Source organism: Pseudomonas sp. LD120, from assembly GCF_009861525.1.
Classification (GTDB): domain Bacteria; phylum Pseudomonadota; class Gammaproteobacteria; order Pseudomonadales; family Pseudomonadaceae; genus Aquipseudomonas.
The window spans coordinates 975,236-1,089,982 of record NZ_WVHL01000003.1 but is presented as its reverse complement, the minus strand read 5'-3'; the positions used below and the strand labels follow the sequence as shown (position 1 = coordinate 1,089,982).

Annotated in this window: 98 protein-coding genes, 3 tRNA genes and 4 pseudogenes (2 of these 105 only partly in view); 56 read left to right on the top strand and 49 right to left on the bottom strand. The window is 61.0% G+C overall.

Going from position 1 to position 114,747, the window contains the following annotated elements; all coding sequences use genetic code 11:
- The 17 genes from PLD_RS11040 to PLD_RS10960 form a co-directional block, all read left to right on the top strand.
- Window positions 1-381: the 3' portion of a secretin N-terminal domain-containing protein gene (locus PLD_RS11040; RefSeq protein ID WP_159892522.1), read on the top strand. 375 nt of this gene lie to the left of the window's left edge; 381 of the gene's 756 nt are visible here — the last part of the coding sequence; its start codon lies beyond the left edge, outside the window; its stop codon occupies window positions 379-381.
- Between the two features lie 512 nt (window positions 382-893).
- Window positions 894-2,219 (top strand): isocitrate lyase, encoded by a 1,326-nt coding sequence (gene aceA, locus PLD_RS11035; RefSeq protein WP_011062184.1) that lies wholly within the window; start codon window positions 894-896, stop codon window positions 2,217-2,219.
- 595 nt (window positions 2,220-2,814) lie between these two features.
- Window positions 2,815-3,228, top strand: coding sequence for an NADH-quinone oxidoreductase subunit A (locus PLD_RS11030; RefSeq protein WP_011062185.1), 414 nt, complete (start codon window positions 2,815-2,817; stop codon window positions 3,226-3,228).
- Between the two features lie 10 nt (window positions 3,229-3,238).
- Window positions 3,239-3,913 (top strand): NADH-quinone oxidoreductase subunit B family protein, encoded by a 675-nt coding sequence (locus PLD_RS11025; RefSeq protein WP_011062186.1) that lies wholly within the window; start codon window positions 3,239-3,241, stop codon window positions 3,911-3,913.
- 70 nt (window positions 3,914-3,983) lie between these two features.
- Window positions 3,984-5,765 carry an NADH-quinone oxidoreductase subunit C/D gene (gene nuoC, locus PLD_RS11020; protein WP_011062187.1) on the top strand — a complete coding sequence of 594 codons (1,782 nt, stop codon included), beginning with the start codon at window positions 3,984-3,986 and terminating at the stop codon, window positions 5,763-5,765.
- Window positions 5,766-5,767: 2 nt separating this feature from the next.
- On the top strand, window positions 5,768-6,265 hold the full coding sequence (gene nuoE, locus PLD_RS11015) for an NADH-quinone oxidoreductase subunit NuoE (protein WP_011062188.1): 498 nt from the start codon (window positions 5,768-5,770) through the stop codon (window positions 6,263-6,265).
- The gene (gene nuoF / locus PLD_RS11010) at window positions 6,262-7,617 is read left to right on the top strand and encodes an NADH-quinone oxidoreductase subunit NuoF (protein ID WP_123472753.1); all 1,356 of its coding nucleotides are present in this window, start codon (window positions 6,262-6,264) and stop codon (window positions 7,615-7,617) included. The genes nuoE and nuoF overlap by 4 nt, the downstream gene beginning before the upstream one ends.
- A gap of 137 nt (window positions 7,618-7,754) precedes the next feature.
- On the top strand, window positions 7,755-10,469 hold the full coding sequence (nuoG, locus tag PLD_RS11005; protein WP_159892520.1) for an NADH-quinone oxidoreductase subunit NuoG: 2,715 nt from the start codon (window positions 7,755-7,757) through the stop codon (window positions 10,467-10,469).
- Entirely contained in the window at window positions 10,466-11,473 is a 1,008-nt protein-coding gene (nuoH, locus tag PLD_RS11000; protein WP_102864716.1) for an NADH-quinone oxidoreductase subunit NuoH, read from the top strand. The genes nuoG and nuoH overlap by 4 nt, the downstream gene beginning before the upstream one ends.
- A gap of 11 nt (window positions 11,474-11,484) precedes the next feature.
- Window positions 11,485-12,033 (top strand): NADH-quinone oxidoreductase subunit NuoI, encoded by a 549-nt coding sequence (gene nuoI / locus PLD_RS10995; protein ID WP_003223795.1) that lies wholly within the window; start codon window positions 11,485-11,487, stop codon window positions 12,031-12,033.
- Between the two features lie 9 nt (window positions 12,034-12,042).
- Entirely contained in the window at window positions 12,043-12,543 is a 501-nt protein-coding gene (nuoJ, locus tag PLD_RS10990) for an NADH-quinone oxidoreductase subunit J (RefSeq protein WP_102864715.1), read from the top strand.
- Window positions 12,544-12,547: 4 nt separating this feature from the next.
- Window positions 12,548-12,871, top strand: coding sequence for an NADH-quinone oxidoreductase subunit NuoK (nuoK, locus tag PLD_RS10985; RefSeq protein WP_016964784.1), 324 nt, complete (start codon window positions 12,548-12,550; stop codon window positions 12,869-12,871).
- Entirely contained in the window at window positions 12,868-14,721 is a 1,854-nt protein-coding gene (gene nuoL, locus PLD_RS10980; protein ID WP_159892518.1) for an NADH-quinone oxidoreductase subunit L, read from the top strand. The genes nuoK and nuoL overlap by 4 nt, the downstream gene beginning before the upstream one ends.
- Before the next feature lie 38 nt (window positions 14,722-14,759).
- Entirely contained in the window at window positions 14,760-16,292 is a 1,533-nt protein-coding gene (gene nuoM, locus PLD_RS10975) for an NADH-quinone oxidoreductase subunit M (protein ID WP_011062195.1), read from the top strand.
- Window positions 16,293-16,299: 7 nt separating this feature from the next.
- The gene (gene nuoN / locus PLD_RS10970) at window positions 16,300-17,763 is read left to right on the top strand and encodes an NADH-quinone oxidoreductase subunit NuoN (RefSeq protein WP_015636299.1); all 1,464 of its coding nucleotides are present in this window, start codon (window positions 16,300-16,302) and stop codon (window positions 17,761-17,763) included.
- A 237-nt stretch (window positions 17,764-18,000) separates the two neighbouring features.
- Window positions 18,001-18,351 carry a toxin gene (locus tag PLD_RS10965; protein WP_159892516.1) on the top strand — a complete coding sequence of 117 codons (351 nt, stop codon included), beginning with the start codon at window positions 18,001-18,003 and terminating at the stop codon, window positions 18,349-18,351.
- Window positions 18,338-18,655, top strand: a complete 318-nt coding sequence (locus PLD_RS10960; RefSeq protein WP_102864712.1) for a DNA-binding transcriptional regulator — start codon at window positions 18,338-18,340, stop codon at window positions 18,653-18,655. The genes PLD_RS10965 and PLD_RS10960 overlap by 14 nt, the downstream gene beginning before the upstream one ends.
- Before the next feature lie 68 nt (window positions 18,656-18,723).
- Here the strand turns inward: PLD_RS10960 and cysS are convergent, their stop codons facing one another.
- Together cysS and PLD_RS10950 are read right to left on the bottom strand one after the other, a co-directional pair.
- Window positions 18,724-20,106, bottom strand: a complete 1,383-nt coding sequence (gene cysS / locus PLD_RS10955; RefSeq protein WP_159892514.1) for a cysteine--tRNA ligase — start codon at window positions 20,104-20,106, stop codon at window positions 18,724-18,726.
- An 18-nt stretch (window positions 20,107-20,124) separates the two neighbouring features.
- Window positions 20,125-21,825, bottom strand: a complete 1,701-nt coding sequence (locus PLD_RS10950; protein WP_159892512.1) for a glutamine--tRNA ligase/YqeY domain fusion protein — start codon at window positions 21,823-21,825, stop codon at window positions 20,125-20,127.
- A gap of 269 nt (window positions 21,826-22,094) precedes the next feature.
- On the opposite strand from PLD_RS10950, the gene PLD_RS10945 reads away from it, so the two are divergent.
- Together PLD_RS10945 and lpxH are read left to right on the top strand one after the other, a co-directional pair.
- Complete coding sequence (locus PLD_RS10945) at window positions 22,095-22,598, top strand: peptidylprolyl isomerase (protein WP_016965727.1); 504 nt, start codon at window positions 22,095-22,097, stop codon at window positions 22,596-22,598.
- Window positions 22,595-23,347, top strand: coding sequence for a UDP-2,3-diacylglucosamine diphosphatase (gene lpxH, locus PLD_RS10940; RefSeq protein ID WP_159892511.1), 753 nt, complete (start codon window positions 22,595-22,597; stop codon window positions 23,345-23,347). Before PLD_RS10945 ends, lpxH begins: the two co-directional genes overlap by 4 nt.
- Window positions 23,348-23,487: 140 nt before the next feature.
- Here lpxH and PLD_RS10935 read toward each other — a convergent pair whose 3' ends face one another.
- The 7 genes from PLD_RS10935 to PLD_RS10905 all read right to left on the bottom strand — a co-directional run bounded on the left by PLD_RS10935 (window position 23,488) and on the right by PLD_RS10905 (window position 34,562).
- Window positions 23,488-25,017 carry a DHA2 family efflux MFS transporter permease subunit gene (locus PLD_RS10935; RefSeq protein ID WP_159892509.1) on the bottom strand — a complete coding sequence of 510 codons (1,530 nt, stop codon included), beginning with the start codon at window positions 25,015-25,017 and terminating at the stop codon, window positions 23,488-23,490.
- Between the two features lie 67 nt (window positions 25,018-25,084).
- A complete protein-coding gene (locus PLD_RS10930; RefSeq protein WP_159892507.1) occupies window positions 25,085-26,284 on the bottom strand; it encodes an efflux RND transporter periplasmic adaptor subunit in 1,200 nt (399 codons plus the stop codon).
- 15 nt (window positions 26,285-26,299) lie between these two features.
- Window positions 26,300-27,769 (bottom strand): efflux transporter outer membrane subunit, encoded by a 1,470-nt coding sequence (locus tag PLD_RS10925; protein WP_159892505.1) that lies wholly within the window; start codon window positions 27,767-27,769, stop codon window positions 26,300-26,302.
- The gene (locus PLD_RS10920; protein WP_159892503.1) at window positions 27,766-28,239 is read right to left on the bottom strand and encodes a MarR family winged helix-turn-helix transcriptional regulator; all 474 of its coding nucleotides are present in this window, start codon (window positions 28,237-28,239) and stop codon (window positions 27,766-27,768) included. Before PLD_RS10920 ends, PLD_RS10925 begins: the two co-directional genes overlap by 4 nt.
- A 184-nt stretch (window positions 28,240-28,423) precedes the next feature.
- The gene (locus tag PLD_RS10915; protein WP_159892501.1) at window positions 28,424-32,101 is read right to left on the bottom strand and encodes a translocation/assembly module TamB domain-containing protein; all 3,678 of its coding nucleotides are present in this window, start codon (window positions 32,099-32,101) and stop codon (window positions 28,424-28,426) included.
- Window positions 32,098-33,825, bottom strand: a complete 1,728-nt coding sequence (locus PLD_RS10910; RefSeq protein WP_159892499.1) for an autotransporter assembly complex family protein — start codon at window positions 33,823-33,825, stop codon at window positions 32,098-32,100. Before PLD_RS10910 ends, PLD_RS10915 begins: the two co-directional genes overlap by 4 nt.
- A gap of 86 nt (window positions 33,826-33,911) precedes the next feature.
- A complete protein-coding gene (locus PLD_RS10905; RefSeq protein WP_159892497.1) occupies window positions 33,912-34,562 on the bottom strand; it encodes an N-acetyltransferase in 651 nt (216 codons plus the stop codon).
- Between the two features lie 175 nt (window positions 34,563-34,737).
- On the opposite strand from PLD_RS10905, the gene xthA reads away from it, so the two are divergent.
- On the top strand, window positions 34,738-35,550 hold the full coding sequence (xthA, locus tag PLD_RS10900; RefSeq protein ID WP_159892495.1) for an exodeoxyribonuclease III: 813 nt from the start codon (window positions 34,738-34,740) through the stop codon (window positions 35,548-35,550).
- Between the two features lie 48 nt (window positions 35,551-35,598).
- On the opposite strand, the gene PLD_RS10895 is transcribed toward xthA, so the two are convergent.
- Window positions 35,599-35,853 carry a YegP family protein gene (locus PLD_RS10895; protein ID WP_256674588.1) on the bottom strand — a complete coding sequence of 85 codons (255 nt, stop codon included), beginning with the start codon at window positions 35,851-35,853 and terminating at the stop codon, window positions 35,599-35,601.
- Between the two features lie 371 nt (window positions 35,854-36,224).
- Here PLD_RS10895 and PLD_RS10890 point away from each other — a divergent pair, with 371 nt between their 5' ends.
- On the top strand, window positions 36,225-37,607 hold the full coding sequence (locus PLD_RS10890) for a substrate-binding domain-containing protein (RefSeq protein ID WP_159892491.1): 1,383 nt from the start codon (window positions 36,225-36,227) through the stop codon (window positions 37,605-37,607).
- Between the two features lie 54 nt (window positions 37,608-37,661).
- Here the strand turns inward: PLD_RS10890 and PLD_RS10885 are convergent, their stop codons facing one another.
- The gene (locus PLD_RS10885; protein WP_159892489.1) at window positions 37,662-38,891 is read right to left on the bottom strand and encodes an acyl-CoA dehydrogenase; all 1,230 of its coding nucleotides are present in this window, start codon (window positions 38,889-38,891) and stop codon (window positions 37,662-37,664) included.
- Window positions 38,892-39,072: 181 nt separating this feature from the next.
- On the opposite strand from PLD_RS10885, the gene PLD_RS10880 reads away from it, so the two are divergent.
- The 3 genes from PLD_RS10880 (at window position 39,073) to PLD_RS10870 (ending at window position 41,512) form a co-directional block, all read left to right on the top strand.
- Window positions 39,073-40,008 (top strand): LysR family transcriptional regulator, encoded by a 936-nt coding sequence (locus PLD_RS10880; RefSeq protein ID WP_159892487.1) that lies wholly within the window; start codon window positions 39,073-39,075, stop codon window positions 40,006-40,008.
- A 137-nt stretch (window positions 40,009-40,145) separates the two neighbouring features.
- Entirely contained in the window at window positions 40,146-40,550 is a 405-nt protein-coding gene (locus tag PLD_RS10875) for a MerR family DNA-binding transcriptional regulator (RefSeq protein WP_159892485.1), read from the top strand.
- A 62-nt stretch (window positions 40,551-40,612) separates the two neighbouring features.
- Window positions 40,613-41,512 carry a hydroxymethylglutaryl-CoA lyase gene (locus PLD_RS10870; RefSeq protein ID WP_159892483.1) on the top strand — a complete coding sequence of 300 codons (900 nt, stop codon included), beginning with the start codon at window positions 40,613-40,615 and terminating at the stop codon, window positions 41,510-41,512.
- 622 nt (window positions 41,513-42,134) lie between these two features.
- On the opposite strand, the gene PLD_RS10865 is transcribed toward PLD_RS10870, so the two are convergent.
- Window positions 42,135-43,838, bottom strand: a complete 1,704-nt coding sequence (locus tag PLD_RS10865) for an AMP-binding protein (RefSeq protein WP_159892481.1) — start codon at window positions 43,836-43,838, stop codon at window positions 42,135-42,137.
- Window positions 43,839-44,066: 228 nt separating this feature from the next.
- Here PLD_RS10865 and PLD_RS10860 point away from each other — a divergent pair, with 228 nt between their 5' ends.
- The 4 genes and pseudogenes from PLD_RS10860 to PLD_RS10845 all read left to right on the top strand — a co-directional run bounded on the left by PLD_RS10860 (window position 44,067) and on the right by PLD_RS10845 (window position 49,719).
- Window positions 44,067-45,230 carry an isovaleryl-CoA dehydrogenase gene (locus tag PLD_RS10860; RefSeq protein WP_159892479.1) on the top strand — a complete coding sequence of 388 codons (1,164 nt, stop codon included), beginning with the start codon at window positions 44,067-44,069 and terminating at the stop codon, window positions 45,228-45,230.
- 106 nt (window positions 45,231-45,336) lie between these two features.
- A complete protein-coding gene (locus PLD_RS10855) occupies window positions 45,337-46,941 on the top strand; it encodes a carboxyl transferase domain-containing protein (protein WP_159892477.1) in 1,605 nt (534 codons plus the stop codon).
- Window positions 46,942-46,958: 17 nt separating this feature from the next.
- A complete protein-coding gene (locus tag PLD_RS10850) occupies window positions 46,959-47,774 on the top strand; it encodes a gamma-carboxygeranoyl-CoA hydratase (RefSeq protein ID WP_159892474.1) in 816 nt (271 codons plus the stop codon).
- Window positions 47,774-49,719 (top strand): annotated as a pseudogene (locus PLD_RS10845) (biotin carboxylase N-terminal domain-containing protein). The gene PLD_RS10850 and the pseudogene PLD_RS10845 overlap by 1 nt, the downstream one beginning before the upstream one ends.
- Window positions 49,720-49,774: 55 nt before the next feature.
- On the opposite strand, the gene PLD_RS10840 reads toward PLD_RS10845, so the two are convergent.
- Window positions 49,775-50,440 (bottom strand): LexA family transcriptional regulator, encoded by a 666-nt coding sequence (locus PLD_RS10840; protein ID WP_159892470.1) that lies wholly within the window; start codon window positions 50,438-50,440, stop codon window positions 49,775-49,777.
- Window positions 50,441-50,573: 133 nt separating this feature from the next.
- Between PLD_RS10840 and PLD_RS10835 the strand changes: the two genes are divergently transcribed.
- Both PLD_RS10835 and PLD_RS10830 read left to right on the top strand, forming a co-directional pair.
- On the top strand, window positions 50,574-50,921 hold the full coding sequence (locus PLD_RS10835; protein WP_159893478.1) for a DUF6124 family protein: 348 nt from the start codon (window positions 50,574-50,576) through the stop codon (window positions 50,919-50,921).
- A gap of 484 nt (window positions 50,922-51,405) precedes the next feature.
- Window positions 51,406-52,560, top strand: coding sequence for a M14-type cytosolic carboxypeptidase (locus tag PLD_RS10830; protein WP_159892468.1), 1,155 nt, complete (start codon window positions 51,406-51,408; stop codon window positions 52,558-52,560).
- Between the two features lie 45 nt (window positions 52,561-52,605).
- Here PLD_RS10830 and PLD_RS10825 read toward each other — a convergent pair whose 3' ends face one another.
- Window positions 52,606-53,052 (bottom strand): helix-turn-helix domain-containing protein, encoded by a 447-nt coding sequence (locus PLD_RS10825; RefSeq protein ID WP_159892466.1) that lies wholly within the window; start codon window positions 53,050-53,052, stop codon window positions 52,606-52,608.
- 103 nt (window positions 53,053-53,155) lie between these two features.
- On the opposite strand from PLD_RS10825, the gene PLD_RS10820 reads away from it, so the two are divergent.
- Window positions 53,156-54,388, top strand: a complete 1,233-nt coding sequence (locus tag PLD_RS10820; protein WP_159892464.1) for an MFS transporter — start codon at window positions 53,156-53,158, stop codon at window positions 54,386-54,388.
- 136 nt (window positions 54,389-54,524) lie between these two features.
- Here the strand turns inward: PLD_RS10820 and PLD_RS10815 are convergent, their stop codons facing one another.
- From PLD_RS10815 to PLD_RS10785, 7 genes are all read right to left on the bottom strand, one after another.
- Window positions 54,525-55,514 carry a spore coat U domain-containing protein gene (locus PLD_RS10815; protein ID WP_159892462.1) on the bottom strand — a complete coding sequence of 330 codons (990 nt, stop codon included), beginning with the start codon at window positions 55,512-55,514 and terminating at the stop codon, window positions 54,525-54,527.
- A gap of 30 nt (window positions 55,515-55,544) precedes the next feature.
- Entirely contained in the window at window positions 55,545-57,902 is a 2,358-nt protein-coding gene (locus PLD_RS10810; RefSeq protein ID WP_159893476.1) for a fimbria/pilus outer membrane usher protein, read from the bottom strand.
- Between the two features lie 113 nt (window positions 57,903-58,015).
- Complete coding sequence (locus PLD_RS10805; protein WP_159892460.1) at window positions 58,016-58,807, bottom strand: molecular chaperone; 792 nt, start codon at window positions 58,805-58,807, stop codon at window positions 58,016-58,018.
- A gap of 39 nt (window positions 58,808-58,846) precedes the next feature.
- Window positions 58,847-59,347, bottom strand: a complete 501-nt coding sequence (locus tag PLD_RS10800) for a spore coat U domain-containing protein (RefSeq protein ID WP_159892458.1) — start codon at window positions 59,345-59,347, stop codon at window positions 58,847-58,849.
- A 4-nt stretch (window positions 59,348-59,351) separates the two neighbouring features.
- Window positions 59,352-59,888 (bottom strand): spore coat protein U domain-containing protein, encoded by a 537-nt coding sequence (locus tag PLD_RS10795; protein ID WP_159892456.1) that lies wholly within the window; start codon window positions 59,886-59,888, stop codon window positions 59,352-59,354.
- Window positions 59,889-59,908: 20 nt separating this feature from the next.
- Window positions 59,909-60,448, bottom strand: coding sequence for a spore coat U domain-containing protein (locus tag PLD_RS10790; RefSeq protein WP_159892454.1), 540 nt, complete (start codon window positions 60,446-60,448; stop codon window positions 59,909-59,911).
- Window positions 60,449-60,552: 104 nt separating this feature from the next.
- Window positions 60,553-61,062: a spore coat U domain-containing protein gene (locus tag PLD_RS10785; protein WP_178116146.1), complete on the bottom strand. Its 510-nt coding sequence runs from the start codon at window positions 61,060-61,062 to the stop codon at window positions 60,553-60,555.
- 233 nt (window positions 61,063-61,295) lie between these two features.
- On the opposite strand from PLD_RS10785, the gene zapE reads away from it, so the two are divergent.
- The 4 genes from zapE (at window position 61,296) to PLD_RS10765 (ending at window position 64,854) form a co-directional block, all read left to right on the top strand.
- Entirely contained in the window at window positions 61,296-62,414 is a 1,119-nt protein-coding gene (gene zapE / locus PLD_RS10780; RefSeq protein ID WP_159892450.1) for a cell division protein ZapE, read from the top strand.
- A gap of 51 nt (window positions 62,415-62,465) precedes the next feature.
- Complete coding sequence (locus PLD_RS10775) at window positions 62,466-63,080, top strand: hypothetical protein (protein WP_159892448.1); 615 nt, start codon at window positions 62,466-62,468, stop codon at window positions 63,078-63,080.
- Window positions 63,067-63,441 carry a hypothetical protein gene (locus tag PLD_RS10770; protein WP_159892446.1) on the top strand — a complete coding sequence of 125 codons (375 nt, stop codon included), beginning with the start codon at window positions 63,067-63,069 and terminating at the stop codon, window positions 63,439-63,441. The genes PLD_RS10775 and PLD_RS10770 overlap by 14 nt, the downstream gene beginning before the upstream one ends.
- Window positions 63,442-63,540: 99 nt before the next feature.
- On the top strand, window positions 63,541-64,854 hold the full coding sequence (locus PLD_RS10765; protein WP_159892444.1) for a leucine-rich repeat-containing protein kinase family protein: 1,314 nt from the start codon (window positions 63,541-63,543) through the stop codon (window positions 64,852-64,854).
- Window positions 64,855-64,922: 68 nt separating this feature from the next.
- Here the strand turns inward: PLD_RS10765 and PLD_RS10760 are convergent, their stop codons facing one another.
- Window positions 64,923-65,627, bottom strand: coding sequence for a YebC/PmpR family DNA-binding transcriptional regulator (locus PLD_RS10760; RefSeq protein WP_022639696.1), 705 nt, complete (start codon window positions 65,625-65,627; stop codon window positions 64,923-64,925).
- Between the two features lie 201 nt (window positions 65,628-65,828).
- A complete protein-coding gene (locus tag PLD_RS10755) occupies window positions 65,829-66,689 on the bottom strand; it encodes a LysR substrate-binding domain-containing protein (RefSeq protein ID WP_159892442.1) in 861 nt (286 codons plus the stop codon).
- A gap of 109 nt (window positions 66,690-66,798) precedes the next feature.
- Here PLD_RS10755 and PLD_RS10750 point away from each other — a divergent pair, with 109 nt between their 5' ends.
- The 3 genes from PLD_RS10750 (at window position 66,799) to PLD_RS10740 (ending at window position 69,567) form a co-directional block, all read left to right on the top strand.
- Window positions 66,799-67,908, top strand: a complete 1,110-nt coding sequence (locus tag PLD_RS10750; protein WP_159892440.1) for a 2-aminoethylphosphonate--pyruvate transaminase — start codon at window positions 66,799-66,801, stop codon at window positions 67,906-67,908.
- 104 nt (window positions 67,909-68,012) lie between these two features.
- On the top strand, window positions 68,013-68,840 hold the full coding sequence (gene phnX, locus PLD_RS10745; RefSeq protein WP_159892438.1) for a phosphonoacetaldehyde hydrolase: 828 nt from the start codon (window positions 68,013-68,015) through the stop codon (window positions 68,838-68,840).
- 172 nt (window positions 68,841-69,012) lie between these two features.
- Entirely contained in the window at window positions 69,013-69,567 is a 555-nt protein-coding gene (locus tag PLD_RS10740; RefSeq protein ID WP_159892436.1) for a cytochrome b, read from the top strand.
- On the opposite strand, the gene PLD_RS10735 is transcribed toward PLD_RS10740, so the two are convergent.
- Window positions 69,558-70,487, bottom strand: a complete 930-nt coding sequence (locus PLD_RS10735) for a 1-aminocyclopropane-1-carboxylate deaminase/D-cysteine desulfhydrase (protein ID WP_159892434.1) — start codon at window positions 70,485-70,487, stop codon at window positions 69,558-69,560. The genes PLD_RS10740 and PLD_RS10735 overlap by 10 nt on opposite strands.
- A 78-nt stretch (window positions 70,488-70,565) precedes the next feature.
- Window positions 70,566-72,605, bottom strand: a complete 2,040-nt coding sequence (locus PLD_RS10730; protein WP_159892432.1) for an NADPH-dependent 2,4-dienoyl-CoA reductase — start codon at window positions 72,603-72,605, stop codon at window positions 70,566-70,568.
- Between the two features lie 210 nt (window positions 72,606-72,815).
- Here PLD_RS10730 and PLD_RS10725 point away from each other — a divergent pair, with 210 nt between their 5' ends.
- From PLD_RS10725 to PLD_RS10715, 3 genes and pseudogenes are all read left to right on the top strand, one after another.
- The gene (locus tag PLD_RS10725; protein ID WP_159892430.1) at window positions 72,816-73,946 is read left to right on the top strand and encodes a carbon-nitrogen hydrolase family protein; all 1,131 of its coding nucleotides are present in this window, start codon (window positions 72,816-72,818) and stop codon (window positions 73,944-73,946) included.
- Between the two features lie 3 nt (window positions 73,947-73,949).
- A complete protein-coding gene (locus PLD_RS10720; protein WP_159892428.1) occupies window positions 73,950-74,990 on the top strand; it encodes an AraC family transcriptional regulator in 1,041 nt (346 codons plus the stop codon).
- 260 nt (window positions 74,991-75,250) lie between these two features.
- Window positions 75,251-75,440 (top strand): annotated as a pseudogene (locus tag PLD_RS10715) (pyruvate dehydrogenase); the annotation flags it as partial.
- Window positions 75,441-75,445: 5 nt separating this feature from the next.
- Here the strand turns inward: PLD_RS10715 and PLD_RS10710 are convergent.
- Both PLD_RS10710 and PLD_RS10705 read right to left on the bottom strand, forming a co-directional pair.
- Window positions 75,446-76,324 carry a DUF2242 domain-containing protein gene (locus PLD_RS10710; RefSeq protein WP_159892424.1) on the bottom strand — a complete coding sequence of 293 codons (879 nt, stop codon included), beginning with the start codon at window positions 76,322-76,324 and terminating at the stop codon, window positions 75,446-75,448.
- A gap of 92 nt (window positions 76,325-76,416) precedes the next feature.
- Window positions 76,417-77,316, bottom strand: a complete 900-nt coding sequence (locus PLD_RS10705; protein ID WP_159892423.1) for a LysR family transcriptional regulator — start codon at window positions 77,314-77,316, stop codon at window positions 76,417-76,419.
- 123 nt (window positions 77,317-77,439) lie between these two features.
- On the opposite strand from PLD_RS10705, the gene PLD_RS10700 reads away from it, so the two are divergent.
- Window positions 77,440-78,645 (top strand): MFS transporter, encoded by a 1,206-nt coding sequence (locus tag PLD_RS10700; protein ID WP_159892421.1) that lies wholly within the window; start codon window positions 77,440-77,442, stop codon window positions 78,643-78,645.
- A gap of 294 nt (window positions 78,646-78,939) precedes the next feature.
- Here the strand turns inward: PLD_RS10700 and PLD_RS10695 are convergent, their stop codons facing one another.
- From PLD_RS10695 to PLD_RS10655, 9 genes are all read right to left on the bottom strand, one after another.
- A complete protein-coding gene (locus PLD_RS10695) occupies window positions 78,940-80,811 on the bottom strand; it encodes a SurA N-terminal domain-containing protein (RefSeq protein WP_159892419.1) in 1,872 nt (623 codons plus the stop codon).
- Between the two features lie 226 nt (window positions 80,812-81,037).
- Window positions 81,038-81,310 carry an HU family DNA-binding protein gene (locus PLD_RS10690; RefSeq protein ID WP_011062271.1) on the bottom strand — a complete coding sequence of 91 codons (273 nt, stop codon included), beginning with the start codon at window positions 81,308-81,310 and terminating at the stop codon, window positions 81,038-81,040.
- A gap of 148 nt (window positions 81,311-81,458) precedes the next feature.
- Window positions 81,459-83,855, bottom strand: a complete 2,397-nt coding sequence (gene lon, locus PLD_RS10685) for an endopeptidase La (RefSeq protein ID WP_159892417.1) — start codon at window positions 83,853-83,855, stop codon at window positions 81,459-81,461.
- A 162-nt stretch (window positions 83,856-84,017) separates the two neighbouring features.
- Entirely contained in the window at window positions 84,018-85,301 is a 1,284-nt protein-coding gene (gene clpX, locus PLD_RS10680; RefSeq protein WP_159892415.1) for an ATP-dependent Clp protease ATP-binding subunit ClpX, read from the bottom strand.
- A gap of 106 nt (window positions 85,302-85,407) precedes the next feature.
- Window positions 85,408-86,049, bottom strand: coding sequence for an ATP-dependent Clp endopeptidase proteolytic subunit ClpP (clpP, locus tag PLD_RS10675; RefSeq protein WP_016965272.1), 642 nt, complete (start codon window positions 86,047-86,049; stop codon window positions 85,408-85,410).
- Window positions 86,050-86,141: 92 nt separating this feature from the next.
- On the bottom strand, window positions 86,142-87,452 hold the full coding sequence (tig, locus tag PLD_RS10670) for a trigger factor (RefSeq protein WP_159892413.1): 1,311 nt from the start codon (window positions 87,450-87,452) through the stop codon (window positions 86,142-86,144).
- Between the two features lie 410 nt (window positions 87,453-87,862).
- Window positions 87,863-87,947: transfer RNA gene (locus PLD_RS10665), tRNA-Leu, on the bottom strand.
- Window positions 87,948-88,005: 58 nt separating this feature from the next.
- A tRNA-His gene (locus PLD_RS10660) sits at window positions 88,006-88,081 on the bottom strand.
- 32 nt (window positions 88,082-88,113) lie between these two features.
- Window positions 88,114-88,190 (bottom strand) — tRNA-Arg (locus tag PLD_RS10655).
- 280 nt (window positions 88,191-88,470) lie between these two features.
- On the opposite strand from PLD_RS10655, the gene folD reads away from it, so the two are divergent.
- Together folD and pbpG are read left to right on the top strand one after the other, a co-directional pair.
- The gene (folD, locus tag PLD_RS10650; protein ID WP_159892411.1) at window positions 88,471-89,325 is read left to right on the top strand and encodes a bifunctional methylenetetrahydrofolate dehydrogenase/methenyltetrahydrofolate cyclohydrolase FolD; all 855 of its coding nucleotides are present in this window, start codon (window positions 88,471-88,473) and stop codon (window positions 89,323-89,325) included.
- A gap of 293 nt (window positions 89,326-89,618) precedes the next feature.
- Window positions 89,619-90,557, top strand: a complete 939-nt coding sequence (gene pbpG, locus PLD_RS10645) for a D-alanyl-D-alanine endopeptidase (RefSeq protein ID WP_159892409.1) — start codon at window positions 89,619-89,621, stop codon at window positions 90,555-90,557.
- 56 nt (window positions 90,558-90,613) lie between these two features.
- Here pbpG and PLD_RS10640 read toward each other — a convergent pair whose 3' ends face one another.
- A complete protein-coding gene (locus tag PLD_RS10640; protein ID WP_159893474.1) occupies window positions 90,614-91,288 on the bottom strand; it encodes a peptidase C39 family protein in 675 nt (224 codons plus the stop codon).
- Window positions 91,289-91,705: 417 nt separating this feature from the next.
- Between PLD_RS10640 and PLD_RS30435 the strand changes: the two genes are divergently transcribed.
- On the top strand, window positions 91,706-91,876 hold the full coding sequence (locus PLD_RS30435) for a hypothetical protein (protein ID WP_178116144.1): 171 nt from the start codon (window positions 91,706-91,708) through the stop codon (window positions 91,874-91,876).
- A 78-nt stretch (window positions 91,877-91,954) separates the two neighbouring features.
- On the opposite strand, the gene PLD_RS10635 is transcribed toward PLD_RS30435, so the two are convergent.
- Both PLD_RS10635 and PLD_RS10630 read right to left on the bottom strand, forming a co-directional pair.
- A complete protein-coding gene (locus PLD_RS10635; protein WP_159892408.1) occupies window positions 91,955-92,710 on the bottom strand; it encodes a TerC family protein in 756 nt (251 codons plus the stop codon).
- A 29-nt stretch (window positions 92,711-92,739) separates the two neighbouring features.
- Window positions 92,740-92,988 carry a hypothetical protein gene (locus tag PLD_RS10630; protein WP_159892406.1) on the bottom strand — a complete coding sequence of 83 codons (249 nt, stop codon included), beginning with the start codon at window positions 92,986-92,988 and terminating at the stop codon, window positions 92,740-92,742.
- 134 nt (window positions 92,989-93,122) lie between these two features.
- On the opposite strand from PLD_RS10630, the gene nhaR reads away from it, so the two are divergent.
- Entirely contained in the window at window positions 93,123-94,028 is a 906-nt protein-coding gene (gene nhaR / locus PLD_RS10625) for a transcriptional activator NhaR (RefSeq protein ID WP_159893472.1), read from the top strand.
- Here the strand turns inward: nhaR and PLD_RS10620 are convergent, their stop codons facing one another.
- Window positions 94,029-95,186 (bottom strand): MFS transporter, encoded by a 1,158-nt coding sequence (locus PLD_RS10620; protein ID WP_159892404.1) that lies wholly within the window; start codon window positions 95,184-95,186, stop codon window positions 94,029-94,031.
- Between the two features lie 359 nt (window positions 95,187-95,545).
- On the opposite strand from PLD_RS10620, the gene sstT reads away from it, so the two are divergent.
- A complete protein-coding gene (sstT, locus tag PLD_RS10615; protein ID WP_159892402.1) occupies window positions 95,546-96,778 on the top strand; it encodes a serine/threonine transporter SstT in 1,233 nt (410 codons plus the stop codon).
- Window positions 96,779-96,875: 97 nt separating this feature from the next.
- Here the strand turns inward: sstT and PLD_RS10610 are convergent, their stop codons facing one another.
- A complete protein-coding gene (locus PLD_RS10610; RefSeq protein WP_159892400.1) occupies window positions 96,876-97,385 on the bottom strand; it encodes a DUF1993 family protein in 510 nt (169 codons plus the stop codon).
- A gap of 216 nt (window positions 97,386-97,601) precedes the next feature.
- Between PLD_RS10610 and PLD_RS10605 the strand changes: the two genes are divergently transcribed.
- A complete protein-coding gene (locus PLD_RS10605; RefSeq protein WP_159892398.1) occupies window positions 97,602-100,121 on the top strand; it encodes an alpha/beta hydrolase fold domain-containing protein in 2,520 nt (839 codons plus the stop codon).
- A 227-nt stretch (window positions 100,122-100,348) separates the two neighbouring features.
- Window positions 100,349-100,999 carry a YceH family protein gene (locus PLD_RS10600; protein WP_159892396.1) on the top strand — a complete coding sequence of 217 codons (651 nt, stop codon included), beginning with the start codon at window positions 100,349-100,351 and terminating at the stop codon, window positions 100,997-100,999.
- Window positions 101,000-101,119: 120 nt separating this feature from the next.
- Here PLD_RS10600 and PLD_RS10595 read toward each other — a convergent pair whose 3' ends face one another.
- On the bottom strand, window positions 101,120-101,938 hold the full coding sequence (locus PLD_RS10595; RefSeq protein WP_159892394.1) for a shikimate 5-dehydrogenase: 819 nt from the start codon (window positions 101,936-101,938) through the stop codon (window positions 101,120-101,122).
- A 251-nt stretch (window positions 101,939-102,189) separates the two neighbouring features.
- Here PLD_RS10595 and PLD_RS10590 point away from each other — a divergent pair, with 251 nt between their 5' ends.
- The 3 genes from PLD_RS10590 to yegQ all read left to right on the top strand — a co-directional run bounded on the left by PLD_RS10590 (window position 102,190) and on the right by yegQ (window position 104,835).
- Entirely contained in the window at window positions 102,190-102,534 is a 345-nt protein-coding gene (locus tag PLD_RS10590; protein ID WP_159892392.1) for a hypothetical protein, read from the top strand.
- A gap of 249 nt (window positions 102,535-102,783) precedes the next feature.
- Complete coding sequence (locus PLD_RS10585; RefSeq protein ID WP_159892390.1) at window positions 102,784-102,978, top strand: hypothetical protein; 195 nt, start codon at window positions 102,784-102,786, stop codon at window positions 102,976-102,978.
- A 531-nt stretch (window positions 102,979-103,509) separates the two neighbouring features.
- On the top strand, window positions 103,510-104,835 hold the full coding sequence (gene yegQ / locus PLD_RS10580; protein WP_159892388.1) for a tRNA 5-hydroxyuridine modification protein YegQ: 1,326 nt from the start codon (window positions 103,510-103,512) through the stop codon (window positions 104,833-104,835).
- A 164-nt stretch (window positions 104,836-104,999) separates the two neighbouring features.
- On the opposite strand, the gene PLD_RS31090 is transcribed toward yegQ, so the two are convergent.
- The 3 genes and pseudogenes from PLD_RS31090 to PLD_RS10570 form a co-directional block, all read right to left on the bottom strand.
- Window positions 105,000-105,755 (bottom strand): methyl-accepting chemotaxis protein, encoded by a 756-nt coding sequence (locus tag PLD_RS31090; protein WP_371929007.1) that lies wholly within the window; start codon window positions 105,753-105,755, stop codon window positions 105,000-105,002.
- 102 nt (window positions 105,756-105,857) lie between these two features.
- Window positions 105,858-106,589, bottom strand: a pseudogene (locus tag PLD_RS31085) (cache domain-containing protein); the annotation flags it as partial.
- 205 nt (window positions 106,590-106,794) lie between these two features.
- Window positions 106,795-108,111 carry a Na+/H+ antiporter family protein gene (locus tag PLD_RS10570; RefSeq protein ID WP_178116169.1) on the bottom strand — a complete coding sequence of 439 codons (1,317 nt, stop codon included), beginning with the start codon at window positions 108,109-108,111 and terminating at the stop codon, window positions 106,795-106,797.
- A 260-nt stretch (window positions 108,112-108,371) separates the two neighbouring features.
- Here PLD_RS10570 and PLD_RS31080 point away from each other — a divergent pair.
- Together PLD_RS31080 and PLD_RS31075 are read left to right on the top strand one after the other, a co-directional pair.
- Window positions 108,372-109,661, top strand: a pseudogene (locus PLD_RS31080) (HAMP domain-containing protein); the annotation flags it as partial.
- 102 nt (window positions 109,662-109,763) lie between these two features.
- Window positions 109,764-110,519, top strand: coding sequence for a methyl-accepting chemotaxis protein (locus tag PLD_RS31075; RefSeq protein WP_371929006.1), 756 nt, complete (start codon window positions 109,764-109,766; stop codon window positions 110,517-110,519).
- 197 nt (window positions 110,520-110,716) lie between these two features.
- Here the strand turns inward: PLD_RS31075 and PLD_RS10560 are convergent, their stop codons facing one another.
- Genes PLD_RS10560 through PLD_RS10545 form a run of 4 tightly spaced genes read right to left on the bottom strand, consistent with a single transcriptional unit; the run spans window position 110,717 to window position 113,314 of the window.
- Window positions 110,717-112,030, bottom strand: coding sequence for a sensor histidine kinase (locus PLD_RS10560; RefSeq protein WP_159892380.1), 1,314 nt, complete (start codon window positions 112,028-112,030; stop codon window positions 110,717-110,719).
- Window positions 112,027-112,695: a response regulator transcription factor gene (locus tag PLD_RS10555; RefSeq protein ID WP_159892378.1), complete on the bottom strand. Its 669-nt coding sequence runs from the start codon at window positions 112,693-112,695 to the stop codon at window positions 112,027-112,029. The genes PLD_RS10560 and PLD_RS10555 overlap by 4 nt, the downstream gene beginning before the upstream one ends.
- Window positions 112,695-113,006, bottom strand: a complete 312-nt coding sequence (locus PLD_RS10550) for a PepSY domain-containing protein (protein WP_159892376.1) — start codon at window positions 113,004-113,006, stop codon at window positions 112,695-112,697. The genes PLD_RS10555 and PLD_RS10550 overlap by 1 nt, the downstream gene beginning before the upstream one ends.
- On the bottom strand, window positions 113,006-113,314 hold the full coding sequence (locus PLD_RS10545) for a PepSY domain-containing protein (protein ID WP_159892374.1): 309 nt from the start codon (window positions 113,312-113,314) through the stop codon (window positions 113,006-113,008). The genes PLD_RS10550 and PLD_RS10545 overlap by 1 nt, the downstream gene beginning before the upstream one ends.
- 160 nt (window positions 113,315-113,474) lie before the next feature.
- Between PLD_RS10545 and PLD_RS10540 the strand changes: the two genes are divergently transcribed.
- Both PLD_RS10540 and queD read left to right on the top strand, forming a co-directional pair.
- Window positions 113,475-114,554, top strand: a complete 1,080-nt coding sequence (locus PLD_RS10540; RefSeq protein WP_159892372.1) for a patatin-like phospholipase family protein — start codon at window positions 113,475-113,477, stop codon at window positions 114,552-114,554.
- Window positions 114,555-114,682: 128 nt separating this feature from the next.
- A protein-coding gene (gene queD / locus PLD_RS10535; RefSeq protein ID WP_159892370.1) for a 6-carboxytetrahydropterin synthase QueD crosses the window boundary here: on the top strand, window positions 114,683-114,747 show its beginning. The gene runs 292 nt beyond the window's last position; the window shows 65 of its 357 coding nt (coding positions 1-65); its start codon is at window positions 114,683-114,685; the stop codon falls past the right edge of the window.

Sequence of the window (114,747 nt, the reverse complement as noted above, 5' to 3'; positions counted from 1 at the left end):
GCCAGCGAAGGCGTGCCGGCGCTGATCCAGGTGGGCCAGAGCGTCCCCCTGACCACTACACAGACCGATCCCTATGGTCGTCTGCAAAACCAGACCCAGTACCGCAACGTGACCCAGGGCTTCTATGTCACGGCCAGCGTGACCGGCGAGACCGTGCACCTGAGCATCAGCACCAATCGTGACCGCATGAGCCAAGAGCACCCTGATGTAGTGACCGTGCAAAGCACCGACACAACCGTTAGCGGACGCCTGGGGGAATGGATCACCCTGGCCGGCGTCAATCGCCAGACCCAAGCCGGCAAACAGGGCCTGAGCCGCAGCTATTCGACTCAGGGCCGGAATGACATGACCCTGAGGGTGAAGGTCGATGCTTTGGACTAAAGCACCAAAAACTGACTGATTAGTCGTATTAGACCAAAGATGTAGTGGCGCAAAAAAAGCACTACAAACCATTTGACGAGCCAAAAAACCGCGGGCATGATGGCCTCGCTCCCGCTAATCAGGGGCCCTGGCAAGGGCCTTCGGATCGTTGCTCTAACCTACCCATCTGAGCCGATTCGTGTCTGTACCGCCCACAAGGTGTGTTTGACGAGGTTGCGACTGGAACGAAGTTGTCCCGAGGGACGGAAGCGTAATTAGGTCGATCGGCAACACACTGATGGAACGCACCAAGGCCCACGACGCCCGCATGCGCACCGCAGCTCGCCTTCACCTGCTCACTTTCCCCTCGAGCCCATCGTTCACCCGTCGCCATCCCGTCAGTCCGACTTGGCCACCAAAGCCCCTGGTCAGCGAGCAGCCTGCTACGCAATCTGTGTAACTGCGTAATGGGCAAGCCGGAATTCTTCACCCAAGAACGACTTTTCATACAAGACGCGACGAGGTTTATCTCCATGGCACTGACACGCGAACAGCAAATTGCAGCCCTTGAAAAAGACTGGGCTGAAAACCCGCGCTGGAAAGGCGTGACTCGCACCTACTCCGCTGCCGACGTGGTCCGTCTGCGTGGCTCGGTTCAGCCCGAGCACACCCTGGCACGCATGGGCGCCGAGAAGCTCTGGAACCTGGTCACCCAAGGCGCCAAACCATCCTTCCGTCCTGATAAAGATTTCGTCAACTGCATGGGCGCCCTGACTGGCGGCCAGGCGGTACAACAGGTTAAAGCCGGTATCCAGGCCATCTACCTGTCGGGCTGGCAAGTGGCTGCGGACAACAACTCCGCAGAATCCATGTACCCCGACCAGTCGCTGTACCCGGTGGACTCGGTTCCAACCGTGGTCAAGCGCATCAACAACTCGTTCCGTCGCGCCGACCAGATCCAGTGGAAAGCCGGCAAGAACCCAGGTGACGACGGCTACATCGACTACTTCGCCCCTATCGTGGCAGACGCTGAAGCCGGTTTCGGCGGCGTGCTGAACGCCTACGAGCTGATGAAGAGCATGATCGAAGCGGGCGCCGCCGGCGTTCACTTCGAAGACCAACTGGCTTCCGTGAAGAAGTGCGGCCACATGGGCGGCAAAGTGCTGGTGCCAACCCAGGAAGCCGTACAGAAGCTGACCGCAGCCCGTCTGGCGGCCGACGTTGCCGGCGTACCGACCATCATCCTGGCCCGGACCGACGCCAACGCCGCCGACCTGCTGACTTCCGACTGCGACCCGTACGACCAGCCATTCGTGACTGGCACCCGTACCCAGGAAGGCTTCTACAAAGTGAAAGCCGGACTGGACCAGGCAATCGCCCGCGGCCTGGCTTACGCCCCGTACGCCGACCTGATCTGGTGCGAAACCGCCAAGCCGGACCTGGACGAAGCTCGTCGCTTCGCTGAAGCGATCAAGAAGGAATACCCAGACCAGATCCTGTCGTACAACTGCTCGCCTTCCTTCAACTGGAAGAAAAACCTGGACGACGCGACCATCGCCAAGTTCCAGCGCGAACTGTCCGCCATGGGTTACAAGCACCAGTTCATCACCCTGGCCGGCATTCACAACATGTGGCACAGCATGTTCAACCTGGCGCACGACTACGCCCGCAACGACATGACCGCCTACGTGAAGCTGCAAGAGCAGGAGTTCGCTGACGCCGCCAAAGGCTACACCTTCGTGGCGCACCAGCAGGAAGTGGGCACCGGCTACTTCGACGACATGACCACCGTGATCCAGGGTGGCTCGTCCTCGGTAACCGCCCTGACCGGCTCTACAGAAGAAGAGCAATTCCACTGATTCCAGGCCTCGCGCCTTGATCGAGCGGCCAATGCAGACCCGGTAAAAACAACTGCATTGCTGTAAAGCTGACGCCCCGACTGGTTCGGGGCGTTTTTTTTGCACTCCTGGCCGTAGCCGCCTTTCTGACCAGGCAAGTTCCCCAGGCTGGAAAACTCAGCACCAAGCCAGCACCGCGCAAAAGCCGACAAAATATTGATCCAGAGCGGTGTTGCCCGAGGCAAAACAGGTTAAAAGGTGCGCCCCTGCTACTTGCAGTAACAGGGATATAACAAGCAACTTTCCCACTCCCCGAAGGAAAGCCGATTAAAACACCCCGCAAACAATATTGATTATCATTCAGGAATTGTAACTTTCGTTGCAGCCGCAACAAAACATAATTAACAAAACCTGCCCTAATGCCCACAGGCCGCGGCTTACGGGGCTAAAGAGGTGATCTATGTCCTTATTGCGATAAACAATTTCGCTTTAGAAATTTTACTTGCCCGGTGTTTAGCCATAAAATCAGCCCGATTGATTGCGCTGCGACATATCGTCACTGCTTTATTTCTTTATCAAGCTCAGAGACTCCTGCTCTCTGTTAAGGATTACCAGCATGCCCGAAGCGACAGGACTCATGGCCCACAACTGGGGCTTTGCCATTTTCCTTCTGGGTGTTGTCGGCCTCTGTGCCTTCATGCTCGGCGTCTCCAGCCTCCTCGGGTCAAAAGCCTGGGGCCGCAGCAAAAACGAACCGTTCGAGTCCGGCATGCTACCTACCGGTGGCGCCCGCTTGCGGCTCTCAGCCAAATTCTATCTGGTCGCGATGCTCTTCGTGATCTTCGATATCGAAGCCCTCTTTCTCTTTGCCTGGTCTGTGTCCGTCCGCGAAAGCGGCTGGACCGGATTCGTCGAAGCTCTCGTTTTCATAGCAATTCTGTTGGCAGGTCTTGTCTACCTTTGGCGAGTGGGGGCTCTTGACTGGGCTCCGGAAGGTCGTCGTAAGCGGCAGGCGAAGCTAAAACAATGAGGCTTTGGCGATGCAATACAATCTCACCAGGATCGACCCCGATGCTCCTAACGATCAGTACCCGATCGGCGAACGGGAAACCGTTTCCGATCCGTTAGAGGATCAGGTCCACAAAAACATCTTCATGGGCAAGCTGGAAGACGTGCTGAGCGGCGCGGTCAACTGGGGGCGTAAGAACTCCCTGTGGCCGTACAACTTCGGTCTGTCCTGCTGCTACGTGGAAATGACCACTGCCTTCACGGCGCCCCACGACATCGCGCGCTTTGGCGCCGAGGTTATCCGGGCATCGCCGCGTCAGGCGGATTTCATGGTTATTGCCGGCACCTGCTTCATCAAGATGGCGCCGATCATTCAGCGTCTCTATGAGCAAATGCTCGAGCCTAAATGGGTTATCTCCATGGGTTCGTGCGCCAACTCCGGTGGCATGTACGACATCTACTCCGTAGTTCAGGGGGTGGACAAGTTCCTGCCCGTGGACGTCTACGTACCTGGCTGCCCGCCCCGCCCCGAAGCGTTCCTGCAAGGCTTGATGCTCTTGCAAGAGTCCATTGGCCAGGAGCGTCGCCCACTGTCCTGGGTCGTCGGTGATCAAGGCGTGTATCGCGCCGAAATGCCGTCGCAAAAGGAGCAGCGCCGCGAACAGCGTATTCAGGTCACCAACCTGCGCAGCCCTGACGAAGTCTGATCCAGATCTGTTCTGACAAAGAAACGACACTGGCTTCACTCTTTACGTTGACCGAAAGCGATAAAAAACCATGACTACAGGCAGTGCTCTGTACATCCCGCCTTATAAGGCTGACGACCAGGATGTGGTCGTCGAACTCAATAACCGTTTTGGCCCTGAGGCGTTCACCGCCCAGGCCACCCGCACCGGCATGCCGGTGCTGTGGGTTACCCGCTCCAAACTCGTCGAAGTCCTGACCTTCCTGCGCAACCTGCCCAAGCCGTACGTCATGCTCTATGACCTGCATGGCGTGGACGAGCGCCTGCGCACCAAGCGCCAAGGGCTGCCAGGCGCCGACTTCAGCGTGTTCTACCACTTGCTGTCGATCGAACGTAACAGCGACGTGATGATCAAGGTGGCCCTGTCCGAAGGCGACCTCAGCCTGCCGACCGTGACCGGTATCTGGCCCAACGCCAACTGGTACGAGCGTGAAGTCTGGGACATGTTCGGCATCGACTTTGCCGGCCACCCGCACCTGTCGCGGATCATGATGCCTCCCACCTGGGAAGGTCACCCGCTGCGCAAGGACTTCCCGGCCCGCGCCACCGAGTTCGATCCGTTCAGCCTCAACCTGGCCAAGCAGCAGCTGGAAGAAGAAGCCGCGCGCTTCCGTCCGGAAGACTGGGGCATGAAGCGTTCCGGCGCCAACGAGGACTACATGTTCCTCAACCTGGGCCCGAACCACCCTTCGGCTCACGGCGCCTTCCGTATCATCCTGCAGCTGGACGGCGAAGAGATCGTCGACTGCGTACCGGACATCGGCTACCACCACCGTGGCGCCGAGAAGATGGCCGAGCGCCAGTCCTGGCACAGCTTCATCCCCTACACCGACCGCATCGACTACCTGGGCGGGGTGATGAACAACCTGCCGTACGTGCTCTCGGTCGAGAAGCTGGCCGGCATCAAGGTGCCGGAGAAGGTCGATGTCATCCGCATCATGATGGCCGAGTTCTTCCGCATCACCAGCCACCTGCTGTTCCTGGGTACCTACATCCAGGACGTTGGCGCCATGACCCCGGTGTTCTTCACCTTCACCGACCGCCAGCGTGCCTACACCGTGATCGAAGCCATCACCGGCTTCCGCCTGCACCCGGCCTGGTACCGCATCGGCGGCGTCGCCCACGACCTGCCCCGCGGCTGGGAAAAGCTGGTCAAGGACTTCGTCGAATGGCTGCCCAAGCGCCTCGACGAATACACCAAGGCGGCCCTGCAGAACAGCATCCTCAAGGGCCGGACCATCGGTGTCGCCGCCTACAACACCAAGGAAGCCCTGGAGTGGGGCGTCACCGGTGCCGGCCTGCGCTCCACCGGTTGCGATTTCGACCTGCGCAAGGCTCGTCCGTACTCCGGCTACGAGAACTTCGAGTTCGAAGTTCCACTGGCGGCCAACGGTGACGCCTACGACCGCTGCATGGTTCGCGTCGAGGAGATGCGCCAGAGCATCAAGATCATCGACCAGTGCCTGCGCAACATGCCGGAAGGCCCGTACAAGGCGGATCACCCGCTGACCACGCCGCCGCCGAAAGAGCGCACCCTGCAGCACATCGAAACCTTGATCACGCACTTCCTGCAGGTTTCGTGGGGCCCGGTGATGCCGGCCAACGAATCCTTCCAGATGATCGAAGCGACCAAGGGCATCAACAGTTATTACCTGACGAGCGATGGCGGCACCATGAGCTACCGCACCCGGATTCGCACCCCAAGCTTCGCCCACCTGCAGCAGATCCCTTCGGTGATCCGCGGCAGCATGGTCGCGGACTTGATCGCGTACCTGGGTAGTATCGACTTCGTTATGGCCGACGTGGACCGCTAAGCATGAACAGCACGCTTATCCAGACAGACCGTTTCGCCCTGAGCGAAACCGAGCGCTCGGCCATCGAGCACGAGATGCATCACTACGAAGACCCGCGCGCGGCGTCGATCGAAGCCCTGAAGATCGTCCAGAAGGAACGTGGCTGGGTGCCTGACGGCGCGGTCTACGCCATCGGCGAAATCCTCGGTATCCCCGCCAGCGACGTTGAAGGTGTGGCAACGTTCTATAGCCAGATCTTCCGTCAGCCAGTGGGCCGGCACATCATTCGCGTCTGCGACAGCATGGTCTGCTATATCGGCGGCCACGAGTCCGTGGTCAGCCAGATCCAGAGCGAGCTGGGCATCGGCCTCGGCCAGACCACCGCCGACGGCCGCTTCACCCTGCTGCCGGTGTGCTGCCTGGGCAACTGCGACAAGGCCCCGGCGCTGATGATCGACGACGACACTTTCGGCGACGTACAGCCTGCTGGCGTGGCCAAACTGTTGGAGGGCTACGTATGACCCTGACCTCTTTCGGCCCTGCGAACCGCATTGCGCGTACCGCAGAGACCCACCCTCTGACTTGGCGTCTGCGGGACGACGGCGAGCCGGTTTGGCTCGATGAGTACCAGGCCAAGAACGGTTACGCGGCGGCCCGCAAGGCTTTCGCCGACCTGTCCCAGGACGATATCGTCCAGACAGTGAAGGATGCCGGCCTCAAAGGGCGCGGCGGTGCGGGCTTCCCCACCGGCGTGAAGTGGGGCCTGATGCCCAAAGACGAGTCCATGAACATCCGCTACCTGCTGTGCAACGCGGACGAGATGGAACCCAACACCTGGAAAGACCGCATGCTGATGGAGCAACTGCCCCATCTGCTGATCGAAGGCATGCTGATCAGTGCCCGTGCACTGAAAACCTACCGCGGCTACATCTTCCTGCGCGGCGAGTACACCACCGCCGCCAAGCACCTGCGGCGTGCCGTGGAAGAAGCCAAGGCCGCCGGCCTGCTGGGCAAGAACATTCTGGGCAGCGGTTTCGATTTCGAACTGTTCGTCCACACCGGCGCCGGACGTTACATCTGCGGTGAAGAAACCGCACTGATCAACTCACTGGAAGGCCGTCGCGCCAACCCTCGCTCCAAGCCGCCCTTCCCCGCCGCCGTAGGCGTGTGGGGCAAGCCGACTTGCGTGAACAACGTCGAGACCCTGTGCAACGTGCCAGCGATCATCGGCGACGGCGTGGAGTGGTACAAATCCCTGGCCCGCGAAGGCAGCGAAGACCACGGCACCAAGCTGATGGGTTTCTCCGGCAAAGTGAAGAACCCTGGCCTGTGGGAGCTGCCCTTTGGCGTGACCGCGCGCGAACTGTTCGAAGACTACGCCGGCGGCATGCGCGATGGCTTCAAGCTCAAGTGCTGGCAGCCAGGCGGCGCCGGTACCGGCTTCCTGTTGCCGGAACACCTGGATGCGCAAATGTATGCCGGCGGCATCGCCAAAGTGGGCACCCGCATGGGTACCGGCCTGGCCATGGCGGTTGACGACAGCATCAACATGGTGTCGCTGCTGCGCAACATGGAGCAGTTCTTCGCCCGTGAATCCTGCGGCTTCTGCACCCCTTGCCGCGATGGCCTGCCATGGAGCGTCAAGCTGCTGATGGCCCTGGAGAAAGGCCAGGGCCAGCAGGGCGACATCGAGACCCTGCTGGGTCTGGTGGGGTTCCTCGGCCCAGGCAAGACCTTCTGTGCTCACGCACCGGGTGCCGTGGAGCCGTTGGGCAGTGCCATCAAGTATTTCCGTCCAGAGTTCGAAGCCGGCATCGCGCCCACCAGCGCCGCCGTCCCGCCTCTGGCCCGACCGATCGTAGTCGGCGCGTAACGCTTAGATGAGGGCGCAGGGTCCGTGCCCTGCGCTCGACGTGCGATGACGCCGTGAACGGCTGTGTTGATTCGCACGCATAACAAGATTCCATTAGCCACGCCCGCTGACACCGGGCCAACGAAGAACTTTGAACCATGGCCACTATCCACGTAGACGGCAAAGCGCTCGAAGTCGATGGGGCGGACAACCTGTTACAGGCTTGTCTGTCACTAGGCCTCGACATCCCTTATTTCTGCTGGCACCCCGCTCTCGGTAGCGTCGGTGCCTGTCGCCAGTGCGCGGTCAAGCAGTACACCGACGAAAACGACACCCGTGGTCGTATCGTCATGTCCTGCATGACCCCAGCCACCGACAACACCTGGATCTCCATCGACGATGAAGAATCCAAGGCCTTCCGCGCCAGTGTTGTCGAGTGGCTGATGACCAACCACCCCCACGACTGCCCAGTCTGTGAGGAAGGCGGTCACTGCCACCTGCAAGACATGACGGTGATGACCGGCCACAACGAGCGCCGTTATCGCTTCACCAAGCGCACCCACCAGAACCAGGACCTCGGCCCGTTCATTTCCCACGAAATGAACCGCTGCATCGCCTGCTATCGCTGCGTGCGCTTCTACAAGGACTACGCCGGCGGCACCGACCTGGGCGTCTACGGCGCCCACGACAACGTGTACTTCGGTCGCGTTGAAGACGGCACCCTGGAAAGCGAGTTCTCCGGCAACCTCACCGAGGTCTGCCCGACCGGTGTGTTCACCGACAAGACTCACTCCGAGCGCTACAACCGCAAGTGGGACATGCAGTTCTCGCCGAGCATCTGCCATGGCTGCTCCAGCGGTTGCAACATCTCCCCGGGCGAGCGCTACGGCGAACTGCGGCGCATCGAGAACCGCTACAACGGTTCGGTGAACCAATACTTCCTCTGCGACCGTGGCCGCTTCGGTTATGGCTACGTCAACCGCAAGGACCGTCCGCGCCAGCCACGCCTGGCCGATGGCACCCAACTGACTCTGGACCAGGCGCTGGACCAAGCGGCCGACCTGCTGCGCGGTCGCAACATCGTCGGTATCGGCTCGCCTCGCGCCAGCCTGGAAAGCAACTACGCGCTGCGTGAGCTGGTCGGTGCCGAGCACTTCTACAGTGGTATCGAAGCTTCTGAACTGGAGCGCATCCGCCGGGTCCTGCAGGTTCTGAACGACAGTCCGCTGCCGGTTCCGAACCTGCGCGAGATCGAAGACCACGATGCCATCTTCGTCCTTGGCGAAGACCTGACCCAAACCGCCGCACGCATGGCCCTGGCCCTGCGCCAGGCCGTCAAGGGCAAGGCCGAGGAAATGGCCGACGCCATGCGCGTCCAGCCTTGGCTCGACGCCGCCGTGAAGAACATCGGCCAGCACGCGCTGAACCCGCTGTTCATTGCCAGCCTGGCTGAAACCAAGCTCGACGACGTGGCCGAGGAGTGTGTACACGCCGCTCCAGACGACCTGGCGCGCATCGGTTTCGCCGTGGCCCACGCCATCGACGCCAGCGCCCCTGCCGTGGAAGGCCTGGACAACGAAGCCCTGGAACTGGCCAAGCGCATTGCCGACGCTCTGCTGGCGGCCAAGCGCCCACTGATCATCTCCGGTACGTCCCTGGGCTCCAAGGCACTGATCGAAGCTGCGGCGAACATTGCCAAAGCCCTGAAGCTGCGCGAGAAAGCCGGCTCCATCAGCCTGATCGTGCCAGAGGCCAACAGCCTCGGCCTGGCCATGCTCGGTGGCGAATCCGTGGACGCGGCCCTGCAGACGGTGATCGACGGTAAAGCCGACGCCATCGTGGTGCTGGAAAACGACCTGTACACCCGCACCGATGCGGCCAAGGTGGATGCAGCGCTGAGTGCGGCCAAAGTGGTGATCGTGGCCGATCATCAACAGACTGCCACCGTCGAACGCGCGCACCTGGTGCTGTCGGCGGCCAGCTTCGCCGAAGGCGACGGCACCCTGGTCAGCCAGGAAGGTCGCGCCCAGCGCTTCTTCCAGGTCTTCGATCCGACCTACCTGGACGCCAGCATCCTGGTCCACGAAGGCTGGCGCTGGCTGCATGCCCTGCGCAGCACGCTGCTGAACAAGCCGGTGGACTGGACCCAGCTGGACCACGTGACCGCTGCCTGCGCCGCGAGCACCCCGCAACTGGCTTCCATCATCGACGCGGCACCTTCCGCAGCGTTCCGTATCAAAGGCCTGAAACTGGCCCGCGAACCGCTGCGCTACAGCGGCCGTACCGCCATGCGCGCCAACCAGAGCGTGCATGAACCGCGCACCCCGCAAGACCCGGATACCGCCTTCGCCTACTCCATGGAAGGTTACTCGGGCTCCGCCGAACCGCGCTCGCAAGTGCCGTTCGCCTGGTCGCCGGGCTGGAACTCGCCACAAGCCTGGAACAAGTTCCAGGACGAAGTCGGCGGCCACCTGCGTGCCGGTGATCCGGGTACTCGCCTGATCGAAAGCCAGGGCGACCGTCTCAACTGGTTCGCCAGCGTACCGCGGGCCTTCTCTCCGGCTCAGGGCACCTGGCAAGCGGTGCCGTTCTATCACCTGTTCGGCAGCGAAGAGAACTCTTCGAAAGCCGCTCCGGTACAGGAACGCATTCCGGCGGCCTACGTGGCCCTGGCCAAGTCCGAAGCCGATCGCCTGGGTGTCAACGACGGTGCCCTGCTCACGGTGAACGTAGCCGGCCAGACCCTGCGTCTGCCACTGCGCATCAACGAAGAGCTGGGTGCTGGCCTGGTGGGCCTGCCAGCCGGTCTGGCGGGGATTCCTCCGGCGTTCTTTGGCAAATCCGTTGACGGTCTGCAGGAGGCGGCGCAATGAGTTGGTTTACCCCTGAAGTGATCGACGTGATCCTGACGGTCGTCAAGGCCGTCGTGATCCTGCTGGCGGTGGTCATCGCCGGTGCGCTGCTGAGCTTCGTCGAACGTCGCCTGCTGGGCTGGTGGCAGGACCGTTACGGTCCGAACCGCGTTGGCCCGTTCGGCATGTTCCAGATCGCCGCCGACATGCTGAAGATGTTCTTCAAGGAAGACTGGACCCCACCGTTTGCCGACAAGGTGATCTTCACCCTGGCACCGGTGGTCGCCATGTCCGCCCTGCTGATCGCCTTCGCGATCATCCCGATCACCCCGACCTGGGGCGTCGCGGACCTGAACATCGGCCTGCTGTTCTTCTTCGCCATGGCGGGCCTGTCGGTCTACGCGGTGCTGTTCGCCGGCTGGTCGAGTAACAACAAGTTCGCCCTGCTGGGCAGCTTGCGGGCTTCGGCCCAGACCGTGTCCTACGAAGTGTTCATGGGCCTGGCGCTGATGGGCATCGTGGCTCAGGTCGGTTCCTTCAACATGCGCGACATCGTCGAGTACCAGGCGCAGAACCTGTGGTTCATCATTCCGCAGTTCTTCGGCTTCTGTACCTTCTTCATCGCTGGCGTGGCCGTGACTCACCGTCACCCCTTCGACCAGCCAGAAGCGGAGCAGGAACTGGCCGACGGTTACCACATTGAATACGCCGGCATGAAATGGGGCATGTTCTTCGTTGGTGAGTACATCGGCATCATCTTGATCTCGGCACTGTTGGTCACCCTGTTCTTCGGTGGCTGGCACGGTCCGTTCGGCATCCTGCCGCAACTGTCCTTCGTCTGGTTCGCCTTGAAGACCGCGTTCTTCATCATGCTGTTCATCCTGCTGCGCGCCTCTATCCCGCGCCCGCGTTATGACCAGGTGATGGACTTCAGCTGGAAATTCTGCCTGCCGCTGACCCTGATCAATTTGCTGGTGACCGCAGCGCTTGTGTTGTTGAACACGCCTGCGGGCGCGGTTCAGTGAGGATTTGACCCATGTTCAAATATATTGGCGACATCGTTAAGGGTACTGGTACCCAGTTGCGCAGCCTGGTGATGGTGTTCGGTCACGGCTTTCGCAAACGCGACACCCTGCAATACCCCGAAGAGCCGGTGTACCTGCCGCCACGCTACCGTGGCCGTATCGTCCTGACTCGCGACCCCGATGGCGAAGAGCGTTGCGTAGCCTGCAACCTGTGCGCCGTGGCCTGCCCTGTGGGTTGCATCTCGCTGCAGAAAGCTGAAACCGAAGACGGTCGCTGGTACCCGGACTTCTTCCGCATCAACTTCTCGCGCTGCATTTTCTGCGGCCTCTGCGAGGAAGCCTGTCCGACCACCGCAATCCAGCTGACACCGGATTTCGAGATGGCCGAGTTCAAACGTCAGGACCTGGTTTACGAGAAAGAAGATCTCCTGATCTCCGGTCCCGGAAAGAACCCTGACTACAACTTCTATCGTGTTGCAGGTATGGCCATTGCCGGTAAGCCAAAAGGCTCCGCGCAGAATGAAGCCGAGCCGATCAACGTGAAGAGCTTGCTGCCTTAAGGAAGAACGATGGAATTCGCTTTCTATTTCGCATCAGGTGTTGCCGTTGTGTCCACGTTGCGCGTGGTCACCAACACCAACCCTGTGCACGCCCTGCTCTACCTGATCATTTCGCTGATCGCCGTGGCCATGACCTTCTTCAGCCTCGGCGCGCCGTTCGCCGGTGCCCTGGAAGTGATCGCCTACGCCGGCGCCATCATGGTGCTGTTCGTGTTCGTGGTGATGATGCTCAACCTCGGCCCGGCCGCGGCCCAGCAAGAGCGTATCTGGCTCACGCCCGGCATCTGGATCGGCCCGGTGATTCTCGCCGCGCTGCTGCTGGCGGAATTGCTGTACGTATTGTTCAGCCACCAGAGCGGTGCCGGTATCGGTCAAACCACCGTCGACGCCAAGGCCGTGGGCATCAGCCTGTTCGGTCCTTACCTGCTGGTGGTCGAACTCGCCTCGATGCTGCTGCTCGCCGCAGCCGTCACGGCGTTCCACTTGGGCCGCAACGAGGCGAAGGAGTAACACGATGCCTACTATCCCTCTCGGTACTATCCCGATGGAACATGGTCTGGCGGTTGCCGGCATCCTGTTCTGCCTCGGTCTGGTCGGCCTGATGGTCCGCCGTAACATCCTCTTCGTGTTGATGAGCCTGGAAGTGATGATGAACGCCTCGGCATTGGCCTTCATCGTTGCGGGCGCCCGCTGGGCGCAACCGGATGGACAAGTGATGTTCATCCTGGTGATCAGCCTGGCAGCCGCCGAGGCCAGTATTGGCCTGGCGATCCTGCTGCAGCTGTACCGCCGCTTCCACACTCTCGATATCGATGCAGCCAGCGAGATGCGCGGATGAACCTTCTCTTTCTGACTTTCGTATTCCCCCTGATCGGTTTCCTGCTGTTGTCGTTCTCCCGGGGACGCCTCTCGGAAAACCTCTCGGCCCTGATCGGCGTCGGCTCCATTGGCCTATCGGCCATCGTGGCCGCCTACGTGATCTGGCAATTCAACGTCGCGCCACCAGCGGATGGCCACTACACCCAGGTGCTGTGGCAGTGGATGTCGGTGGACGGTTTCGCGCCGAACTTCGCCCTGTACCTGGATGGTCTGTCCGTGACCATGCTGGGTGTGGTGGTGGGCGTGGGCTTTTTGATCCACCTGTTCGCGTCCTGGTACATGCGCGGTGAAGCCGGCTACTCGCGCTTCTTCGCCTACACCAACCTGTTTATCGCCAGCATGCTGTTCCTGGTGCTGGGCGATAACCTGTTGTTCCTGTACTTCGGCTGGGAAGGCGTGGGCCTGTGCTCCTACCTGTTGATCGGTTTCTACTACAGCAACCGCAACAACGGTAACGCCGCACTCAAGGCCTTCATCGTCACCCGCATCGGCGACGTGTTCATGGCCATCGGCCTGTTCATCCTGTTCCAACAGGTGGGCACGCTGAACGTCCAGGAACTGCTGGTGCTGGCACCGCAGAAATTCCAGGCCGGCGACTTCTGGATCACCCTGGCGACCCTGATGCTGCTGGGTGGCGCCGTGGGTAAATCCGCACAACTGCCGCTGCAGACCTGGCTGGCGGACGCGATGGCCGGTCCGACCCCGGTTTCGGCACTGATCCACGCCGCGACCATGGTCACCGCCGGCGTCTACCTGATCGCCCGTACCCACGGCCTGTTCACCCTGGCGCCGGAAGTCCTGCACCTGGTCGGCCTGGTCGGTGGTGTGACGCTGGTCCTGGCAGGCTTCGCCGCGCTGGTACAGACCGACATCAAGCGGATCCTCGCCTACTCCACCATGAGCCAGATCGGCTACATGTTCCTGGCCCTGGGCGTTGGTGCCTGGGACGGCGCGATTTTCCACCTGATGACCCACGCCTTCTTCAAGGCCCTGCTGTTCCTGGCTTCCGGTGCGGTGATCGTTGCCTGCCACCACGAGCAGAACATCTTCAAGATGGGCGGCCTGTGGAAGAAACTGCCTCTGGCCTACGCCAGCTTCATCGTTGGCGGCGCGGCCCTGGCGGCCCTGCCTCTGGTGACCGCAGGCTTCTACTCCAAGGACGAGATCCTCTGGGAAGCCTTCGCCAGCGGTAACCACGGCTTGCTGTACGCCGGCCTGGTGGGTGCATTCATGACCTCGCTGTACACCTTCCGCCTGATCTTCATCACCTTCCACGGTGAAGCCAAGACCGAAGCCCACGCCGGCCACGGTATCTCCCACTGGCTGCCGCTGGTGGTGCTGATCGTGCTGTCCACCGGGATCGGCGCGATGATCACTCCGCCCCTGCATGGTGTACTGCCGCTGAGCGCCGGTCATGCCGGTGGCGAAGCCAAGCACAGCCTGGAAATCGCCTCGGGCGCCATCGCCCTGGCCGGTATCCTGCTGGCTGCCCTGTTGTTCCTTGGCAAGCGTCGTGTTGTGACCGCCATCGCCAACAGTGGCATCGGGCGTCTGCTCTCGGCCTGGTGGTTCGCCGCCTGGGGCTTCGACTGGATCTACGACAAACTGTTCGTCAAGCCATACCTGGCCATCAGCCATGTACTGCGCAAGGACCCGCTCGATCAGACCATCGGTTTGATCCCGCGTATGGCCAAAGGGGGTCACAACGCCCTGAGCCGTACCGAGACCGGTCAACTGCGTTGGTACGCCGCCTCGATGGCAGCCGGTGCCGTACTGGTTATCGGCGCCATTGTGCTGGTAGCGGTCTGATATGAACCTTGCGACTTGCGAAAGGAATTGAGCCCGTCATGATTCTGCCTTGGCTAATCCTGATCCCCTTCATCGGCGGCCTTCTGTGCTGGCTGGGTGAGCGCTTCGGCGCCACCCTCCCCCGCTGGATTGCGCTGTTGACCATGACCCTGGAACTCGCTCTCGGCCTCTGGCTGTGGGCCCACGGTAACTATTCATTTGCTCCGGCGCCTGGCGCCGATCCAACTTGGGCCATCGAGTTCAAGCACGTCTGGATCGAGCGCTTCGGCATCAACGTGCACCTGGCGCTGGACGGCCTGTCGCTGTTGATGATCCTGCTGACCGGCCTGCTGGGTATCCTCTCGGTACTCTGCTCCTGGAAAGAGATCCAGCGCCATGTGGGCTTCTTCCACCTGAACCTGATGTGGATCCTGGGCGGTGTGGTCGGCGTGTTCCTGGCGCTGGACCTGTTCATGTTCTTCTTCTTCTGGGAAATGATGCTGGTGCCGATGTATTTCCTCATCGCGCTCTGGGGTCACAGCTCGGCAGACGGCAAGAAAACCCGGATCTACGCGGCGACCAAGTTCTTCATCTTCACTCAGGCTTCCGGCCTGATCATGCTGGTGGCGATCCTGGGTCTGGTGCTGGTCAACTTCAACAACACCGGGGTGATCACCTTCGATTACGCCCAGTTGCTGAAGACCAAGATGTCCACCGCCACCGAGTACATCCTGATGCTCGGCTTCTTCATCGCCTTCGCGGTGAAGCTGCCGGTGGTGCCATTCCACTCCTGGCTGCCTGATGCTCACGCCCAGGCACCGACTGCCGGTTCCGTGGACCTGGCGGGTATCCTGCTGAAGACGGCGGCCTACGGCCTGCTGCGTTTCGCCCTGCCACTGTTCCCCAACGCCTCGGCAGAGTTCGCACCGATCGCCATGACCCTGGGTCTGATCGGGATCTTCTACGGTGCCTTCCTGGCCTTCGCCCAGACCGACATCAAGCGTCTGATCGCCTTCTCCAGCGTGTCCCACATGGGCTTCGTGCTGATCGGCATCTACTCCGGCAGCCAGCAGGCCCTGCAGGGCGCGGTGATCCAGATGCTGGCCCACGGTGTTTCGGCCGCCGCGCTGTTTATCCTCAGCGGCCAGCTGTACGAGCGCACCCATACCCGCGACATGCGTGAAATGGGCGGCCTGTGGTCGCGTATCGCCTACCTGCCGGCCATCAGCCTGTTCTTCGCAGCCGCCTCCCTGGGCCTGCCGGGCACCGGCAACTTCGTCGGTGAGTTCCTGATCCTGATCGGTACCTTCGTCAGTGCGCCATGGATCACCGCGATTGCGACGTCCGGCCTGGTGTTCGGCTCGGTCTACTCGCTGATCATGATCCACCGTGCCTACTTCGGCCCGTCCAAGTCGGACGCGGTGCTGCACGGCATGGATGCTCGCGAACTGATCATGGTGCTGGGACTGGCGGTCCTGCTGATCTACATCGGCGTGTACCCGCAACCGTTCCTCGATACCTCTGCCGCCACCATGCATGGCGTGCAGCAATGGCTCAGCACCGCCTTCACTCAACTCGCTTCGGCCCGGTAAGAGCGCTATGGACTTTACGATTCAACACTTTATAGCCTTGGCGCCGCTGCTGATCACCAGCGCCACCCTTGTGGTGGTGATGTTGGCGATCGCCTGGCGGCGCAACCACGCCCAGACCTTCCTGCTCTCAGTGGCGGGTCTGAACCTGGCATTGCTGTCGATCTTCCCGGTGCTGAAAGTGGCCCCCCTGGCGGTCACCCCGCTGCTACAGATCGACCAGTTCGCCTGCCTGTACATGGCCCTGATCCTGGTGGCTACCCTGGCCTGCGTCACCCTGGCCCACGCCTACCTCGGCGACGGCAGCAGCGGTTACCCGGGCAACCGCGAAGAGCTGTACCTGCTGATCCTGCTGGCCGCCGCCGGCGGTCTGGTACTGGTCAGCGCGCAGAACCTGGCCGGCCTGTTCATCGGCCTGGAACTGCTCTCGGTACCGGTCTACGGCCTGGTGGCCTATGCCTTCTTCAACAAGCGCTCCCTGGAAGCCGGCATCAAGTACATGGTGCTGTCGGCCGCCGGTTCGGGCTTCCTGTTGTTCGGCATGGCCTTGCTCTACGCAGAAGCCGGTAGCCTGAGCTTCAGCGGCATCGGTCAAGCCCTGGCCGCCACTGGGCTGCCAAGCCCGCTGGCGCAACTGGGCCTGGGCATGATGCTGATCGGCCTGGCCTTCAAACTGTCGCTGGTGCCTTTCCACCTGTGGACTCCGGACGTCTACGAAGGCGCCCCGGCCCCGGTCGCCGCCTTCCTGGCCACCGCCAGCAAGGTGGCGGTGTTCGCGGTACTGGTGCGTCTGTTCCAGCTCTCGCCAGTGGCCAGCAGCGGTGTCCTGAGCAACGTGCTGACCGTGATCGCCATCGCCTCGATCCTGGTGGGCAACCTGTTGGCGCTGACCCAGAGCAACCTCAAGCGTCTGCTGGGTTACTCGTCCATCGCCCACTTCGGTTACCTGCTGATCGCCCTGGTGGCCAGCAAGGGCCTGGCCATGGAAGCCATCGGCGTGTACCTGGTCACCTATGTGATCACCAGCCTGGGAGCCTTCGGCGTAATCACCCTGATGTCCTCGCCGTACAAAGGCCGTGACGCTGACGCACTGTACGAATACCGCGGCCTGTTCTGGCGCCGTCCGTACCTGACCGCCGTCCTCACCGTGATGATGCTGTCCCTGGCCGGTATTCCGCTGACCGCGGGCTTCATCGGCAAGTTCTACATCATCGCTACCGGTGTCGAAGCGCACCAATGGTGGCTGGTCGGTTCCCTGGTCATGGGCAGCGCCATCGGCGTCTTCTACTACCTGCGAGTGATGGTCACCCTGTACCTGATCGAGCCGAACCTGCGCCGCGTCGATGCCCAACTGCACTGGGAGCAGAAAGCCGGTGGCGTCATGCTGCTGGCCATCGCGGTCCTGGCGTTCTTCCTCGGCGTATACCCACAACCGCTGCTGACCCTGGTCCAGCACTCCGGCCTGGCGGGTTGATCGCTTAGGTTTCAACGCAACAAACAGAACGGCACCTTCGGGTGCCGTTTTGCATTTCAGGGCCCTGCCCTCCCCTCTTCCCAGCGAAACTCGGAATCGCCCTTCCTGTCACGTCGGCCCGGTCCGACATTCAGCCCAATGCCGCAGGCATAGACTGTTGCCAGATCAAACGCGGCGCTCAGCGGGCCTTGACCAAAGCTGCAGCGTCATCCAGTCTATACGCAGGAAGCGTATGAAATGCATGCTCTGTTTATTGAACTACCGGCATTTGCACGATACCGAAAGCACTTCCTTGACGACGAGTTGTTCTGCGAACTGCAGATCGAGTTGCTGCGCCACCCGCACGCAGGGGTTCTGATTCAGGGCACTGGCGGCTTGCGCAAGATGCGTTTCGTCGATGAGCGACGCAACAAGGGCAGGCGTGGCGGGCTGAGAGTGATCTATTACTGGTGGTCCGGAGGGGCGCAGTTCTGGCTCTTCACCCTGTTCGACAAGGAGCAGATGGACGACCTGCTACCGCAGCAGCGACAACAGCTCAAACAACGGCTGGAACGTGAAATCGAGGCCAGAAGACATGACCAAACGTGACATCTTTTCCGAACTGGTAGAAGGCATCGACGCCCTCACCCAGGAACGCCAGGGCAAGATCACCCTGCGCAGCCATAAAGTGAAGCTGGACAAGCTGCCCCCCATCACTGCCACCGAGGTGATGAACATCCGCCAGCAACTCAACCTCTCGCGTTCAGTATTCGCCATGTACCTGCGCACCAACACCCGTACCCTGGAAAACTGGGAACAAGGCCGCGCCACACCCAACGCCCAGGCCACGACCTTGATGCGCCTGGTGGAACGCTACCCGGACACAGTGGAGCGCCTCGCCTCGCTGGCCTGATCCGGCACTGTTCGAAGGGCAACAAAAAACCCGCACCAGGCGGGTTTCTTGTTGCAGCAAACGCCAGCTTAGTCAGCCAGGCGCCAGGTCGTACCGCCCTTGCCGTCTTCCAGAATCACGCCCATGGCGGTGATCTGATCGCGAATACGGTCGGACTCGGCCCAGTCCTTGTTGGCACGGGCCGCCAGACGGGCCTGGATCAGCGCCTCGACTTGTGCCGCATCGACCCGACCTTCGGCACCGGCCTGCAGGAAGTCGTCGGCTTCCAGTTGCAGCACGCCCAGCACGCAGGCCAGCTCTTTCAGACGCGCTGCCAGACCCGCCGCCGCATCGATATCGCTCTCACGCAGGCGGTTGATCTCACGCACCATCTCGAACAGTACGGCACAAGCTTCCGGAGTACCGAAGTCGTCGTTCATCACCTGGGTGAAACGTTCGACGAAGGCTTCGCCACCGGCCGGAGCGACCTTTGGCAGGCCCTTGAGCGCGTGATAGAAACGCTCCAGCGCGCCCTTGGCGTCCTTGAGGTTGTCTTCCGAGTAGTTGATGGCGCTGCGGTAGTGGCTGGCCACCAGCAGGTAACGCACCACTTCCGGATGGTACTTGTCGAGCACGTCGCGAATGGTGAAGAAGTTGTTCAAGGACTTGGACATCTTCTCGCCATTGATGCGGATCATGCCGCAGTGCATCCAGGCGTTGGCGTAGGTCTTGCCGGTCGCTGCCTCGCTCTGGGCAATCTCGTTCTCGTGGTGCGGGAACTCCAGATCGCTGCCACCGCCATGAATGTCGAAGGTCTCGCCCAGGCAGCAGGTGGACATCACCGAGCACTCGATGTGCCAGCCCGGACGACCGGCGCCCCACGGCGATTCCCAGCTCGGCTCGCCCGGCTTGGCGGCTTTCCACAGAACGAAGTCCAGCGGGTCCTGTTTCGACTCGTCGACTTCGATACGCGCACCGATGCGCAGGTCTTCGATCTTCTTGCGCGACAGCTTGCCGTAGCCCATGAACTTGGCGACACGGTAGTACACGTCGCCATTGCCCGGAGCGTAGGCATAACCCTTGTCGATCAGGGTCTGGATCATCGCGTGCATGCCCGGAATGTGATCCGTAGCGCGCGGCTCCATGTCCGGCTTGCGGATATTCAGCCGCGCCTCGTCCTCGTGCATCGCCGCGATCATGCGCTCGGTCAAGGCCTCGAAGGACTCACCGTTCTCATTGGCACGATTGATGATCTTGTCATCGATATCGGTGATGTTGCGCACGTACGTCAGGTCATACCCGCTGAAGCGCAACCAGCGGGTAATCAGGTCGAAGGCCACCATGCTGCGGCCGTGCCCAAGGTGGCAGTAGTCGTACACGGTCATGCCGCACACGTACATGCGCACCTTGTTGCCATCCAAAGGCTTGAAGACTTCTTTGCTCTTGGTGAGCGTGTTGTAGATCGTTAGCACGTTAGTTCCTTGACTGAATCACTGACCCCAAGAGTCGCGCAGGGTCACGGTACGGTTGAATACCGGAGCACCAGGTTTCGAGTCCTTGATATCGGCGCAGAAGTAACCTTCGCGCTCGAACTGGAAACGGTCTTCCGGCTGTGCGTTGCCCAACGAGGGTTCGGCACGACAACCAGTGAGCACTTGCAGGGAGTCAGGGTTGATGTTGTCCAGGAAACTCGCGCTGTCTTCGGCCTTCTCAGGGTTCGGAGAACGGAACAGTCGATCGTACAGACGCACTTCGCACTCGACGCTGGCGGCCGCCGGCACCCAGTGGACCACGCCTTTGACCTTGCGGCCTTCAGGGTTCTTGCCCAGGGTGTCCGGGTCGTAGGAGCAGCGCAGCTCGACGACATTGCCCTCGGCGTCCTTGATCGCTTCGTCAGCACGGATCACATAGCTGCCACGCAGGCGCACTTCACCGTTAGGCTCCAGGCGCTTGTAGCCCTTCGGCGGCTCTTCCATGAAGTCGTCACGGTCGATGTAGATTTCACGGGCGAACGGCAGCTGGCGCACGCCCAGTTCTTCTTTCTGCGGATGACGCGGCAATTCGAGGTTCTCGACCTGGCCTTCCGGGTAGTTGGTGATCACAACTTTCAACGGACGCAGCACGCACATGGCGCGGGGTGCGTTCTGGTCCAGATCCTGGCGGATGCTGAATTCCAGCATGCCGTAGTCGACCACGCCATCAGAGCGGTTGGTGCCAACCATCTCGCAGAAGTTGCGGATCGACGCCGGCGTGTAGCCACGACGACGGAAGCCCGACAGGGTCGACATGCGCGGGTCGTCCCAGCCATTGACGTGCTGTTCGTCCACCAGTTGCTTGAGCTTACGCTTGCTGGTGATGGTGTAGTTCAGGTTCAGGCGGCTGAACTCATACTGGCGCGGCGTTGCCGGCACCGGCAGGTTCTCCAGGAACCACTCATACAGCGGACGATGGCTTTCGAACTCCAGGGTGCAGATCGAGTGGGTAATGCCTTCGATGGCGTCCGACTGACCGTGGGTGAAGTCGTAGTTGGGGTAGATGCACCACTTGTCACCGGTCTGGTGGTGATGAGCGTGACGGATCCGGTACATGATCGGGTCGCGCAGGTTCATGTTCGGCGAGGCCATGTCGATCTTGGCCCGCAGCACCCGGGCGCCATCGGCGAATTCACCGGCACGCATGCGGGCGAACCAGTCCAGGTTCTCTTCGACCGAGCGCTCGCGGAACGGGCTGTTCTTGCCCGGTTCGGTGAGGCTGCCACGGTATTCCTTGGCCTGTTCAGGAGTCAGGTCGCAGACATACGCCTTGCCCGCCTTGATCAGCTCCACTGCCCAGTCGTGCAGCTGGTCGAAGTACTGCGAGGCATAGCGCACTTCGCCGGACCACTCGAAGCCCAGCCACTTGACGTCGCTTTCAATGGCGTCGATGTATTCCTGGTCTTCCTTGGCCGGGTTGGTGTCGTCGAAACGCAGGTGCGTGACGCCGCCGAACTCCTGGGCCAGACCGAAGTTCACACAGATCGATTTGGCGTGACCAATGTGCAGGTAACCGTTGGGCTCCGGAGGGAAGCGCGTCACGATCTGTGTGTGCTTACCCGAGTCCAGATCCGCCTGGATGATCGGGCGCAGGAAGTTGACCGGTACGGCCGGTCCAGTCTTGGAATTCGAGGTAGGGTCGACAGTGGGCTTGCTCATAGGATCCTTGAACGTACAAGTGCGCGGCCAGATACGGCCTAGTAAATCAAAACGGATATCATAGCCGATGCTGTCAAGTGCCTGACAGAGCACAGCTTTAAAACTGCGGCGATTAATGGCCCTCAAGTGAAAAAACAGCCTCGAAATTCGTGGCTGTCACGCTAAACTGCGCTCCTTGGCCGCAAGACGGCCAAACCGGTGCGGGTTGCATGCGTGCCCCGCCACCCAGGATTTTCTTGAAAACGCTTCTCCTTAAAAGAGTACCGACCATGACCCAAGTCAAACTGACCACCAACCACGGCGAGATCGTTCTGGAACTGAACGCCGAGAAAGCCCCGTTGACCGTGGCCAACTTCGTCGAATACGTGAAAGCCGGTCACTATGAAAACACCGTATTTCACCGCGTCATCGGTAACTTCATGATCCAGGGCGGCGGTTTCGAACCTGGCATGAAAGAAAAGAAAGACAAGCGCCCAAGCATCCAGAACGAAGCGGACAACGGCCTTTCCAACGATAAGTACACCGTCGCCATGGCCCGTACCATGGAGCCGCATTCGGCCTCCGCACAGTTCTTCATCAACGTCGCCGACAACAGCTTCCTCAACCACAGCGGCAAGACTGTGCAGGGCTGGGGCTACGCGGTATTCGGCAAAGTGATCGCCGGCACCGAAGTGGTCGACAAAATCAAAGGCGTGGCCACCACCATGAAGTCCGGCCACCAGGACGTACCCGCAGAAGACGTGATCATCGAGAAAGCCGAGATCATTGAGTGATACTGCTGATTTCAGATTTGCATCTGATTGATACACGCCCGGACATTACCCGGGCGTTTCTGGATTTACTCGGTGGGCGCGCTCGCGCCGCCGAGGCGCTGTACATCCTCGGGGACTTTTTCGAGGTATGGATCGGCGACGATGCCATGACCCCCTACCAACTTTCCATCTGCCAGGCACTGCGGGAACTGAGCGACAGCGGCACGCAGGTCTTCCTCATGCACGGCAATCGCGACTTCATGCTCGGCCAGGCCTTTTGCAAGGCGGCCGGCGCCACCCTGCTCAAGGATCCCAGCGTCGTCGACTTTTACGGCGAACCAGTATTGCTGATGCACGGCGATAGCTTGTGTACCCGCGACGAGGCCTACATGCGCATGCGCCGCTACCTGCGCAACCCGCTGAGCCTGTGGATTTTGCGCCACCTGCCCTTACGCACCCGGCGCAAACTGGCACGCAAGCTGCGCAACGAAAGTCGTGCCCAAACCCGCATGAAGGCCAACGACATTGTCGATGTGACCCCGGACGAAATACCGCGGATCATGCGCGAACATGGAGTCGGCACCCTGGTTCACGGCCATACCCACCGTCCGGCGATTCACAAGTTGCAGATTGGCGAGCAGGCCGCCAAGCGCATTGTGCTGGGGGATTGGGACCGTCAGGGATGGGCATTACAGGTGGACGAGCACGGCTTCCAACTGGCTGCGTTCGATTTCGTGCCTCCCCAGCTGGCGTTGCCCGCCTCGCCTTGAGCGGCGCTTCTTCCGCTGACAAGCCTGCTCCTACAACAAAGCCATTCGCGTAGGAGCCAGGCTTGCCGGCAAAGCGGCCAGCTGGCCTTGCATAGCCCTTGCGGACGCCTTCGCTGGCAAGCCTGCTCCGGCAATGGGCATCAATGCCCCGCCGAAGCCGGGCCGGCCTTCGCGGCAAAGGGGGGCTTGGCCAAACACACCAGCAAAATCAAGCCCATGAAGCCCCAGCCCAGCAAGGTGAAATAGTCCACCGTCGAGAGCATGTACGCCTGACTGGTCAGAACTTGATCCAGTTGCGCGTAAGCCTTGCTGCTCGCCCCACCAAGATTGCTCAGCGCATCCCGGGTCACCGGATCGAAGATGCTCATGCTTTCACTCATGTAGGCATGATGCTGATCGGCACGGCGGATCCAGATCCAGGTGGTCAGCGACGCCGCAAAGCTACCGCCCAGGGTCCGCAGAAAGGTTGCCAGACCCGCGCCATCAGCGATCTGGTGCGGCGGCAAGTCCGACATGAGGATGCTCAGGGTCGGCATGAAGAACAGCGCCACGCCAATCCCCATGAACAACTGCACCAGGGCAATGTGCTGGAAGTCCACCTCATTGGTGAAGCCGGCGCGCATAAAGCAGCTTAAGCCGATGGCCAGGAACGCCAGACCGGCCAGCACGCGCAGGTCGAACGAGTGGGCGTACTTGCCGACAAAGGGTGACATCAGCACCGGCAGAATGCCGATAGGCGCTACCGCCAGACCGGCCCAGGTGGCGGTGTAGCCCATCTGTGTCTGCAGCCACTGCGGCAAAATCAGGTTGATGCCAAAGAACCCCGCGTATCCGCCCACCAGCACAATGGTGCCAATGCGAAAGTTGCGGTGAGCGAACAGCCGCAGATTGACCACCGGATGACGGTCCGTCATTTCCCAGATCACGAACACCGCCAGGGCAATCACCGAGATCAGGGTCCCGATGATGATGAAGTTGGATTCAAACCAGTCCAGGTCGTTGCCCTTGTCGAGGACGATCTGCAAGGCGCCCACGCCGACAATCAGGCTGAGCAAGCCGATGTAATCCATCGGCTGACGACTGGTGACCACCGGACGCGCCTTCAATTGCTGCTGGACCACCCAGGCGGCAAACAGGCCGATAGGCACGTTGATAAAGAAGATCCACGGCCAACTGTAGCTGTCAGTGATCCAACCGCCGAGAATCGGCCCGGCAATCGGTGCCACCACCGTGACCATCGCCAGCAGCGCCAGAGCCATGCCCCTTTTCGCAGGCGGATAGACGGCAATCAGCAAGGTCTGGGTCATCGGGTACAAGGGCCCCGCTACCACCCCTTGCAGCACCCGAAACCCCACCAGCTCGGGCATGGAAGTAGAGATACCACAGAGAAACGAGGCCAGCACGAACAGCAGGGTGGCCCAGATAAACAGCTTCACCTCACCGAAACGCCGGCTCAGCCAGCCAGTCAATGGCAAGGCAATAGCATTGCTCACGGCGAACGAGGTAATCACCCACGTACCCTGCTCCGCACTCACGCCGAGGTTGCCGGAAATCGTCGGCAGCGCCACGTTGGCGATGGTGGTGTCGAGCACCTGCATAAAAGTCGCCAATGACAGACCGATGGTGCTCAACAACAGACTGGGAGGTGTGAAAGACGCGTTATTGCTCATCGCGAATCCTTTAAGACTGGGCTGGCTCCCCAACCTCCAGGGAGGCCGGGGCTAACGGATTGGCGAATCAGCGCTGGGCAGTCTTGCCGATGGTCGCGCTGTTGTCGTGGATCAGCCGAGCGATCAAGGCATCGGCTTCACCCAACTGGCGGTCGTAGACATTGGTGCTGAAGGACGCCTGCTGCGGTGGTTGCTGGGCTAACACCGGTCCGCTCTGGTCCCGCAGATTGACGTTCACCAATGTCGACAACCCTACCCGCAGAGGATGTTTAGCCAGCTCTTCGGCGTTGATGTGGATGCGCACCGGCACCCGCTGCACGATCTTGATCCAGTTGCCGGTGGCGTTCTGTGCGGGCAGCAAGGCGAAGGCGCTGCCGGTACCGGCGCCGAGGCTGTCGATGGTGCCGCTGTACTTCACGTCACTGCCGTAGATATCCGCTTCGATGTCCACCGGCTGGCCAATGCGCATGTCGCGCAATTGGGTTTCCTTGAAGTTGGCATCAATCCACAACTGATCCAGGGGAATCACCGCCATCAGCGCCGTGCCCGGCTGAACCCGCTGTCCCAGTTGGACCGTGCGCTTGGCCACATAACCGGTGACCGGTGCGATCAAAGTGCTGCGGGCATTGGTGAGGTAGGCCTGACGCAGTTGCGCGGCGGCGGCCTGTACATCCGGGTGGTTGGAGACCACCGTATCGTCCACCAAGGCATTGGTGGTGTTGAGCTGTTGCTGAGCGTTGGCCAAGGCGTTGCGCGCCGAGGTCAGATCATCGCGAGCGTGGGACAACTCTTCCTGTGAAATCGCGCCGCTGGCCGCCAGGTTCTTGCGGCGATTGTAGTTTTCCTGGGCTTTCTGCACCTCGGCCTTCTGCGCCGCCACCTGGGCTCGCATGCCATCGACGTTACTGTACAAGCCCCGCACCTGACGCACGGTACGGGCCAGGTTGGCCTCGGCACTTTGCAAGCCGACCTGGGCATCGTTGGGATCGAAGTTGATCAGCACTTGGCCTTCATGCACCAGATCGCCGTCGTCGGCACCGATGCTGACCACGGTGCCGGTGACCAGCGGGGTGATTTCCACCACGTTGCCGTTCACATAAGCATCGTCGGTGCTTTCATTCCAACGCCCATACAGTTCATGCCAGGCGAACACGCCCAAGCAGCCGGCGATGACGATGGCCGTCAGCCCCAGCAGCATGACTTTGCGCTTGCGCGGATGACCGTCTTGCGCGGTATTTTCAGTGGTTTGAGTGTCAGCAGTGGCCATGACAATTACCTCGAATTAGTGAGTCTGCGGAACTGGGCTCGGGTTGGCTGCAGCAAGGCTTTGCGCACCGAAGCCGCCCCCTAAGGCCTGCATCAATTGAATCGACAAGTCGATCTGCCGGGCATTGAACGTGGCCAACTGACGCTGAGCCTGCAGCAGTTGCTGCTCGATGCTCAGCACGTCCAGGTAGTTGCCGATCCCGGAACCGAAACGCTGGACCACGGTGTTGTAGGAATCCTGGGCAATATCGGTGGCATGTTGCTGGGCAACGATCTGCCGGCCGATATCGCGCAACTGCGAGATGCTGTCGCTGACCTCCCCAAGGGCCGTCACCAAGGTCTTGTTGTACTGCGCCACGGCAAGGTCATAGTCAGCGTCCCGGGCGTCCAGGTCCGCACGCAGGCGCCCACCGTCAAAAATCGGCAGTGACACCGTCGGCGCGATGCTGAAAAAGCGGCTGGCGGAGCCGAACATCGCATCGCCCAGCAGCGATTCGGCACCGGCCCGAGCGCTCAGGTTGAGGTTGGGATAGAAACGCGTCTTGCTGGCCTCGATGTGTTTGCTCGCGGCTTCCACTCGCCAGCGGGCGGCCACCAGATCGGGCCGGCGGCCCAGCAACTCGGCAGGCAATGTCGATGGCAGGGCCACGGCGCTGGCTTGCAGGACATTGGGCCGGCTGATGTCGTCAGCCCGATCCGGGCCTTTGCCCAGGAGCACTGCCAAGGCGATCTTGGCACTCTGCAATTGTTTTTCGGCGTCGATCAGGCTGGCCCGAGAACTGGCCTCCAGGCTTTCGGTTTGCTGGTACTGATACTGACTGTCGATGCCAGCGCTCAGACGGCGCTGGCTCAAGTCGAGCATTTGCCGCGTACGCTTGAGGTCCTCATCGGCCAGGTCATAGACGATGTGCGCCCGTCCCAGGTCGCTGTAAGCACGGGCGACATCGGCGGCCAGGGTCAAGCTTGCGGCCTGGCGGTCGACCTCGGCGGCGCGGGCCTGACCCAATGCGGCTTCCCAGGCGGCGCGTTGTCCCCCCCAGAGATCGAAGTTGTAATTGAAGCTGGCGCCGATATTGCGCAGCGTGGAGTAAGCGCCACCCTGACCCGCCGGATCCTGGTCACGGGCCAGACGCGAACGGCTGACGCCAGCGCTGGCATCCAGGGTTGGCATCCGTTCGGCATCTGCAGCATAGGCGGCCGCGCTGGCCTGATGGGCGCGAGCGCTGGCGATTTGCATGTCCGGGCTGTCCCGCAGGGCTTCCTGGATCAGGCCATCAAGCTGACTGTCCCCCAGGCCTTTCCACCAGTCACTCTGCGGCCAGGCCGCTGGCGACAAGGTCACGCCATTGAGCGATTGGCCGGCCGCCAGGCTCTTCGCCTCCAGGCTCACGCCTTGTGTATTAAGGCCGCTATAGTTGGCGCAACCCGCCAGGCTCATGGCCAACGACACCAGGCTGATGCCCGTACGCAAGGTTCTACTGCTCATTTATCACCTACCCGCAGGATGGTGATTGGATCACCGGCTGCCAGCAAAATTTTCTTGAGAATCCGTTCCAGGGTGCTCAGTTCCTCAGGACTGATGGCCCCCGCCAACTCGTTCATTGCATCGGCGCCAACCTGCGGCAACCGACTGGCAATCTTCTGTCCCTCGGGCGTGAGGACCAGTTGCACCTGACGCCGATCCCCTTCCGAACGTTTGCGAGCGAGGAAACCTTTCTGCTCCAGGCGATCGAGCATGCGGGTCATCGACCCACTGTCCAGGGACAGATAACGGCACAACTCGGCTGGGGTATCGACACCGAACTGGGCCATGATGATCAGCACCTTGAACTGCGCCGCAGTGATGCCGTGGGGTTCCATGTGGGTGTCGATGATCCGGTCCTTGAGCAAGGCGGCGCGCCCCAGCAGCAGGCCGAGATGGCAATTGTGAAAGTCGTCGGGTTCGAAATGTTTCATCTGACCACCAATTAGCTGCCTAGGCAGAGAGTGTGTGTCGAGATATTACTGCCTAGGCAGCCAATGTCAACGCAATAATTAGCATGCTCTTCAATTGCGTGATAAACGGCGCAGCGCGCCGGCATAAAACCGGTGCGCGGTGATGAGAGGAAAATGAAGCGAACGCCCCGAGACGGGGCGGGGCTCAGAAGTCGCGCTTGTAGAAGATGTCCAGGGAGCTGGCAAAACCGCTGGCAGCCTCCAGATAGACCTTCTTGCTCAGCTTGTAGCGCAGCGCGATGGTGCTGGCCGGCTCGAACACACCCACACCGTAGCGCAGGCTCAGCCGCTCGGAAATGTTACCGCTGGCCACCACGCTGGTGGCGTTGCCGCTGCCTTGGGTATCGAGTTGGAAGTCCTGGATCCCCAGGTTCTTGGCAATATCGCCGGTGAGTTCGGAGCTGCCCATCAACCCCAATCCCAGTGCCGCCTGCGCCAGCATGTTGTTGTCTTCACCGGTGGAACCCAGGGGCCGCCCCAGCACCAGATAAGACAAGGCCTGCTCTTGGCTCATGGCCGGCTCGGAGAAAATCTGCGTCGTCGGCTGCTCGGCGCTGCCGCTCAAGCGAATGCCGGCGGTCACGTCGTCGGTCTTGCGCACCGCTTCGATGTCCAGATAAGGCTGGTCGATGGGGCCGGCAAACAGCAGCCGCGCACGCCGCACCGTCAGGCGCTGACCGTAGGCACGGTAACGACCGTCGTTGAGCCACAGTTCGCCGCGCGTATCCATGTTGTCGCCAATGTGCACATGGCCCTGCAAGTTGGCCGTGAGACCAAATCCGGCGAAACTCAGCTTATCCCGCCCCACTTCCACGTCGACGTCCATCGCCATGACCATGGGCTTTTTACCCTCATCGGTCTGCTGACCGACAATCACCACATCATCGGACACCTTGACCGTCGACGGCGGCAGCTCGCGCACAGTGATCTGACCTTTAGGGATCAGCACCTTGCCGGCGATCGCCAGCTTGTCGTCGTGCAGTGAGATGTTCAGATCCGGAGCCACTTCCAGCTCCGCATAAGGCTCGACGGTGACCGGCAGTTGCGTGCCTTTGAGGGTCAGGTCGACACTCAGCGCACGCCCCCAGTCGATGCTGCCGTCAAGGCTACCCTGCCCGGCCTTGCCACTTCTCCACCCCCCGTTGAGCTGCACACTTTCACCGACGATCTGCGCCGTCAGTTGCAGGTCCTCAAGACTGGTGGGCAGCTCGGAACCGGACACCTGTCCGTCGACCAACTGCACGTTACCGTTGACCTGAGGCGCCAACAGCCCGCCGGACAAGCGGCCGCTGCCGTTCAAGGTGCCGTTGAGTTTCTCAACCATAGGCACGAACGGCCTCGCCACGGACAAATCAAGGCCCCTCAGGCGGAAATCACCGGACAGGGGTTTGCTTTTCGGCAACGGATTGATCTGCGCCTGAACCATCAGCTCCCCCAGCTTGCCGCCATCGAACTGCAACTGCGTGTCGATGCGCCGCGGTGTGAGGCTGGTATTGAGTTTCAGCGCCTGATAAGGGAAATCCAGCCACTGCCCCTTGTCCTTGACCAGCAGCGTGCCACCGCTGGCGTCCAGCATGACCTGCCCCTTGGGACCACTGGCCGGCAGATCCAGTTGCACATCGGCATTGAGCACGCCTTTCCAGGCGAAATCCTTGGGCAGCCATTGGGCCAGGCTGTCGAGAGGAAACTGCTTGAGCTGATAACGCAGCTTCGGATCGGGCATCAGCCGCTGGTCGTCTGCACACAAGCTGGCGTCGCCGCTGGCCCAGCAGTGGGCGCCGAAATTGACCGCGCCGTTGGCCAGGCGCTCCAACCTGGCCGGATTCTGCAACGCCCAGTTCTGGCCGCCGGTCTGCACCTCGCCACTGGCCAGACGTCCACGCCAGCTACCCTTGTCCAACGTGCCATCGAGCCCCAGCGCCAACGTCAACAACGGCCCTTGCAGATCCAACTGCAGCTTCTGTTGCTGGACGTCGCCCCGACCGGCCACGGTCAACGTCCCGAGTTGCGTATCGCCCATCTGAATCCCGCTGCCCTTAAGGTCAAGCTGGGCCTTTTGCGCACCGTCAAGGCGAGCATCCAGCTTGAGGCTCTGCAGTCGGTTATCGGCAAAAGCCAATTGCTGCCCGGCAAGATCGAGGCTTCCGGAAGGCGACTCGAGCGTACCCGCCAAGTCCACCCGACCATTGAGTTGGCCACGCAACTGCGGCCAAAGCTGGCCCAGGCGCGGTAACTTGATGTCCAACTGGCCGGCGATTTGCTGCTGCAAGCTGGCGGAACCAGTGATTCGGTTGTCCCCCAGGCGGAACTGCAACCCGCTCAGGTGCCATTGCTCACCTGCGCCATCGGCCTTGGCCTGCAACACCGCAGGCTGCCCTCGCAGACGCCCCTTGAGATCGAGGTTGGCGGTGAGCTTGAGCTGTTCATTGTTCATTTCCCCCTGGCTGCGCAGGGGACCGGCCAGGGTGCCAGGCAATTCCGCCAGCCAATAGGCCGGGTTGACCGCCGACAGTTCAAGGGCCGTATCCCAGGCCAGCCCATCGGCAAATTGCAGGTTCAAGTGCCCCAGGGCTTTACCTTGTCCAGCCGTGAGTTGCAGCTGCGGCAAAAAGATCTTCGTCAAGTCGCCACTGAAGGGGCTGCTCAGGCTGAAGGCGCCGGCCGGACCGTCGAGGTCGCCCTTGAAGTTACCCAGATAGCTGCCGTCGCGGTACGCCACTTCTGCGTTGAAACTGCGCAACGCCACCGCCGGTTCTTCAATCAATGGATAGAGGCGATGCCAGGGAAAATCCAGCCAGGCAAGCTTGGCCTCGGCGGAAAAACCGTCACTCCAGTCCAACTGCCCAGTGAGCTTGAGGCTCTGCGTGTCATCGGCCTGCAGATCCAGGGCGGCAATCCGCGCGCCCTTGGCATCGACCTTACCCCGCAACAGCAACGCCACAGGCCCCTGCTCCGCTGGCAAGCGGGCCTTGCCGTTGAGCTGATAACCGCTTTGCAGGTCGCCCTTGGCGGTCAGCTCCAACTGATCCAGTTGCAAGGTGTCCGGCAAGTCGGCGCTGACCTTGAAGCCATCGGCGGTGATACGCACCTGCGCTGGCAGATCCTCCACCAGAGGTTGCAGTTGACCGCTCAACCGTCCTTGCAGATAACCACTGCTGTCGGCGTTGAGTCTCAAGGTGTTGAGCAGGTCGCCTTCGACCTTCAGCGCCAGCGACCAGGGACCACCGCCAGGCGCCGGCAAGCCCAGGTTGCCCTCAGCCGTCAGCGGCCAGTCAGCACTGGGGTGCAACAATCCGGACAGTTCCAGATTCAGGTCGTCGCGCTGCACGCGCAGCGAGTCGATCCGCAAGCCTTGGTCGGTCCAGTGCGCCGCCAGTTGCAAGCCCTTGAGCTGTTCGCTGCCATTGAACAGCAAGCGACCGACCTGCACCTGTCCCAGCTCGATGGCCAGCGGCAAGCGCAATTCCGGCAGGCTGACGGGAGCCGACTGTTGTGCGGTATCGACACTGGGAGGAAATTGCAGGCTGACCCGGTCGGCCTGTAATTGCTCGACACACAGGGTCATGCGTAACAGGCAGGCGGGGGACCAGGCAAACTGCACCCCGCTGAGTTCGACCCGGCTGCCGTCCTGTTGCCACAGCAACTGATCGGCGCGCCACTGACCGCCCAGACGTCCCTCGAAACGCTCTAGCGTCAGCCCCGGCACCCAGCCCAAGGCCCAGCGGCTGCCCGCCTGGCTACCCAGTAACGTAGCCAGGACCAGAAGGCCCGGCAGCACCAGCGCAAGGAGCGCCAACAGCGCTATTTTCAAGCCGCGCTTCAAAGCTCCGGCCCCATGGAAAAGTGCAAACGAATACCACCGTCATCATTCATGGCGTGGGCCAGGTCGACCCGGATCGGACCCACTGGCGAGACCCAACGCACGCCCACACCGACCCCGGTCTTGAGGTTCGGCAGTTCCAGTTTGTTGAAGGAATTACCCTGGTCGACGAAGGTCGCGATCCGCCATTTCTCGGCGACGGAGTACTGATACTCAACACTACCGGCCACCATGTAGCGACCACCAATGCGATCACCTTCGGTGTTTTCCGGCGACAGGCTCTGATAGTCATAACCGCGAACGCTCTGATCACCGCCCGCGAAGAAACGCAAAGAAGGCGGAACCGATTGATAGCCGTTGGTAGCGCTGCCACCGAACTGCACACGACCGAGAAAGCGATGCTTGTCCCAGACCGTGGTCAGGCCCTTGAGCAGCACGGTGCCGTACAACAGATTGGTGTCGGAACCCAAACCTTCCTTGGCCAGCTTGGTATCGAACTGAATGCGATAACCGTTGTGTGGGTCGATTCGATTGTCACTACGCAAGTAGGAATAAGTCAGGCCGGGCATCAGCAAATTACTCAAACCCGAGTCATCCCCGAGCCGATATTCCTCCCGCTGGTACTTCAACGAGAGGACCCGTTGCCAGCCACTGGGCAACTTGCTGTGCCACTCGGGACCAATGGTGAGCAATTTACTCAAGGTGTCAGTGCCGGCAATCTCTTCATTCTGGTAGCCACCGGCAAATCGCAGCTTGTCGGTCAAGGGCGGGTCCAAAGGAATGTCGTACCACAGACCGACGTTCTGCCGTGGCGCCGAGACTTCCGCCTCCCAGCCGTAGCTGTGGCCCTGGGGGTTAACCCAGTGCCGGGTCCAGTTGGCCTTGACTCTGGGGCCAACGTCAGTGGAATAACCCAAGCCCAGGCCCATGGTCCGAGGCTTGCGAGTTTTCAGTTGGACCGCCACCGGGATCACATCGTGTTCCGCGGCGCTGGGTGCAGCGTCCACCCGCACGCCATCAAAATAACCACTCGATTGCAGAGCCTGATTGAGTTCGGCGATCAATTCGGAATCGTAGGCAGCACCGGTCTTGAACGGCACCATGCGCCGCAGCAAGTCTTCATCGAACAGCGAATCGCCGCTGAAGCTGACCTGACCCAGGGCATAACGCGGGCCGCTGTCATAGACCAGTTCGATGTCCGCGACCCCGGCCAGGGGGTCCACCAACAGTTGCTGGCGAGTGAACCGCCCACTGAAAAAGCCGTAGCGCGACGCTTGGTTCTGGATCAGACGCTTGGCATCTTCATAGTGGCCATGATTGAGCACCGCGCCAGGTTTCAGTTGGAGGCTGTCGGGGGTTCGAAAAGACTTGAGGGCCGCGGCCGGGCCTTCAACACGGATGGTCACGCTACGCAAATGCACTGGCTCGCCGGGATCAATACGCAACAACAACCGTGGCTTTTCGCCACCGCGTACTTCGCTTTCGATATGCGGTTGGTAATACCCCAAAGCCTGAGCGGCTTTCTTGGCCTGCTCCTCAGCGCCCCGACTGAACCGCAGCAGGGCTTCTTCATCGCGATCGCCTACACCGCCAATGTAACCTTCCACGTTGGCCTTCAGCTCGGCATTGGCGGGCTTTACTCTGACATCCAATTCGCTCTGCGCCAGCGCCGCACAGCTTGTGAGCAACAGCAAAAAACCGCTGGTAAATTTTCCGGAAAACTTCATAGGCGCGGATGCTATCACGAGCGTGGGAGAGTGATAGAGCGCTCAATTACAAGGAAAGGTCTACAGAGCTCAAGGAAAGTTCTATATCAGACTGTTGCGCTTTGTAAGCGCTGCGGATTTGGGTGAAAAAATACGTGCTCGCGGACAGTTCCTACCGCGATTTCACCAATCTCTTCGTAGCCCTGACGCTTATAAAACGCCAGGTAACGCGGGTTACCGGTGTCCAACACCACGCCTTGAGAATGCTCATCCACGGCGCACCAGTTGTGTACGGCCGCCAACAATTGCTCACCCAAATGCAGCCCCTGAAACTCCGGATGTACCCCCAGCAGCGGCAACACATGAACCGCGTCGTTGGGCAGGCACGCCTGCACCGCCTGCTGATAGTCCAGGTAGCGCCGGGTGCAACCAAAGCCGGTGCTCAACACCATGCGCAAGCGCCACGCCCAACTTTCGGTGATCCCCAGGCGGCGCTGGGGCGGTGCGATCAAGGCAATGCCGATCAACCGGTCGTTGACCAGCAAACCAATGGCCGGCAGGCCCTGAAGAAAATGTTGCTTCACCAGCTCGCGCACCGTAGCCCTCACTCGCTGCTCATAACCGGCGCGCTCGGCTTCAAAAATGAAAGCGAACGTCGGTTCATGGCGATACGCCTGGTACAACAACGACCGCGCTTCGCGGGAATAACCGCTGTCGAGCATGTGAATATCGGCAATGGCGTTGGCAGTATCAGGCATGGCGGTCACTCTCCCGTGGACCCGGCTCAAACGGCCGCGCTCTTGTAACTACGAACCTTGCGCGGCGCTGATCGTTCCCGCGCCCAAGGACATTAGCAGCGCATCTGCAGCGCCGCCACGCTGGCCGCCCCGGACGTTGTCAGCTAGCATCGCGGTTTTGCCAGGACCGCCGACCATGAAGATCGTCTCGTTCAATATCAACGGGCTGCGCGCCCGCCCCCATCAGTTGGCGGCGCTGATCGACAAACACCAACCAGACGTCATCGGCCTGCAGGAAACCAAGGTCGCCGACGAGCAGTTTCCTCTCGCCGACATCCAGGCTCTGGGTTATCACGTGCATTACCATGGCCAGAAGGGCCATTACGGTGTCGCCTTGCTCTCGCGCCAGGCACCACTGGTCTTGCATAAAGGCTTTGAGGACGATGAAGAAGACGCCCAAAGGCGTTTTATCTGGGGCACCTTCGCCGACGCCAACGGCACACCAGTCACCATCATGAACGGCTACTTTCCCCAAGGCGAAAGTCGCGACCACCCCACCAAGTTTCCGGCCAAGGCACGTTTTTACAACGATCTGCAGCAGTTGCTGGAAAGCCGCTTCAGCAATGAGCAGCCACTGGTGGTGATGGGTGATGTGAATATTTCCCCAGAAGACTGCGACATCGGCATCGGTGCCGAGAACGCCAAGCGCTGGCTGAAAACCGGCAAGTGCAGCTTCCTGCCGGAAGAACGCGAATGGATGGCACGCCTGAAGAACTGGGGCCTGGTGGACAGCTTCCGGCACCTGAACCCAGAGGTGAACGATCGCTTCAGTTGGTTTGACTACCGCAGTCGCGGCTTCGAGGATGAACCCAAGCGCGGCCTGCGCATCGACCTGATCATGGCCTCTCAAGGCTTGCTGCCGCGGGTCAAGGACGCCGGTGTCGACTACGAACTGCGTGGCATGGAAAAACCTTCGGATCATGCGCCGATCTGGCTCGAACTGAGCTGATCGACAGGCACAAAAAAGCCCATCATCAGATGGGCTTTCTACTATCGCTTACAGCTGGACGACTTCGACTCGCTCGGTGGTACCTGCCGCAGCGATGGCACTGATGGCGTTGTCGAGGGTCGCTTCCGAGTCATACAGATGACTGACCAGAATCACTTCCTTGCCGGCCTTGAGTTTGAAAAAAGGCTTGCCGCCGGACGAAATTTTCTTGACGTAACGCTCGGTGGAAGCGCAGTGTGCGCGGAACAGTCCGAGAGCCGCCTCGGCACTGTCCCGGCAGGGGAATCGGTCGCTTTGAAGCATGGTCTGCGCCTCCTTTGTCTTCAGCAAGAATCTGCATGCACCACTGCCATACTGCTTCAGCTCGAACCAGGCACTCATTTGTAACTCCTTTGCATACTACGAAATAGCAGCACAACACTGCCGAGGCATCCGCGGGGGGATGACGCGTTGGCAGTCGCCCCATTCCCCGCCAGACAAAGTTGCCCACTCTACGCATCGTCCGAAGACCGGTCTTTAGGACAAATCCTAAAAAAACTAGAGAAAACAGCTATTTATGCTGTAAGACTTCTGCCATTTGTGGCCAGAAAGCACTGCCCGTCACATGCCTGTCACCTCCCTGACTTAATCTCGCTGGCACTTTCCCCTCCTCTATATAGAAGGCCAGTGCCGCCATGCCCCGCGCTTCAACTGTCAGTGAACGAGATATCTGGTGCCGGACCATCAGCCTGTTTCTGATCGGCTTCGTTTGCTACGCACTGCCTTGGTCGGCGTTCGCCGCCTTGCCGCTGACTGCACAGAACAGCGCCGTGTTGCGCATCCAGGGCTCCAACACCATCGGCGCCCGACTCGGCCCGGCGCTGGCCAAAGGCCTGATGGAGCAGCAGGGATTGCGCGATGTCAGGATCCAGGACAGCACCAAAGACAATGAACAGCGAATCGTGGGACAGACCGCCCAAGGCCGGGCGGTCTGGATCGACGTTGCCGCCCACGGTTCAAGCACCGGTTTTTCAGCCCTGGAACAAGCCACTGCCGACCTGGCCGCCGCCTCACGGCCGATCAAGGACAGCGAACTGGTGGAACTGGAAAACCTTGGAGACCTGAAGAGCCCAGGCGCCGAGCAGGTGATCGCCATCGATGGCCTGGCAATCATCTTGCACCCGCACAATCCACTGAACCGACTCAACACCGAACAACTGGCCCGACTATTCAGCGGTGAGATCAAGACCTGGGAAGAACTGGGAGGCGTGGGCGGAGCGGTACATCTATATGCCCGGGATGATCAATCCGGCACCTACGACACCTTTAAGGAGCTGGTGCTCAGCCGTCGCGGGAAGGCCCTGAGCCCCCTCGCCCAGCGCTTTGAGTCCAGCGAGCAGTTGTCCGACGCAGTGAGCCATGACCCTCAGGGAGTCGGCTTTATCGGCCTGCCTTACGTGCGTCAGGCCAAAGCCGTGGCCATCGTCGACGGCGACTCACAACCCATGTTGCCGCTCAACAGCCTGATCGCCACCGAGGACTACCCGCTGTCGCGGCGCCTGTACCTGTACCTGCCACCCAACGGGCAAAATCCCTGGGCCAAAGCCTTGGTCAACTTCGCCCAAAGCGCCCAGGGTCAGTCCATCGTGGCGGCCAACGGCTTTGTCGCTCAGACCGTGCAAGCCATGCACGTGTCGCCCAACCCGCAGATGCCCGAGGCCTATCAAGCACTGAGCCGAGAAGCCCAACGCCTGACGGTGAATTTCCGCTTCGAGGAAGGCAGCGCCAATCTGGACAGCAAGGCTCGCCAGGACCTGAACCGGGTACTGGCTTACGTTCGCCAGCACGGCAAAATGAACCGCCAAGTCACCCTGGCAGGTTTTGGCGATGCCAAGAGTGACAGCGCGCGCGCCGCACTGCTGTCCAAGCTGCGGGCCATGGCCGTACGGCGCGAGCTGGTGAAAAGCGGCGTGGTATTTCGCGAGATTCGCGGTTTCGGCGCACAACTGCCGGTGGCCGCCAATAGTGCCGACGAGGGCCGGATCAAGAACCGTCGGGTGGAAGTCTGGGTGTACTGAACGCACGCCGCCGGCCTGCCACACACATGGCCTGGCAAGCCAGCGGCGCGCCCATCAATGCCCGCTACGCAGCATCTGCTTGGGCACATATTTACCGATTTCGTACTTGCCGATTGCCGCCCGGTGCACTTCGTCCGGGCCGTCCGCCAGGCGCAAGGTGCGCTGCATGGCGTACATGTAGGCCAATGGGAAGTCATTGGACACTCCCGCCCCACCGTGTATCTGGATCGCCCGGTCGATCACTCGCAAGGCCACGTTCGGTGCCACCACCTTGATCTGGGCAATCTCGCTTTTCGCCACCTTGTTACCTACGGTGTCCATCATGTAAGCGGCCTTGAGAGTCAGCAGCCGCGCCATGTCGATCTCCATCCGCGAGTCGGCGATCTTGTCGATGTTGCCGCCCAGGCGGGCTAATGGCTTACCGAACGCCGTGCGGTTCACCGAGCGCTTACACATCAGTTCCAGCGCCCGCTCGGCCATGCCAATGGAGCGCATGCAGTGGTGGATCCGCCCCGGACCAAGGCGGCCCTGGGCTATTTCGAAACCACGGCCTTCACCCAGCAGCACATGTTCATAAGGCACGCGGACGTTCTCGAACAACACCTCGGCGTGACCGTGAGGCGCATCGTCGTAGCCGAACACCGGCAGCGGACGGACGATCTTCACCCCGGGGGTATCCACCGGCACCAGGATCATCGAATGCTGCTGGTGACGGGGCGCATCCGGGTTGCTCAGCCCCATGAAGATCAGAATCTTGCAACGCGGATCACAAGCACCCGAGGTCCACCACTTCTTGCCATTGATCACCCATTCATCACCATCACGCACCGCCCGGGCGGCCATGTTAGTGGCGTCGGACGAGGCCACGTCCGGCTCGGTCATGGCAAAGGCGGAACGAATCTCGCCACGCAGCAACGGCTGCAGCCAGCGCTGCTTCTGTTCTTCGTTGGCATAACGCACCAGCACTTCCATGTTGCCGGTGTCCGGCGCCGAGCAGTTGAATGGCTCAGGCCCCAGCAACGAACGGCCCATGATCTCGGCCAGCGGCGCATATTCAAGGTTGGTCAGGCCAGCCCCCAGCTCCGACTCCGGAAGAAACAGATTCCACAGCCCCTCAGCCTTGGCCTTGAGTTTGAGCGCATCCATGATCGCGGTCGGCTGCCAGCGATCGCCTTCGGCGACCTGACGCTCGAAGACCGCTTCAGCCGGATATACATAGGCATCCATGAACGCGGTAACACGCTCACGCAGTTCCTGAACCTTGGGGGAATAGGCGAAATCCATGGGCAGCTCTACCTTTGTGAAGAACAGGTGTTAGGGGACTGAAATCGATGCTAGATCAGCTACGAAAATTTACCTAGTCTATTCTCGGCATGTATTAACATTCATCACCGATATATGATCGGCTGATTTCGCAGGCATCCACGCCCCCTACCGGCCCTAACAATAAATAGAGTGCAGCGCCATGAATCTGAGCAAGGTCGACCTCAATCTCTTCATCGTTTTCGACGCGATCTACACCGAAGCCAATCTGACCCGTGCCGGACAAATCGTTGGCATCACCCAGCCAGCGGTGTCCAACGCCCTGGCGCGTCTGCGCGAGACCTTCAACGATCCGCTGTTCGTCAGGACCGCCCAGGGCATGGTGCCCACCCCCATGGCGCAGAACATCATCGGCCCGGTACGCAATGCGCTGTCCCTGCTACGGGTTTCAGTACAGGAAAGTCGGATTTTCAACCCTCTGCAAGCAGTCAAGACCTACCGCATCAGCATGACCGACCTGACCGAAGCCGTGATCCTGCCGCCGTTGTTCCAGCGCCTGCGACGCCTGGCGCCGGCGGTGATCATCGAGAGCTTCCTCTCCAAACGCCGGGAAACCACCAAGGAACTGGCGGCCGGGCGCCTGGATTTTGCCGTGGACGCCCCCCTCAACACCGACCCACAGGTACGCCATGTCAGGCTCATGGAGGACCGTTACGTGTGCGCCATGCGCAAGGGCCATCCGCTGGCGGGCAAGGAAAAGTTCACCCTGGACGACTACCTGTCCCTGACCCACATCCACATTTCCAGTCGCCGCAGCGGCCTGGGTCACGTTGACCTGGCACTGGGCAAGATGGGCATCCAGCGCAAGATCGCCTTGCGTTCTCAGCACTACCTGATGGCTTCGCAAGTGCTGCAACAGACCGACATGGTGATGACCGTGCCTGAACGCTTTGCCCGGCGCCACGACCTGCACGCCTTCAATCTGCCGGTCAACGATGTTCCGCCCGTGGAAACCCACCTCTATTGGCATGAAAGCACTGACCAGGACCCGGCCAACCGCTGGATGCGCGAACAAATGATCGAGTTGTGCCAGCAGGTTGCCGCCCACGAAAAAAAGCTCGACCAAAAAGCGGTTTGACCGCTGTTCGCCAGCAGGCGCCTTCTGCCCGCGCACAGCAGGAAACAGCTTGCTGGCGAAAGCGCCCTCTGCAGATTGCTTGACGTATACGTAAACCTGCCTTTAGCTTAGCGCCAAGTCCCACCTTGAGCGCCTCCATGAGCAGCCAGACCTACAGCATCTCCGACCTCGCCCGCGAGCTCGACATCACCACCCGAGCCATCCGTTTCTACGAAGAACAGGGACTGCTGGCGCCCGAGCGACGCGGTCAGGAGCGCATTTACTCTCCCCGCGACAAAGTCAGCCTCAAACTGATCCTGCGGGGCAAGCGCATTGGTTTTTCCCTGGCCGAGTGCCGCGAACTGATCGAACTCTATGACCCCACCAGTGGCAACTTGAAACAGTTGCACAGCATGCTGGCGAAAATCGCCGAGCGCCGTGAGCAACTTGAGCAGCAACTGCTGGATATCGAACAGATGAAACTGGAACTGGACACCGCCGAAGAGCGTTGCACCCAGGCGCTGGAGCAAACCATCCAGAATCAGAAAAACGCCGCCCGATAACCGTTGACAACCCCGCACAGCCAGCGCGGGCATCCGCCATCATTTCTACAAGGTGAACCTCAATGTCACTCCCCCGCCATGTACGCCTGATCGAAGTCGGCCCGCGCGACGGTCTGCAAAACGAAGCCCAGCCCATCAGCGTCGACGACAAGGTGCAGTTGGTGGATGCCTTGAGCGCCGCCGGCCTGGGCTATATAGAAGTCGGCAGTTTCGTCTCGCCCAAATGGGTGCCACAGATGGCCGGCTCGGCCGAAGTCTTCGCCCGTATCCAGCGCACGCCGGATGTGGTCTACGGCGCGCTGGCGCCCAACCTGCGGGGCTTTGAAGACGCACTGGCTGCCGGGGTCAAGGAGGTCGCGGTATTTGCTGCCGCGTCAGAGTCGTTCTCCCAGCGCAACATCAACTGCTCCATCAGCGAAAGCCTGGAACGCTTCGCACCGATCATGGACGCCGCCAAACAGCACGGCGTCAGCGTGCGTGGGTATGTGTCCTGCGTGCTGGGCTGTCCCTACGAAGGCGAAGTGGCTCCGGAACAAGTGGCACTGGTGGCTCGGGAGTTGTACGCCATGGGCTGCTACGAAGTGTCCCTGGGCGACACCATTGGCACCGGCACTGCTGGCGCCACCCGCAAGATGTTCGAGGTAGTCGGCACCCATGTGCCCAGGGAAAAACTCGCCGGACACTTCCACGACACCTACGGCCAGGCCCTGGCCAACGTCTACGCCAGCCTGCTGGAGGGCATCGCGGTGTTCGACAGTTCGATCGCCGGACTCGGTGGCTGCCCCTATGCCAAAGGTGCCAGCGGCAATGTCGCCACCGAGGACGTGTTGTACCTGCTCAATGGTCTGGGTATCCACACAGGTATCGACATGGAGCGCCTGATCGAGGCCGGACGGCAGATCTGCACTGTGCTGGGTCGTCCAACCGGCTCCCGCGTAGCCAGGGCGCGTAACGCGAGTTAAGCCAATGTGCGGCCGGGTGTTACCGGCCACCCTGATCGGTGGCAAGAACGAGTAACACGGGAACAGTTTGCTGATGCTCTCCACTCACAGGCGTCACTACAAAAACACCAAGTCATTGATTTTAAAGAACTTTATAAAGTTGGCACGGCTTCTGCTATCTCTATGGCATAACAAGAATAAAAAGCGGCAAACCTAATAAAAATAAGACGTAACGACTCTGGCATAACAAAAACAACACGGCAGAGACGCAGCTAACAGATTTTTTTGGAGAAGGCGTGATGTGCAGGAGGGCTTGCAAAAGCCATCTACCACCGGTCAGAGAATAATAAAACTACCCTGAGGTAGCTCCCGAACTGGTTGGATCGCCCTGGCGACACATTAAGTCAGCGCTCAAAAAAATACGTTTGCTCTTGATCCCGGATGGGGATCGCCAAAAACAGCAGTAAAGGGTCACGGTTAACAAAAACAACAACAGACCGCCCCTCAATAATAAGAAAAGAGCACGCAACGACAAATTAAAGGGGAGCTTCGGCTCCCCTTTGTGCGTCCTGCGATCAAGCATTGGTCCGCCTCCTCGCGCCCACAAAGCGTGCACCGCCCAGGATGCACGCCCCATCAACGATCACCCGTTGTTCACTGACTCACGCAACTCCTCAATGCTGATCTCGCGCATGCGGAACTTCTGGATCTTGCCGGTCACCGTCATCGGGAACTCTTCGACGAACTTGAAGTAACGCGGCGTCTTGAAATGGGCAATGCGCTCTTTGCACCAGGTTTGCAGCTCCAGCTCATTGGCCGAATGCCCCGGATGGAACTTGATCCAGGCGACGATCTCCTCGCCGTACTTGGAACACGGAATGCCGATCACCTGCACATCCGCCACCGCAGGATGAGTGAAGAAGAACTCCTCCAGTTCACGCGGATAAATGTTCTCGCCGCCGCGAATGATCATGTCCTTGTTGCGCCCGGCAATGCACACATAACCCTCGTCATTCATCGAAGCCAGATCGCCGGTATGCATCCAGCCGGCCTGATCGATGGCTTCGCCGCTGGCCTGAGGGTTGTTCCAATAGCCGAGCATGACGCTATAACCCCGGGTGCAGAGCTCGCCAATGGTGCCGCGCGGCACCACGTTACCCGCCTCATCGATAATCTTGCTCTCCAGGTGCGGCTGAGTTCGCCCAACCGTCGTCACCCGTAACTCCAGCTCATCGGCGGGACCGGTCTGCAGCGACACCGGGCTGGTTTCCGTCATGCCGTAGGCGATCTGCACTTCGCTCATGTGCATCTCGCTGATCACCCGGCGCATCACCTCAATCGGACAGGTCGCGCCCGCCATGATCCCGGTGCGCAGGCTCGACAGGTCAAACTCGCCGCGCCGCGGCTGATCAAGCATGGCGATAAACATGGTAGGCACCCCATACAGTCCGGTAGCCCGCTCCTCGGCCACGGTGGCCAAGGTCTGCAGAGGGTCGAATGCATCGTTGGGATAGATCATGGTCGTGCCGTGGGTGACACAACCCAAATTGCCCATGACCATGCCGAAACAGTGGTAAAGCGGCACAGGAATCACCAAGCGGTCCTGCGCCGTTAGCCCCAGGCTCTCGCCGACCATGTAGCCGTTGTTGAGAATGTTGTAGTGACTCAGGGTCGCGCCCTTGGGAAAACCCGTGGTGCCCGAGGTGTACTGGATATTCACCGCCTGATCGAAATCCAGACTGTCCTGACGGGCTTGCAACTGCTCGACCGAGGTGGCGGCGGCCAGGGTCGTCAATTGCGACCAGGGAAGGAAACCGGACGGCGGCTGCACATCCAGACTGATCACCCCGCGCAGTTGCGCAAGGCGCTCAGTGTGCACATGCCCGATGGCTTGTTCCGCCAGCTCAGGAACCAGCTCCTGAAGCATGCCGTGGTAGTCGGAGGTCTTGAATGCCCCGGCACAGATCAGCCACTGGCAACCGGACTGCTTGAGCACATACTCAAGCTCGGAGCTGCGATAAGCCGGATTGATGTTCACTAAAATGACGCCGATCTTGGCACTGGCGAATTGGGCAATGCACCACTGAGCGCAATTGGGCGCCCAGATCCCCAGGCGATCGCCGGTCTTAAGGCCCAAGGTCAGTAACGCCCTGGCGTGCAGGTCGACCTGCTCACTTAGTTGCTGCCAGGTGTAACGCAACTGCTGATGGCGCACCACCAGGGCTTCTCCCTGAGGATGCACGGCAACGGTGTTGTCGAAGGCCTGACCAATGGTCAACGCCAGCAGCGGCTTGTCTTGCGTACCGCGGGTGTAACTGCGATCCGCTTGGAAACCCGAGTGTTCCATAACGACCCCTATTGTCTTTATTAGTGGGTGTTCAAGAGCCTGGCCCATGGTGCGAAACAGCCTGGCCGCCATCGAAAGCCCTGCTACTCTGGCGCAAGTTGACGTTTACGTAAAGCGCGATTGACAGTCGCCGAGCGCAGGCTTACGTTAACGTAAAGGTGAGAGCCGAACAGCGCCGCTCTCCACGTTCATTTCCCTCAATAAAAACAAGTGTGAAGGTGCCCCGCCATGACTTACCCGACCCTGAACTTCGCCCTCGGTGAAACCATCGATATGCTGCGCCAACAGGTCCAGGCCTTCGTCAAGGCGGAGCTCGCGCCCCGAGCCGCGCAGATCGACGTCGACAACCTGTTCCCCGCCGATATGTGGCGCAAGTTCGGCGACATGGGCCTCTTGGGTATTACCGTAGCGGAAGAATATGGCGGTGCCGGCCTGGGTTACCTGGCTCACGTGGTGGCCATGGAAGAAATCAGCCGCGGCTCGGCCTCCGTGGCCCTGTCCTACGGTGCCCACTCCAACCTCTGCGTGAACCAGATCAACCGCAACGGCAGCCATGAACAGAAGAGCAAGTACCTGCCCAAACTGATCAGCGGCGAGCACATTGGCGCCCTGGCTATGAGCGAGCCCAATGCGGGCTCCGACGTGGTGTCGATGAAGCTGCGGGCCGACAAGCGTGGCGACCGTTTCGTGCTCAACGGCAGCAAGACCTGGATCACCAACGGCCCCGACGCCAACACCTATGTGATCTACGCCAAGACCGACCTGGAGAAAGGCCCCCACGGCATCACCGCTTTCATCGTCGAGCGCGACTGGAAAGGCTTCAGCCGCAGCAACAAGTTCGACAAGCTGGGCATGCGCGGCTCCAACACCTGCGAGCTGTTCTTCGATGATGTGGAAGTACCGGAGGAAAATATCCTCGGCATGCTCAATGGCGGGGTCAAAGTCCTGATGAGCGGCCTGGACTACGAGCGCGTGGTGCTCTCCGGCGGCCCGACCGGGATCATGCAAGCCTGCATGGACCTGGTGGTGCCCTACATTCACGACCGCAAGCAGTTCGGCCAGAGCATCGGCGAGTTCCAGCTGATCCAGGGCAAGATCGCCGACATGTACACCCAGCTCAACGCCAGCCGCGCCTACCTGTACGCCGTGGCCCAGGCCTGCGAGCGCGGCGAAACCACCCGCAAGGACGCCGCCGGGGTGATCCTCTACAGCGCCGAACGTGCCACCCAGATGGCCCTGGATGCGATCCAGATCCTCGGCGGCAACGGCTACATCAACGAATTCCCCGCCGGTCGCCTACTGCGCGACGCCAAGCTCTACGAAATCGGTGCTGGCACCAGCGAGATCCGGCGCATGCTGATCGGTCGTGAACTGTTCAACGAAACCAAGTAAAAGCAGCCGCACATTGCGAGCTACCAGCGGCAAGCCAAAGCTGCCGTAACACCGACTTACTTTTGCAGCTTGAAGCGTGTCGCTTGAAGCTGCCGTAGGCCCTCCGATGATTCTGAAGTCTCAGCTCAACCCGAAATCCCCCGAGTTCGCGCAGAACGCGGCCAGCATGCTGGCCCAGGTCGACGCCCTGCACACCTTGCTCGCCCAGGTCCAGCAGGGTGGTGGCGCCAAGGCTCAGGAACGCCACACTTCCCGGGGCAAACTGCTGCCACGCGAGCGTATCAACCGCCTGCTCGATCCTGGCTCGCCCTTCCTTGAACTCAGCCCCCTGGCCGCCTACGAGGTCTATGGCGAAGACGTGCCGGCCGCAGGGCTGATTGCCGGCATCGGTCGGGTGGAAGGCATCGAATGCATGATCGTGGCCAACGACGCCACGGTGAAAGGCGGCTCCTACTACCCACTGACGGTGAAAAAACACCTGCGGGCCCAGACCATTGCCCAGCAAAACCGCCTGCCGTGCATCTACCTGGTGGACTCCGGCGGCGCCAACCTGCCCCGCCAGGACGAAGTCTTCCCTGATCGCGAGCACTTCGGACGCATCTTTTTCAACCAGGCCAACATGAGCGCCCAGGGCATCCCGCAGATCGCCGTGGTCATGGGTTCCTGCACTGCCGGTGGTGCCTACGTGCCAGCCATGGCCGACGAAGCGATCATGGTCCGTGAACAGGCGACCATCTTCCTTGCCGGCCCGCCCCTGGTGAAAGCCGCCACCGGCGAAGTGGTGAGTGCCGAAGACCTGGGCGGTGCCGATGTGCACTGCAAGATTTCCGGGGTCGCCGACCACTACGCTGACAGCGACGAACACGCCCTGGCCCTGGCACGACGCAGCGTGGCCAACCTCAACTGGCACAAGCAAGGGCAATTGCAGCAACGTACCCCAATCGCCCCGCTGTATGCCGGCGACGAGCTCTATGGTGTGGTGCCAGCCGATGCCAAGCAGCCATTCGATGTCCGCGAAGTCATTGCCCGGCTGGTGGACGGCTCGCTGTTCGATGAATTCAAGGCCCTGTTCGGCACCACCCTGGTCTGCGGTTTCGCCCATCTGCACGGCTACCCGGTGGCCATTCTCGCCAACAACGGCATCCTGTTCGCCGAAGCCGCGCAAAAAGGCGCGCACTTCATCGAACTGGCCTGCCAGCGCGGCATTCCCCTGGTGTTCCTGCAGAACATCACCGGCTTCATGGTCGGGCAGAAATACGAAGCCGGCGGTATCGCCAAACACGGCGCCAAACTGGTGACCGCGGTGGCCTGCGCCAAGGTGCCGAAACTCACCGTGATCATCGGCGGCAGCTTCGGCGCCGGCAACTACGGCATGTGCGGCCGCGCCTACGACCCGCGCTTTTTGTGGATGTGGCCCAATGCGCGAATTGGCGTGATGGGTGCCGAACAGGCGGCCGGGGTACTGGTTCAGGTCAAGCGCGAACAAGCGGAACGCAGCGGACAGCCCTTCGACGCCGCCCAGGAAGCCGAGATCAAACAGCCGATCCTCGATCAGTACGAGCACCAGGGGCACCCTTATTACTCCAGCGCCCGACTCTGGGACGACGGCGTCATTGACCCGGCACAGACCCGCGACGTGCTGGCCCTGGCCCTGTCCGCCGCCCTCAATGCCCCCATCGAACAGAGCCGCTTCGGCGTGTTCCGCATGTAATCCTGCGCGAGAAAAACATGAGCGACTTCAATACCCTGGAACTGCAGCGTGACCCGCGTGGCTTCGCCACCTTGTGGCTCAGCCGTGAAGCAAAGAACAACGCCTTCAATGCCGAAATGATCCGCGAGCTGATCCTGGCCCTGGATCAGGTGCAAGGCGATCCGAACTTGCGCTTTTTGCTGCTGCGCGGACGTGGCAAACATTTCAGCGCCGGCGCCGACCTGGCCTGGATGCAGCAGTCGGCCGAGCTCGACTACCAGACCAACCTCGACGACGCCCGGGAACTGGCGGAGCTGATGTACAACCTGGCCAAGCTGAAAATCCCCACCCTGGCGGTGGTGCAAGGCGCGGCCTTCGGCGGCGCCCTGGGCCTGATCAGTTGCTGTGACATGGCCATCGGTAGCGATGATGCGCAATTCTGCCTATCGGAAGTGCGCATCGGCCTGGCACCGGCGGTGATCAGTCCCTTTGTGGTTCAAGCCATCGGCGAGCGCGCTGCCCGGCGCTACACCCTGACCGCCGAGCGTTTTGACGGTCAGCGGGCACGGGAAATCGGGTTGCTGGCAGAGAGTTACCCAGCAACAGAGCTGGAGCCGCGACTCACCCAATGGATCGACAACCTGCTGCTCAACAGTCCCCAGGCCATGCGTGCCAGCAAGGACCTGCTGCGCGAAGTGGGCAATGGTGCCCTGACCACCGCCCTGCGCCGCTACTGCGAAAACGCGATTGCGCGGATTCGGGTCAGCACCGAGGGTCAGGAGGGCCTGCGGGCATTTCTGGAAAAACGTCCGCCCAGTTGGCAAACCGAGACCACGACCAAGGAGTCCCGCTGATGAACACCTCTGTTCTAGACACCCTGCTGGTGGCCAACCGTGGCGAGATCGCCTGCCGCGTGATGCGCACCGCCAAGGCCCTGGGCCTGACCACCGTGGCGGTGCACAGCGCCACCGACCGCGAAGCGCGGCACAGCCGCGAAGCGGATATCCGTGTCGATCTGGGGGGCAGCAAGGCCGCCGACAGTTACCTGCAGATCGACAAATTGATCGCTGCGGCCAAAGCCAGCGGCGCCCAGGCCATTCACCCCGGCTACGGATTTCTCTCGGAAAACGCCGGTTTCGCGCGGGCCATTGAAGCGGCGGGCTTGATCTTCCTGGGGCCGCCCGCCTCGGCCATCGATGCCATGGGCAGCAAGTCGGCGGCCAAGGCGCTGATGGAAACCGCCGGCGTACCTTTGGTGCCGGGATACCATGGCGAAGCCCAGGACCTGGAAACCTTCCGCAACGCCGCCGAGCGCATTGGCTACCCGGTGTTGCTCAAAGCCACAGCCGGGGGGGCGGCAAAGGCATGAAAGTCGTTGAAGACGTCAGCCAGCTGGCTGAAGCCCTGGCCTCGGCACAGCGTGAGGCCCTGTCGTCCTTCGGCGACTCGCGGATGCTGGTGGAAAAGTACCTGCTCAAGCCACGTCATGTGGAAATCCAGGTGTTTGCCGACCAACACGGCCACTGCCTGTACCTCAACGAGCGCGATTGCTCGATCCAGCGCCGCCACCAGAAAGTGGTCGAGGAAGCCCCCGCTCCGGGCCTCAGTCCTGAGCTGCGCAAGGCCATGGGCGAGGCGGCCGTGCGTGCCGCTCAGGCCATCGGCTATGTCGGCGCCGGCACCGTCGAGTTTCTTCTGGATGCCCGTGGTGAATTCTTCTTCATGGAGATGAATACCCGGTTGCAGGTGGAGCACCCGGTCACCGAGGCCATTACCGGGCTGGACCTGGTGGCCTGGCAAATCCGCGTGGCCCGGGGCGAAGCCCTGCCCATCAGCCAGGAACAAGTGCCGCTGCTGGGGCACGCCATTGAAGTGCGCCTCTACGCTGAAGATCCGGGCAACGATTTTCTGCCGGCCACCGGCCGCCTCGACCTGTATCGGGAGTCCGCGGCCGGACCGGGACGCCGGGTGGACAGTGGGGTCGAGGAAGGCGACAGCGTGTCGCCCTTCTACGATCCGATGCTGGGCAAGCTGATTGCCTGGGGCGAGAACCGCGAGCAGGCCCGCCTGCGTCTGTTGAGCATGCTCGATGAATTCGCCATTGGCGGCTTGAAAACCAACCTGGCCTTCTTGCGGCGCATCATCGCTCACCCTGCATTTGCCGAGGCCCAGTTGGATACCGGATTCATCCCTCGCTATCAGGAGCAATTGCTGCCAGCGCCGAGCGAGCTAAGCACAGACTTCTGGCACGCGGCGGCCCAGGCCTTTGCGCAAAGTCAGCCGCAGCGCACTCGCGACGACGATCCCCAATCGCCCTGGTCAACGCTCAACGGCTGGCGCAGCGGCCTGCCAGCGCAAACCAGCCTGCATCTGAGCTGCGCCGGGCAGGACCGGGCCATCAGCCTTGGGGCTCATTCCCCCGCCTATCAGTTGCAAAACGAGCACCTGTGGGTCGAGCAACAGGGACTGCGCCGTGAACATCGCGCCATTCGCCGTGGCGACACCCTGTACCTGCATTGGCAGGGCGACATGCACGCCATCACCGCCTATGACCCGATCGCCGCCGCAGACGCCAGTCACAATCAGCATGGCGGGCTCACGGCACCAATGAACGGCAGCATCGTGCGGGTATTGGTCAGCACCGGACAAAGCGTTGAGGCGGGTACGCAATTGGTGGTATTGGAAGCGATGAAGATGGAGCACAGCATCCGCGCGCCCCAGGCCGGGGTCGTCAAGGCACTGTATTGCCAGGAAGGCGAGATGGTCAGTGAAGGCTGTGCGCTAGTGGAGCTGGAATAAGTCCATTTAGTCAGAAAGCCCCTTACTACCTGTAGGAAGGGGCTATTCAGAGAAGTTAGAACTTCGCAGTCGCTTGTACGACTACACCAATAACCCGGCACTCGTCGCTGTAGAGCATCTTCGGATAAGTAGGATTAAGCGGTACGAGATATCGCTGACCGCCCTCTTGAACCAACTTGCGGAAGATCGCCTCGGCATTACCGGGACACTGTACGACCACCAATTTGCCAGGCTCGGCCGCAATGGCCGGATCAACCAGAATCAACATGTCCTGACTGATGCTCAGGCCACTGGGAGCGATCATCGCATCGCCAACCACCACCAACCAGAACGCCGCGCCCTGGGCCTGGTAATCGGAAAGCTCGTAGCGCTCTGGTACATAGGCTGACTGCCCCGCTTCGCGAACCTCACCGGCAACCCGCCAATCACTTACGGGGTAACGAAAGTACGGATTGTACTTGCGCAGCAGCGAAGATTCGTCGGCCAATGGCTCGCCATCATCTCCCAGCAAGGGTTTTTCGCGCACCACCAGGGCGACTTCGAGAAAGCCCATGCCGATCTCTTCCAGCACCCGGTTCATGTCTTCGATCTTTGGCTGCCGACGCTTGCTCAACCAATGACCGATACCGCCCTGAGACATGCCCAGACGCTCGGCGAGCTTTTCCTGTGTGACCTTGCGGCCTTTCATGTTGGTTTTGACCAACTCAATCCATTTGTCCATGGGCGGAACAATACGTTGTGTATTTCCGGCCTCAACACACAACTTGTAGTATTTGAAATCTCGTCACAATTACAATACGTATTACCCTGATTTCTCCCCCTCTTTCCTTTTCTTAGACAGGGCAGAAGACTCGATGAATACAAGCAGCAAGGACGTGCCAGAACTCAAAACAGAGGCCACATTGAATTCGCTCAAAGGCAGCGATGCCGCACGAAGAGCAATGGACTACTACTTGAAACCCGCCAGTACCGAACCCGCCAAGGATGAGAAATTCTTTGAAATCAGACGCAGCCTCAGCAGCGAGGAAGCCATGATTCATGCATCCGACCTGCTGCGCTGCGCAGCGGCCACCGCCTACGATGCGGCCAACAACCTGCGGGGCGCCAATCGCGACCTGGCGTTTTCAGTGGTGCACATGATCGACCTCGCCAAAGCACTGGTGGACAAGTCGCTGGAGAGTCAGCGTCATGAATCAAGCTGAGGCCGAAGGCTTTGCTCAGACAGAGACCAACGACGGGCGTCGGGAGGAACGGAAATTAATATCCGACAGGCAGGGAAAAACGTTTGACTTGCAAATGATAATGATTACTATTGCATTCAGCTGATCGCGAGATCGGTCGATAACCCAAAGGACCTTAGGTCGGACCTCTGGATTATCTCCTCATCAGGCTAATCACGGTTTTTGACCCGGCTTTTTGCCGGGTCTTTTTTTTGCCAGTTTTTCTGGCTTGGCTTCAGGCTAATGAAGACGTGGGCGCTGCTAAAAATAATGGCGGCGATGATAGCAAAAGAATATTGCTTTGCAAGTCAACGTCCGTCGTAAAGGCCCGGGAATCAAAAAGTAGCGCTTGAGAATCAATTGCATAGCCACTAAGCTTCATCGGCGTCAAGGACGACGCCCCCTTCTTTTACCCCCCCTTGTGTGTAGAGTAGCGTTCATAACACTCCTGTTCAGGAACCTGATTATGACCGTGGGCAATCACTCCTCGTTTCAAATCTCTGCCGACTTCGACAGCGGCAACATCAATGTGTTGGACATCAGCAACCCGCTGCAGGCATTGCTGGCCATCCGGCCGGACATCCAGAGTCCGCACTTTCAGTGGTTTCACTTCAAAGTCAGCGGCCTGCATGTCGGACAGGAGCACTGGTTCCGCCTGAGCAATGCCAGCCAATCCTCCTACAGCAAGGCATGGACCGGCTACCAGGCCGTTGCCTCCTATGACCACGTGAACTGGTTTCGCGTCCCCACGATCTTCGAAGGCGACGCGCTGCGGTTCAACCTTGAAGCCACCCAGACTCACGCCTGGTTCGCCTACTTCGAACCCTACAGCCGCAGTCGTCACGACTGGCTGATCGACCAGGCCCTGAGCAAGGCCAACGCCGAGTTGCTGGCCGTGGGTCAAAGTGTCGAAGGTCGGGATATCCAACTGCTGCGCAAAGGCAGCGGCAAGGACGGCCAGCGCAGAATCTGGATCATCGCCCAGCAGCACCCAGGCGAACACATGGCCGAATGGTTCATGGAAGGCGTGATCGAGCGACTGCAGCATCACGATGATCCAGAACTCAATTCACTGCTGGCCAAGGCTGACCTGTACCTGGTGCCGAACATGAACCCCGACGGCGCGTTCCATGGCAACTTGCGCACCAACGCCCGGGGCCAGGATCTCAACCGTGCCTGGCAGAACGCCAGCCAGGAGCTGAGCCCGGAAGTCCTGTTCGTTCAGCAGCAGATGGAAAAGTACGGCGTCGACCTGTTTCTCGACGTGCACGGCGATGAAGAAATCCCGCACGTATTCACCGCCGGTTGTGAAGGCAATCCGGGCTATACGCCGCGCTTGGCGGGACTCGAAGAACATTTCCGCAGCCACTTGAAGCGCCAGACCGAGGACTTCCAGACCACCTACGGCTACGCCCGCGATAAGCCCGGCGAAGCCAACATGACCCTGGCCTGCAACGCCGTCGGGGAAAAATACGACTGCCTGGCGCTGACCCTGGAAATGCCCTTCAAGGACCACGACGACGCCCCCAACCCAGCTACCGGCTGGTCTGGCAAACGTTCCATGCAACTGGGCAAGGATGTTCTGAGCACCCTCGCCGACCTGGTGGACAAGCTACGCTGAACCCACACAACGACTGCGGGGCCGCTCCCGCAGTCGTTCAGCGTCTTAAGAGGCCGGCACCCGCAGGCAATCTTCCGGCCCCAAGACACGCCCATCCGCCGTTCGCAGTTCCAACGCTGGCAGCGGCTCCCCGGTTTCTCGGTCCAACATGCGCGAATGCGCCTCACCTTCTTCGTAGAAAAACGCCTCGCCCCATTGGCGCAAGCCGATGATCAGGGGAAACAGCCCCTTACCCTTCTCGGTCAGCACGTATTCCTGATAGGCGCTGCCATCGGAAGCCGGCACGACCTCGAACACCCCGTGCTCCACCAAGGTGCGCAAACGTGCGGCAAGAATATTCTTGGCCATGCCGAGGTTGCGCTGAAATTCGCCAAAGCGGCGGATGCCATCAAAAGCGTCGCGCACAATCAACAACGACCACCAGTCACCTATGGCGTCCAATGAACGAGCTACCGGGCACTCGGCATCTTGCAAGCGGGTGCGTTTAACCATGCGGGGCATTCTCCGTTCGGGCCCAGGTAAAGTGGTTGCAATATAAAACCCCCACCATTACCGTACAACTGGTTTTATAACAAAACCAGAAACGGAGCCTGACATGCCGCACGATTCTTCCCCTCCCGCCACCTCAACTCTTTCACCACCGGTGGTGCTGCTGTTCGCCATCGCCTGCGGACTGGCGGTGGGCAATGTCTACTACGCCCAACCGCTGCTCGACGCCATGGCCCAAGCCTTCGAGCTGTCGCCCGCCACGGTGGGCATCGTCATCACCCTGACTCAGGTGGGTTACGGCCTGGGTCTGCTGTTGCTGGTGCCCCTGGGCGACCTGTGCAACCGCCGACGATTAATCGTCAGCCAGACCCTGCTGTCGGTGCTGGCCTTGTTGACCGTGGCTCTGGCTCCCAGCAGTGCCTGGCTGTTGCTGGGCATGGCCTGTATCGGGCTGCTGGCGGTGGTGACCCAGGTGTTGGTGGCCTATGCGGCCAACCTGGCGCCGGTGACACAGCGAGGACGAGTGGTGGGCATGGTCACCAGCGGTATCGTGGTGGGCATTCTGTTGGCGCGTACCGTGGCGGGCACCATGGCCGACCTGGCAGGCTGGCGCTCGGTGTACCTGCTGTCCGCCGGCCTGACCCTGCTGGTGGCACTGGCCCTGTGGCATGTACTGCCGGCCGTCGAGCCGCCGCCGACCGTACAGCGCTACGGGCAACTGCTCGGCTCGCTGCGGCAGTTATTCAAGGAAGAAAAGGTGCTGCGGGACCGCGCGGTGCTGGCCATGCTGATTTTCGCCGCCGGCACTGTCTTGTGGACACCAATGGTGCTGCCTCTGAGTGCCCCGCCGTTGTCGCTGTCCCACACCGAGATCGGCCTGTTCGGCCTGGCCGGTGCCGCAGGCGCCCTGGGCGCCGCACGGGCCGGGCACCTGGCCGATCGCGGCCTGGCACAGTGGACCAGCGGCTTGGCCCTGGCATTGATGCTGGTGTCCTGGCTGCCCATTGCCTTTACCCAATCTTCACTATGGGCGCTGTTACTGGGGGTGATCACCTTCGACCTGGGCTTACAGGCCGTACACGTCACCAGCCAGAGCCTGATCTACAGCGTGCGCCCGGAGGCCCAGAGCCGCTTGGCCGCCGGTTACATGCTGTTCTATTCGGTCGGTAGCGCCAGCGGCTCAATCGCCGCCACCGCCACCTACGCCTGGGCCGGCTGGACCGGAGTGTGCCTGCTGGGCGCCGCCATCAACGGCGTGGCGCTGCTCTATTGGCTGTGGAGCCTGAACCCTGGACTGCACCCGGCCACTGCGTCCGGCGCCAGCTCAGCGCGCCCATAGCAGGCTCGCCCGAATGTGCTTCAACCCCAGCCCCCCGGCATGCTTTGCAACAGCTCGTCACCATGGAGCGGCCGACCAGGGCAAGACTGAGCAAAAGCGCCTCGGGCGGACGACGAAATCAGTGGCGCGGCGGTTCCTAGAACCCCACATCGAGCACCACGTTGTCGACATAGGCGCCGGCCGGCGGCGTACTCTGGTCGCTATAGATCCGGGCGTTGTAGTTGAAGATCTGGCTGCCGCTGCCCAGGCCATTGCCCGGGTTGACTTCTGCATCGGTACTGGAGCGCCGGGCACTGCCGATACTGCCCCAGCGAGTGTTTCCGGCACTCTTGAAGATGTCATAGGCCAGGTAGTTGCCACTGGAAATCATCCGCCGCCGACCACCCGCGCTCACCGGCTGCTGACCATCGCTCAAACCCACGGTATAGGCACTGCCCTTGGTGCAGGCCAGGTTGATGGTCTGCCCAGTCACCGTGGCAAAGGCGCTGACCACCGGAGCGCTGCCAAAACTGATGTTCGGGGCACTGATCAGGCAATCATTGGAAACCGTCATGTTCACAGTCAGGCTCTGGGTGCCGCTGCCGATATCACGCCCCAGACAGACCCCCAAGGCACCGATTCCCGCGCAATAGTTCCAGCTCCAGAAAATGCTCAGGTTCTCGGTGTAGACCCCGGCTGCGACGTTGCTACCGGTGAGGGTGCCCAGGTAAATCGGCACCGTCTTGGCCACCGTACTGCTCCCTAGCAAGCCCAAGGCATCGATGATCGAATGACGGGCAAAGTCGAAGGGTGTACCTCGAGTGATGGGATAACTCGTGCTGTTGTTGGCGTACAAGGTGTAGTTGATGACATCGCCCGTGGGGCCGACCATGCCGCTGGTACCGGAAGTGATGGTGGCATAGAAGTGATCGGTGGTGCTCAGCAAGGTCAGCAACGAGCCGGTGCAGCTCAGCCCCGAGTTGGGAGTGGAGGATGCTTGCGAGGTGGTGCGCAACACAATCGAGCTGACCGTGCCAAACCCCGCCGGCACGGTGCTGACGCTGGTACACAATGCCAAGGTCTTGGCCGAAAATACGCAGGTCAGCAGCCCCAGCAATAGCAGTCGCCATCCCTTGAATCTGTCCACGTCCGGCTCTCCTTTTGTGGTGATCACGCCCTACCGACAGACCAGCGGGCCGATCAGCGGCACCTGCTGCTGTTGCAGGTCCATATCGAACTGCGCCCGGCAACTGGTGCCGTCAGCCAGGACGACCTCCAGGCTATTGTGGGCCAAGAGGTTCTCCAGATAGACCAGCCCGTCCCAGCCGACCACTGCTCGCGCCCCGCTCTGCTGGTGCGTCACCGTACTGCCCAGAGGCAACTGCCGCTGCTGGCTGTCCACCAGAACCACGCTGGCGGCGATGACCCGGGTCAGAGGGAACGCCAACAAGTAGCCGGCGCCACGGCGCACAGCAACGCGCTGCTCGACACTCGGACTCTGCACGTTGGCCGGCAGGTTCAGCGGGTCGATCTCGTATTTGCCGCGGTAGTAAGCACTGCTCCAGGGCACCAGCAAGTGGCCGTTCTTGTCGGTCTGGCCCACCGGCTGATTTTCATAGCGCACCGGAATGTCCTTGTAACCGTTGGTGCTGACCACCACAAAGGCGTCGTCAATACGATTGGCGGCAAACACCTGACGATCCATCCACACCAAAGAGCCGCTGGCATCCGCCCAGCGCGTCTCGGCATCGCGGCTGCCATAGACCCCGGCCTGCAAGCGCACCGACTGCAGGCGCCAGGTGGCATCCGCCTGGCGATAGTCCTCGCCATTGCCAGTGGCGTACCCCAGGTTGTAACCGACCCCGCCCTGGGTGGGCACCGAGCGACTGAAATTGACCCGCTGGCGGTTTTTCCCGGTTTTGCTGCGCTCGTTACCCAGGCTCAAGCTACCGTGCAGGTCGAAAGGAACCACCCACTGCGCCTGCATGGCCCATTGGCTGTCGCCGATTTCACGGTTGGCCGACAGGTAGAAGCTGCTGTTGTGCCACAGCGGTTTGCTCCAGGTCAGGTTCAATAAACGGGTACGGCTCGCGTCAGCGGCGCGCACATCGAAGTAACCGGCGCCCAGGCTGCCGTAGCGTTCCAGGTTGAGGCTCAGGGTCAGTTGTTCGCTGCGCCGGCTGAGGCTGGCGTAAGGGCGGTCGATCAGCGTCAGGTCGGCATACTGATCGCGACGCTGCACACGCTGGTAGGCGACGCTGTAGCGCTGGCTGCTGTACTGGTAACCCAGGCTCATCTGCTGACCGCCCTTGCCATCAAAACGACTCTGGCTGACGGCACTGTTGAACACCCCAAGCTGCCCCAGCCGCCAATTGCCGCCCACCCCGCCCAGAGCCAGCGACTCGGACGCTTGCGCAAGGCTTTCGAAGGTCAGGCTGTCGCTCAGGCCATGACGCAGGCTGGCGGAAGTCACCCCCGGGCCATAACCGAAATCACGCAAGGTGTAGTCCCGACGCAAGGTGCCAGCGGCCACCGAGAAATCCGTCAGGCCCTTCTGCAAAAGGCTGCTGGTGACGTAGAACGGTACGCTGGTCGAGACCTGCCGGCCCAGGGTATCGGTGGTCACTACCACGGCCTCGCCTGCGCCGTTGATAAAAGGAATGTTGGTCAGGGTGTAGGGGCCGGGCTGCAGCTCGGCGCTGCTGGATTTGTAGCCGTTGATGAACAGGTCCAGCGAAGATGGCACCGCCGCCTCCCCGGCAAACTGTGGCAGTGGATAGGTCACCAGGTCCGGACGCACGGCGAAATCCCGTGACAGCTGCACCCCGCCCAGGCGCACCGAGTTGCTCCACGGTAAAGCGCCACTGATCAGGTCACCGACTTCATACGTCAACAGGCGCTCATCGTCGGAAAAGCGCCAAGTGGTGTCGTAACGCCGATAGCCGTTGTTCAGCGAGCTGCTCTCGACACCGGACAGGGTCCGCCGGTACTGCCCGGTATTGGACAAGGTGCCCCAGTGGTCAAACAACCGCACTTCGTTCCAGGCCGCCAGGTAAGTGCCACCGTCATCGGTGTCATTGAGGTACAGGTCGTAGTTGAGCAGCGCGCCGAAACTGCTCAGGGCTTGGGTTCGCGGATAGGCCTGGCGGTTGCCGATGAACTGCTCCGGCAACCAGTGCGGTGGCACATCGAGCAACAGGCGTTGGCCCTGAATGTCGTAATCGCTGTGCACGCCCTGCAGGCTATCGAGGTCCACCTCACGGCCGACGCCGTCGGGCAGGCTCATACCGGTCTCTCGCAGGGTCTGCGCCGGTATGTACAAGCCTCCAGCCCGCTGCTCCACCGCCACCACCTTGCCGGTGTTCATCTGATTGATCACCAATTCCAGAAACAACTGCGCATCGCCTAGGAACTCCAGGCTGCTGGGCGGCGGCGGTAAGTCGCCAGCCTGGAGTGGACAAGACAACATCAAGCCCCACAGGCCGCCCATCAGCCCCTGCAAGCGCCGGAAACGGCGCACCAAGCCCTGGCTCATGATGGATTCAGGTCCCTTGATGGACATCTTCCTCCCGAGGCGGATGCTCCTTGCTCACCTGCGCCTGTTTCTCTGCCTGTGCGTTTTGCAGACGGCTGCCTGGTCCCTGTCGATCAGGGTGAAGGCGGCAGACGCTGAACCTGTGGCGCCCCATTGACGCGCAGTTGCAGGGTCGACCCAGCCGCCAATGGCGCTGGCGCCGGCCAGCGCATGACCGCCCCAGGCAGCACATACCCGAGCAAACCCGGTGCCAGTGGCTGGGCCTGCCCGCCTTGCCCGAAGGCAACATCGGTCAGCCGCGCGTGCACCGCCCCGCGGTTGCGCAACTCGAAGAAAGGTTTGCCGTCCACTACCACCTTGCGCCAGCTCAGGTCCGGTACGCCGCCCCCCTTGGGATCGCGCCGTCGAGTGCTGTCTTCCTTGCTCCAGAGTCCTGCGCCGTAGGCAAACAGCGGCACCGAATAACGCATCTGAAAGCGAATGGCCGCCGCGCTCTTGGCCCCATCTCGTGCAGTGATGGGCTGCGCCGAAGGAATCTCGTCAATGATGATTCGGTACGCCAACTCCTGCCCAGGCGGCACCTCACGGGTGCGGGTCAGGCGCACCAACTGCTTCTGCCCGGGTTCGATCTTGGCCACCGGCGGGCTACCGATGACATCGCGCTGGTTCTGGTACTGATCGGCAAAATCGCTCTGGCTCCAGGCGAACACCCGGATCTGCAGGTGGGCGGTTTCGGTGCCACGGTTTTCCAGCCACAGCGCGCTGGCTTGCTGATCGGCCTCCAGTACCGGATCGATCGGCCAGATCAACACTGAACTGGCGGCCTGGGCGGTGGACAGGCCCAGCAACAATCCGCCGAGTGCCCGGCAACCTGTCGTCCACAGGCCCCACAACAGTAAATGCATACAACGACTCCTTGTCCGGCTGCTGGTTGATTGACTTGATCACCACGACAGTTGCACTTGCAGCACATCGCTGTAGGTTCCCCCAGGTTGACTGCCCGACAACTGCACCCGCCCATAAATCGGCAGGCTGATGTGATTGGCATCGCTGTAGACCACCGCCACGCTCTGGCTGATACCCAGGCTCTGGCTGTAGGCGGCATCGCTATAGAGTTGATAAGCCACCCGCTCACTGCCGCTATTGAGCTGCATGTGGCGCCCGCTGCTGTTGTACTGGCCGCCGTCGACCGTCATGTTCAGCGTGACCCCCGGCGTACATTGCAACTGCACGCCCCCCGTCAGCGCCGCGCTCACAGTGCTGGTGGACAGCGCCGAGTGACTGCCGAACGCCAGGCTGCCGTAGTCGCTGACCCCGCCCACCACCAGGCAACCGGCGGTGACGGTGGCGCTGACCTGAAAGCTCTGACTGGTGGCTGCCGTCAAACCCACCGACCAAGCGCTCGCGCCAATCAGCAGCAACCACGCACTGGCATGGTTGAACATGGCATCAGAAGGTCAGTTGCACGGACACCGTATCGGTGTAGGTGCCGGCTGGCAGCCCCGCCTTGCCCACCGCCTGACCATAGAGGTTCACGGTCTGCGCAACCCCGGTACTCGGTGCCAGGTTGATCACCCCGTTGATCGCCACGATCTGCGAATGCCCGGAATCGGTGTACAGGTCGTAAGGCACGTAATTGCCGACACCGTCATACAGTGCACGGGTGCCGCCAGCGGACTGGCCATCGTTGCTACCGCCCTGGATGGTCAGGGTTGGCGTGGTGCCCGTGGAGCACAGAATCGACAAGGCTCCGCCGCCGCCCCCCAGCACCTGACCAGTGGCGGTGCTGAACAGACTGTTGGTGGTGCCGAAGTTCAAGGCACCAAAGTCCAGCCCAGTGCTGCCCCCCACCCCGTTGACCTGACAACTGCTGGTGAGGATCAGGGTCGAACTGATCTGCCCCGTAACGGTGGTGGCCGCATTTGCCGTAGACACCATTGCCAGTCCCAACAAAGGCCAGCCAATCCTGGATACAAGCGCGTGCATGATGTGCGTCCTCTCGTGGTTTACCAATCCAGCGTGATGGTCAGGGTGTCGGTGTAGACCCCGGCCGGAATCGCGCGGGTATTCGCGACCACTGAGCCAAATACCGGAATGGGAATCCGGCTATTGCCGCTCACTGCGAAATTGCGCTGCTGGCCGATGCTGTAGCTATGGCTACCGGATGCATCGACGAACAATCGATAGGGAATGCTCAGGCGACCGTTGCTAAGGCGCCGGGTCGTGCCGTCGCCGTTGAGGCCGCCATTGATGCTCACCGTGAAGCCGGTGACCGAGGGATTGCAGGCCACCTGCAACTGACCTTCGGCGTTGTCGCCAAGGCTGGCCTTGATGGGGGAAATCCAGGTCGGCCCCTGCTGACCGAAGTCGAGCATGCCCAAGTCGCCGACCGCGCTGCCAGGGGCGCCGCCGGCACCATGGGTCACCTGACAACTGGCGGTAATCACCAGCCGTGCCTGGATCTGGCCGCTGATCGCCGCTTGCGCATCTGGCACCAGCAGACACAACCCACCCAGGGCGACGATCGTCCTGGTCCCGCTGTTCATTGCGCCCATCCCACTTCCATCAGGACTCCTACATGAGCCGCTCACGACAAGCGGCTGTCCCTGCTCTGCGCGGCTCCTGCGCAGTAGCGTTCAGCCCCCCACTCTCACCAGCTCAGGGTCACCTTCAATACATCGGAATAACCGCCGGCGCCTGGAATTTCGGCCACCGGTTCAATGCGCCCGTACACGGGCAGTTCTACGGTGCCGGAATCCGACACCCGGCCACTGACCGGCACATTCACTGGCAGCGGAACACGCCGTGCCGGGTCCCGGTAAAGGCGATAAGGAATGGGTTTGCCCAACGAACGGTCACTGGCCAGGTAACGCAGCTCACCGACGCCGCCATGCAAACCACCGTCGATGCGCATCTGGTAAGGGGTATCGGGGTTGCATTCCAGGCGGGGTTGACGGCCACTGAGCAAGGTCGCCGACAAAGGACCGGCAGGATTGTCCAAGCGCGCAGTGCTGCCAAAATCCAGGGTACCCAGTTGCTCGACACCCGCTTCGCGCGGCAGCCCGACCAACTGGCAGCCATGCATCACGTCGACCCGCACCTGCACCTGCAAATCCGTGGCGCCTGCGGTCGCGCAAAGCAGCGCGCTGATCCCTGCCATCCCCTTATATCCATTCAAGGCCTCAATCCTTACCCAGAAGCATTGGCTGCAAGGAGGGTAGCAACCGAGGAAAAAATCGCCAGTTTGCCTATTCATTTCCTGACGCCACGGCCAAGACACAACAGCGCCCTCAGCCATGCCTTTTCGAGATCAGTGGCCGACGGGGTTTCGATTGGTTAAATTGTCGCGCCGCTTTTAAGGTGAGCGGCCTGGAACCATCGGGGTAACTACCATTGGCCGCTTTACCGTCAGAATCTGCAGCGCCGCAATCACGCTGGCGACGCCTGTTCAGCCAGGCGTCTCGACGCCCCAGCGCCCAGGCGCGGGTCATCCACGACTACTTTGAGCACCAGGCACGAGATCAGGGCTACACCCTGAGCCCGGGCCAGTTGCGGGTGATCGACTGCATGGCGCGGCAAGCCGAGACGCTGCTGCTGCAGCCACACAGGGCTCAGAGCCTGTACCTGTACGGCGCCGTCGGCCGGGGCAAGAGCTGGTTGCTGGACGGCTTCTTCCGCGCCTTGCCCATCGCCGAAAAACAGCGCCTGCACTTCCACGACTTCTTCGCCCAGTTGCACCAGGGCATGTTCCGCCATCAGCAGCAGGCCGACGCTCTGGGAGCCACCCTAGACGAGTTGCTCAGCCAGTGCCGGGTGCTGTGCTTCGATGAATTCCATGTTCACGACATCGGCGATGCAATGCTGATCAACCGGCTGTTCAAGGCCCTGTTCAAACGCGGCATCACCCTGCTGTTGACCTCCAATTACGCCCCCGAAGGCCTGCTGCCCAACCCGCTGTACCATGCCCGCTTCAAGCCGGTGATCGAGCTGATCAACGGGCGCATGCAGGTGATGGAGGTGAGCGGCCCCCACGACTACCGTAGCCAGGCGCAGACCCACGACCAGCAGGTCTTCACCCAGGGGTGCTATGTGTGGCCCGGCACCCCGGCCCAGCGCCTGGTCCTGGAACTGCCCGAGCGCCATGCCGCAGCGGCGCAACTGACAGTAGGCGCCCGGCAATTGACCGTGCGCCAGATCCAGCAGCGCAGCATCCGTTTTGAATTCAACGATGTGTGCGAACAGCCCACGGCCGTCATGGACTACCTGGAACTGAGTCGCCACTTCGACACCTGGATCATCGACGAACTGCCGGAGTTGGGAGAATGCTCGATCGCCGCCCAGCAACGCTTCATCAACCTGATCGACGTGCTCTACGACCAAGACAAACGCCTGCTGCTGATCGGCCAGCGCCCGCTGCATGAGTGTCTCGGCGGCCACGCCATCGATCTGGCGCGCACCCGCAGCCGCCTCGGGCAATTGCGGAAAATCGGTCCCGGGCAGCCACTGGGCTGAGCCGCCGCGGCATCTGCGCTCCCAACAATCCAAGGATCGGTCGTTATAAACATGTTGCCAGTCACCTTTTTCGAGCTCTTTCACCTGTACCTGAAAAACTCAACGCTCACGAACCCACACCTGTTTGGCCTGCAGAGCTTCTCGCCAGAGGCGCTCGCGGCAGCGGGGCATGAACGGATTGGCGAACCCTGCGACTTTCACTTTTATGAAAAAAGCTACTCGACGAGCTACCAGCGGCGAACGCTGGAGGTGTTGTTCAAGTGTTACTGCTTCAACCAGCAGACCCTAGGCAGTGGTTTTGGCCTTGCCCCCGGCGCGCGCCTTAGCACCTTGCTCAGATACCAAAAGCGCCTTGCCCAGCAAGACGACAGTCTTGCCTCGAACCTGGACTTCTACTTTTCGGACGATAAGCAAGAAGGCGCCATGATACTCAATGACCGATACGTCATGCGCTTCAACCAATGGAGCAGAAAAGGCGCCTACATGGTTTCTACCCTGGAGAGCGACTTCAACCCGGCTACCCCGCTGGCTAATGTCGCAACCGACTCGGTCAAAAAGACCTTTGAGCACCACAGCCTGGCATTGATATTGTGCGAGGCCAGAAATCGCAAGCAACCCGCCGCGTTCCGCAAGCTGGCTAGAGAAATGAACGATGCAATCATTTGATCACGACGAAATCTATCGACTCACAACCGCTCTGCTCAACGCCATTCAAAACGGCGAGCGATCGGCGTTATCGGTATTTGCAGTGAGCCCTGCCATTTATGACGAAATCATCGAGGAACTGGAGTACTCGGGAGAAATGGTTGCGAACTTGACGCTCCCGCCTTATCACCTGGCCTTCAAACCCGACAGCTGCGGCCGGATTCCTCTGGACGTTTACCCGACAGAGGCTGGCTCACAATCGAGGCGAGTGGCTTGCCAGCTATGGTCCGCGGGCCAGAGGACGGATCTCACCCTGATGGCCGATTACTCGGAGAAACAGGATGCAGCGGCCCTGACGTTCAGGCTGTTGGAAACACAGTAACCCTCGGCCGCGTCGGCAAATGGCCTATCCAGCAGCAAAACCCACCGATCTCCTTTATTCTGCTGCCCCTTTTCCTTCTTTCGAGTACTGACGCTGTTCATGGATACCCTTGCTCAACTGCGGGCCGGCCAGCTGGCCGGAATCAAGCGCCTGGACCTGTCCTGTGGACTGACCGAGTTCCCCCGGGAGATCTTCGATCTTGCCGACTCCCTGGAGATCCTCAACCTCAGCGGCAACGCCCTGAGTAGCCTGCCCGACGACCTGCATCGCCTGACCCGCCTGCGCATTCTGTTCTGCTCGGACAACCAGTTCAGTGAAGTACCAGCCTGTCTCGGCCAATGCGCGCAACTGAGCATGATTGGCTTCAAGGCCAACCGCATCGAACGGGTGCCGGCCGCCGCCCTGCCGCCGCAGCTACGCTGGCTGATCCTCACCGACAACTGCATCACTGAACTGCCCGAAGAGCTGGGCCAGCGCCCGCTGCTGCAAAAGCTCATGCTGGCCGGCAACCGCCTGACCGCCCTGCCCCAGAGCCTGGGCCAGTGCCACAACCTGGAGCTGCTGCGGATCGCCGCCAACCGCCTGACCGAGCTGCCGCCGTTCCTCCTGGCCCTGCCGCGCCTGACCTGGCTGGCCTACGCCGGCAATCCACTGGAATCGGAAGCCGACGCCACGGCGCTGGCCTCCACGCCAAGCATTCCCTGGAGCGAACTGACCCTGCAACAGCGCCTGGGCGAAGGCGCCTCGGGGGTGATTCACCAGGCCCACTGGCAACCCGCCGGGCAACCGCCGCGCGCGGTGGCGGTCAAGCTGTACAAGGGCGAAATGACCAGCGACGGCTCGCCGCTGCATGAAATGAACGCCTGCATCAGCGCCGGGCTGCACCCGAACCTGATCCGCGTCGAAGGCCGGGTCCAGGATCATCCCCAAGGCCAGAACGGCCTGGTGATGCAGTTGATCGACACACACTTTACCAACCTGGCGGCGCTGCCGAGCCTGGACTCCTGCTCCCGGGACATCTACCCGGACAACGCCTGCTTCAACGCCGACGTGACCCTGGACATCGCCCGGGGCATCGCCTCGGTGGGTGCGCACCTGCACGCCCAGGGCATTACCCATGGCGACCTCTATGGCCACAACACCTTGTGGAGTGCCCGGGGCGAGTGCCTGCTGGGGGATTTTGGCGCAGCCTCCTTCCATGCCCAGGACAACACCGAGCAAAGCCGCGCGCTGCAACGCCTGGAAGTGCGGGCCTTCGGCATCTTGCTGGAAGAACTGCTGGAGCGTGAGGATGGTTCGCTGAGCCTGGAGCAACAGCAGAAACTAACGGCGCTGGTGCAGCGCTGCTGTCGGCCAGAGGTGCTGGCACGACCGGACTTTGCCCAGGTCTGCGAGGCATTGGCGGGGCTTTAAAACAGCTTCGCCGGCCAGCCGGCTCCTACAGAGGTATGCAGGAGCCGGCTGGCCGGCGAATCGCGGTCTTAACCCGCCAGGCCGACGAACATGTCCTGCACGTCGTCATGGTTGTCCAGGCCTTCGAGGAAGGCTTCGACTTCAGCCATCTGCTCATCGCTCAGGCCGCTCACCGGGTTTTTCGGCTGGTAGCCGAGCTTGGCCGACAACACGGTGAAACCCTGCTCGGGCAAGGCCTTCTGCACCGCATCCAGGTCCGCAGGCTCGGTCAGGAACAGGGTCGCGCCCTCTTCACCCGGCTCGAAATCCTGGGCACCGGCCTCGATGGCCGCCAGTTCCGGATCAGCGTCCGGGGTGTCCGGCGAGGCTTCGATCATGCCGACGTGGTTGAAGTCCCAGGACACCGAGCCGGAAGCCCCCAATTGGCCCTTGCGGAAGGCCACGCGGATTTCCGCCACGGTGCGGTTGATGTTGTCGGTCACGCATTCAACGATCAGCGGCACCTGGTGCGGGGCAAAACCTTCGTAGGTCACGCGGTGGTACTGCACGGTTTCGCCGAGCTGGCCCGAGCCTTTCTTGATGGCGCGCTCAAGGGTCTCACGCGGCATCGAAGCCTTTTTCGCCTGTTCCACCACCAGCCGCAGGTGGGCGTTGGTGGCGACGTCAGCGCCGTTACGTGCGGCGATGGTGATCTCTTTCACCAGCTTGCCGAAGATCTTGCCCTTGGCGTTGGCTGCCGCTTCTTTGTGTTTAACCTTCCACTGTGCGCCCATTACTCACTCTCTTGATCTATGGCGTCGAGTTGGATTTGGCCGACGCGATGGGCAAGTTTATACGTCCTCAAAGCCCTGATCGACCAAAAAGTCAGTATCCGGCCGCCGCTCTGCCGGCCTCAGCCCCGGTCGGCCTGGCCGGCGCAGGCGATCACTCGAGTCTCTACGCTGGCAAGCCGGCGCCAACTCGCGGGGGACGGGTCAGGCGGGGGCCAGGGCAAAAAAGGCCCGGATCAGGCGCAGGTCACGACGTCGCTCGATGCAGCCGAGCATGTGCCGGTTGACCAGGCCCGCGCCGCGAATCGGCACGGGTCGCACCCGCGGGTCGTGGCCGACTTCCACCGAGCTGACGACGCCCACCCCCAATTGCGCCGCCACCGCCTCGGTCACCGCTTCGCGACTGTCCAGCTCCAACTGCACCCGCGGCTGGACCTTGGCCAGCGCGCAGGCTTCATCGAAGGTACGGCGGGTGATCGAACCGGGTTCGCGCAGCACCATGATCACCTGGTCCAGTTGCTCGATGGCGATGCCTTCGGCCAGCGCCAGCCAGGGGTGCCCTGCGGGCACCAGGGCACAGATCTGCGACTCTCCCAGGCTTTGCAGGTGCAGGCCCTTGCGCGGCTCGATCTCGGTCAGCACCGCCACGTCGGCGTGCTCGGACAGCAAGGCGGCCAGGGTTTCCTGAGCATTGCCCAGGCGCAAGTTGACCGTCACCCCCGGATATTGCGCCCGCAGGCTGGCCAGCATCGGCATCACCAGGTGCGGGCCGTCCGCCGCCACCTCCAGGCGCCCGGTCAGCAGTTGCCGGTTGGCCTCGAGCATGGCCTGGGCCTCCTCCGCCAGACTGAACATGGCCCGGGTGATGGCCGCCAGCTTGATGCCTTCCTCAGTCAGCTCCACCCTGCGCGCAGTGCGCCGCAGCAGGGTGATCTGGTAATGCTCTTCCAGGGCCTTGATGTGCCCGGTCACCGCCGGCTGGCTGATGAACAGCCGCCCGGCCGCCCGGGTGAAGCTGCCTTCACGGGCCACGGCGTCGAATGCGCGCAGTTGAAACAGGTTCATAGCTATCGGCCTCACTGATGGCTGGCATAACAACAAACAATTTGATTGATGACAAGGCAAACTGCAATTTAGTCCCCGTAGCGTCACCCCATCTTTTCGAGGACACCCCATGAGCGTCGCCGAGCCCATCCTGCTTACCCCCGGTCCCCTGACCACCTCCGCCCGCACCCGCCAGGCGATGCTGGTGGACTGGGGCTCGTGGGATGAGCGCTTCAACCAACTGACCGCCAGCCTGTGCCGGCAACTGCTGGCCATCGTCAACGGCGCCGAGAGCCACCACTGCGTGCCCCTGCAGGGCAGCGGCACCTTCGCCGTGGAAGCCGCCATCGGCACCCTAGTGCCCCGCGATGGCAAGGTGTTGGTGCTGATCAACGGCGCCTACGGCAAGCGCCTGGCGAAGATCTGCGAAGTGCTCGGCCGCGAATTCTGCACGTTTGAAACCGCTGAGGACGAACCCACCACCGCCGCCGACGTCGAGCGCCTGCTCCAAGCCGACCCTCGCATCAGCCATGTGGCGCTGATCCACTGCGAAACCAGCACCGGCATCCTCAACCCGCTGGCCGACATCGCCCAGGTCGTCGCCCGCCATCACAAACGCCTGATCATCGATGCCATGAGTTCCTTCGGTGCCCTGCCCATCGATGCCCGCGACATCCCTTTCGAGGCGCTGATCGCCGCCTCCGGCAAATGCCTGGAGGGCGTGCCCGGCATGGGTTTTGTCCTGGCCGACAAACATTCCCTGACCCAGGCTGCCGGCAATGCCCACTCCCTGGCCATGGACCTGCACGACCAGCACGACTACATGGCCAGGACCGGCCAGTGGCGCTTCACCCCACCGACCCATGTGGTGGCCGCGCTGCACGCAGCGCTGCTGCAATACCACGAGCAGGGCGGCCTGCCGGCGCGTCATGCACGCTATGCCGACAACTGCCAGACGCTGCTGCAGGGCATGGGCGAACTGGGCCTGCGGAGCTTTCTGCCGGAAGCGATCCAGGCGCCGATCATCGTCACCTTCCACGCCCCGCAAGACCCGCGTTACCAGTTCAAGGATTTCTACGAACGGGTCAAGAGCAAGGGATACATCCTCTACCCGGGCAAGCTGACCCAGGTCGACACCTTCCGCGTGGGCTGCATCGGCCACGTCGACCGCCACGGCATGCAGGCGGCGGTGAGCGCCATCGGCGAAGTCCTGCGGGAAATGGAAATCCTCGACCTCTGACTCATCCCCGCGCCCTGTAGGAGCGAGCTTGCTCGCGAATCAGGCTGACGCGATCCCGAACCTTTTTTCGCGAGCACGCTCGCGCCTGCACAGGCATTGAAACCATGCACTACAGCAACCCCACCCAGCTGCAAGCCGCCATCCTCGACTGGGCTGGCACCGTGGTCGACTTCGGCTCCTTCGCCCCGACCCAGATCTTTGTCGAGGCCTTCGCCGAGTTCGATGTGCAGGTGTCCATCGAAGAAGCCCGCGGCCCCATGGGCATGGGCAAGTGGGACCATATCCGCACCTTGTGCGACCTGCCGCAGGTGGCCGAACGCTACCGCCAAGTCTTCGGCCGCACCCCGACCGACGCCGATGTCACTGCCATCTATGAGCGTTTCATGCCACTGCAGATCGACAAGATCGCCGAACACTCGGCCCTGATCCCGGGCGCTCTGGAAGTGATTGCCAAGCTGCGCGAGCAAGGCATCAAGATCGGTTCCTGCTCCGGTTACCCCAAGCAAGTGATGGACAAGGTGGTGACCCTGGCCGCGACCAACGGCTATGTCGCCGATCACGTGGTGGCCACCGACGAGGTGCCTAACGGCCGCCCCTGGCCAGCCCAGGCCCTGGCCAATGTGATCGCCCTGGGCATCGACGATGTCGCCGCTTGCGTGAAGATCGACGACACCGTGCCAGGGATTCTCGAAGGCCGTCGAGCCGGCATGTGGACCGTGGCGCTGATTTGCTCGGGCAACGCCCTGGGCCTGACCTATGACGGTTTCCGTGCCCTGGCCAGCGACACCCTGGCCAGCGAGCGCCAGCGCATCCACTCGTTGTTCGAGGCGTCGCGTCCGCACTACATGATCGACACCATCGCCGAGCTGCCCCAGGTGATCGCCGATATCAACCAGCGCCTGGCCCGGGGAGAGATGCCCCAAAGTCATTGATCAGGCTCTAGCGGCAGCGCCATGTTTTGTCAGTCATTTCCCTGCCAACGCTATGGCGCCGGTAATAAAAGCCACAAGAGGCTCGGGCAAACCCCAGGAAAGCGGATTACAGTTACAGCACTCCGTCATTCAAGAGCGGAGGCTTCAGACCTGATGACCGAGGATATCCCGCATGCCCTGGAAAAACACTGAGTCGCGTTACAGCACCATGACCATCACCTTGCACTGGCTAATGCTGGTGTTGCTGGCGGTGGTTTACGCCTGCATCGAATTTCGCGGCATCTTTCCCAAAGGCAGCGGGGGCCGCACGCTGATTGTCGAGGCCCACTTCATGCTCGGTCTGACTGTGTTCGTGCTGGTCTGGCTGCGTCTGTTCGCCCGTGCTCAGGGCGTGGCGCCGAAGATCCTGCCCACCCCGCCGCAGTGGCAACGGCTGTTGTCGACCCTGATGCATTGGGCGCTGTACCTGTTCATGATCGCCATGCCGATCCTTGGCTGGCTGACCACCAGCGCCAAGGGGCATCAGGTGATGTTCTACGGTTTCGACCTGCCACTGCTGGTGCAAGAAAACAAGACCCTGGCCAAACAGTTCCAGGATTGGCACGAACTCTTGGCGAGCTTCGGCTACTGGTTGATCGGCCTGCACGCCCTGGCCGGGCTCTATCACCACTACGTGATGCGCGACAACACCCTGCAACGCATGTGGCGCCAACGCGGTCAGGCCTGAGCCAGCAGCGCGCGGCGGCCCTGCAAGCCGCCGGTGTGCACGAAGATCAACCGGCAACCCGGAGTAAAACGCCCGACCACTACCTGCTCCTGCAAGGCCAGCAGGGCCTTGCCGGTGTACAACGGTTCCAATGGCAGCGCGCACTGCTGCTCGGTGAGCCGGATAAACCGGCGCAACGCATCGTCGACCCTGGCAAAACCGCCACGGCTGCTGTCCAGCAGCTGATAACCGCCGCGACCCTGTCCAGCCTCGTGCAAAATGCTCTCGACCTGCTGAGCCACACCGTGATCCTCGGGCACCGCCAGCGCACCATACACCGGGCGCGCCCCGGCCTCCGCCAGCACCAGCCCGGCCAGGGTGGTGCCGGTCCCGGCGGCCAGCCACCAAGCGTGGTAGTCGCTCCAGCCCAGGCTCGGCAACTGCCGCTGCACCTGATCGCGCAAACTCATGCAGCCCGCAGCACCGGCCAGCCCGCCGCCGCCTTCAGGCACCGGGTACAACGCCGGGTACTGGGCCTGCCAGGGTGCCCAGAAGCCGGGCGCGTGGCGTTCGCGGTAACCGCCGTAGCCCAGCCAGTGCAGGCGCATGCCGAACGCTTGCAGATCGAGCACCGTCGGCGTGTCCTGTGGATGGCCACGCAGCAGGCCCACGGTGGGAAAGGCAAAACGCCGGCCGGCGGCGGCCAGCGCATGCAAGTGATTGGAATGGGCGCCGCCAAGGCTGATGACGCCATCAGCGCCAAGGTTGCGGGCCGCCGCCAGGTGCTCGGTGAGCTTGAACCACTTGTTGCCGCTGATCAGCGGATCGATCAGGTCCAGGCGCAATACCGCCACCTCGACCCCGGCCCGGGACAGCCAGTCCAGCTCCAGCCGTTGCAGCGGAGCCAGGGGTAACCAGTCGAAGGATTCGGGGAAGGACATCGCTTGCGGGTTCGGCAAAGAAGGGAGCGCAGTCTACCAGCTCGAAACGCGGGCAGACTGCACCGCTGGCGCAGGGCGTTAGAGCTCAGCCGCCAGGCGCGACCCCTGGTTGATGGCGCGCTTGGCATCCAGTTCGGCGGCCACATCGGCGCCGCCAATCAGGTGCACGCTCTGCCCCGCCGCCGTCAGGCCGTCCTGCAGTTCCCGCAGCGGGTCCTGGCCGGCACAGATGACGATGTTGTCCACCGCCAGCACCTGGGGTTCACCCGCTTCGCCGATGCGAATGTGCAGGCCGGCATCGTCGATCTTCAGGTACTCGACGCTGTTGAGCATCTGCACCTGCTTGTTCTTCAGCCCGGTGCGGTGAATCCAGCCGGTGGTCTTGCCCAGGCCGTCGCCGACCTTGGATTTCTTGCGCTGCAACAGGAACACCTGGCGCGCCGGCGCGTGGGGCTCAGCCTTGATTCCAGCGACACCGCCGCGGGCTTGGAGCTGAGTATCGATGCCCCACTCCTTCCAGAACGCCTCGCGGTCCTGGCTGGTGGCCACGCCCTGATGCACCAGGAATTCGGAGACGTCGAAGCCAATGCCGCCGGCCCCGATCACCGCCACGCTCTTGCCCACCGGCTTGCGCGCCAGCAGCACGTCGAGGTAGCTCAGGACCTTGGGGTGCTCCACGCCAGGAATCGCCGGCAAGCGCGGGGCGATGCCGGTGGCGAGGATGATGTCATCGAAACCGCCAGCCACCAGTTGCGCCACATCCACCCGGGTGTCGAGGCACAGCTCGACATGGGTGGTCTGCAGCTTGCGCTTGAAGTAGCGCAGGGTTTCGTAGAACTCTTCCTTGCCCGGCACCCGCTTGGCGATGTTGAACTGGCCGCCGATCTCGCTGGCGGAGTCGAACAGGGTCACCTGATGCCCACGCTCGGCGGCCACGGTGGCGGCTGCAAGACCCGCCGGGCCGGCACCGACCACGGCAATCTTCTTGATCTGCTTGACCGGCAGGTAGTTGAGCTCGGTTTCGTGGCAGGCCCGGGGGTTGACCAGGCAACTGGTGAGCTTGCCACCGAAGGTGTGGTCCAGGCAGGCCTGGTTGCAGCCGATGCAGGTATTGATCTCGTCGGCGCGGCCTTCAGCGGCCTTGTTGACGAAATCCGGATCGGCCAGGAACGGCCGGGCCATGGACACCATGTCGGCATCGCCTTCCGCCAAAATCTGCTCGGCGATTTCCGGGGTGTTGATGCGGTTGGTGGTGATCAGCGGAATGCTCACCGAACCCCGCAGCTTGGCCGTGACCTTGCTGAACGCGGCTCGCGGTACCTTGGTGGCGATGGTCGGGATCCGCGCTTCGTGCCAGCCGATCCCGGTGTTGATGAGGGTCGCGCCAGCCCGCTCGATGGCCTGGGCCAGTTGTACGATCTCTTCCCAGGTGCTGCCGCCTTCCACCAGGTCGAGCATCGACAGGCGGAAGATGATGATGAAGTTCGGACCGACCGCCTCACGCACCCGGCGGACGATTTCCACCGGCAGGCGCATGCGGTTTTCATAGCTGCCGCCCCAGCGATCGGTGCGGTGGTTAGTGTGGGCGGCCAGGAACTGGTTAATGAAATACCCTTCCGACCCCATGATTTCGACACCGTCGTACTCGGCTTTTTGCGCCAGGGTCGAGCAGGTGACGAAGTCGCGGATCTGCTTCTCGATACCTTCCTCGTCTAGCTCCTTGGGTTTGAACGGGTTGATCGGTGCCTGGATTGCACTCGGGGCAACCTGCTTGGGGCTGTAGGCATAGCGCCCGGCGTGGAGGATCTGCATGCAGATCTTGCCGCCGGCCTCGTGCACCGCGCGGGTCACGATCTGGTGCTTGAGCGCCTCGTCTTCGGTGGTCAGCTTGGCCGCACCGGAATACACCCCACCCTCATCGTTGGGGCCGATGCCGCCGGTGACCATCAGGCCCACGCCGCCCCGGGCGCGCTCGGCAAAATACGCCGCCATGCGCTCGAAGCCGCCGGGTTTCTCTTCCAGACCGGTGTGCATGGACCCCATCAGGGTACGGTTGCGCAGGGTGGTGAACCCCAGGTCGAGGGGGGCCAGCAAATGCGGGTAAGGTGCTCCAGCCATGGTGTCACTCCAGATCGGGCAATCACGGGAAAATGCGGAAGCTCTGCGGCCTCCATCAGTAGTGCTGCACAGACTAAGAGCACCGTACCCGGCACTCAATGACCGTAACTGACAACTTATTGATCCAAACGCGCAGCGCCCCTTGGCAAGTGCCGGCACGAGCCCTACCCTAGTCGACGAATCCTGTACTCGGCCGCCGACTGCTTTCCCATGCGCAAACTTCTTTACCTCACCTTGTCCCTGGCCCTGCTTGCCGTCATCACCCGTTATGCACTCTGGACCCACGACCGTCCGGGGGCGCATTACCTGTCGGACCTACGCATCGAGCTGGCAGTGGACCAGGGCGTACCAGCCGATCACGGCAACCTGCTGGCGATCCAACCGGAGCTGTTCCCCACCGATTACCAGAGCCCCGAGCGCCTGCACCGCAAGCTCGCGGCCTATCTGCAACAGGCCCGGGACAAAGGTCTGGTGAATGCCAAGACCATCGTGGTACTGCCGGAACACATCGGCACCTGGCTGATGGTCAGCGGCGAAAAGAACGAGCTGTACCAGGCCGTGTCCTTGAAAGAAGCCATGAACTGGCTGGCGCTGAGCAATCCGCTGCCATTCCTCAAGGCACTGATCATGGCCAAAGGAACAAGCCGCCTGGACGATGCGCACCTGCGCATGAAGGCGAAGGAGATGGCCAAGGAGTACCAACTGCTGTTCGGCGGCCTGGCCAGGGAGTTCCAGGTGACCCTGGTAGCCGGCTCGATCATTCTGCCCGAGCCCAGTGTCAGCCAGGGCAGCCTGCAGATCGGCAGCGGCGCCCTGTACAACAGCAGCCTGGTGTTCGGCAGCGACGGCCTGCCTATCGGCCAACCCCAGCGCCAGCTCTATCCCACCCATGCCGAGAGCGGCTATGTGCGGGGCGATGCCAGACAGGGGGTGCAGGTCGTCGACACTCCCGCCGGGCGCCTCGGGGTGCTGATCGGCAGCGACAGCTGGTACCCGGACAACTATCGCCAGCTCAATGAGCAGGGCGCCCAACTGGTCGCGGTCCCGGCCTTTATCATGGGCCGCGATGGCTGGGAGCAACCCTGGCGCGGTTTCAAGAGCAGCCCCCCAGCCAGCGAGGTCAGCCTCAAACCGGAAGAAACCAGCGAGGGCGAAGCCTGGCATCGCCTGACCCTCACCGCCCGCCCGCCCAGCAGCCTGGCCAACGCCGGCGTCAGCGTATTCCTGCGCGGCCAGTTCTGGGAGCAGCGCAGCAGCGGCCAGAGCTTCATCAATAGCCACGGCCAGACGTTTGCCGATCAGGGCACAACGGGCGCCCGCTTGCTGAACCTCTGGCTGTAAAGCATGAAGACCACGGCAATGCGCCTGGGGGACCTGTCGGTGGGCTTTGTCCACAGCCTGGCAGACGCGGTCCGCAGTCACGGCCAGGACCCAACCCCCTTGCTCGAGCAATATGCCCTGGATCCCGCCCGACTGGCCGAAGCCGGAGCACGCCTGTCGATTCCCCGCTACATGCGCCTGGGCCACGGCGCGATCCAGCTCACCGGCGACCCGACCCTGGGTCTGCGCATGGGCCGTCTGAGTCGGCTGAGCCAGCTCGGTCTGGCCGGCGTCACAGCCGCCCAAGCCCCTAGCGTTCGTGAAGCGGCCCGTTGCCTGACTCGCTTCGAAGCACTGTACGGCTCCAACTATCGCGGTCAGTCGAGTTTTCACGAGGATGCCGGCGGCGCCTGGCTACGCTTCTATTCCATCAGCCCATACAACGCCTACAACCGCTTCGTGGTGGACTCGATCATCTCCGGCTGGCTGCAACAGCTGTCCAGCCTCTGCGGTCAGACCCTGCTGGCCGAGCAGATCGACATCGAGTTCGAACGCCCGGACTATCACGACGCCTACGCCATCCTCGGCCCCACACCCATCCAGTTCGCCGCCGAACAGAATCAGCTGCGCCTGAGCCAGGCCTCCCTGGCCCTGCGCAATCCGGAACACTGTCCGAGCACCTGGCGGCATCTGCTGCACTTATGCGAAAGGGAGCTGGAGCAACTGACCCGCACTCGCAGCCTGCGCGAGCGCATCATTCAATTGCTGGGACCTTTGCTCAATGGTGGCCGCGAGCCCGACCTGGAAGAAGTGGCGATGCGCCTGAAGCTGCCGACCTGGACGTTGCGGCGCAAGCTGGCGGAAGAAGGGACGCAGTTCCGGGCCATTCTCAATGACACCCGGCGCGACCTGGCCATGACCTATATCCGCGATACCGAACTGACGTTCGGCGAGATTGCCTATCTGCTGGGCTTTGCTTCAGCCGAAGCGTTTCAGCGGGCCTTCAAGCGCTGGAACGGCCAGACTCCTGGAGAGTTCCGCCGTTGCCACCGACAGTTTGGCTAAAAAAAACGCCACCGGCGTTACAGCTCGGTGGCGTCTTCTGCAGGTTCCAGAGGATCGAGCTCGAAAGCTTGATACTCCAGCAATTCCTCTTGGTATTCGTCCATCGCGGACTCCTTTCTCGGTTGATTGAATAGCGCTGTGCCGATTGACCGTCGGCATCAGCATAAAGTGCCGGGATGACAGAAAAAATACTACCCCCTCGGTCAGGATTTCTGCAATGAAAACGTAACAGCCCATGAACAATTCAGCCTCCGGTTGTTAGCGACGGTTTCGGCCCATCCACTAACCGGGGAGAACCTGCGAACCTTCTTTGAAGTGGACCGGCACTTCATCGCCCTGGCAGCGTTGAAAGCCCTGGCCGATGACGGGGAAATTCCCTATAGCCAGGTCAGCGATGCCTTGAGCCGTTATCGGATCGACACTGCAAAGGCCGACCCGACCTCGGTGTAAGTGCCTTAGCTCCCGCTGCTCGGCAAGGCCGGAATCGGCTCGCTCGGCGGCGGCAGGTGGCTGGCCGCTGGCGGCGTGACGGGTTCGCTGACAGGGGCTGGCTCAGTGCTGGCGGCCGGCACGATAGGCGCGGTCTCGGCTGGCGGCGCCAGCGGTTGCGAGACGGCAGACTCCGGTTCCTCGGCAGGAGCCGGCGCAGCCACTGCTGCTGGCTCGACCTGCGGCTGCGATGCCTTGGGCTCGGGTACGGACGCAGGTTGCGACGCCGGTTCCGGCTTGGCTTGGGGCTCGGGCCTGCTCTCGGGAACCCCGAGGTCGGCCTTGGGCTTCTCTTCGATATGCGCCGCCTTCTTCGCCTCCGGCGGCAGGAACAATTCCACCAGGGCGAAGTAGCGCTCATAGAACTTGGCCGAGGACACCGTCTCGCTGGCCACCTTGACCATCGAATCATCGGTGGAACCGATCGGCATCGAGACCGAGCCCAGCACCCCGACGCCGAGGCTGGCCGAGTTGTTGACCTTCTTCAGTGCATAGCGGTCCTGCAGGGCGTTGGCGAATACCGTCGAGCGCTGATCGCCGCTGCCGTCCTGGGCGCAGACCACGTTGAAGCTGATTTCCAGATGGGTCTCGCCGGTTTGCTGGAAACTCTTGTGACCGCTGACCAGCTTCGGATCATTGCTGGTGATGATGTAGCCCTGGCTGAGCAGAGCCCGTCGCGCGGCCTCGCAGGAAGCGGCGTCGCCCACCGGATAATTGCGTGAGAAGGTGCCGGAATCATCGAAGCTTTCATGCTCGTAGATAGCGGTCTTGTGCGAGGAACAACCGGCGATTGCGGACAGCAGCAACAAGCCAGCCGCCATGCGCAGATGAAATGATCTAAACATCGAGAATCCTGAGGAAAACGCTCCGGCGCATATTGTGCAACAGATCAATGCCCCACAGCGCGGGTAATTGGTGTCTTGAATTTCACACCAGTCTACTGGCCGCTGTTTGCCGGAAAAAGTCGCTCGCTCAAGTGCTCGATCAGCACCCGCAGCTTGGCCGCCGTGTGCCGGCTCGATGGCCACAGCACCCAGAATGCCCCGTTGTGCTGCAGATAATCGTCGAGCACGACCTGCAACTCCCCACGGCTGACTGCGGCCCGAACCATGAAATCCGGCAGGCAGGCGATGCCTAGTCCGCCGCGGGCCGCATGCTCCACCGCTTCGATGGAACTGCTGGTAAGGCGCGTAGGCAACAACGGCTCCGGCTGCTGGGCCTGGGGCTTGAATGGCCAAGGCTCGAGTTTGCCGGTGTGGTGAAAGGTGTGTCGCAGACAGGCGTGCTCCCGCAGGTCCTGGGGGCAGCGGGGCAAGCCGCGCTGCTCGAAATACCCGGGGCTGCCCACCAACAGCATGCGAAAGCGCCCCAGTTGCCGGGCCAAGAGTCGGGAATCCTTGGGATGACCGGTGCGCACCACCAGATCGAAGCCCTCCTCCACCACATCCACCATGCGATCGGAAAGGTCCACGTCCAGTTCGATCTGCGGATAGCGCTGCATGAATTCGGCCAGCACCGGCATCAGCAGGCCATGGACCTGCGGCGCGCTGATCCGCAGCTTGCCCACCGGCGCACTGGAGGAATCACACAGCTGGAACTCGGCGGCCTCGACCTCGGCAGCGATCCGCCGACAGCGCTCAAGAAAGCCCGCGCCTTCGGCGGTGAGGCTGATACTGCGGGTGGTGCGATGGAACAGACGCGTCTCCAAGCGCTCTTCCAGACGGGCGATGCTCTTACCCACCGCCGAGGACGACACCCCCAGCAGCCGCCCCGCTTCGGTGAAACTGCGGGTGTCCGCCACCTGCATAAACACCGGGATACTGCCCAGCCAGTCCATTCTGCGCTCCTTAATTAAGGACACCAGAGTCCGATAAGTTCGGAACCTTAGCCTATTTTTCCGCCACACACAGCGCCCTACTCTAGGCCCCTCACTTTTGAGCCAACCCACCGGGACCTGTCCATGAACAATTCCGTCAATGCCTGCGAACTGTTGCAAGCACCTGTCGAAACCCGCGAGCGACTGCCTGTCGGCGCTCTACTGGCCCTGGCGACTGCCGGGTTCATCACCCTGATGACCGAGACGCTGCCCGCCGGACTGCTGCCACTGATGAGCGTCGACCTGGGCGTTTCTCCGGCCCTGATCGGCCAGTTGGTGACCATCTACGCCCTGGGATCGTTGCTGGCCGCCATCCCCCTGATCATCCTGACCCAAGGCTGGCGACGACGACCGCTGCTGTTGATCGCCATCGGCGGCTTCGCCGTGGTCAACAGCGTGACCGCCCTTTCCACCAACTACAGCCTGATCCTCGTGGCGCGCGGGTGTGCCGGCGTCTTCGCCGGCCTGCTCTGGGCCCTGCTGGCCGGTTACGCCAGCCGAATGGCGGCCCCCCACCTGCAGGGACGGGCGATTACCCTGGCCATGCTCGGCGCGCCGCTGGCGTTGTCCGTGGGCATGCCCGCCGGAACCTGGCTGGGCGGCCTGCTGGGCTGGCGCATGAGCTTCGCCTGCATGACTCTGCTGACCCTGGGACTGATCGGCTGGGTGCTGGTTCAGGTGCCGGACTTCCCCGGGCTGCGGATGCACAAACGCCTGCCGCTGACTCGGGTTCTGACCTTACCGGGGATCCGATCGGTACTGTTCGTGACTTTCGCCTATGTGCTGGGGCACAACATTCTCTACACCTACATCGCGCCCTTCCTCGAGTCGGCCGGGCTTGGCAACGAGATTGAACGGGTGTTGCTGGCGTTCGGCCTGGCGGCGTTGTTGAGCATCTGGCTGGTAGGCCTTTTGATCGACCGCTGGCTGCGTGAGCTGGTGCTGGTCGGTTGCCTGCTGTTTATCGGCGCCACCCTGGTGTTGGGGCTGCTGGGCGATCAGCCACTGGCGATCTATGGGGCCACCGCAATCTGGGGGTTGTCCTTCGGTGGCATGGCCACCCTGTTGCAAACCGCGCTGGCCAAGGCCGCTGGCGAACACGCCGACGCCGCGCAATCGATGCTGGTCACCCTGTGGAACCTGGCGATCGCCGGCGGCGGCCTCGGTGGTGCCTTGCTACTGAAAGGGCCGGGAGTGGCGACCTTCCCCTGGGTGATTGCTGCGCTGTTGCTGATGACCTTGTTGGTGGCGGTCAGCGCCCGACGCTGGGGCTTTCCAGCCAGACGTTGAGCCCCCGTCAGCTCCGGCGAGCCGAGGCTGCCGCAGGGCGTGAGTCATGGCAGGCCTCTGGCGCTCCGCCGAAGAGCCTGACCGCAAGGCGCCATCCAAGATTGTGTACCCCGGATCGGGCTTTGCCGCCTACCAGCGGCCAGAAAGACTGATGCCTCCAGCTCACGGGCAGCAAATATTCGATACCTGCATGCGCGCAAACACAGGAACACCGCCGTCATCTGAGGTTTATCGGAGCCCAAAAAAAGACCCCGGCATTGCGGCCGGGGTCTTTTCAACACTGCAGATCAAGCATCAGTAACGCTTGATGTCCGCCTCATTTTCCAACTGCTTGCGGTAAGCGGCAAAGTCTTGTTGACCTACCCGCGACGCCAGGAAGCGACGGTACTGAGCCTTCTCTTCTTCAGTCGGTGCAGCGCCCTCATTGACACTGTTGAGCTGCAGCACCAGCAGATTGCCGTTAGGCAGGGTCACGCTGGCGAATGTCGGCTTGTCCTTGGACTCAGGCTTGCTCATGCGAAACAACGCCTGCAGAACCGTCGGATCGATACCGTCCTGACCACGGGTCACCGCTTTCTCGGTGCTCCAGTTCTGACCCTCCACCGGCTTGCCCAACGCGATCTTGCCATCACGCAAGCTGGCGATGAGTTCTTCAGCCTTGGTCTTGGCATCGGCACTGGCCCGTTCTTTGGTCAATTGCACGCGAATAGCACTGGCAACGCTTTCCAGAGGTAATTGCTCAGGCTTGCGATGCTCTTTGGCGCGCACCACCACGACGGTATCGGGGTCCAGTTCGATGGCAGCGCTGTTGGCTCCCTCATCAAGCACCTCGGTACTGAATGCGGCCTGCACCACTGCACGGTTGGCTGCAACCCCATCGCCGCCTTCACGACCAAACGGCCCGGCGGTGTGAACAGTCAGGTTCAGGTCTTGAGCCGGCTGCGCCAGATCGGACGCTTCAAACGACGAGTCTTCCAGTTGCTTGGTTGCCTCGACAAAACGCTGCTCGACCTGCTGGGCTTTCAGCTCACGGGTCAATTTGTCCTTGAGGCTAGCGAAGCTCGGCACTTCCGGTGCTTCAATGCCCAGCAGCTTGATCAGGTGGAAACCAAAATCGGTACGCACTGGCACCGAAACCTGATCCATCTTCAGCGCATACAGCGCTTTCTCGAAGGCCGGATCGTAAACGCCAGGGCCTGCGTAACCAAGATCGCCACCATTGTTGGCCGAACCTGGATCCTGGGAGAGCTCTTTGGCCAACGCCTCAAAGCTTTCGCCTTTGGCCAGACGCGCCTGGATCTCCTCGATCTTGGCCTTGGCTTGAGCCTCGTTCATCTTGTCGTTGACTTCGATCAGGATGTGGGCGGCGCGGCGTTGCTCCGACAAGTTGGCGATTTCTTTCTGATACAACGCTTGCAGGTCTTCGTCCTTGACGCTGACCTGATCAAAGAAGGAGGCCTTCTTCAACTCGATGTAATCGATCACCACTTGGTCAGGGGTCATGAACTCCTTGGCATGTTTGTCGTAGTAAGCCTTGACCTCGTCATCAGTCAGTTTGACTGAAGCAGGATCCGCCTTGACGGTCAGCGAAGCGAAGTCACGGGTCTGCTTCTCCAGACGAGCGAATGCCTGTACCTGAGCATCGGTGACGAAGCCACTGCCCGCGAGACCGGCACGTAACTGTCCGATCAACATTTCCTGAGCCAGCATCTGACGGAACTGCAGACGGGTATAACCCAACTGACGAATCACCTGATCGAAACGGTCGGGACTGAACTTGCCCTCAACCTGGAATTCCGGTGTTTGCAGGATCACCTGGTCCAGCGCGCCTTCAGAGAAAGCGAACTTGGAATCCTGTGCGCCTTGCAGCAACAGCCTGCGGTCGATCAGCCCTTTAAGAGCGGCTTCGCGCAGCATCTTCTCATCCAACAGGGAGGCATCGAAGTCTTTGCCCAACTGTTGCATCAGTTGACGTCGTTGCATATCGACAGCTTGGCTCAACTCGCTCTGAGAGATCTCCTCGCCGTTGACCTTTGCCGCGTCCTGGCTATGGGTGGTGGCTTTGAAAATGGCATCGAAGCCCGTCAACGCCAGCAGCGCGACAATGACCCCAATGATGGTTTTGGCAATCCAGCCTTGTGAATTATCCCTGATATTCTGCAGCATGCGTCCCCCAGAAACGGCTGTACTTCAATTTAAGCAGCCGTGGAGCGTGGGTAGAGTCCGGATAGAAGAAAGGCGCATCCGAAGATGCGCCTTCTCGTAACTGGCGGAGCGGACGAGAGCTGAATCTGCGGCCCTCTGCGTAAACCGATGGTGGATCGGTCAACTGGCGCCCCGCTGCCAGATCAGGCATGACCCCGACCCGGATGGGCAAAGACCCTGAAGAAGCTTAGTTAACCGCTTCTTTCAGTGCTTTACCGGCTTTGAAACCTGGTTTTTTAGCAGCAGCGATTTCCAGAGTCTTACCAGTCTGTGGGTTACGACCGATACGCGCTGGACGATCCGTTACGGAGAAGGTACCGAAACCAACCAGAACAACAGAGTCACCGGCCTTCAGAGCGCCAGTAACGGATTCGATTACTGCGTCCAGCGCACGGCCAGCAGCAGCTTTCGGGAGATCAGCAGATGCAGCGATAGCATCAATCAGTTCCGACTTGTTCACTCTAAGTCCCCTTATATATCTATGAGTATGATTCTAAGTTTTTTGGTGAAAGCAAAAACGAGTGCTGGGTGGCCTACAGACACTTAAGAGCCGCTTTATAACAAGGGCTCTAAAAAGCTGTCAAGGAAGCCCCCCAGGCTAATGCGTACTAATGCGTGCTAATTCTTTCCTTAGAGTCAGACTCGCGCTTTTCGTCCTTTGCAACTATCTCGGGAGCCACATCCGGCAAGGGCTCCGGCGCGTATTGCAGCGCAATTTGCAGGACTTCGTCAATCCATTTAACCGGTTTGATCTGCAGATCCTGCTTGATATTGTCAGGAATTTCTTTCAAATCGCGAACGTTCTCTTCAGGAATGATCACCGTTTTGATTCCACCACGGTGAGCGGCGAGTAACTTCTCTTTCAGTCCACCGATAGCCAATACCTGACCGCGCAACGTGATCTCTCCGGTCATCGCCACATCTGCTCGAACCGGGATGCCAGTCAGCGCCGAAACCAACGCCGTGCACATACCTACGCCCGCGCTAGGACCATCTTTAGGAGTCGCCCCTTCAGGCATGTGGATGTGCGTGTCGCGCTTCTCATGGAAGTCCAGAGGAATACCCAGGCTCTTGGCCCGACTGCGCACCACGGTCAGCGCCGCAGTGATCGACTCGACCATCACATCCCCCAGAGACCCCGTCTTGATCAACTGGCCCTTGCCAGGAACCACCGCAGCCTCGATGGTCAGCAGCTCACCCCCCACCTGCGTCCATGCCAGACCAGTCACCTGACCGATTTGATCCTGTTGCTCAGCCAGGCCGTAACGGAATTTACGCACCCCCAGGAAATGCTCCAGCAGGTCTGAGGTGACCTTCACCGAAAAGCGCTTTTCCATGGCATGTTCTTTCACTGCCTTGCGGCACACCTTGGCGATCTGACGCTCCAGCCCCCGAACACCAGCTTCGCGGGTGTAGTAGCGAATGATGTCGCGAATAGCGTCCGAATCAAACTCCAGCTCACCCTTTTTCAGGCCATTAGCCTGAATCTGTTTGGGCGACAGGTACTTGATCGCGATGTTGATCTTCTCGTCTTCGGTGTAACCCGGCAGACGAATCACCTCCATCCGGTCCAGCAGCGCGGGCGGAATATTCATCGAGTTGGAGGTGCAAAGGAACATCACATCCGACAGGTCGTAATCGACCTCCAGATAGTGATCGTTGAAATTGTGGTTTTGCTCAGGGTCCAGAACCTCAAGCAAGGCCGACGCCGGATCGCCACGCATATCACTGCCCATCTTGTCGATTTCATCGAGCAGGAAAAGTGGATTGCGCACACCAACCTTGGTCATTTTTTGAATCAATCTTCCTGGCATCGAACCGATATAGGTCCGGCGATGCCCACGGATTTCCGCCTCGTCACGCACACCACCCAAGGCCATGCGCACAAACTTGCGGTTGGTCGCGTTGGCGATCGACTCTGCCAGGGACGTCTTACCGACACCAGGAGGACCAACCAAGCACAACACTGGGCCACGAATTTTCTTCACCCGCTTCTGTACAGCGAGGTATTCGAGAATCCGCTCTTTAACTTCCTCCAGACCATAATGATCGGCATCGAGGATATCTTCGGCGCGAGCAAGATCGAGACGCACTTTGCTCTGGGCTTTCCACGGCACCTGAACCAGCCAATCGATGTAAGAGCGAACAACAGTAGCCTCAGCGGACATCGGAGACATCTGCTTGAGTTTGTTCAGCTCAGCCTGAGCCTTAGTCATGGCATCTTTTGGCAGACCCGCAGCATCGATGCGCTTCTTCAGCTCTTCGATTTCGTTGTGCCCTTCATCGCCGTCGCCCAACTCCTTCTGAATGGCCTTCATCTGCTCATTCAGGTAGTACTCGCGCTGGCTACGCTCCATTTGTTTTTTAACGCGACCACGAATGCGCTTTTCCACTTGCAGCAGGTCAATCTCCGCGTCGAGCAATGCCAAGACATGCTCAACCCGAGCAGACAGATCGATGATCTCGAGAATTTCCTGCTTCTGCTCGATTTTCAGCGCCATATGCGCCGCCATGGTATCTACTAAACGGCTTGGCTCATCAATGCTGTTAAGGGAGGACAACACCTCGGCAGGAACTTTCTTGCCCAGTTGCACATATTGCTCGAACTGGGACAGCAAACTACGCACGAACACTTCTGACTCACGATCAGGAGCATCCACTTCATCAATCAGGGAGACTTCGGCACGGCAGTGACCATTAACTTCACTGAAGCGCTCTACAGCACCACGCTGCTCGCCTTCAACCAATACCTTGACGGTGCCATCAGGTAGCTTGAGCAACTGCAAGACAGTCGCAATGGTACCCACGCGATAGAGTGCATCTTCACCGGGATCGTCATCAGCAGGGTTTCTCTGTGCCAGCAAGAGAATCTGCTTGTCGCCCGTCATCGCTGCCTCGAGGGCTTCGATCGACTTCTCGCGCCCCACGAACAGCGGGATAACCATGTGCGGATAAACCACGACATCACGCAATGGCAAGAGAGGCAATTCGATGGTTGTCTTCATGATTTCGCCTCTACGGCGGCCGTACGGCCGTAAACAGATGGAAGTAAGCTTGAAACCAAGATGGGGGCTGCCTGCAAAAAAAACAAGCTTAAAGACAGCACTTTAAGGTGCTAAAAACAAAGGGGCCCGAAGGCCCCTTCTTTCAATCCAACAGCCAGCCGCTTAAGCGTCTGGCGCTGCCTTGGCCGTCGGCTCACTGTTCTCATAGATATACAGTGGCTGAGACTTACCCTCAATGACGCTCTCGTCGATCACTACCTTGCTCACCTCGGATTGCGAGGGGATCTCATACATAGTGTCGAGCAGCACACCCTCGAGAATCGAACGCAAACCACGAGCCCCAGTCTTACGCTCAAGGGCTCGCTTTGCGACCGACTTCAGCGCATCAGTACGGAACTCCAGATCAACGCCTTCCATCTCGAACAACTTAGCGTACTGCTTGGTCAAGGCGTTCTTAGGCTCTGTGAGAATCTGGATCAATGCTGCTTCATCCAGCTCATCCAAGGTTGCAAGAACCGGCAGACGGCCAACGAACTCTGGGATCAGACCGAACTTGACCAAATCATCAGGTTCGACCTCACGCAGCGACTCGCCAACTTTCTTGCCCTCTTCCTTGCTGCGCACTTCGGCATTAAAACCAATACCGCCACGGGTGGAGCGGTTTTGAATAACCTTTTCCAAACCGGAGAATGCGCCACCGCAGATGAACAGGATATTGCGGGTGTCGACTTGCAGGAACTCTTGTTGCGGATGCTTACGACCGCCTTGAGGCGGAACGGACGCAACCGTGCCTTCAATCAATTTCAACAGCGCTTGCTGAACACCTTCACCGGACACATCCCGGGTAATGGAAGGGTTATCAGACTTGCGAGAAATCTTGTCGATTTCATCGATGTAGACAATGCCCATCTGAGCCTTGTCTACGTCGTAGTCGCATTTCTGTAGCAGCTTCTGAATGATGTTCTCGACATCCTCACCCACATAACCGGCTTCGGTCAGAGTGGTTGCGTCGGCGATAGTGAAAGGTACGTTCAACAGGCGAGCCAAGGTTTCCGCCAAAAGCGTCTTGCCCGAACCTGTAGGACCGATCAGCAAAATGTTGCTTTTGCCGAGTTCGACATCGTCATTCTTTTTGTCACGCTGATTAAGGCGTTTGTAGTGGTTGTACACCGCTACCGCCAGAACCTTTTTTGCACGCTCCTGACCAATCACATACTGATCAAGGATGCCGCTGATTTCTTTAGGCGAAGGCAATTTATGCGCGCTGCTCTCGGCCTGTGCCTCCTGCACCTCCTCACGGATGATGTCATTGCACAAGTCGACGCACTCGTCGCAGATAAAGACCGAGGGGCCGGCAATCAATTTGCGTACTTCATGCTGGCTTTTGCCACAGAAGGAGCAATAAAGCAGTTTGCCGTTGTCCTCGCCGTTGCGGGTGTCAGTCATTCGATCGATCCAAATCCGATAGGCTTGCAACACAAGATGAAGGCAATTGCAGGCTTTTTCAAGCCCACGGGCGGCCAGTTAAACCAGCCGCCTGCATTTGAGTCGCTTAGGCAGGCATTTGACGCTTGTTGATCACGGAGTCGATCAGACCGTACTCCGCAGCGCGTTCAGCGCTCATGAAGTTGTCACGCTCAGTGTCACGCTCAATGGTTTCGAGGCTCTGGCCTGTGTGATGGGCCAACAGCGAGTTCAAGCGCGACCGAATGTGCAGGATTTCCTTGGCATGAATGTCGATATCCGACGCTTGGCCTTGGAAACCGCCGAGCGGTTGGTGAATCATCATCCGCGAGTTAGGCAGGCAGTGGCGTTTTCCCGCCGCACCGCCGGCTAACAGGAATGCTCCCATGCTGCACGCCTGGCCAATGCAGATAGTAGAAACATCTGGCTTGATGAACTGCATGGTGTCGTAAATCGACATCCCTGCCGTCACCGAACCACCTGGCGAGTTGATGTAGAGATGGATGTCCTTGTCCGGGTTTTCCGCTTCAAGGAAGAGCAGTTGCGCGGCAACCAGGTTAGCCATGTAGTCCTCTACAGGGCCAATCAGGAAGATCACCCGCTCCTTCAAAAGGCGCGAGTAGATGTCATAGGCACGTTCGCCACGGGCGGACTGCTCGATAACCATCGGGACCAGGCCGCCTGCGGCCTGGATGTCAGAGCTCTGCTGATAATAAGAATTGCGGGACATGTCCTGCAGTCACTCCCAAATAGTCATGTCTTGAATACGCATAAGCCAGCACGAAGGCTGGCTTATGGTGTGTGCTTCGAACGAGAGGATAATCAGTCGGCTTGAGGTGCTTCTACCGGCTTGACCGCTTCTTCGTAAGAGACCGATTTGTCGGTCACGCTAGCTTTCTGCAGAACAGTATCCACAACTTGTTCTTCCAGCACAACCGAACGAACTTCGTTCAATTGCTGCTCGTTCTTGTAGTACCAAGACACAACCTGCTCAGGCTCTTGGTAAGCCGAAGCCATTTCCTGGATCAACTCACGAACGCGATCTTCGTCAGGCTTGAGGTCGAACTGCTTAACAACCTCAGCAACGATCAGACCCAGTACCACACGGCGCTTGGCCTGCTCTTCGAACAACTCAGCCGGCAGCTGATCCGGCTTGATGTTGCCACCGAACTGCTGAACCGCTTGAACACGCAGACGATTAACTTCGTTATCCAGCAGCGCCTTTGGCACTTCGATCGGGTTGGAGGCCAGCAGGCCGTCCATAACCTGGTTCTTCACCTTGGACTTGATGGCCTGACGCAGTTCACGCTCCATGTTCTTGCGAACTTCGGTGCGGAAACCATCCAGACCACTTTCCTTGATGCCAAATTGAGCGAAGAACTCTTCAGTCAATTCAGGCAGCTTAGGCTCGGAAACACTATTAACGGTAACGGTGAACTCGGCGGCTTTACTGGCCAGATCCAGATTCTGATAGTCCTCAGGGAAGGTCAGATTCAGAACACGCTCTTCACCGGCTTTGGCACCGACCAGACCATCTTCAAAGCCCGGAATCATGCGGCCGGAGCCCAGCACCAACTGAGTACCCGTGGCCGAGCCGCCCGCGAAAACTTCGCCGTCAACTTTGCCAACGAAGTCGATGTTCAACTGGTCGTCGCTCTGCGCAGCGCGGTCAGCCACTTCGAAGCGAACGTTCTGCTTGCGCAGGATTTCCAGCATGTTGTCCAGATCGGCATCAGCCACTTCAGCGCTCAGACGCTCAACAGCAATGTTTTCGAAACCAGCAACCGTGAACTCCGGGAAGACTTCGAAAGTGGCAACGTATTCGAGATCCTTGCCCTTCTCCAGCACTTTAGGCTCGACCGAAGGAGCGCCAGCCGGGTTCAGCTTTTGCTCTACAACAGCCTCATAGAAAGAGGCCTGGATAACATCACCCACAGCTTCTTGACGCGCATCAGCCTCATAGCGCTGGCGAATCACACTCATTGGAACCTTGCCAGGACGGAAGCCTGCAATTTTGGCCTTTTGGGCAGTCTGCTGCAGACGCTTGTTGACCTGGCTCTCGATGCGCTCAGCCGGCACGGTGATGCTCATGCGGCGCTCAAGAGCAGAAGTATTTTCAACAGAAACTTGCATGGATATTCCTCGTTGCACAGACGTTAGCCGGCCGTTTTCCGACCCCAGAATCAAGGGCATGCATTCTAGTGGGTCAAACTCAAGAAGTCACCCTACTGAAAACGGGTAGAAAACCGCCAGCCATGTGAAGGCGGGGACAAAAGGTTGAGCCTCGCCGTGAGAGCAAATACTACGAATCAAACCAGGGCTGCCACACACCCCTTCTTTATATAGAAGGCATCAAGTCAGCACTCCCTTTGACCTGCGCGCCCCAACAACGGAGCCTGACGCCCAACGACAAAGGAAGACCACTTCGTCGCCCGGCCAACCCACTGCATGCAGCCGCGCCGGAGGCATCAAACCCACAAACGAAAACGGCGCAGCCCTTTTCAGGTGCTGCGCCGTTATCTGCTATTAACTAGCTACTTTATTGGTGCGGACGAAGAGACTCGAACTCTTACACCTTGCGGCGCTGGAACCTAAATCCAGTGTGTCTACCAATTCCACCACGTCCGCGTAACACGCTTTTAAAGCAAAGGCGCCAGACTATTAATCTGGCGCCTTCTTCGAAATATGGGGTGGACGATGGGGATCGAACCCACGACAACAGGAGTCACAATCCTGTGCTCTACCAACTGAGCTACGCCCACCATATTGCGTTACTTGTGCCAAAGCTGCCTAATGGCGCACCCGGCAGGACTCGAACCTGCGACCATCCGCTTAGAAGGCGGATGCTCTATCCAGCTGAGCTACGGGCGCCTTATTAATCTGTATTCTTTAATGACTACAAACTAATTGCTTTCAGTCGCTACGAATTAAACATCAACTCTGACCGACCTTCTTAACCAGTGCTAGGCTGTGCCCGACAAGTGCGACGAATGTTATAGACGGCCCGCTGGGTCGTCAACTCTTTTTTGAAAAAAATTCATTTAATTAAAGGAGTTAGGGGAATTTGCAGACCAAGCGCCTTTGCCCTCACGTTTCGACATGCGAGAATACGTTCTCTTTTTCTCTCCCTCTCGATGGTTAATCACGCGTCATGACTGCACAACTAATCGACGGCAAAGCGATCGCCGCTAGCCTGCGCCAGCAGATCGCCAAACGTGTCGCCGAGCGTCGCCAGCAAGGCCTGCGTACTCCAGGCCTTGCGGTGATTCTGGTCGGCAGCGACCCGGCTTCTCAAGTTTATGTCTCGCACAAGCGTAAAGACTGCGAAGAGGTCGGCTTCCTTTCACAAGCCTATGACTTACCCGCCGACACCACTCAAGAAGCTCTGGCTGGCTTGATCGATCGCCTCAACGATGACCCGAACATCGACGGCGTCCTGCTGCAATTACCACTTCCCGAACACCTGGACGCCTCTCTGTTGCTAGAACGCATTCGCCCGGATAAAGACGTGGATGGTTTCCATCCTTATAACGTCGGACGCCTGGCGCAACGTATTCCGCTGCTGCGTCCCTGCACCCCCAAAGGCATCATGACGCTACTTGAAAGCACCGGTGCCGATCTCTATGGCATGGATGCCGTAGTAGTAGGTGCGTCCAATATCGTCGGCCGCCCAATGGCCATGGAGTTACTGTTGGCTGGCTGTACCGTGACCGTAACTCACCGCTTTACCAAGGATCTGGCCGGACACGTTGGCCGAGCCGACCTTGTAGTTGTAGCCGCCGGCAAACCCGGCCTGGTGAAGGGCGAATGGATCAAGGAAGGAGCCATCGTCATTGACGTCGGGATCAATCGCCAGGACGACGGCAAGCTGGTTGGGGATGTGGTCTACGAGACCGCCCTGCCCCGCGCCGGCTGGATTACTCCAGTACCGGGCGGTGTCGGCCCCATGACCCGAGCCTGCCTGCTGGAAAACACCCTGTACGCCGCCGAATCGCTGCACAGCTGAGTTTTAGTGCGCACACCAGAAACCCGCCATTGGCGGGTTTTTTATTATGCGATGCCTCTCACCAAGCCCACCCCTTCATCGCCCCAGTCTCTAAGGCTGAGGATCCCCTTCCGCGGAGTTCCGAGCAGGCACTAGCGCTCAGGAAAAATTCGTGGCTTTTGTTTATTTTTAGGGGCTTTCGACTGATCACTGAAGAGCAATCGACAGTTCTTCGGCCATACTCATAAAATGTAACGCGCTTATGAAAAAGCCCGTTGCCAAATGGCATATCCATTTTTATCGAGTCTGCCCGCGTGAAAATTCGTCTCTCCATCCTCAGCTTATTGTTTGCGGTGTCCGGCACCTTGATCGCGCACAGCGTCGACGCCAGCGAATCCCCCGCGGCGCCAAGAGACATTTCACAATTGCATATTGCCTCCGGCAGCGCGCTGCTGCTGGACCTGCAAACCAACAAGGTCATCTATTCAAGCAACCCAGACGTAGTCGTACCCATCGCATCGGTTACCAAATTAATGACCGCCATGGTAGTGCTTGACGCCAAACTGCCCATGGACGAGTACCTTGCCATCAACATCAGTGACACACCGGAAATGAAAGGCGTGTTCTCGCGGGTCAAGCTCAACAGTGAGCTGAGTCGCCGAGAGATGCTACTGATTGCCCTGATGTCCTCGGAAAACCGCGCCGCTGCCAGCCTCGCCCACCACTACCCAGGCGGCTACGCAGCCTTCATCGCGGCGATGAATGCCAAGGCCAAATCACTGGGCATGCACCACACCCGCTATGTAGAACCCACCGGCCTGTCGATCCACAACGTTTCCACCGCTCGCGATCTGAGCAAATTACTGGTGGCCGCGCGTAAATACCCCATGCTGAGCGAGCTGAGCACTACCAAGGAAAAGACCGTGGCGTTCCGCAAACCCAACTACACCTTGGGCTTTCGCAACACCGATCACTTGGTCAATAAAGAGAAATGGGACATCAAGCTGACCAAGACCGGCTTTACCAATCAGGCCGGCCACTGCCTGGTACTGGTCACCCGCATGGGCAATCGCCCAGTGGCATTGGTGATACTTGATGCCTTCGGCAAGTACACGCACTTCGCCGATGCCAGTCGTATCCGTAGCTGGGTGGAAACCGGCAAAAGCGGCGCGGTGCCCGATGTCGCCTTGCGCTACAAGACCGACAAGAATCTGAAGAATCGCCAGACAGGGGCCACCCAGGCATCCCACTGACATGGCCGCATGAACAACAACGGCGCCCATGGGTGCCGTTGTTGTTCATGCAAGACTCAGTGGCTTTCGAGCGCCTTGGTCGCCCGCACCGCCGCCCGCTCCTGACCCGACCGGGCCAGCTCACTGGCCGCCTTCAACCAACGCTGACGATCAACCTGGGCCGGCAGTTGGTCAGGTGCCTGAATCAACACAGCAAAGCTGCCAGCATCCTTCCAGGCTGACTCAAACGCGCTGAAGCCGATCAATTGACGACGGCTTTTCGCACCCCGCAGCAGCACCGTCTGCTTGCTCCGGTTGTATCCGACCAGCACCGCATAACGCGGCTCAGCCCAGAATGCCGATCCTTCGGTAAACCGCACCAGCACCGGATAGCCGGCGGCGACCTGAGCCAGCAAAGCCTGCAGGTTATCGTCCAAGGGGTAGACGACCATGCCGTATTCACGTGCCAGTATCTGCATGTTCTGCTGCAACTGCGCCTCGGCGCCCGGCAGATGCAAAGGTTTGTCCAGCAAGCCCGGGGTAATCACAACGCCCTGCTGCGACAGCATGCTGGCCAACGCACCCGGCCCGCTCTGATAGGCCTCCCCATGAAAAAACGCCACGCTGCTGAGCTCAACCCGCTCCGGCAGGTGCTGGATTTCAGGCCCCCTTTGGCCCGCACACCCCACCAGATTCAAGACACAGGCACTGGCCAGCAGCACCACTCGAAATCGAGAAAATACCCGCACCATCATTGCTCTCTATTCAGACGCCGGACGCCCCTCTTCCGGCTTGGGCCTTGATCATAGGGGGCGTATGGACGAGGGTATAGCGTTAGACGACAGTTAATTGAAAACCATAGAGCGAAGTGTTCGAAGACTCTCGACTATCGGTCAATAGCTTGAAACACAGAGCCGACTAGACTGTCTTTTCCTAAGACATGTACGAAAACCCGCCGAGCAATGGTCAGACAAGGTGCAACGACCCATCGGAGCAAAAACCACAGGCTGACCCGAAGGGTGAGCGCCAGGGGGGGGGGAACAGATGAACAACGACCGGACTGGTGGCCGAACCGGTTTTTGTGTAGCACCGAAGCCTGATCGAAGCACAGGTAATTTTCGTACAGAGTCTAAGAGTGTGTGCCCTGAGCGGGCATAAAGGAGGCACCTATGAGCCTGACCACAACGATTCTGATGTTGATTCTCGGCTGGCTGGCGGTTGCTGCCGCGATGCTTTGGGGCGTACTGCGTATCACTCGCCGCCACCCTTACCCACATCGGCGAACGGCTCCCGGCATCAAGACTGAAAAAAACACCCGGCGACCAGCCACTGCACACTGATCGACATTTCTAGCGCCGAAAAATAACAAGGCCGTCTGACTCGCAACGAGATCAGACGGCCTTTTTCATACTTGCGAATCAGACGTCGGCTTCAGCAGCCTGACGCTTTTGCCGCACCCGGCGAGCCAATATGTTCAGGCTTTCAATAGCCGCCGAGAAGGCCATCGCCGCATACACATACCCCTTGGGTACATGAGCGCCGAAACCTTCGGCGATCAAGGTCATGCCGATCATGATCAGGAAGCCCAGGGCCAGCATCACCACGGTCGGGTTGTCGTTGATGAACTTGGCCAACGGCTCGGCGGCCAGGAGCATCACCAGCACAGACGCCACCACGGCAATGATCATGATCGGCAGGTGCTCGGTCATGCCAACTGCGGTAATGATGCTGTCGATGGAAAACACCATGTCCAGCAGCAGGATCTGCCCAATGGCCGCGGCGAAACCGATGGTCACGCCCGAGTTGGCCGGTTTGCTCTCCTCAGCCTCCGGAACCATGCTGTGGTGGATTTCCGTGGTGGCTTTCCACACCAGAAACAGGCCACCGGCAATCAGAATCATGTCTTTCCAGGAAAAACTCTGCCCCATCAACTCAATCACCGGCTCGGTGAGCTGAACGATGAACGCAACGGTGCTGAGCAATGCCAGGCGCAGAAACAACGCCATGCCGATGCCAATGCGTCGCGCCTTGGCTCGGTGCTGTTGCGGCAGTTTGTTAGTGAGAATGGAGATAAAAATCAGGTTATCGATGCCAAGCACGACTTCCATGACCACCAGGGTGGCCAGGGCAATCCACGCAGTGGGACTGGCAGCGAGCTGTAAAAGGTATTCCATAGGTCAATCCTGATTCGTTGTATGAAAGCTCAGATTTCCTGAGACGACTCAGACGGCCTTGCGCGCTCGTCCTGGTTGTTGTCCTTGCCGGCCACACTGTGCGCGGCGTCGCTGAGCGCCTGCTCTGCGGCCTTATGGGTGTCGTCAATGGCCTGTTTGGCCGATTGTGCCGCCTTGTCCAGCACTTGCTGAGCACTGTGCTCCACCTGCTCGCAACCCGTGAGGGTCAGCATAGGCAGGGCCAGCAGCAACGCCACGCCGAGGGATTTGAATGACATGCTGTTTTCCTCAATAGAACAGACAGGGCCAAGTGAGGCCCGGTTGATAACGACGCATTCTAAGGAGACAGACACTTCAGGAAAATTCGTATTTTTAGCAGTTATACTTCGGTTTTAACGAACTGATGATCGCTATGCTCAACTACCGCCAACTGCATTATTTCTGGGTCGTGGCCAAGACCGGTAGCATCGTTCGCGCCTGTGAGCAGCTCAACCTGACACCACAAACCATCAGCGGGCAGATCAGCCTGCTGGAGCAAACCTATGGCATCGAACTGTTCCGCCGAGTCGGGCGTCAGTTGGAACTGACCGAGGCCGGACGCCAGGCACTGCCCTACGCCGAACAGATGTTCCAGCTCGGTGGCGAGCTGGAAACCATGCTCCGCGCTCGACCCAACGAGCAGCAGATCCAGTTTCGCGTTGGCGTGGCAGACGTGGTGCCCAAGTCCATCGTCTACCGCTTGGTGGCCCCCACCATGGCGCTCAGCGAGCCGATCCGCCTGACCTGCCGCGAAGACAAGCTCGAACGCCTGCTGGCGGACCTGGCTATCCAGCGCCTGGACTTGGTGATTTCCGACAGCCCGATGCCCACGCACCTGGACATCAAGGGCTACAGCCAGAAGCTCGGAGAATGCGGGATCAGCTTCTTCGCCACCACGGAGCTGGCTCGACTGCACGGCGAGGACTTCCCTCGCAGCTTGCACGGCGCACCATTGTTGATTCCCGGACAGGAAACCGTGGTCCGCAGCCGCTTGCTGCGCTGGTTCGCCGAGCAGCAGTTGCAACCACGGATCATTGGCGAATTTGACGACAGCGCGCTGATGCAGGCTTTCGGGCAATCCGGCAGCGGAATCTTCATCGCCCCCAGCGTGATTGCCGACGAAGTGCAGCAACAGTGCGAGGTACAGTTGATTGGCCAGACCGACGCGGTGACCGAATCCTTCTATGCCATTTCCGTAGAGCGCAAGGTCAAGCACCCTGGCATCGTGGCCATCACCGAGGGCGCGCGCCGCGAACTCTTCACCGCTCTCACCCCCTGATCAAGCGGTACAGGCCACCGGCGCTTTGAGGCTCATCAACAGCCAGGCCAGGATGATGGAAAGCAGAATGAAACCGGACGCGGCAAACCCCAGGCTGCCCAAACCCAACGTGTCGATGACGCGACCGCCCACCATCGCCCCCAGGCCAATCCCCAGGTTGGCTCCAGCGATATTCAGCGATGCCGCGAAGGCTGGCGCTTGCGGTGCCGCCTTAATCAGCCGCACATGGCTGACCAGAAACAAGGCAGCCTGGGTCACGCCCCAGACACCCATTGCCGCCGCCAGCCCCAGGGTCGAATGAATGCTCGGCACCAGGGCCACCATGCCGCCGATCATCAGCGCGCAAAACACCATGGAAGCGATCAGCGGATGCCGGTCCACCGCCCTGCCGCCCAAAGAGTTGCCAATCAGCCCCACCGCGCCAAAACCCATCAGGCACCACCCCACCCGTGTGCCGTTGAAGCCGGCGAGACGTTCGAGAATGTCCGCCAGGTAGGTGTAAGCGGTGAACATGCCACTGAACACCAGGATCGACAGCAACACATGCCCGAGCATCAACGGGCTACGCAGGATGCGAAACTGCGAGCCCAGGCTTACCTGTTCGTGGTGCGGCTTGGTTTTGGGCAGGTAGACAAACAGCAGCAGGGCTTTGGCGAAGGCCACCACAGCCAGAATGCCAAACGCACTGCGCCAGCCGAAGGCATCGGCAATCAGTGTCCCCACGGGAATCCCGAACACCGTGGCGCAAACGATGCCAAAACCGATCTTGGCGATGGCCCGCCCGGCGTAAGCCGGCCCGACAATATCCACCGCTGTCTCGCTAGCCAGGGCCCAGAACACCGGCAACCCCAGGGCCGGCACCAGTCGCGCGACGGACATCACCCAGATATTCGGCGCCAGGGCCGCCAGGGTATTGGCCAGACCAAACATCACCAGCACGCTGATAAACAGCTGTTTGCGCGGAAAACGCGCGAAATAGGCAGTCAGAAACGGCCCGAAAGCCGCAACGGTAAAGGCAAACAACGTCACCAGCAGCCCGGCCTGGGAAACGCTGACCTGCAAGTCCCGGGCAATCGACGGCAGCAGACCGACGATGATGAATTCCGTGGTCAGCACGGTAAAACCCGCAGCTGACAACAGCAGGATGGGCAACAACATCGAGAACTCCAGAAACAACGACAGCAGCGACAGCCCGAAGGGCCCGCTGACTGGATGAGAAAAGGGGGTGGCAAATATTAACAGAGTAGGTACGGGTCGAGGCAACCGCCCCGAAGCGGCGACCTTGCCGTGACGAGTGGCAGATCGTCACATTGACGCGGGAACCCCAGCCGGCTGTGATAAAGTCCGCCCCCTGCCCAAAAGTCGGACGTTTTCGCACTTGCTTGTCATGCAAATTGCTTGATCGTCCGGCGCCTTTTCCGACCGCACCAGCGCCTGCCGGTTCAACCCGAACCCGCTCCCGGCCAAGGACACTCGGCAGGCAGGCTCCGCACATTAAAAAAAACAGAGATACCGTTATGAGTGCTTCACCTCCTTCCTTTTTGCACACCCTCAAACGCCTCAGCCTGGTCACACAGATCGTCATCGGTCTGATTGCCGGTATCGCCCTGGCCCTGCTGGCGCCCGAAGTGGCGAAATCCACCACCTTCATTGGTCAGGTGTTCGTCTCGGCGCTCAAGGCCGTGGCGCCAATCCTGGTGTTTGTCCTGGTGATGGCCTCCATTGCCAACCATAAACACGGTCAAGAAACTCACATCCGGCCAATCCTGTTTCTCTACCTGCTGGGCACCTTCGCCGCGGCAGCAGTGGCCGTATTCGCCAGCTATCTGTTCCCTTCGTCCCTGGTACTGGTCACTCACGACATTGCCGTAAGCGCGCCAGGCGGCATCACTGAAGTGTTGCAGAGTCTGGTATTGAGCATGGTGGACAATCCCATCAGAGCGCTGATGAACGCCAACTTCATCGGCATTCTGGCCTGGGCCATCGGCATGGGCATAGCCATTCGCCACGCCGGGGAAACCACTCGCGGCGTGCTCGATGATCTGTCCAAGGGTGTGACCGTGATTGTCCGCGTGGTGATCCGCTTCGCTCCGCTGGGGATCTTTGGCTTGGTGGCCTCGACCCTGGCCACCTCGGGCTTCGACGCCCTGCTCGGCTACCTGCACCTGCTGGCGGTACTGATCGGCTGCATGCTGTTCGTGGCCTTGGTCATGAACCCACTGATCGTGTTCTGGAAGATCCGTCGCAACCCGTTCCCGCTGGTACTGACCTGCCTGCGCGAGAGCGGCCTCACCGCGTTCTTCACCCGCAGCTCGGCAGCCAACATCCCCATCAACATGGAGCTGAGCAAGCGCCTGGGCCTGCATGAAGACACCTACTCGGTGTCCATTCCTCTGGGCGCCACCATCAACATGGCCGGCGCGGCGATCACCATCACCGTGCTGACCCTGGCCGCCGTGCACACCCTGGGCATCGTCGTCGACCTGCCAACCGCCGTGCTGCTCAGCGTGGTCGCGGCAGTCTGCGCGTGCGGCGCTTCCGGCGTGGCTGGCGGCTCACTGCTGTTGATCCCCCTGGCCTGCAGCCTGTTCGGCATTCCCAGCGAAATCGCCATGCAGGTGGTGGCCGTCGGTTTCATCATCGGCGTGCTGCAGGATTCAGCAGAAACCGCACTGAACTCCTCCACCGACGTGCTCTTCACCGCCGCAGCCTGCCTGGCCAAGGAAGACAAGAACTCCGCCAGCGCCTGATCCTCGCGCAGTAAAAAGCCCGACCCGGGTCAACCGGGTCGGGCTTTTTTGCGTCAACGGCCTGTACTTCGTAGAGCGCCGCTTAACACTGGACGGCTTAGAACGCGCCCATGTAATCGCGCTTGCCCACTTCCACACCGTTGTGACGCAGGATCGCGTAGGTGGTGGTGACGTGGAAGAAGAACTGCGGCAGACCGTAAGTCAGCAGGTAGGACTGGCCGCTGAAGCGCTTCTCTTTCGGGGTACCCGGACGGGTCACGATCTCGATGCCCTCCTTGCCGTCGATCTGCGCAGGCGCAATGCCCTCGATAAAGGCCAGGACCTTGGCAATCAGCGCCTGCAAGTCGGCAAAACTGGTTTCGCCGTCCTCATACTTGGGCAGCTCGACCTCGGCCAGACGGCCCGACACACCCTTGGCGAAGTCCACGGCGATCTGTACCTGGCGCACCAGCGGGAACATGTCTGGGTACAGGCGCGCCTGGAGCAGGGCACTGGGTTCGATATTCTTCGCCGTGGCGTGAGCTTCGGCCTTGTGCAGCACATCACTCAGGGCGTTGAGCATTTGCTTGAAGACGGGAACGGAGGCGGCGTACAGGGAAATAGTCATGACAGTCTCGACATGGATGGCGGGAATACAGCGAGCAGCGATTATAGCCACTGCGGCTCAACCCGGGGCCTTTATCCCCGCGCCACCAACGCTCGACGCCATATTGGGTCACGGTTATTTACCCGCATGCTTCACTGAACGGGTCCGCCGCAGCCACATCAGGACGCGGCCCCTGGTCGATCACCCTGCGCCCACCACAATAACAACGAGGTCGTCATGCCCGAATCAGCGTCCACCGGACACCTGCGCTCCAGCCCCCGCGCGCCTTTGGAAGCCATCATCATCGGCAGCGGCTTCGGCGGCCTGGGCATGGCCATCGCCCTGCGCAAGGCAGGGGTCAGTCAGTTCGTCATCCTGGAGCAAGCCCAGGACATCGGTGGTGTCTGGCGCGACAACAGTTACCCCGGCGCCGCCTGCGACGTGCCCTCGCACCTGTACTCGTTCTCCTTCGCCCCCAACCCGCACTGGTCACGGGTGTTCGCGCCTCAGGCCGAGATCCACGGTTACCTGCAGCACTGCGTCCACACCTACGACCTGCAGCGACACATCCGCTTTGGCGCCGCTGTGTGCCAGGCCCGGTTCGATGACATCAACAGCTGCTGGCTCGTCACCTGCGACGATGGCCAGGCCCACGTCAGCCGCCTGCTGATCAGCGCCGTAGGCCAGTTGAGCCGTCCCGCCCTGCCCAAGCTGCCAGGCATGGAAGGCTTTCAGGGCCATGTGTTCCACTCCGCTCGCTGGGACCACCATTACCCCCTGGCCAACAAACGGGTGGCCGTGATAGGCACCGGCGCCTCGGCCATTCAGTTCGTGCCGCGGATCGCCAAGCAAGTGGCGGCGCTCAAGGTCTTCCAGCGCTCACCGGCCTACATCATGCCCAAGGCCGACCGGGCCTATAGCGAGGAAGAAAAACAGCGCCTGATCCAGCACCCCTGGCGGATAAAGCTGCTGCGTGCCGCCCACTACCTGCATTTCGAGTCCCGGGCGCTGGGCTTCACCCGCCTGCGCGGGCTGAGCAGATGGGTGGTTGGCGGCCCTTTTCGCGCGTTGTTGCACGCCTCCGTATCCAACCCCGAACGACGCCGGCAGATGACCCCGGACTACCCCATCGGCTGCAAGCGCATCCTGCTGTCCAACGACTACCTCAAGACCTTTGATCAACCCCACGTCGAACTGCTGACCCAGGGCATCCGCCACATCACCGAGCACGGCATCGAAACCCTCGACGGCCAGCAACACCCGGTGGACGCAATCATCTATGGCACCGGCTTCACCGCCACGAAATTCCTCTCGCCAATGCGCATCATCGGCCGCAACGGGGTCGACCTGAACCACGCCTGGCAAGGTGGCGCAAGCGCGTACCTGGGGCTCAGCGTGCCCGGCTTCCCGAATTTTTTCATGCTCTACGGACCCAACACCAACCTAGGCCACAACTCCATCATTCATATGCTGGAAAGCCAGATCTCCCACGTCATCAACGCTCGCCGGGCACTGCTGGAGCGTGGGGCGAAAACCCTGGAAATCGACGACTCGTCCCACCAAGGCTTTCAGTTGCGGATTCAGCGACGCCTGGCCGCCTCGGTGTGGAGTGGCTGCACCAGCTGGTACGTGGACAAACAGGGCCACAACAGCACCAACTGGCCCGGTTTCACCTGGTCCTATCGCTGGCTGACCCGTTATGCCGGACTGCACGCCTACCAATTTTCCAGCCCGTTGGACAACGCATCAGCGGCGCCTGTAGGGCAGCGCATCGTGCCTCCGGCGGATTGGCTGGAGCGCGGCAATGCCGCGTTCTTGCGATTTTTTCTGCGTGCCAGCTTCAGAGCCCTGGTGGGCCCGCCCAGGGACCTGGTCACCCAGCGCAAGATCGTCAACCGCCTGTCCCGGCTGATGCCCGGGTGCCTCGGCGTGAGCCGACAGCCAACCCGTATCGGAGCCCTGGAGCTGCACATCGTCAAGCCCAAAGCCACGGTTTCCAACGCAGTGATTCTCTACCTGCACGGCGGCGCCTTCTGCCTGGGCAATCCACGAACCCATTTCAGCGTCACCAGTCGCCTGGCCAAGGACAGCGGGTGCGCGGTGTGGGTGCCGGATTACCGACTGGCGCCGGAACATCCATACCCGGCGGCGCTGGAGGACTGCCTGGCCTGTTATGACGCCATCCGCGCCCAGGGCTGCCCGCCGGATCAACTGGTGATTGCCGGTGATTCCGCCGGTGGCGCGCTGGTTATGGCCCTGGCCCTGAGCCTCAAACAACGCGGTGATGAGATCGCCGCCGGGCTGATTCTGCTGTCGCCGGTTACCGATCCCGACCTCAGCGGTGCCAGCCTGCAATCCAGGCGCACTGTCGACCCGATGATCCGGCGCGACTGGCTGGAGCAAGCGCTCAAGGCCTATGCGGCGCCGCCACACACGCTGTCACACCGCCCGCTTGAGGCCAACTTGCAAGGCCTGCCGCCGATGCTGATCCAGGTCGGCGACCAGGAGCTGCTGTTGTCCGACGCCACTCGCCTGGCCGAGCGGGCCAGGCAGTCGGGTGTGCCCTGCCAACTGGACATTCACCAGGCGCGCTGGCACGTCTTTCAGTTGCAGGCGTTCTATCTGCGCTCCGCCAGACATGCCCTGGGGCGCATGGCGCAGTTCGCCCGTCAGTGCCTCGAACAACCGGCGGCCGCGACAACGCCTGCGGCCCTGTCACCGGCCCAGAAACCGGCAACCGATCCACAACACGGCTAGAGCAGCACTCGCCGCACAGATCCACCAAGATCTGCGCGGTGCGCTTGCCAGCCCCTAACACGCGGTTTCCCCCTGCTCCATCAAGTTCTGATGGTCATAACTGGCTGGTGAAGGTAAAACAGAGCCCCTCGAAGGTGGCCGACGCGCCACGCAAAGCGCAAGACGCCGATAACGCGCAACGCGCCCGTTTTTTTACGCCCCCATCAGTGACCAAGGGACCAGCACTTATGAGCAACGAACACGAAACGCCCAGCCCAGCACCGCGCTTGAACAGCACGGACATCCGCATCCTGGGTTCGTTGATCGAAAAGCAGGCCACCAACCCGGAAACCTACCCCCTGACCCTCAACGCCCTGGTGATTGCCTGCAATCAGAAAACCAGCCGCGAACCTGTGATGAACCTGACCCAGGGCCAGGTTGGCCAAAGCCTGCGCGCCCTCGAAGCTCAGGGCTTCACTCGGCTGGTCATGGGCAGCCGTGCCGATCGCTGGGAGCAACGCCTGGATAAGGCGCTGGAGCTGGTGCCTGCACAGTTGATCCTGTGCGGCCTGATGTTTCTGCGCGGTCCGCAGACGATCAACGAACTGTTGACCCGCAGCGGCCGCATGCATGATTTCGAAGACAGCGAACAGGTGCTGCACCAACTTGAACGCCTGATCGCCCGGGGCCTGGCCCTGCATATCCCACGTCAGGCTGGCCAGCGCGAAGACCGCTACACCCATGCCTTGGGCGACCCGGCGGATATCGAAGCAATCCTCGCCGCCCGTGGCAACACCACGGAACGCAGCAGCGGCGCCACGGTGTCCGTGGAGCGCATCGAAGAACTGGAAGCGCGTATCGCCGCCCTGGAACAGCGCCTGACGCAACTCGAAGGCTGATCCACACACAATCATGCGCCCCCCCAAGGCTGTGATCGACGGCGGCGCGGACCGCCTTTTGAGCACCGCAGGCCTACAGCCTGATCGCAGCCTTCAAGCACAGCGAGTCAGCCCAAGACTTCACCCCCGAGCGAAAGCCACCGCCTTTTGGAATTGCGCCTCGCTCGGGCGCACTCCGGTGTACAGCACGAATTGCTCCAGCGCCTGAAGGGCAATCACCTCAAGCCCCGTAATGACCTGCTTGCCTTCGGCCCGAGCCTGCACGATCAGAGGCGTTTCGGCAGGCACCGCCACCACATCGAACACCCGGTGCGCAGCACAAATCGCCTCGGCGGGGAACGCCAGTTGCTGGGCCTCGGCGCCGCCGCTCATGCCAATCGGGGTCACGTTGATCAGCATGTGAGGCCGCAGGCTGCCCAGCTCGGCCTGCCATTGATAGCCCAACGACCCCGCCAGGGCACGTCCTGCGCTTTCATTGCGGGCCACGATCACGCCCTGTTCATATCCGCCGTCGCGCAAGGCGCTGGCCACCGCCTTGGCCATGCCACCGCTGCCACGCAGGGCGAAGGTCGAGTCACGGGGCACCTGGTGATGGCTAAGCAATTGCGCCACAGCGATGTAATCGGTGTTATAGGCCTTCAGGTAGCCGTCGCTGTTGACGATGGTATTGAGCGAAGCAATGGCCTTGACCGACGCATCCAACTCGTCCACCAGCGCGAGGCAATCTTCCTTGAACGGCATGGAAACGCCGCACCCGCGAATCCCCAGCGCCCGGATTCCGCGGACCGCGCCAGGCAAATCCTGGCTGCTGAACGCTTTGTAATAGAAGTTGAGTCCTAACTGCTCATACAGATGATTGTGAAAGCGCAGGCCGAAATTCCCAGGCCGCCCAGACAAGGACATGCACAACTGGGTGTCTTTATTGGGATTCATTTGCATGTTCATTTCCTTGCTGGGCACTTTCGGATGGACGGAATGGATCAACCGCCCCGCTGTGCCTGATCATATCGGCGCTTGTTCACAGGCTTCTTGCGTCCAGGGATGACGGTAAAGAAGCCGGTACAGACCTTACACAACATTTACTCAGCAGCCGCGCAGATTTTCAAAAAACGCGGTCTTAGAACTATCCCCGCACCAGTTCTTGAGCCTGGTGCAGACCCTTAGCGCTGAGGTTGAACCGAGGAAAAACCATGATTTCCAACATCCCCAAAATTGCCTTGCTCATTGGTGCACTCGCTGTCGCCGATCAGGCATCGGCCCACGGTGGCGGCTGGGCCGGTCCCGCCGCGCTGGGTGCGGTTGTCGGTGCGGCCGTGGTGGGCTCGGTAATCGCCAACCAGAGCCGCCCGGTGTACGTGCAGCAGCCGGTCTATGTACAGCCAGCACCGGTGTATGCCGCACCGCCGCCGGTCTACTACCAACCGGCGCCGGTCTACGTGCAGCAACCGGTGTACTACCGCCCGGCGCCGGTGTACTACGGCCCGCCACCGGGCTATTACGGACGCCCGCATCACCACCGCCACGGCCGCTGGTAATCGCCCGCCGACCAAGCCACAAGCCCCGCCCTACAAAGCGGGGCTTGTGGCATTTTGCCCACCCACAAATGTCTGAATAACTCTGCATAAGGTCGTGATTGGAACAGTATTTGCCTGCAGATCTGGCGATAGTGTGCCCATCCCTCGGATGCCCCGAGCGACTTGGGACTGTCATGTTTGTGTCATTCAACCCCTGCAACATCGACACAGTCCGCTCGCCGCAGGCCCATAACAACAAGGACGACCTCCATGCCCACGCAAAATCCGCACCGCGTCGCCGGCCTCTGCACCTCCAGTCGGGTGTATGACGCCCTGACCGAACTCAAACACCTGGAAAGCCACCGCAACGCCAAGTTTCTCTCATTGCTGGCCGAGAACCTGGTACGCAAGGGCCTGCTCAGTGAGCAAGAAGTGCTGCACATGCTGGATCGGGTGGTGGACTGAAACTGCGCGCCACAAAGGTGACGCCGAGGGTAATTGCCCGCAGTCAGGTTTCGACAAACAGCCCCCCTCCTTCGCCGGTAACAGCAATAGACACGCCATCAGCGCCGCCCACAGCAAGGCTGTTGGGCAGCTCCCGCTCCCCCCCAGAAGATCAACCCACCCCATGCTCCCTGGGTCACCGCCACCGGCACATTGTCCTTGACCGTGGCGCGCAGCATCCGATTGAACTTGAGCTGCAACCGGTGCTTCTGATGCTCGCCCAGGAGCCCCGCCGCGCGGGCCTTGCGTCCCCGTTCCGGGGGGGCGCGCCAAAAGAAGCGTCGCCGCTAGCACATGATGAAAAACCCACCAAAGACTCGAATGTGCCCTGACCAAAGCGAAAGGCCTGATCGCCCCGGGAGCAAGCCCCCTGAGGCTTATGTCCGCAGCACCGCTGGCCAGTGGCGTTTTTTTGTCACTGGCATAGATCCAGATCAATAAAAGCGTCGTAGCCCTGACTTACCCTCGCGTCCTTTTGCGACCGACAGCCCCATGACGCTCCTCGCCAAACCCGAACTCCTCGCCCCCGCCGGCACCCTGAAAAACATGCGCTACGCCTTCGCCTACGGCGCCGATGCGGTGTACGCCGGCCAGCCGCGCTACAGCCTGCGGGTGCGCAACAACGAATTCGACCACGCCAACCTGGCCCTTGGCATCCGCGAGGCCCAGGCCCAGGGCAAACGTTTCTACGTGGTGGTCAACATCGCCCCCCACAACGCCAAGCTCAAGACCTTCCTCAAGGACTTGCAACCGGTCATCGACATGGCCCCGGATGCGCTGATCATGTCCGACCCGGGCCTGATCATGCTGGTACGCCGGCACTTCCCGCACATGCCGATCCACCTCTCGGTACAGGCCAACACGGTGAACTGGGCCAGCGTCGAGTTCTGGCAGCAACAGGGGCTGACCCGGATCATCCTGTCCCGGGAGCTGTCCCTGGAAGAGATCGAGGAAATCCGCCAGCAAGTGCCGGCCATGGAGCTGGAAATCTTCGTCCACGGCGCCCTGTGCATGGCCTACTCCGGGCGCTGCCTGCTGTCGGGCTACATGAACAAGCGCGACGCCAACCAGGGCACCTGCACCAACGCTTGCCGCTGGAAATACAAGACCGAAGAAGCCACCGAAAACAACCTTGGGGAAATCGTCCAGAGCTTCGTGCCAGAGCCGACCCTGGGCATCGGCGCGCCCACCGATCAAGTGTTCCTGCTCCAGGAAGCCAATCGCCCGGACGAGCTGATGCCGGCCTTCGAGGACGAACACGGCACCTACATCATGAATGCCAAGGACCTGCGGGCCGTGCAGCACGTGGAGCGCCTGGCCCGTATGGGCGTGCACTCACTGAAGATCGAGGGCCGGACCAAATCGCACTTCTACTGCGCCCGCACCACCCAGGTGTACCGCCGGGCCATCGACGACGCGGCGGCCGGGCGCGAGTTCGACCGTAGCCTGATGAACGACTTGGAATCCCTGGCCCAGCGCGGCTACACCGAGGGTTTTCTGCGCCGCCACGTGCATGACGAATACCAGAACTACCAGAACGGCAGCTCAGTCTCGGAACGCCAGCAGTTTGTCGGTGAACTGACCGGCGAGCGCCGCGACCGCCTGGCCGAAGTGACAGTGAAAAACCGTTTTGCCCTCGGCGATCACCTGGAACTGATGACCCCCAAGGGCAACTTCCACTTCGACCTGCATGAGCTGCGCAACGCCAAGGGCGAGGCCATCGAGGTCGCACCGGGAGACGGCCACACCGTGTACCTACCGATTCCCGATCAGGTCGAGCTGCCATTCGCCCTGTTGATGCGCGACATCTGCGCCTGACATGCCGCGTAGAGCCGCCTGCTGAAGCCGCGAGCCTGAGGCAAGGTTGCCAAAGGCTCGCAGGAGCTTGCTTGGCGATCTAGCATCAGGCCTCGGCGGGGCAGAGGCGACGTGTGAAGACGGCACAGCATTCGCAGCCTGCGACAGGCCTCCAGCGCCCGCCCTTAGATCCGGAATTGCCCGACCAATCGACCCAGACGCTGGCCCAGATCCGCCAGGCTGCGAGAAGTCTGAGCACCGCGTTGGGTTTCATCAGCCACGCTGTCCACCGCCACCGCGATCTGGTGCACGCTGCGGTTGATCTCTTCGGCCACCGCCGTCTGCTCTTCGGCCGCGCTGGCGATCTGCGCGTTCATCGAGTTGATGGTGCCGATCAATTGCGCCATGGCGTCCAACGATGCCCCGGCCTCGTTGGCCTTGGTCGAGGTGCCTTCGCCGGCGTCACTGGAACGACGCATGGCATCCACCGCCACCCGAGTGCCCTGCTGCAGGCGATCGATCATCCCCTGGATTTCCTGGGTGCTCTGCTGAGTGCGGCTGGCCAAGGCCCGGACCTCATCGGCGACCACGGCAAAACCACGTCCGGCCTCACCGGCCCGGGCGGCTTCGATGGCCGCGTTCAAGGCCAGCAAGTTGGTCTGTTCGGCAATGGAGCGGATCACGTCCAGCACGCTGACAATCGACGACACGTCTTGCTGCAGGCTGTCCAGGGACGTTCCGCTGTTGCGAATGTCACTGACCAGCGCATGAATCTGCTCGATGCTGCCGTCCACCACGCGCTTGGCCGTCTGCCCTTCCTCATCGGTCTGCTGGGCAGCGACTGCCGCGCCCTGGGCACTGCGGGCCACTTCCTGGGCCGCCGAAGACATTTCATTGATCGCCGTGGCCACCTGGTCGGTCTCGTGACGCTGGCGCTCCATGGCCTGCTCCGAACGTTGGGCCTGATCCGCCACTTGGGCCACCAGCTCAGTGAGCTGCCCGGTCATTTCGGTGATCTGCCGCACCAAGCCGTGGATCTTGTCGACAAAGCGATTGAACGAGCCGGCCAAGTCACCCAGTTCGTCCTGGCTGGTGATTTCCAGACGCCGGGTCAGGTCGCCTTCACCGGCGGCGATATCATCCAGGTTGGCTTTCATCAGGTTCAGAGGGCGCAACAGGGTGTTGGCCACCAGCAGCCCCAGGGCCGCGATCACCAGCAACAGCACCGCCGCAATCCCGAGAATGCTCAGGATCATGCCTTCCATGCGCTGGTTGACGCCCTCTTCAACGGCCGCCACCTGAGCGTCGATGCCATCGAGATTGACCGAAGTGCCCAGCACCATGTCCCACTTGGGCAGGTAGTCGGTGTAGCCCAGCTTGGGCACCAGTACATCGCTGCCCGGCTGGGTCGAGCTGTACTGCACGTAGTGACTGCCGTCCTTGCCGACCCGCACCAGCTCACGGTTGACGTACACGCCGTTGGGGTCGCGGTTGTCCTTGAAGTTCTTGCCCACGCCGTCAGCACTGTTGCCCTTGAACAGCCGTACGGTCTCGGAGTCGTAGCCAAAAAAGTAGCCGTCCTTGCCGTAGGTGATGTTCGACAGCAACTTGACCACTTCGGCCCGCGCCGCCTGGTCCCCCGGTGCCGCAGCGTCATAGAGCGGCTTGACGGTGCTCAAGGCGACCTCGACATAACTCTGCAACGTGGCCTTGGCTTCGCCCAGCAGGCGCTGGCGGGTTTCTTCGACTTCTTTCTGGGCTTGCTGGCGCAGCATGAACACCGTACTCAGACTGATCACCAATGCAAACAGCAGTACCGGGAGTACCGCCAAGGACAGAACTTTGGCCTTCAGGCTCAGGCGCATAGGGGGCTCGCTGTTGATTTTTATTGAGGTGACAAGCCGTTAACGGCACGCCTGCCCAAAAGTTGAGCTAGCGCCGCCGGAGCCGGTTGGCCGGCCCCGGTAGGTGGCAACGAGGTCAGAGCACCATCGCCGCGACCCAGCCAAAGGCCAGCAAGGGCAAATTGTAGTGCAGGAATGTCGGGACCACCGTGTCCCAGATGTGGTGATGCTGACCGTCGACGTTCAGGCCCGAGGTCGGCCCCAGGGTCGAGTCCGACGCGGGAGAACCGGCGTCGCCCAGGGCCCCAGCGGTGCCAACGATGCAGACAATGGCCAGCGGACTGAAGCCCAGCTGGACACACAATGGCACGAAAATCGCCGCCAGAATCGGCACCGTGGAAAACGACGAACCAATGCCCATGGTCACCAACAGGCCCACCAGCAACATCAGCAATGCACCAACGCCCTTGCTGTGACCGATCCAAGTGGCCGAAGTCTGAACCAGACTCTGTACATCGCCAGTGGCCTTCATCACTTCGGCGAAGCCCGAGGCGGCGATCATGATGAAGCCGATCATGGCCATCATCTTCATGCCTTCGGTGAACAGGCCATCGGCCTCACGCCAGCGCACGATGCCGGACACCGAGAAAATCAGGAACCCGCACAACGCGCCGATAATCATCGAATCCAACAACAACTGGATCACGAACGCAGCGGCAATCGCCACCCCTGCCACCAACAGCGTCTTCGGGTTGTACTGCACCGCAGTCTGCTCGACCTTCTCGATCCGGCCCAGGTCATAGACGCGCTTCTTGCGATAGCTATAGAACGCCAGCAACAGGCCACAGACCATACCCAGCGCAGGGATGCCCATGGCATGCGTGACGCTGACCTGACTGATGTCGACGCCGCTGCGAGCGACATTGGCCAGGAGCACTTCATTCAAGAAGATGTTGCCAAAGCCCACCGGCAGGAACATGTAGGGGGTGATCAAACCGAAGGTGATGACGCAAGCGATCAGGCGGCGGTCCAGCTGCAGCTTGGCCAGCACATAGAGCAAAGGCGGCACCAGCAGCGGAATAAAGGCAATGTGAATCGGCAGGATATTCTGCGAGGCAATCGCCACCACCCATAGCATGCCGATCAGCAACCACTTGACCATGCCGCCGCCAACGGCGTCCTGGCGGTCCACCAGTAGCAAGATCTTGTCCGCCAGGGCGTGGGCCAGGCCGGACTTGGAAATGGCCACCGCAAAAGCCCCGAGCAAGGCGTAAGACAGGGCCACCGTCGCGCCGCCCCCCAGCCCACCGTTGAACGCCTTGAGCGTGGCCTCGATGCCCAGGCCGCCGGTAAGGCCACCCACCAATGCACCTACGATCAGGGCGATCACTACATGCACGCGAGACAGGCTGAGCACCAGCATCACGCCAACCGCGGCAATTACTGCGTTAATCATCGTTACCTCGTTACTGCGCGGCCAAACTCCGCGCAAAAGCCTATGACCGACCGGAAGGCAGCGCACTGCCGTCATCGAAATAAAAGAAGGTAAAAGAGGGCGCGCACTTTGCAGTAGCAGGCCTGGCTTGTCAAAACCCACCCCACAGGCGAAACATTCAAACGCCGGTTTTATTTCGAACGCCCGTTTAAAGAATGCCGTTCGTCGGCCGCTAACATGCAAAGTCTCAGATATTTATCGAATATAAGGACGTCTCCATGTCGCTCAGACAACTCTCCATCCAATGGAAGATCACCTTACTGGCTGGACTCTGCCTGCTGGGCATCGTGTCGCTGTTGGTGGGCCTTTCGCTGTACCGCATGGAGCACAGCTCCGAGCTGGTAAAAGCTTCGAGTATGGAGATGCTCAACGAAGCAGCTCAAGCGCGGATCGAAGCCCAGGGTGAAGTCCAGGCCCTAGGCATTCGCCAGCAGTTCATGGACGCCTATCAGTACGGCCATGGCTTTTCCCGCCAGGTGCTGTTTTTGCGGGAACAGGCCGAAAAGCGCTTCCTCGACGCCTTCGACCTGCGCGAAGACCTGACCCGCCAGGTCAAGGCGGCCTTGCAGGCCAACCCCGATCTACTGGGGCTGTCCTTGGTGTTCGAAGCCAATGCCCTGGATGGCAAGGACGAACTGTTCAGCGGCCAGAGCGCGCTGGGCAGCAACGAAAAAGGCCGCTTTGCCTTGTACTGGTCGCAACCCACTCCCGGCAAGCTGACGTCCATGCCGTTGCCGGAAAGCGACATGAGCGATACCCGCAGCGGTCCCAGCGGCGAGCCGGCCAATGCCTGGTTCACCTGCCCGCGCAGCACCCTCAAGCCCTGCGTGATAGAACCCTACTTCTACGACATCGACGGGCAGAAGGTGCTAATGACCAGCATCGTCTTCCCGCTGCTGGTGGACGGCAAGGTCATCGCCTCGCTGTCGGTGGACATCAACCTCAACAGCCTGCAGGCCATCAGCCAGAATGCCAGCCAGAAACTCTATGCCGGCCAGAGCAACGTCAGCATCCTCAGCCCGGTGGGCCTGCTGGCCGGCTACAGCGCCGATGCCAGCAAACTGAGCCAGCGCCTGGACAGCGTCGACAGCGTCAATGGCGCCGCACTGATCCGCCAACTGGCCGGCAGCACTCAAACCTACAGCCTGCACAGCAACCAAACGCTCAAAGTCCTTGCGCCTTTCACGCCAATCCCCGCAGGCAAGCCCTGGGGCGTGTTGCTGGATGTGCCGGAAACAGTGCTGGTGGGCCCGGCCGAGACCCTGAAAAGCGAACTGGATGCCAGCAACAACAGTGGCACCCTGATGGAACTGGGGCTGGGCCTACTGGCGGCGGTGCTCGGCTTGCTGCTGGTGTGGCTGATGGCCCGCAGCGTGACCCGGCCGATCCTCGACGTAGCCGCCATGCTTGAGGATATCGCCAGCGGTGAAGGCGACCTGACCCGACGCCTGACCTACAACAATAAGGACGAGCTGGGGCAACTGGCGGGCTGGTTCAACCGTTTCCTCGACAAACTGCAGCCGATCATCGCCGACGTGAAACGCTCGGTGCAGGACGCCCGCGGCACCGCTGATCAGTCATCGGCCATCGCCACCCAGACCAGCGCCGGCATGGAGCAGCAATATCGCCAAGTGGACCAGGTGGCCACCGCTTCCCACGAAATGAGCGCCACCGCTCAGGACGTCGCTCGCAGCGCTGCCCAGGCCGCTCAGGCGGCGCGGGATGCCGACCAGGCCACGCAACAGGGCCTGACCGTGATCGACCGCACCACCTGCAGCATCGACCAACTGGCCGCCGACATGAGCAGCGCCATGACCCAGGTCGAAGGTTTGGCGAGCAACAGCGAACAAATCGGCTCGGTGCTGGAAGTGATCCGCGCGATCGCCGAGCAGACCAACCTGCTGGCCCTCAATGCCGCCATCGAAGCGGCCCGTGCAGGGGAAGCCGGACGCGGCTTTGCCGTGGTCGCCGACGAAGTACGCAACCTGGCCCAGCGCACCCAGGAGTCGGTGGAGGAAACCCGCCAAGTGATCGAACAACTGCAAACCGGCACCCGCGACGTGGTGGGTTCCATGAGCAACAGCCATCGCCAGGCCCAGGGCAGCGTCGAACAAGTGAGTCAAGCGGTCACCGCCCTGCGCCAGATCGGTGATGCCGTCACAGTGATCAGCGACATGAACCTGCAGATCGCCAGCGCCGCCGAACAGCAGAGCGCGGTGGCCGAAGAGATCAACAGCAATGTAGCGACCATTCGCGACGTCACCGAGTCGCTGTCGGAACAAGCCAACGAATCGGCGCGGGTCAGCCAGTCCCTCAACAGCCTGGCCAACCAGCAGCAGGGCTTGATGGACCAGTTCCGCGTCTGACCCCTTAACCGTTGCCGGCAGGCGGCGATCGCCCCCGAAGGGCGCGCCGCCCTTGAGGACGGCAAAGGCCCTGCGGGCCTTTGTATAGCCGCTACCGCAGGCTGCGAACAGCCCGCGGGGATGCGAAGATTCAAAGGCTGTAGGGGTTCGACGGTCGATCGCCAGGCTACGGGCGCTGAACGCACCGCCCGGCGAGTTCAGCGCTTGGGCAGCTCGATCTCCACCCGTAAGCCGCCCCACTCGCTTTCCACCAGGTTCAAGCGGCCGCCACAGGCGTCGACGATGTCGCGCACAATGCCCAGGCCCAGCCCGTGGCCATCGGTCTGCTCATCCAATCGCGCGCCGCGACTGACCACCTCGGTCCGCCGTGCCTCGGGAATGCCTGGGCCGTCGTCATCCACCATCAGGCAATAGCCCTGCGACCGCTCCTCGACGCTCAGACGCACCTGCGCATCGGCCCATTTGCAGGCGTTGTCCAGCAGATTGCCCAGCAGCTCCAGCAGGTCTTCCCGATCCCAGGGCAGACGCAGCCCCGGCGGCGCCCGATAGCTCAAGTCCAGGTGCTCGCCATGGATCATGTTCAAGGTCGCCAGCAAGCCCGGCAACTCAGCATCACACTCAAACAGCGCCCCGGGCAGCGCATCCCCCGCCATCCGCGCGCGGTTGAGTTCGCGATTGAGTCGCTGCTGCACTTGCTCCAACTGGTCCTGGAGGATTCTGCGCGCGTCGGGACAAGCGTCCAGTTTGCGCCCGGACGCCAGGCTCAGCAGCACTGCCAACGGCGTTTTCAGGGCGTGGCCGAGGTTGCCCAAGGCGTTGCGGGAGCGCTTGAGGCTGTCCTCGGTGTGGGCCAGCAAATGGTTGATCTGCGCCACCAAGGGCACCAGTTCCTGGGGCACCTGGGCGTCTAGCTGCGAGCGCTGGCCCTGTTGCAGTTGAGCGATCTGCTCACGAGCGGTCTCCAGCGGACGCAGGGCCCGGCGCACGGTAAAGCGCTGCAGCAGGAGAATCAGCAACAACCCCGCCAGCCCCAACCCGAGCCCGATCTGGCGCATGCGCTGGAAACTCTCACGCACCGGGGTGTAGTCCTGGGCCACGTTGATGGAGATCGATTGTCCGAAGCGTTTGTAGTCACTGCGCAGCACCAGTAACTGTTGGCCTTCGGGCCCCAATTGCAGGTTGCCTTGCAGCCCGGCGCGTTCAAGCCGCGGTAACTCCTGGTCCCAGAGAGACCGGGAACGCCAATGCACATCAGCGAAATCGATGCGAAAGTAATGCCCGGAAAACGGCCGCTGATACGCCGGCGACAGCCGCCACTCGTCCAACTGCAAACCCTGCGGCCCCCGTACCAGCGCCACCAGCAGGTTTTCGCTGTCATTGCGCAGCCCGGCCTCCAGGTAACGCTGCAGGCCTAGCTCGAACAACCAGAGACTGGTCTGCGCCAACACCAGGCCGACCACCACCATCACCGTAATCAGACCCAGGCTCAGGCGCCGCTGGATCGACCTCACGAATCGGTTCCGCCGAACAGGTAGCCCTGGCCGCGCCGGGTTTCGATCACACTGCGCCCCAGCTTGCGCCGCAGGTGGTTGACATGGACTTCGAGGACATTGGAGTCGCGCTCGGTTTCACCGTCGTAGAGGTGTTCGGCGAGGTGGCTTTTGGAGAGGATCTGCTGCGGGTGCAACATGAAATAACGCATCAGACGAAACTCGGCAGCCGTCAGTTGCACATCCTGACCGTCACGGACCACGCACTGCCGGCTTTCGTCCAGGTGAAAGCCGGCAGCCTGCAAGGTCGGCTGATTGGCTTGGCCATGGGAGCGACGCAACAACGCCTGAACCCGCAAGTACAGTTCTTCCGGGTGAAAGGGCTTGCTCAGGTAATCGTCGGCGCCGGCCTTGAGGCCTTCGATGCGCTCGGCCCAAGAGCCCCGCGCAGTGAGGATCAGCACCGGTGTCGCCAGCCCGCCGCCGCGCCATTGACGCAGCACTTCCAGGCCCGACACCCCAGGCAGGCCAAGGTCGAGAATGATCAGGTCATAGGGTTCGCTGGCGCCCTGGTACAGCGCATCGCGACCATCGGCCAGCCAGTCCACGGCGTAGCCTTGAAGTTTGAGACCGTCAAGCAGTTCGTCAGCCAGGGTTACGTGATCTTCCACCACAAGCAGGCGCATCAATCATCTTCCTCATCTTTCAACAGGCGCCCGGTGGTGGCGTCCAGGTCCAGCTCGCGGACCACACCGTCCACGGTCAATAGCTCGACCTCGTAAATGTACAGACCATGTTTTTCTTCCAACTCGGCTTCCAGCAACTTGGCCCCGGGATAGCGATCCATGGCCTGCTGCAGCAGTTGCTCCAGGGGCAGGATCACCCCCTGCTGACGCAGGCGCAGAGCCTCGTCCTGATCCAGATCGCGGGCCTGGGCCCACGAGCAGCTGAGCAACAGCGCCAGGGCCGCCAGGCGGGCGCGCTTCGTCGAATTCATTAGGTGTCCTGATGATCCTTGAGGACCTGGCCGGTCACGGCGTCCAATTCCAGGTCCCACTCCAGCCCCTGCGGGTCGCGCAGCTCGACCTGGTAGATGTACTTGCCGTACTCCTCTTCCAGTTCGGTTTCGCTGATGCTTGCCCCAGGGTGACGGGCCAGGGCCGTGGCGTTGAGTTTTTCAAAGGACACGATAGTACCAGCGTCGCGCAATCTCAGGGCTTCGTCGGGCCCCAGGTCGCGAGCTTGGGCGGCGCTGGCGCTCAGGGCGATCAGGCTGGCACTGAACAGCAAAGCGAAGGTTTTCATGACAAGTCTCCAAGTTGAGTGGCCGGTGGCCGATGGCGCCAACCCTACCCAAGGCAACTTAATTGAAACTGAATCGACATCATCGACCGGGAACAACTTTCACTCGGCCACAGGCAGCAGGTTCTCTATACTTCGCGACTGATTCTGCAGTGAGCCCGGTATGACCGCCATCCATATCAAGTTTCCCGCCCTGACCCTCAAGGCCGGTCCCCGCGCCTTGGCCCGCATCCGCCACCAAGGCCTGCACGCCGGCGAAGTCGGCACCTTGCCGGGCGCCGCTGGCGGCCCCAAGGCCCTGGGAATTCAAGGCCTGGACCTGGCGCTGTTCGGCCAGTGGCTGCCCGGCGTACCACGCGAGCGTTCGCTGATCGGCGCCTCGGTGGGCTCCTGGCGCTTCGCCAGCGCCTGCCTGCCGGACGCCGCAGAAGGCATTCGCCGCCTGGGCCAGCTGTACAACGAGCAAACCTTCGCCAAAGGCGTGAGCATGGCGCAGATCAGCCAGAGCTCCCAGCGCATGCTCGATGAGTTGCTGGACGGCCGCGACGCCACGATCCTCGACAACCCGTACTACCGGCTCAACATCATGGTGGTCAAAAGCCATGGCCTGCTCGCCGACGACCATCGCGGGCGCCTCGGCCTGGGCCTGTCCTCGGTGATCGCCGACAACCTGCGGGGCCGCGCGCGCCTGTCGCGACACTTCGAGCGCCTGGTGCTGCACGACCCGCGCCTGGCCCCGCCGCTGCAGGCGCTGGAGGACTTTCCCTCGCGCTTCGTGCCCCTGGATCGCGGCAACCTGCGCCAGGCACTGCTGGCCTCGGGCTCGATCCCCATGGTCATGCAAGGCGTGCGCGAACTGCCCGGGGCCGGGGCCGGCACCTTCCGCGACGGCGGCCTGCTGGACTACCACCTGGACCTGCCCTACAGCGGCAGCGACATCGTGCTCTACCCGCACTTCACCGACCGGGTGATCCCCGGCTGGTTCGACAAGCCCCTGCCCTGGCGCCGGGCCAGCCCCGAACGCCTGCGCGACGTCCTGCTGCTGGCGCCGTCGAAGGAGTACCTGGCGCGCCTGCCCTACGGCAAGCTGCCGGACCGCAACGACTTCAAGCGCTTCATGGGCGACGACGCCAGCCGGCAAAAATACTGGCGCAGCGCCATGGACGAAAGCCGGCGCCTGGGCGACGAATTCCTCGAACTGGCGGCACAAAACCGTCTGGGCGAACGCCTGCAAAGCCTGTGAGGCTGCCCCAGGCTGCGCACTGACCCTTTAGTCAGGGTTTTTCCGCAGCCCGGGAGCCAAGCTGATAAACTCGCCGCCTGCCTCAACTCGCCCGCGGGCGACGCCACCTGACAGAGCTGACCGACACTGTGGAAATCTTCAAAGAATTTACCTTCGAATCCGCCCATCGCCTGCCTTTCGTGCCCGAAGGCCA

What these genes read in the sequence shown, in the direction of transcription:
- aceA (WP_011062184.1), top strand. Translation starts at nt 894, where the DNA reads ATGGCACTGACACGCGAACAGCAAATTGCAGCCCTTGAAAAAGACTGG.
- PLD_RS11030 (WP_011062185.1), top strand. Translation starts at nt 2,815, where the DNA reads ATGCCCGAAGCGACAGGACTCATGGCCCACAACTGGGGCTTTGCCATT.
- PLD_RS11025 (WP_011062186.1), top strand. Translation starts at nt 3,239, where the DNA reads ATGCAATACAATCTCACCAGGATCGACCCCGATGCTCCTAACGATCAG.
- nuoC (WP_011062187.1), top strand. Translation starts at nt 3,984, where the DNA reads ATGACTACAGGCAGTGCTCTGTACATCCCGCCTTATAAGGCTGACGAC.
- nuoE (WP_011062188.1), top strand. Translation starts at nt 5,768, where the DNA reads ATGAACAGCACGCTTATCCAGACAGACCGTTTCGCCCTGAGCGAAACC.
- nuoF (WP_123472753.1), top strand. Translation starts at nt 6,262, where the DNA reads ATGACCCTGACCTCTTTCGGCCCTGCGAACCGCATTGCGCGTACCGCA.
- nuoG (WP_159892520.1), top strand. Translation starts at nt 7,755, where the DNA reads ATGGCCACTATCCACGTAGACGGCAAAGCGCTCGAAGTCGATGGGGCG.
- nuoH (WP_102864716.1), top strand. Translation starts at nt 10,466, where the DNA reads ATGAGTTGGTTTACCCCTGAAGTGATCGACGTGATCCTGACGGTCGTC.
- nuoI (WP_003223795.1), top strand. Translation starts at nt 11,485, where the DNA reads ATGTTCAAATATATTGGCGACATCGTTAAGGGTACTGGTACCCAGTTG.
- nuoJ (WP_102864715.1), top strand. Translation starts at nt 12,043, where the DNA reads ATGGAATTCGCTTTCTATTTCGCATCAGGTGTTGCCGTTGTGTCCACG.
- nuoK (WP_016964784.1), top strand. Translation starts at nt 12,548, where the DNA reads ATGCCTACTATCCCTCTCGGTACTATCCCGATGGAACATGGTCTGGCG.
- nuoL (WP_159892518.1), top strand. Translation starts at nt 12,868, where the DNA reads ATGAACCTTCTCTTTCTGACTTTCGTATTCCCCCTGATCGGTTTCCTG.
- nuoM (WP_011062195.1), top strand. Translation starts at nt 14,760, where the DNA reads ATGATTCTGCCTTGGCTAATCCTGATCCCCTTCATCGGCGGCCTTCTG.
- nuoN (WP_015636299.1), top strand. Translation starts at nt 16,300, where the DNA reads ATGGACTTTACGATTCAACACTTTATAGCCTTGGCGCCGCTGCTGATC.
- PLD_RS10965 (WP_159892516.1), top strand. Translation starts at nt 18,001, where the DNA reads ATGCATGCTCTGTTTATTGAACTACCGGCATTTGCACGATACCGAAAG.
- PLD_RS10960 (WP_102864712.1), top strand. Translation starts at nt 18,338, where the DNA reads ATGACCAAACGTGACATCTTTTCCGAACTGGTAGAAGGCATCGACGCC.
- PLD_RS10950 (WP_159892512.1), bottom strand. Translation starts at nt 21,825, where the DNA reads ATGAGCAAGCCCACTGTCGACCCTACCTCGAATTCCAAGACTGGACCG.
- PLD_RS10945 (WP_016965727.1), top strand. Translation starts at nt 22,095, where the DNA reads ATGACCCAAGTCAAACTGACCACCAACCACGGCGAGATCGTTCTGGAA.
- PLD_RS10935 (WP_159892509.1), bottom strand. Translation starts at nt 25,017, where the DNA reads ATGAGCAATAACGCGTCTTTCACACCTCCCAGTCTGTTGTTGAGCACC.
- PLD_RS10930 (WP_159892507.1), bottom strand. Translation starts at nt 26,284, where the DNA reads ATGGCCACTGCTGACACTCAAACCACTGAAAATACCGCGCAAGACGGT.
- PLD_RS10925 (WP_159892505.1), bottom strand. Translation starts at nt 27,769, where the DNA reads ATGAGCAGTAGAACCTTGCGTACGGGCATCAGCCTGGTGTCGTTGGCC.
- PLD_RS10920 (WP_159892503.1), bottom strand. Translation starts at nt 28,239, where the DNA reads ATGAAACATTTCGAACCCGACGACTTTCACAATTGCCATCTCGGCCTG.
- PLD_RS10910 (WP_159892499.1), bottom strand. Translation starts at nt 33,825, where the DNA reads ATGAAGTTTTCCGGAAAATTTACCAGCGGTTTTTTGCTGTTGCTCACA.
- PLD_RS10905 (WP_159892497.1), bottom strand. Translation starts at nt 34,562, where the DNA reads ATGCCTGATACTGCCAACGCCATTGCCGATATTCACATGCTCGACAGC.
- xthA (WP_159892495.1), top strand. Translation starts at nt 34,738, where the DNA reads ATGAAGATCGTCTCGTTCAATATCAACGGGCTGCGCGCCCGCCCCCAT.
- PLD_RS10895 (WP_256674588.1), bottom strand. Translation starts at nt 35,853, where the DNA reads ATGCTTCAAAGCGACCGATTCCCCTGCCGGGACAGTGCCGAGGCGGCT.
- PLD_RS10890 (WP_159892491.1), top strand. Translation starts at nt 36,225, where the DNA reads ATGCCCCGCGCTTCAACTGTCAGTGAACGAGATATCTGGTGCCGGACC.
- PLD_RS10885 (WP_159892489.1), bottom strand. Translation starts at nt 38,891, where the DNA reads ATGGATTTCGCCTATTCCCCCAAGGTTCAGGAACTGCGTGAGCGTGTT.
- PLD_RS10880 (WP_159892487.1), top strand. Translation starts at nt 39,073, where the DNA reads ATGAATCTGAGCAAGGTCGACCTCAATCTCTTCATCGTTTTCGACGCG.
- PLD_RS10875 (WP_159892485.1), top strand. Translation starts at nt 40,146, where the DNA reads ATGAGCAGCCAGACCTACAGCATCTCCGACCTCGCCCGCGAGCTCGAC.
- PLD_RS10870 (WP_159892483.1), top strand. Translation starts at nt 40,613, where the DNA reads ATGTCACTCCCCCGCCATGTACGCCTGATCGAAGTCGGCCCGCGCGAC.
- PLD_RS10865 (WP_159892481.1), bottom strand. Translation starts at nt 43,838, where the DNA reads ATGGAACACTCGGGTTTCCAAGCGGATCGCAGTTACACCCGCGGTACG.
- PLD_RS10860 (WP_159892479.1), top strand. Translation starts at nt 44,067, where the DNA reads ATGACTTACCCGACCCTGAACTTCGCCCTCGGTGAAACCATCGATATG.
- PLD_RS10855 (WP_159892477.1), top strand. Translation starts at nt 45,337, where the DNA reads ATGATTCTGAAGTCTCAGCTCAACCCGAAATCCCCCGAGTTCGCGCAG.
- PLD_RS10850 (WP_159892474.1), top strand. Translation starts at nt 46,959, where the DNA reads ATGAGCGACTTCAATACCCTGGAACTGCAGCGTGACCCGCGTGGCTTC.
- PLD_RS10840 (WP_159892470.1), bottom strand. Translation starts at nt 50,440, where the DNA reads ATGGACAAATGGATTGAGTTGGTCAAAACCAACATGAAAGGCCGCAAG.
- PLD_RS10835 (WP_159893478.1), top strand. Translation starts at nt 50,574, where the DNA reads ATGAATACAAGCAGCAAGGACGTGCCAGAACTCAAAACAGAGGCCACA.
- PLD_RS10830 (WP_159892468.1), top strand. Translation starts at nt 51,406, where the DNA reads ATGACCGTGGGCAATCACTCCTCGTTTCAAATCTCTGCCGACTTCGAC.
- PLD_RS10825 (WP_159892466.1), bottom strand. Translation starts at nt 53,052, where the DNA reads ATGGTTAAACGCACCCGCTTGCAAGATGCCGAGTGCCCGGTAGCTCGT.
- PLD_RS10820 (WP_159892464.1), top strand. Translation starts at nt 53,156, where the DNA reads ATGCCGCACGATTCTTCCCCTCCCGCCACCTCAACTCTTTCACCACCG.
- PLD_RS10810 (WP_159893476.1), bottom strand. Translation starts at nt 57,902, where the DNA reads ATGAGCCAGGGCTTGGTGCGCCGTTTCCGGCGCTTGCAGGGGCTGATG.
- PLD_RS10805 (WP_159892460.1), bottom strand. Translation starts at nt 58,807, where the DNA reads ATGCATTTACTGTTGTGGGGCCTGTGGACGACAGGTTGCCGGGCACTC.
- PLD_RS10800 (WP_159892458.1), bottom strand. Translation starts at nt 59,347, where the DNA reads ATGTTCAACCATGCCAGTGCGTGGTTGCTGCTGATTGGCGCGAGCGCT.
- PLD_RS10795 (WP_159892456.1), bottom strand. Translation starts at nt 59,888, where the DNA reads ATGCACGCGCTTGTATCCAGGATTGGCTGGCCTTTGTTGGGACTGGCA.
- PLD_RS10790 (WP_159892454.1), bottom strand. Translation starts at nt 60,448, where the DNA reads ATGAACAGCGGGACCAGGACGATCGTCGCCCTGGGTGGGTTGTGTCTG.
- PLD_RS10785 (WP_178116146.1), bottom strand. Translation starts at nt 61,062, where the DNA reads ATGGCAGGGATCAGCGCGCTGCTTTGCGCGACCGCAGGCGCCACGGAT.
- PLD_RS10775 (WP_159892448.1), top strand. Translation starts at nt 62,466, where the DNA reads ATGTTGCCAGTCACCTTTTTCGAGCTCTTTCACCTGTACCTGAAAAAC.
- PLD_RS10770 (WP_159892446.1), top strand. Translation starts at nt 63,067, where the DNA reads ATGCAATCATTTGATCACGACGAAATCTATCGACTCACAACCGCTCTG.
- PLD_RS10765 (WP_159892444.1), top strand. Translation starts at nt 63,541, where the DNA reads ATGGATACCCTTGCTCAACTGCGGGCCGGCCAGCTGGCCGGAATCAAG.
- PLD_RS10760 (WP_022639696.1), bottom strand. Translation starts at nt 65,627, where the DNA reads ATGGGCGCACAGTGGAAGGTTAAACACAAAGAAGCGGCAGCCAACGCC.
- PLD_RS10755 (WP_159892442.1), bottom strand. Translation starts at nt 66,689, where the DNA reads ATGAACCTGTTTCAACTGCGCGCATTCGACGCCGTGGCCCGTGAAGGC.
- PLD_RS10750 (WP_159892440.1), top strand. Translation starts at nt 66,799, where the DNA reads ATGAGCGTCGCCGAGCCCATCCTGCTTACCCCCGGTCCCCTGACCACC.
- phnX (WP_159892438.1), top strand. Translation starts at nt 68,013, where the DNA reads ATGCACTACAGCAACCCCACCCAGCTGCAAGCCGCCATCCTCGACTGG.
- PLD_RS10740 (WP_159892436.1), top strand. Translation starts at nt 69,013, where the DNA reads ATGCCCTGGAAAAACACTGAGTCGCGTTACAGCACCATGACCATCACC.
- PLD_RS10735 (WP_159892434.1), bottom strand. Translation starts at nt 70,487, where the DNA reads ATGTCCTTCCCCGAATCCTTCGACTGGTTACCCCTGGCTCCGCTGCAA.
- PLD_RS10730 (WP_159892432.1), bottom strand. Translation starts at nt 72,605, where the DNA reads ATGGCTGGAGCACCTTACCCGCATTTGCTGGCCCCCCTCGACCTGGGG.
- PLD_RS10725 (WP_159892430.1), top strand. Translation starts at nt 72,816, where the DNA reads ATGCGCAAACTTCTTTACCTCACCTTGTCCCTGGCCCTGCTTGCCGTC.
- PLD_RS10720 (WP_159892428.1), top strand. Translation starts at nt 73,950, where the DNA reads ATGAAGACCACGGCAATGCGCCTGGGGGACCTGTCGGTGGGCTTTGTC.
- PLD_RS10710 (WP_159892424.1), bottom strand. Translation starts at nt 76,324, where the DNA reads ATGTTTAGATCATTTCATCTGCGCATGGCGGCTGGCTTGTTGCTGCTG.
- PLD_RS10705 (WP_159892423.1), bottom strand. Translation starts at nt 77,316, where the DNA reads ATGGACTGGCTGGGCAGTATCCCGGTGTTTATGCAGGTGGCGGACACC.
- PLD_RS10700 (WP_159892421.1), top strand. Translation starts at nt 77,440, where the DNA reads ATGAACAATTCCGTCAATGCCTGCGAACTGTTGCAAGCACCTGTCGAA.
- PLD_RS10695 (WP_159892419.1), bottom strand. Translation starts at nt 80,811, where the DNA reads ATGCTGCAGAATATCAGGGATAATTCACAAGGCTGGATTGCCAAAACC.
- lon (WP_159892417.1), bottom strand. Translation starts at nt 83,855, where the DNA reads ATGAAGACAACCATCGAATTGCCTCTCTTGCCATTGCGTGATGTCGTG.
- clpX (WP_159892415.1), bottom strand. Translation starts at nt 85,301, where the DNA reads ATGACTGACACCCGCAACGGCGAGGACAACGGCAAACTGCTTTATTGC.
- clpP (WP_016965272.1), bottom strand. Translation starts at nt 86,049, where the DNA reads ATGTCCCGCAATTCTTATTATCAGCAGAGCTCTGACATCCAGGCCGCA.
- tig (WP_159892413.1), bottom strand. Translation starts at nt 87,452, where the DNA reads ATGCAAGTTTCTGTTGAAAATACTTCTGCTCTTGAGCGCCGCATGAGC.
- folD (WP_159892411.1), top strand. Translation starts at nt 88,471, where the DNA reads ATGACTGCACAACTAATCGACGGCAAAGCGATCGCCGCTAGCCTGCGC.
- PLD_RS10640 (WP_159893474.1), bottom strand. Translation starts at nt 91,288, where the DNA reads ATGGTGCGGGTATTTTCTCGATTTCGAGTGGTGCTGCTGGCCAGTGCC.
- PLD_RS30435 (WP_178116144.1), top strand. Translation starts at nt 91,706, where the DNA reads ATGAGCCTGACCACAACGATTCTGATGTTGATTCTCGGCTGGCTGGCG.
- PLD_RS10635 (WP_159892408.1), bottom strand. Translation starts at nt 92,710, where the DNA reads ATGGAATACCTTTTACAGCTCGCTGCCAGTCCCACTGCGTGGATTGCC.
- PLD_RS10630 (WP_159892406.1), bottom strand. Translation starts at nt 92,988, where the DNA reads ATGTCATTCAAATCCCTCGGCGTGGCGTTGCTGCTGGCCCTGCCTATG.
- nhaR (WP_159893472.1), top strand. Translation starts at nt 93,123, where the DNA reads ATGCTCAACTACCGCCAACTGCATTATTTCTGGGTCGTGGCCAAGACC.
- PLD_RS10620 (WP_159892404.1), bottom strand. Translation starts at nt 95,186, where the DNA reads ATGTTGTTGCCCATCCTGCTGTTGTCAGCTGCGGGTTTTACCGTGCTG.
- sstT (WP_159892402.1), top strand. Translation starts at nt 95,546, where the DNA reads ATGAGTGCTTCACCTCCTTCCTTTTTGCACACCCTCAAACGCCTCAGC.
- PLD_RS10610 (WP_159892400.1), bottom strand. Translation starts at nt 97,385, where the DNA reads ATGACTATTTCCCTGTACGCCGCCTCCGTTCCCGTCTTCAAGCAAATG.
- PLD_RS10605 (WP_159892398.1), top strand. Translation starts at nt 97,602, where the DNA reads ATGCCCGAATCAGCGTCCACCGGACACCTGCGCTCCAGCCCCCGCGCG.
- PLD_RS10600 (WP_159892396.1), top strand. Translation starts at nt 100,349, where the DNA reads ATGAGCAACGAACACGAAACGCCCAGCCCAGCACCGCGCTTGAACAGC.
- PLD_RS10595 (WP_159892394.1), bottom strand. Translation starts at nt 101,938, where the DNA reads ATGCAAATGAATCCCAATAAAGACACCCAGTTGTGCATGTCCTTGTCT.
- PLD_RS10590 (WP_159892392.1), top strand. Translation starts at nt 102,190, where the DNA reads ATGATTTCCAACATCCCCAAAATTGCCTTGCTCATTGGTGCACTCGCT.
- PLD_RS10585 (WP_159892390.1), top strand. Translation starts at nt 102,784, where the DNA reads ATGCCCACGCAAAATCCGCACCGCGTCGCCGGCCTCTGCACCTCCAGT.
- yegQ (WP_159892388.1), top strand. Translation starts at nt 103,510, where the DNA reads ATGACGCTCCTCGCCAAACCCGAACTCCTCGCCCCCGCCGGCACCCTG.
- PLD_RS31090 (WP_371929007.1), bottom strand. Translation starts at nt 105,755, where the DNA reads ATGGAGCGCCAGCGTCACGAGACCGACCAGGTGGCCACGGCGATCAAT.
- PLD_RS31075 (WP_371929006.1), top strand. Translation starts at nt 109,764, where the DNA reads ATGGAGCAGCAATATCGCCAAGTGGACCAGGTGGCCACCGCTTCCCAC.
- PLD_RS10555 (WP_159892378.1), bottom strand. Translation starts at nt 112,695, where the DNA reads ATGCGCCTGCTTGTGGTGGAAGATCACGTAACCCTGGCTGACGAACTG.
- PLD_RS10550 (WP_159892376.1), bottom strand. Translation starts at nt 113,006, where the DNA reads ATGAATTCGACGAAGCGCGCCCGCCTGGCGGCCCTGGCGCTGTTGCTC.
- PLD_RS10545 (WP_159892374.1), bottom strand. Translation starts at nt 113,314, where the DNA reads ATGAAAACCTTCGCTTTGCTGTTCAGTGCCAGCCTGATCGCCCTGAGC.
- PLD_RS10540 (WP_159892372.1), top strand. Translation starts at nt 113,475, where the DNA reads ATGACCGCCATCCATATCAAGTTTCCCGCCCTGACCCTCAAGGCCGGT.